The sequence below is a fragment of the Kitasatospora sp. NPDC059648 genome, from assembly GCF_042734825.1.
GTDB lineage: Bacteria > Actinomycetota > Actinomycetes > Streptomycetales > Streptomycetaceae > Kitasatospora.
Map to the genome: position 1 here is coordinate 56727 of NZ_JBHWDU010000007.1, position 109238 is coordinate 165964.

General features: G+C 73.8%; 104 protein-coding genes and 5 pseudogenes (1 of these 109 only partly in view). 41 read left to right on the top strand and 68 right to left on the bottom strand.

Features of this window, described 5'->3' with window-relative positions:
* Together ACFV1W_RS06840 and ACFV1W_RS06845 are read right to left on the bottom strand one after the other, a co-directional pair.
* Positions 1 to 223 carry the 5' end (the start) of a peptide-N4-asparagine amidase gene (locus tag ACFV1W_RS06840; protein ID WP_380413788.1) on the bottom strand. The gene continues 1457 nt to the left of window position 1, outside the view, so the window shows 223 of its 1680 coding nt (coding positions 1-223); it begins with the start codon at positions 221 to 223; its stop codon lies off the left edge, out of view.
* Between the two features lie 323 nt (positions 224 to 546).
* On the bottom strand, positions 547 to 1449 hold the full coding sequence (locus ACFV1W_RS06845) for a LysR family transcriptional regulator (RefSeq protein WP_380413790.1): 903 nt from the start codon (positions 1447 to 1449) through the stop codon (positions 547 to 549).
* A 138-nt stretch (positions 1450 to 1587) separates the two neighbouring features.
* Here ACFV1W_RS06845 and ACFV1W_RS06850 point away from each other — a divergent pair, with 138 nt between their 5' ends.
* Together ACFV1W_RS06850 and ACFV1W_RS06855 are read left to right on the top strand one after the other, a co-directional pair.
* On the top strand, positions 1588 to 2592 hold the full coding sequence (locus ACFV1W_RS06850) for a pseudouridine-5'-phosphate glycosidase (RefSeq protein ID WP_380413792.1): 1005 nt from the start codon (positions 1588 to 1590) through the stop codon (positions 2590 to 2592).
* 3 nt (positions 2593 to 2595) lie between these two features.
* Positions 2596 to 3474 (top strand): carbohydrate kinase family protein, encoded by an 879-nt coding sequence (locus tag ACFV1W_RS06855; RefSeq protein WP_380413794.1) that lies wholly within the window; start codon positions 2596 to 2598, stop codon positions 3472 to 3474.
* A 70-nt stretch (positions 3475 to 3544) separates the two neighbouring features.
* Here ACFV1W_RS06855 and ACFV1W_RS06860 read toward each other — a convergent pair whose 3' ends face one another.
* Together ACFV1W_RS06860 and ACFV1W_RS06865 are read right to left on the bottom strand one after the other, a co-directional pair.
* The gene (locus tag ACFV1W_RS06860) at positions 3545 to 5353 is read right to left on the bottom strand and encodes a helix-hairpin-helix domain-containing protein (RefSeq protein ID WP_380413796.1); all 1809 of its coding nucleotides are present in this window, start codon (positions 5351 to 5353) and stop codon (positions 3545 to 3547) included.
* Between the two features lie 82 nt (positions 5354 to 5435).
* Entirely contained in the window at positions 5436 to 6137 is a 702-nt protein-coding gene (locus tag ACFV1W_RS06865; RefSeq protein WP_380413798.1) for a hypothetical protein, read from the bottom strand.
* 283 nt (positions 6138 to 6420) lie between these two features.
* Here ACFV1W_RS06865 and ACFV1W_RS06870 point away from each other — a divergent pair, with 283 nt between their 5' ends.
* Together ACFV1W_RS06870 and ACFV1W_RS06875 are read left to right on the top strand one after the other, a co-directional pair.
* Positions 6421 to 7044 carry an ArsR/SmtB family transcription factor gene (locus ACFV1W_RS06870; RefSeq protein ID WP_380413799.1) on the top strand — a complete coding sequence of 208 codons (624 nt, stop codon included), beginning with the start codon at positions 6421 to 6423 and terminating at the stop codon, positions 7042 to 7044.
* Positions 7041 to 8468, top strand: a complete 1428-nt coding sequence (locus ACFV1W_RS06875) for an MFS transporter (protein WP_380413801.1) — start codon at positions 7041 to 7043, stop codon at positions 8466 to 8468. Before ACFV1W_RS06870 ends, ACFV1W_RS06875 begins: the two co-directional genes overlap by 4 nt.
* A 92-nt stretch (positions 8469 to 8560) precedes the next feature.
* Here the strand turns inward: ACFV1W_RS06875 and ACFV1W_RS06880 are convergent.
* From ACFV1W_RS06880 to ACFV1W_RS06890, 3 genes and pseudogenes are all read right to left on the bottom strand, one after another.
* Positions 8561 to 8911 (bottom strand): annotated as a pseudogene (locus ACFV1W_RS06880) (DUF6629 family protein); the annotation flags it as partial.
* Between the two features lie 50 nt (positions 8912 to 8961).
* On the bottom strand, positions 8962 to 9081 hold the full coding sequence (locus ACFV1W_RS06885) for a DUF6629 family protein (RefSeq protein ID WP_380413803.1): 120 nt from the start codon (positions 9079 to 9081) through the stop codon (positions 8962 to 8964).
* Positions 9082 to 9384: 303 nt separating this feature from the next.
* Positions 9385 to 10224: pseudogene (locus tag ACFV1W_RS06890) on the bottom strand (DMT family transporter); the annotation flags it as partial.
* 265 nt (positions 10225 to 10489) lie between these two features.
* On the opposite strand from ACFV1W_RS06890, the gene ACFV1W_RS06895 reads away from it, so the two are divergent.
* On the top strand, positions 10490 to 10753 hold the full coding sequence (locus tag ACFV1W_RS06895) for a dsRBD fold-containing protein (RefSeq protein WP_188302898.1): 264 nt from the start codon (positions 10490 to 10492) through the stop codon (positions 10751 to 10753).
* A gap of 269 nt (positions 10754 to 11022) precedes the next feature.
* Here ACFV1W_RS06895 and ACFV1W_RS06900 read toward each other — a convergent pair whose 3' ends face one another.
* From ACFV1W_RS06900 to ACFV1W_RS06915, 4 genes and pseudogenes are all read right to left on the bottom strand, one after another.
* Positions 11023 to 11490 (bottom strand): hypothetical protein, encoded by a 468-nt coding sequence (locus tag ACFV1W_RS06900; RefSeq protein ID WP_380413805.1) that lies wholly within the window; start codon positions 11488 to 11490, stop codon positions 11023 to 11025.
* Positions 11491 to 11650: 160 nt separating this feature from the next.
* Positions 11651 to 12391, bottom strand: a pseudogene (locus ACFV1W_RS06905) (hypothetical protein); the annotation flags it as partial.
* Positions 12361 to 12849, bottom strand: a complete 489-nt coding sequence (locus ACFV1W_RS06910) for a GNAT family N-acetyltransferase (protein WP_380413807.1) — start codon at positions 12847 to 12849, stop codon at positions 12361 to 12363. The gene ACFV1W_RS06910 and the pseudogene ACFV1W_RS06905, both read right to left, overlap by 31 nt.
* Before the next feature lie 209 nt (positions 12850 to 13058).
* Positions 13059 to 13948, bottom strand: a pseudogene (locus tag ACFV1W_RS06915) (alpha/beta fold hydrolase).
* Positions 13949 to 14113: 165 nt separating this feature from the next.
* Here ACFV1W_RS06915 and ACFV1W_RS06920 point away from each other — a divergent pair.
* Positions 14114 to 14548 carry a MarR family winged helix-turn-helix transcriptional regulator gene (locus ACFV1W_RS06920; RefSeq protein ID WP_380413968.1) on the top strand — a complete coding sequence of 145 codons (435 nt, stop codon included), beginning with the start codon at positions 14114 to 14116 and terminating at the stop codon, positions 14546 to 14548.
* Positions 14549 to 14595: 47 nt separating this feature from the next.
* Here the strand turns inward: ACFV1W_RS06920 and ACFV1W_RS06925 are convergent, their stop codons facing one another.
* Positions 14596 to 15522 carry an AEC family transporter gene (locus ACFV1W_RS06925; RefSeq protein WP_380413809.1) on the bottom strand — a complete coding sequence of 309 codons (927 nt, stop codon included), beginning with the start codon at positions 15520 to 15522 and terminating at the stop codon, positions 14596 to 14598.
* A 176-nt stretch (positions 15523 to 15698) separates the two neighbouring features.
* Between ACFV1W_RS06925 and ACFV1W_RS06930 the strand changes: the two genes are divergently transcribed.
* Entirely contained in the window at positions 15699 to 16157 is a 459-nt protein-coding gene (locus ACFV1W_RS06930) for an HD domain-containing protein (RefSeq protein ID WP_380413811.1), read from the top strand.
* 214 nt (positions 16158 to 16371) lie between these two features.
* On the opposite strand, the gene ACFV1W_RS06935 is transcribed toward ACFV1W_RS06930, so the two are convergent.
* Both ACFV1W_RS06935 and ACFV1W_RS06940 read right to left on the bottom strand, forming a co-directional pair.
* A complete protein-coding gene (locus ACFV1W_RS06935; protein WP_380413813.1) occupies positions 16372 to 16746 on the bottom strand; it encodes a transglycosylase SLT domain-containing protein in 375 nt (124 codons plus the stop codon).
* Between the two features lie 511 nt (positions 16747 to 17257).
* The gene (locus tag ACFV1W_RS06940; protein ID WP_380413970.1) at positions 17258 to 18889 is read right to left on the bottom strand and encodes a carboxyl transferase domain-containing protein; all 1632 of its coding nucleotides are present in this window, start codon (positions 18887 to 18889) and stop codon (positions 17258 to 17260) included.
* A gap of 289 nt (positions 18890 to 19178) precedes the next feature.
* Here ACFV1W_RS06940 and ACFV1W_RS06945 point away from each other — a divergent pair, with 289 nt between their 5' ends.
* Positions 19179 to 19571 (top strand): ribonuclease, encoded by a 393-nt coding sequence (locus ACFV1W_RS06945; protein WP_380413815.1) that lies wholly within the window; start codon positions 19179 to 19181, stop codon positions 19569 to 19571.
* Positions 19572 to 19653: 82 nt separating this feature from the next.
* On the opposite strand, the gene ACFV1W_RS06950 is transcribed toward ACFV1W_RS06945, so the two are convergent.
* Positions 19654 to 20469, bottom strand: coding sequence for an MOSC domain-containing protein (locus ACFV1W_RS06950; RefSeq protein ID WP_380413817.1), 816 nt, complete (start codon positions 20467 to 20469; stop codon positions 19654 to 19656).
* Positions 20470 to 20588: 119 nt separating this feature from the next.
* Here ACFV1W_RS06950 and ACFV1W_RS06955 point away from each other — a divergent pair, with 119 nt between their 5' ends.
* Positions 20589 to 21269 (top strand): TetR/AcrR family transcriptional regulator, encoded by a 681-nt coding sequence (locus ACFV1W_RS06955; protein ID WP_380413819.1) that lies wholly within the window; start codon positions 20589 to 20591, stop codon positions 21267 to 21269.
* A 178-nt stretch (positions 21270 to 21447) separates the two neighbouring features.
* Complete coding sequence (locus ACFV1W_RS06960; protein ID WP_380413821.1) at positions 21448 to 21984, top strand: universal stress protein; 537 nt, start codon at positions 21448 to 21450, stop codon at positions 21982 to 21984.
* An 8-nt stretch (positions 21985 to 21992) separates the two neighbouring features.
* On the opposite strand, the gene ACFV1W_RS06965 is transcribed toward ACFV1W_RS06960, so the two are convergent.
* The 6 genes from ACFV1W_RS06965 to ACFV1W_RS06990 form a co-directional block, all read right to left on the bottom strand.
* On the bottom strand, positions 21993 to 22214 hold the full coding sequence (locus tag ACFV1W_RS06965) for a hypothetical protein (RefSeq protein ID WP_380413823.1): 222 nt from the start codon (positions 22212 to 22214) through the stop codon (positions 21993 to 21995).
* Positions 22215 to 22263: 49 nt separating this feature from the next.
* Positions 22264 to 22977: an alpha/beta hydrolase gene (locus ACFV1W_RS06970; protein ID WP_380413825.1), complete on the bottom strand. Its 714-nt coding sequence runs from the start codon at positions 22975 to 22977 to the stop codon at positions 22264 to 22266.
* 232 nt (positions 22978 to 23209) lie between these two features.
* The gene (locus ACFV1W_RS06975; protein ID WP_380413827.1) at positions 23210 to 23344 is read right to left on the bottom strand and encodes a hypothetical protein; all 135 of its coding nucleotides are present in this window, start codon (positions 23342 to 23344) and stop codon (positions 23210 to 23212) included.
* A gap of 1 nt (position 23345) precedes the next feature.
* Positions 23346 to 23513 (bottom strand): IclR family transcriptional regulator C-terminal domain-containing protein, encoded by a 168-nt coding sequence (locus ACFV1W_RS06980; protein ID WP_380413829.1) that lies wholly within the window; start codon positions 23511 to 23513, stop codon positions 23346 to 23348.
* 323 nt (positions 23514 to 23836) lie between these two features.
* Positions 23837 to 24616, bottom strand: coding sequence for a VOC family protein (locus ACFV1W_RS06985; RefSeq protein WP_380413830.1), 780 nt, complete (start codon positions 24614 to 24616; stop codon positions 23837 to 23839).
* Positions 24617 to 24687: 71 nt separating this feature from the next.
* Positions 24688 to 25323 carry an alpha-ketoglutarate-dependent dioxygenase AlkB gene (locus tag ACFV1W_RS06990; RefSeq protein ID WP_380413832.1) on the bottom strand — a complete coding sequence of 212 codons (636 nt, stop codon included), beginning with the start codon at positions 25321 to 25323 and terminating at the stop codon, positions 24688 to 24690.
* A 65-nt stretch (positions 25324 to 25388) separates the two neighbouring features.
* On the opposite strand from ACFV1W_RS06990, the gene ACFV1W_RS06995 reads away from it, so the two are divergent.
* Positions 25389 to 25985: a hypothetical protein gene (locus tag ACFV1W_RS06995; RefSeq protein ID WP_380413833.1), complete on the top strand. Its 597-nt coding sequence runs from the start codon at positions 25389 to 25391 to the stop codon at positions 25983 to 25985.
* A 131-nt stretch (positions 25986 to 26116) separates the two neighbouring features.
* Positions 26117 to 26638: a universal stress protein gene (locus ACFV1W_RS07000; RefSeq protein ID WP_380413835.1), complete on the top strand. Its 522-nt coding sequence runs from the start codon at positions 26117 to 26119 to the stop codon at positions 26636 to 26638.
* Between the two features lie 7 nt (positions 26639 to 26645).
* On the opposite strand, the gene ACFV1W_RS07005 is transcribed toward ACFV1W_RS07000, so the two are convergent.
* From ACFV1W_RS07005 to ACFV1W_RS07045, 9 genes are all read right to left on the bottom strand, one after another.
* Complete coding sequence (locus tag ACFV1W_RS07005; protein ID WP_380413837.1) at positions 26646 to 28259, bottom strand: amidohydrolase; 1614 nt, start codon at positions 28257 to 28259, stop codon at positions 26646 to 26648.
* Positions 28256 to 29098 carry a PaaX family transcriptional regulator C-terminal domain-containing protein gene (locus ACFV1W_RS07010; RefSeq protein ID WP_380413838.1) on the bottom strand — a complete coding sequence of 281 codons (843 nt, stop codon included), beginning with the start codon at positions 29096 to 29098 and terminating at the stop codon, positions 28256 to 28258. The genes ACFV1W_RS07005 and ACFV1W_RS07010 overlap by 4 nt, the downstream gene beginning before the upstream one ends.
* A gap of 48 nt (positions 29099 to 29146) precedes the next feature.
* A complete protein-coding gene (locus ACFV1W_RS07015) occupies positions 29147 to 29899 on the bottom strand; it encodes an Asp/Glu racemase (RefSeq protein ID WP_380413840.1) in 753 nt (250 codons plus the stop codon).
* Positions 29900 to 29930: 31 nt separating this feature from the next.
* On the bottom strand, positions 29931 to 30824 hold the full coding sequence (locus ACFV1W_RS07020; protein ID WP_380413841.1) for a fumarylacetoacetate hydrolase family protein: 894 nt from the start codon (positions 30822 to 30824) through the stop codon (positions 29931 to 29933).
* Between the two features lie 32 nt (positions 30825 to 30856).
* On the bottom strand, positions 30857 to 32011 hold the full coding sequence (locus ACFV1W_RS07025; RefSeq protein ID WP_380413842.1) for a cupin domain-containing protein: 1155 nt from the start codon (positions 32009 to 32011) through the stop codon (positions 30857 to 30859).
* Positions 32008 to 32979, bottom strand: a complete 972-nt coding sequence (locus tag ACFV1W_RS07030; RefSeq protein WP_380413844.1) for a carbon-nitrogen hydrolase family protein — start codon at positions 32977 to 32979, stop codon at positions 32008 to 32010. The genes ACFV1W_RS07025 and ACFV1W_RS07030 overlap by 4 nt, the downstream gene beginning before the upstream one ends.
* Before the next feature lie 2 nt (positions 32980 to 32981).
* On the bottom strand, positions 32982 to 35360 hold the full coding sequence (locus ACFV1W_RS07035; RefSeq protein WP_380413845.1) for an FAD-dependent monooxygenase: 2379 nt from the start codon (positions 35358 to 35360) through the stop codon (positions 32982 to 32984).
* Positions 35357 to 37468 (bottom strand): AMP-binding protein, encoded by a 2112-nt coding sequence (locus ACFV1W_RS07040; protein ID WP_380413847.1) that lies wholly within the window; start codon positions 37466 to 37468, stop codon positions 35357 to 35359. The genes ACFV1W_RS07035 and ACFV1W_RS07040 overlap by 4 nt, the downstream gene beginning before the upstream one ends.
* Before the next feature lie 269 nt (positions 37469 to 37737).
* Positions 37738 to 38871 carry a hypothetical protein gene (locus tag ACFV1W_RS07045; RefSeq protein WP_380413848.1) on the bottom strand — a complete coding sequence of 378 codons (1134 nt, stop codon included), beginning with the start codon at positions 38869 to 38871 and terminating at the stop codon, positions 37738 to 37740.
* Positions 38872 to 39393: 522 nt separating this feature from the next.
* On the opposite strand from ACFV1W_RS07045, the gene ACFV1W_RS07050 reads away from it, so the two are divergent.
* The 7 genes from ACFV1W_RS07050 (at position 39394) to ACFV1W_RS07080 (ending at position 45747) form a co-directional block, all read left to right on the top strand.
* Positions 39394 to 40575 (top strand): peptidoglycan-binding protein, encoded by a 1182-nt coding sequence (locus ACFV1W_RS07050; protein ID WP_380413849.1) that lies wholly within the window; start codon positions 39394 to 39396, stop codon positions 40573 to 40575.
* 368 nt (positions 40576 to 40943) lie between these two features.
* Positions 40944 to 41447 (top strand): DUF2269 domain-containing protein, encoded by a 504-nt coding sequence (locus ACFV1W_RS07055; protein WP_380413851.1) that lies wholly within the window; start codon positions 40944 to 40946, stop codon positions 41445 to 41447.
* Between the two features lie 134 nt (positions 41448 to 41581).
* On the top strand, positions 41582 to 42589 hold the full coding sequence (locus tag ACFV1W_RS07060) for an LLM class flavin-dependent oxidoreductase (RefSeq protein ID WP_380413852.1): 1008 nt from the start codon (positions 41582 to 41584) through the stop codon (positions 42587 to 42589).
* Positions 42590 to 43312: 723 nt separating this feature from the next.
* On the top strand, positions 43313 to 43696 hold the full coding sequence (locus tag ACFV1W_RS07065) for a hypothetical protein (protein WP_380413854.1): 384 nt from the start codon (positions 43313 to 43315) through the stop codon (positions 43694 to 43696).
* A 109-nt stretch (positions 43697 to 43805) separates the two neighbouring features.
* Positions 43806 to 44804 (top strand): transcriptional regulator, encoded by a 999-nt coding sequence (locus ACFV1W_RS07070; protein WP_380413856.1) that lies wholly within the window; start codon positions 43806 to 43808, stop codon positions 44802 to 44804.
* A gap of 82 nt (positions 44805 to 44886) precedes the next feature.
* Positions 44887 to 45282 carry a roadblock/LC7 domain-containing protein gene (locus ACFV1W_RS07075; protein WP_380413858.1) on the top strand — a complete coding sequence of 132 codons (396 nt, stop codon included), beginning with the start codon at positions 44887 to 44889 and terminating at the stop codon, positions 45280 to 45282.
* A 90-nt stretch (positions 45283 to 45372) separates the two neighbouring features.
* Entirely contained in the window at positions 45373 to 45747 is a 375-nt protein-coding gene (locus ACFV1W_RS07080) for a hypothetical protein (protein ID WP_380413860.1), read from the top strand.
* 65 nt (positions 45748 to 45812) lie between these two features.
* On the opposite strand, the gene ACFV1W_RS07085 is transcribed toward ACFV1W_RS07080, so the two are convergent.
* The 6 genes from ACFV1W_RS07085 to ACFV1W_RS07110 form a co-directional block, all read right to left on the bottom strand.
* Positions 45813 to 46214, bottom strand: coding sequence for a DUF6188 family protein (locus ACFV1W_RS07085; protein WP_380413862.1), 402 nt, complete (start codon positions 46212 to 46214; stop codon positions 45813 to 45815).
* Entirely contained in the window at positions 46195 to 47373 is a 1179-nt protein-coding gene (locus ACFV1W_RS07090) for an NUDIX domain-containing protein (RefSeq protein WP_380413864.1), read from the bottom strand. The genes ACFV1W_RS07085 and ACFV1W_RS07090 overlap by 20 nt, the downstream gene beginning before the upstream one ends.
* Positions 47374 to 47669: 296 nt before the next feature.
* A complete protein-coding gene (locus ACFV1W_RS07095) occupies positions 47670 to 48554 on the bottom strand; it encodes an SGNH/GDSL hydrolase family protein (RefSeq protein ID WP_380413865.1) in 885 nt (294 codons plus the stop codon).
* Complete coding sequence (locus ACFV1W_RS07100; RefSeq protein ID WP_380413867.1) at positions 48529 to 49737, bottom strand: glycosyltransferase; 1209 nt, start codon at positions 49735 to 49737, stop codon at positions 48529 to 48531. Before ACFV1W_RS07100 ends, ACFV1W_RS07095 begins: the two co-directional genes overlap by 26 nt.
* Positions 49734 to 50999, bottom strand: a complete 1266-nt coding sequence (locus ACFV1W_RS07105) for a glycosyltransferase family 4 protein (RefSeq protein ID WP_380413869.1) — start codon at positions 50997 to 50999, stop codon at positions 49734 to 49736. The genes ACFV1W_RS07100 and ACFV1W_RS07105 overlap by 4 nt, the downstream gene beginning before the upstream one ends.
* 113 nt (positions 51000 to 51112) lie before the next feature.
* Positions 51113 to 51301, bottom strand: a complete 189-nt coding sequence (locus tag ACFV1W_RS07110) for a YegP family protein (protein ID WP_380413871.1) — start codon at positions 51299 to 51301, stop codon at positions 51113 to 51115.
* Between the two features lie 176 nt (positions 51302 to 51477).
* Between ACFV1W_RS07110 and zapE the strand changes: the two are divergent.
* Positions 51478 to 51837: pseudogene (gene zapE, locus ACFV1W_RS07115) on the top strand (AFG1/ZapE family ATPase); the annotation flags it as partial.
* Positions 51838 to 51868: 31 nt separating this feature from the next.
* Here zapE and ACFV1W_RS07120 read toward each other — a convergent pair.
* A complete protein-coding gene (locus tag ACFV1W_RS07120; protein ID WP_380413972.1) occupies positions 51869 to 53293 on the bottom strand; it encodes an amino acid permease in 1425 nt (474 codons plus the stop codon).
* Positions 53294 to 53693: 400 nt separating this feature from the next.
* On the opposite strand from ACFV1W_RS07120, the gene ACFV1W_RS07125 reads away from it, so the two are divergent.
* Positions 53694 to 53918: a hypothetical protein gene (locus tag ACFV1W_RS07125; RefSeq protein WP_380413873.1), complete on the top strand. Its 225-nt coding sequence runs from the start codon at positions 53694 to 53696 to the stop codon at positions 53916 to 53918.
* 88 nt (positions 53919 to 54006) lie between these two features.
* On the opposite strand, the gene ACFV1W_RS07130 is transcribed toward ACFV1W_RS07125, so the two are convergent.
* Positions 54007 to 54951, bottom strand: a complete 945-nt coding sequence (locus ACFV1W_RS07130) for a deoxyribonuclease IV (protein ID WP_380413875.1) — start codon at positions 54949 to 54951, stop codon at positions 54007 to 54009.
* Positions 54952 to 55256: 305 nt separating this feature from the next.
* On the opposite strand from ACFV1W_RS07130, the gene ACFV1W_RS07135 reads away from it, so the two are divergent.
* Positions 55257 to 56336 (top strand): nitrous oxide reductase family maturation protein NosD, encoded by a 1080-nt coding sequence (locus ACFV1W_RS07135; RefSeq protein ID WP_380413876.1) that lies wholly within the window; start codon positions 55257 to 55259, stop codon positions 56334 to 56336.
* Between the two features lie 25 nt (positions 56337 to 56361).
* Complete coding sequence (locus ACFV1W_RS07140) at positions 56362 to 57396, top strand: methyltransferase (RefSeq protein WP_380413878.1); 1035 nt, start codon at positions 56362 to 56364, stop codon at positions 57394 to 57396.
* A 106-nt stretch (positions 57397 to 57502) separates the two neighbouring features.
* Here the strand turns inward: ACFV1W_RS07140 and ACFV1W_RS07145 are convergent, their stop codons facing one another.
* From ACFV1W_RS07145 to ACFV1W_RS07185, 9 genes are all read right to left on the bottom strand, one after another.
* A complete protein-coding gene (locus ACFV1W_RS07145; protein WP_380413880.1) occupies positions 57503 to 58216 on the bottom strand; it encodes a class F sortase in 714 nt (237 codons plus the stop codon).
* A 110-nt stretch (positions 58217 to 58326) separates the two neighbouring features.
* Positions 58327 to 58854, bottom strand: a complete 528-nt coding sequence (locus ACFV1W_RS07150) for a hypothetical protein (protein WP_380413882.1) — start codon at positions 58852 to 58854, stop codon at positions 58327 to 58329.
* Positions 58855 to 59224: 370 nt separating this feature from the next.
* The gene (locus ACFV1W_RS07155) at positions 59225 to 59554 is read right to left on the bottom strand and encodes a TcmI family type II polyketide cyclase (protein ID WP_380413884.1); all 330 of its coding nucleotides are present in this window, start codon (positions 59552 to 59554) and stop codon (positions 59225 to 59227) included.
* Complete coding sequence (locus ACFV1W_RS07160; RefSeq protein ID WP_380413886.1) at positions 59551 to 60006, bottom strand: SRPBCC family protein; 456 nt, start codon at positions 60004 to 60006, stop codon at positions 59551 to 59553. The genes ACFV1W_RS07155 and ACFV1W_RS07160 overlap by 4 nt, the downstream gene beginning before the upstream one ends.
* 1 nt (position 60007) lies before the next feature.
* Complete coding sequence (locus tag ACFV1W_RS07165; protein WP_380413888.1) at positions 60008 to 60268, bottom strand: acyl carrier protein; 261 nt, start codon at positions 60266 to 60268, stop codon at positions 60008 to 60010.
* 43 nt (positions 60269 to 60311) lie between these two features.
* Positions 60312 to 61553, bottom strand: coding sequence for a beta-ketoacyl synthase N-terminal-like domain-containing protein (locus ACFV1W_RS07170; RefSeq protein WP_380413890.1), 1242 nt, complete (start codon positions 61551 to 61553; stop codon positions 60312 to 60314).
* A 5-nt stretch (positions 61554 to 61558) separates the two neighbouring features.
* Positions 61559 to 62815, bottom strand: a complete 1257-nt coding sequence (locus ACFV1W_RS07175; RefSeq protein WP_380413891.1) for a beta-ketoacyl-[acyl-carrier-protein] synthase family protein — start codon at positions 62813 to 62815, stop codon at positions 61559 to 61561.
* Positions 62812 to 63237, bottom strand: coding sequence for a cupin domain-containing protein (locus ACFV1W_RS07180; protein WP_380413893.1), 426 nt, complete (start codon positions 63235 to 63237; stop codon positions 62812 to 62814). The genes ACFV1W_RS07175 and ACFV1W_RS07180 overlap by 4 nt, the downstream gene beginning before the upstream one ends.
* Positions 63238 to 63271: 34 nt before the next feature.
* Positions 63272 to 64438, bottom strand: a complete 1167-nt coding sequence (locus ACFV1W_RS07185) for a SchA/CurD-like domain-containing protein (RefSeq protein WP_380413894.1) — start codon at positions 64436 to 64438, stop codon at positions 63272 to 63274.
* 304 nt (positions 64439 to 64742) lie between these two features.
* On the opposite strand from ACFV1W_RS07185, the gene ACFV1W_RS07190 reads away from it, so the two are divergent.
* Positions 64743 to 66368 carry an FAD-dependent oxidoreductase gene (locus ACFV1W_RS07190; RefSeq protein ID WP_380413895.1) on the top strand — a complete coding sequence of 542 codons (1626 nt, stop codon included), beginning with the start codon at positions 64743 to 64745 and terminating at the stop codon, positions 66366 to 66368.
* 92 nt (positions 66369 to 66460) lie between these two features.
* Here the strand turns inward: ACFV1W_RS07190 and ACFV1W_RS07195 are convergent, their stop codons facing one another.
* Both ACFV1W_RS07195 and ACFV1W_RS07200 read right to left on the bottom strand, forming a co-directional pair.
* Positions 66461 to 68119: an APC family permease gene (locus ACFV1W_RS07195; RefSeq protein WP_380413897.1), complete on the bottom strand. Its 1659-nt coding sequence runs from the start codon at positions 68117 to 68119 to the stop codon at positions 66461 to 66463.
* Positions 68120 to 68428: 309 nt separating this feature from the next.
* A complete protein-coding gene (locus tag ACFV1W_RS07200) occupies positions 68429 to 69373 on the bottom strand; it encodes a serine/threonine dehydratase (protein WP_380413898.1) in 945 nt (314 codons plus the stop codon).
* A 261-nt stretch (positions 69374 to 69634) separates the two neighbouring features.
* Here ACFV1W_RS07200 and ACFV1W_RS07205 point away from each other — a divergent pair, with 261 nt between their 5' ends.
* Together ACFV1W_RS07205 and ACFV1W_RS07210 are read left to right on the top strand one after the other, a co-directional pair.
* A complete protein-coding gene (locus tag ACFV1W_RS07205; protein ID WP_380413900.1) occupies positions 69635 to 70489 on the top strand; it encodes a DMT family transporter in 855 nt (284 codons plus the stop codon).
* 121 nt (positions 70490 to 70610) lie between these two features.
* Complete coding sequence (locus ACFV1W_RS07210; RefSeq protein ID WP_380413902.1) at positions 70611 to 70871, top strand: hypothetical protein; 261 nt, start codon at positions 70611 to 70613, stop codon at positions 70869 to 70871.
* Positions 70872 to 71079: 208 nt separating this feature from the next.
* Here ACFV1W_RS07210 and ACFV1W_RS07215 read toward each other — a convergent pair whose 3' ends face one another.
* Positions 71080 to 71409, bottom strand: coding sequence for a hypothetical protein (locus ACFV1W_RS07215; RefSeq protein WP_380413904.1), 330 nt, complete (start codon positions 71407 to 71409; stop codon positions 71080 to 71082).
* A complete protein-coding gene (locus ACFV1W_RS07220) occupies positions 71406 to 71729 on the bottom strand; it encodes an SAV_915 family protein (protein ID WP_380413906.1) in 324 nt (107 codons plus the stop codon). Before ACFV1W_RS07220 ends, ACFV1W_RS07215 begins: the two co-directional genes overlap by 4 nt.
* Positions 71730 to 72128: 399 nt before the next feature.
* Here ACFV1W_RS07220 and ACFV1W_RS07225 point away from each other — a divergent pair, with 399 nt between their 5' ends.
* Positions 72129 to 74348, top strand: coding sequence for an NADP-dependent isocitrate dehydrogenase (locus tag ACFV1W_RS07225; protein WP_380413908.1), 2220 nt, complete (start codon positions 72129 to 72131; stop codon positions 74346 to 74348).
* Between the two features lie 166 nt (positions 74349 to 74514).
* Positions 74515 to 75480 (top strand): IS30 family transposase, encoded by a 966-nt coding sequence (locus tag ACFV1W_RS07230; RefSeq protein ID WP_380413974.1) that lies wholly within the window; start codon positions 74515 to 74517, stop codon positions 75478 to 75480.
* Positions 75481 to 75572: 92 nt separating this feature from the next.
* Here ACFV1W_RS07230 and ACFV1W_RS07235 read toward each other — a convergent pair whose 3' ends face one another.
* The 3 genes from ACFV1W_RS07235 to ACFV1W_RS07245 form a co-directional block, all read right to left on the bottom strand.
* A complete protein-coding gene (locus ACFV1W_RS07235) occupies positions 75573 to 76256 on the bottom strand; it encodes a hypothetical protein (protein WP_380413910.1) in 684 nt (227 codons plus the stop codon).
* A gap of 70 nt (positions 76257 to 76326) precedes the next feature.
* Entirely contained in the window at positions 76327 to 76965 is a 639-nt protein-coding gene (locus ACFV1W_RS07240) for a YdcF family protein (RefSeq protein ID WP_380413912.1), read from the bottom strand.
* Between the two features lie 124 nt (positions 76966 to 77089).
* Complete coding sequence (locus tag ACFV1W_RS07245) at positions 77090 to 78097, bottom strand: cytochrome c oxidase assembly protein (protein WP_380413976.1); 1008 nt, start codon at positions 78095 to 78097, stop codon at positions 77090 to 77092.
* A 267-nt stretch (positions 78098 to 78364) separates the two neighbouring features.
* Between ACFV1W_RS07245 and ACFV1W_RS07250 the strand changes: the two genes are divergently transcribed.
* Positions 78365 to 79321 carry an NAD-dependent epimerase/dehydratase family protein gene (locus ACFV1W_RS07250; protein ID WP_380413914.1) on the top strand — a complete coding sequence of 319 codons (957 nt, stop codon included), beginning with the start codon at positions 78365 to 78367 and terminating at the stop codon, positions 79319 to 79321.
* A 134-nt stretch (positions 79322 to 79455) separates the two neighbouring features.
* Here the strand turns inward: ACFV1W_RS07250 and ACFV1W_RS07255 are convergent, their stop codons facing one another.
* Complete coding sequence (locus tag ACFV1W_RS07255; protein ID WP_380413916.1) at positions 79456 to 80673, bottom strand: RNA polymerase sigma factor; 1218 nt, start codon at positions 80671 to 80673, stop codon at positions 79456 to 79458.
* Complete coding sequence (locus ACFV1W_RS07260) at positions 80670 to 81041, bottom strand: YciI family protein (RefSeq protein WP_380413917.1); 372 nt, start codon at positions 81039 to 81041, stop codon at positions 80670 to 80672. Before ACFV1W_RS07260 ends, ACFV1W_RS07255 begins: the two co-directional genes overlap by 4 nt.
* A gap of 224 nt (positions 81042 to 81265) precedes the next feature.
* Between ACFV1W_RS07260 and ACFV1W_RS07265 the strand changes: the two genes are divergently transcribed.
* From ACFV1W_RS07265 to ACFV1W_RS07280, 4 genes are all read left to right on the top strand, one after another.
* Positions 81266 to 82798 (top strand): MFS transporter, encoded by a 1533-nt coding sequence (locus ACFV1W_RS07265; RefSeq protein ID WP_380413919.1) that lies wholly within the window; start codon positions 81266 to 81268, stop codon positions 82796 to 82798.
* A 70-nt stretch (positions 82799 to 82868) separates the two neighbouring features.
* Complete coding sequence (locus ACFV1W_RS07270; protein WP_380413921.1) at positions 82869 to 83612, top strand: 3-oxoacyl-ACP reductase family protein; 744 nt, start codon at positions 82869 to 82871, stop codon at positions 83610 to 83612.
* A 159-nt stretch (positions 83613 to 83771) separates the two neighbouring features.
* Positions 83772 to 84674 carry a UTP--glucose-1-phosphate uridylyltransferase gene (locus tag ACFV1W_RS07275; RefSeq protein WP_380413923.1) on the top strand — a complete coding sequence of 301 codons (903 nt, stop codon included), beginning with the start codon at positions 83772 to 83774 and terminating at the stop codon, positions 84672 to 84674.
* Positions 84675 to 84763: 89 nt separating this feature from the next.
* Positions 84764 to 85141 (top strand): nuclear transport factor 2 family protein, encoded by a 378-nt coding sequence (locus ACFV1W_RS07280; RefSeq protein WP_380413924.1) that lies wholly within the window; start codon positions 84764 to 84766, stop codon positions 85139 to 85141.
* 230 nt (positions 85142 to 85371) lie between these two features.
* On the opposite strand, the gene ACFV1W_RS07285 is transcribed toward ACFV1W_RS07280, so the two are convergent.
* From ACFV1W_RS07285 to ACFV1W_RS07305, 5 genes are all read right to left on the bottom strand, one after another.
* Complete coding sequence (locus ACFV1W_RS07285) at positions 85372 to 86367, bottom strand: 2-hydroxyacid dehydrogenase (RefSeq protein ID WP_380413926.1); 996 nt, start codon at positions 86365 to 86367, stop codon at positions 85372 to 85374.
* Between the two features lie 148 nt (positions 86368 to 86515).
* Positions 86516 to 87541: a 6-phosphofructokinase gene (locus tag ACFV1W_RS07290; protein WP_380413927.1), complete on the bottom strand. Its 1026-nt coding sequence runs from the start codon at positions 87539 to 87541 to the stop codon at positions 86516 to 86518.
* Between the two features lie 409 nt (positions 87542 to 87950).
* Positions 87951 to 88679: a type 1 glutamine amidotransferase gene (locus ACFV1W_RS07295; RefSeq protein WP_380413929.1), complete on the bottom strand. Its 729-nt coding sequence runs from the start codon at positions 88677 to 88679 to the stop codon at positions 87951 to 87953.
* Between the two features lie 46 nt (positions 88680 to 88725).
* Entirely contained in the window at positions 88726 to 89988 is a 1263-nt protein-coding gene (locus ACFV1W_RS07300) for a MurT ligase domain-containing protein (RefSeq protein WP_380413930.1), read from the bottom strand.
* Between the two features lie 261 nt (positions 89989 to 90249).
* On the bottom strand, positions 90250 to 90945 hold the full coding sequence (locus tag ACFV1W_RS07305; protein WP_380413932.1) for a GNAT family N-acetyltransferase: 696 nt from the start codon (positions 90943 to 90945) through the stop codon (positions 90250 to 90252).
* A 232-nt stretch (positions 90946 to 91177) separates the two neighbouring features.
* On the opposite strand from ACFV1W_RS07305, the gene ACFV1W_RS07310 reads away from it, so the two are divergent.
* The 3 genes from ACFV1W_RS07310 (at position 91178) to ACFV1W_RS07320 (ending at position 96238) form a co-directional block, all read left to right on the top strand.
* On the top strand, positions 91178 to 95065 hold the full coding sequence (locus ACFV1W_RS07310) for an amino acid adenylation domain-containing protein (RefSeq protein WP_380413934.1): 3888 nt from the start codon (positions 91178 to 91180) through the stop codon (positions 95063 to 95065).
* Between the two features lie 117 nt (positions 95066 to 95182).
* Positions 95183 to 95428, top strand: coding sequence for a hypothetical protein (locus tag ACFV1W_RS07315; protein ID WP_380413935.1), 246 nt, complete (start codon positions 95183 to 95185; stop codon positions 95426 to 95428).
* Between the two features lie 123 nt (positions 95429 to 95551).
* On the top strand, positions 95552 to 96238 hold the full coding sequence (locus ACFV1W_RS07320) for a hypothetical protein (RefSeq protein WP_380413937.1): 687 nt from the start codon (positions 95552 to 95554) through the stop codon (positions 96236 to 96238).
* A gap of 39 nt (positions 96239 to 96277) precedes the next feature.
* Here ACFV1W_RS07320 and ACFV1W_RS07325 read toward each other — a convergent pair whose 3' ends face one another.
* The 4 genes from ACFV1W_RS07325 to asnB form a co-directional block, all read right to left on the bottom strand.
* Positions 96278 to 96703, bottom strand: coding sequence for a hypothetical protein (locus ACFV1W_RS07325; RefSeq protein ID WP_380413938.1), 426 nt, complete (start codon positions 96701 to 96703; stop codon positions 96278 to 96280).
* A 77-nt stretch (positions 96704 to 96780) separates the two neighbouring features.
* Entirely contained in the window at positions 96781 to 98205 is a 1425-nt protein-coding gene (locus ACFV1W_RS07330) for a pyridoxal phosphate-dependent decarboxylase family protein (protein ID WP_380413939.1), read from the bottom strand.
* 163 nt (positions 98206 to 98368) lie between these two features.
* On the bottom strand, positions 98369 to 99487 hold the full coding sequence (locus ACFV1W_RS07335; protein WP_380413940.1) for a hypothetical protein: 1119 nt from the start codon (positions 99485 to 99487) through the stop codon (positions 98369 to 98371).
* Between the two features lie 274 nt (positions 99488 to 99761).
* The gene (asnB, locus tag ACFV1W_RS07340) at positions 99762 to 101612 is read right to left on the bottom strand and encodes an asparagine synthase (glutamine-hydrolyzing) (protein ID WP_380413942.1); all 1851 of its coding nucleotides are present in this window, start codon (positions 101610 to 101612) and stop codon (positions 99762 to 99764) included.
* 194 nt (positions 101613 to 101806) lie between these two features.
* Between asnB and ACFV1W_RS07345 the strand changes: the two genes are divergently transcribed.
* The gene (locus ACFV1W_RS07345; protein WP_380413944.1) at positions 101807 to 102082 is read left to right on the top strand and encodes a hypothetical protein; all 276 of its coding nucleotides are present in this window, start codon (positions 101807 to 101809) and stop codon (positions 102080 to 102082) included.
* 36 nt (positions 102083 to 102118) lie between these two features.
* Positions 102119 to 103945, top strand: a complete 1827-nt coding sequence (glmS, locus tag ACFV1W_RS07350; protein ID WP_380413945.1) for a glutamine--fructose-6-phosphate transaminase (isomerizing) — start codon at positions 102119 to 102121, stop codon at positions 103943 to 103945.
* 78 nt (positions 103946 to 104023) lie between these two features.
* Here glmS and ACFV1W_RS07355 read toward each other — a convergent pair whose 3' ends face one another.
* The gene (locus ACFV1W_RS07355; RefSeq protein WP_380413978.1) at positions 104024 to 104944 is read right to left on the bottom strand and encodes a glutaminase; all 921 of its coding nucleotides are present in this window, start codon (positions 104942 to 104944) and stop codon (positions 104024 to 104026) included.
* A 153-nt stretch (positions 104945 to 105097) separates the two neighbouring features.
* The gene (locus ACFV1W_RS07360) at positions 105098 to 105775 is read right to left on the bottom strand and encodes a DUF3152 domain-containing protein (protein WP_380413947.1); all 678 of its coding nucleotides are present in this window, start codon (positions 105773 to 105775) and stop codon (positions 105098 to 105100) included.
* 381 nt (positions 105776 to 106156) lie between these two features.
* Between ACFV1W_RS07360 and ACFV1W_RS07365 the strand changes: the two genes are divergently transcribed.
* A complete protein-coding gene (locus ACFV1W_RS07365) occupies positions 106157 to 106372 on the top strand; it encodes a heavy-metal-associated domain-containing protein (RefSeq protein ID WP_380413948.1) in 216 nt (71 codons plus the stop codon).
* Positions 106373 to 106428: 56 nt separating this feature from the next.
* Here the strand turns inward: ACFV1W_RS07365 and ACFV1W_RS07370 are convergent, their stop codons facing one another.
* On the bottom strand, positions 106429 to 106971 hold the full coding sequence (locus ACFV1W_RS07370) for a DinB family protein (RefSeq protein ID WP_380413950.1): 543 nt from the start codon (positions 106969 to 106971) through the stop codon (positions 106429 to 106431).
* A 99-nt stretch (positions 106972 to 107070) separates the two neighbouring features.
* Here ACFV1W_RS07370 and ACFV1W_RS07375 point away from each other — a divergent pair, with 99 nt between their 5' ends.
* Together ACFV1W_RS07375 and ACFV1W_RS07380 are read left to right on the top strand one after the other, a co-directional pair.
* Positions 107071 to 108030 carry a helix-turn-helix transcriptional regulator gene (locus tag ACFV1W_RS07375; protein WP_380413952.1) on the top strand — a complete coding sequence of 320 codons (960 nt, stop codon included), beginning with the start codon at positions 107071 to 107073 and terminating at the stop codon, positions 108028 to 108030.
* Positions 108031 to 108397: 367 nt separating this feature from the next.
* A complete protein-coding gene (locus ACFV1W_RS07380; RefSeq protein ID WP_380413954.1) occupies positions 108398 to 109168 on the top strand; it encodes a GNAT family N-acetyltransferase in 771 nt (256 codons plus the stop codon).
* The last annotated feature ends 70 nt before the right edge of the window (positions 109169 to 109238 follow it).

A 109238-nucleotide genomic window follows, 5' to 3' on the forward strand; every position in this document is an offset into this window, starting at 1 on the left:
CGTTGCGGAACTCGCGGTCGTGCATCACGTCGACGGTGCAGGAGCGGGTGTCGGGGCGGGTGAGCGGCTTGGTGGCCGTGGTCGGGTCGTGGTAGTCGCTGCCGAAGTCGGCGTGGGCGGGAGCGGCGGCGGTGAGGGTGCCGGCCAGGGACAGGGCGACGGCGCCGATGAGTCCGGCGGCGCGGCGCGGCAGGGGAGTTCGGGCCGCGGACGGACGGGACATGGGCGGCCGGGACTCGGCGCGGCCGGGGGCCGGCGTTCGGGAGTCGGTCCGGCGGAGCAGGGGGCGCAGGGCCAAGGTGGATCCCCGGGGTCGTCGGGCGGCCCGTCGGCGCGCGACGGGCCCGGTGGGTGATCCGGGCATCCTTTCGGCGGTGGCATGTGAGCGTCAAGAGTCGCTTCCGGAGGTACTCCGGCCTGCACAACTCCTGTAGTTGCTGCGGCTCCTGTGGTCACTACGGCCGTTGTGGGCAGTGCGGCTGGTGCGGATCACTACAGCTGCTGTGGGCGCTGCCGGCTGTGTGGCTGCGGGAGGTCCCGTGGCCCCTACCGGTCCTCCAGCCTCGCCGCCTCCTGCCGGATCACGTTGCGCAGGGTAGCCAGCGGGGGCCGCCGGTCGTCCCTGCGCCACTGCATCTCCAGCGGCAGGGTGGCCCGCCCCTCCAGCCGTACGGTGGACACGTCCTCGGTGAGGTGGCCGGTCATCGAGCCGGGCACCAGCGAGAAGGCGCGGTTGCGAGCGAGCAGGTAGAGCCGGGAGCCGACGATCCGCGGCGGGCTGACCAGCACCGGCGGGTCGACTCCGTGGTCCGCGCACAGGCCGAGCACGTGGTCGTAGTACCGGGGGTGCTGCTCACGCGGCCACAACAGCAGCGGCAGGTCGCGCAGTTCGGCCAGCCGCAGGCTCGCCCGCGCGGCCAGCGGGTGGTCCCTGCCGAGGGCGACCAGGACCGGCTCGTCGGCAATCCGCTCCAGCTGGTAGCCGGGTACGTCCTCCAGGAAGCGGCCGAGGCCGATGTCGGCGAGCTCGCCGGCCAGGGTCGTCGAGACCTGCCCGGTGTCGACGGCGAGTTCGGCGGTGTCCAGCGTGGGCAGCTCCTGCTCGGCGCGGCTGACCACGGCGGGCAGCAGTCGGTTCACCACGCTGGGCGAGGCGACGATCCTGGCCGTCCCCAGCCGGGATTCCTCGTGCAGCCGGACCCGGGTCAGCAGCGCCCCGGCCTGTTCGAGCAGCCGTGCGCTCTCGGCTGCCATCACCTCGCCGGCCCCGGTCAGCGCGACCGAGCGGCGACTGCGGTCGAACAGCTCGACGCCGACGGTCCGCTCCAAGCGGGCGACCTCCTGGCTGACCGTCGGCTGCGAGATGTGCAGTCGCTCGGCGGCCCGGCCGAAGTGCAGCGTCTCGGCGACGGTCAGGAAGACCTCCAGCTGACGCAACGTGAAGCCCATGGGGATCATCCTAGGGCGAACCAATAGGTGATCGTCTATCAAAACCACCAGTACTCTTTCTGGTTTCCGATCCGAACCCTCCCTACGCTGATCGTCACGTTGCCCCACCGCCGTGGCATCTCACAGGAAGCTCGCATCATGACCGGACAGCCCGCCAGCACCGCCAGCACCGCCGACCCCGCCGGCACCCCCGCCATCCGGATCTCCGAGGAGGTCGCGCAGGCCGTCGCCGACGGCCGTCCCGTGGTCGCCCTGGAGTCGACGATCTTCACCCACGGCCTGCCGCGGCCCCGCAACCTGGCGGTCGCGCTGGAGGCCGAGAAGCAGCTGCGCGGAGCGGGCGTCGTCCCGGCCACCGTCGGCGTGCACGCCGGCGTCCCCACGGTCGGTCTGAGTACGGAGCAGATCACCGAACTGGCCGCCGCCGACGGTCTGGACAAGGTCAGCCTGCGCGACCTGCCCGTGATCGCCGCGCTCGGCCGCCACGGCGGCACCACCGTCGCCGCCACCGCCTTCCTCGCCCACCGCGCGGGCGTGCGGGTCTTCTCCACCGGCGGCCTCGGCGGCGTCCACTTCGGCGCCTCGGAGAGCTTCGACGAGTCCGCCGACCTGACCACCCTGGCCGCCACGCCGGTCACCGTGATCAGCGCCGGCGTGAAGTCCATCCTCGACATCCGGGCCACTCTGGAGCGCTTCGAGACCCTCAACATCCCGGTCATCGGCTACCGCACCACCAAGTACCCCGGCTTCTACGTCACCGACTCCGGACACGAGATCAACTTCGCCGTCCAGTCGCCCGAGGAGGCCGCGGCCGTCATCGACGCCCGCGACCGGCTCGACCTGCCGCAGGCCGTCCTGATCGCCAATCCGGTCGACCCCGCCAAGCAGCTGCCGCCGGAGGAACTGGACGGCATCCTGGCCCGCGCCTGGTCCGAGGCCGAACGCCGGGGCATCACCGGAAACGCCTCCACCCCGTTCCTGCTCGACCACATCCAGCGCGACACCGAAGGCCGCAGCCTGGAGGTCAACGTCGAGGTCTACCGGGGCAACGTCCGCCTCGGCGGCGAGATCGCCACCGCCCTGGCCGCCCGGTCCGGTGCCGCCCGGTCCGGTGGGCCCGCCGCCGCGTCCTCCGGGGCCTGACCCGTGCTCGGGGTGCTCGGCGACCTCGTCGAGGACATCGTGGTGTGGGCCGACGGCCCGCTGCGCCACGGCACCGACTCCGGGGCCCGGGTGTTCCGCCGGCGCGGCGGCAGCGCAGCCAACGTCGCCTGCTTCGCCGCCGGGCAGTGCCCGGTCCGCTTCCTCGGCTGCGTCGGTGCGGACGCGGTCGGGGACGGCATCGTCGCCGAACTCGGTGGCCACGGCGTGGACGTACGGGTGCAGCGGCACGGCCGGACCGGCAGCGTCGTGGTGCTGATCGACCCGGACGGCGAGCGCACCATGCTGCCCGACCGCGGCGCCGCCAAGCTGCTGGAGCGCGTCCCGGACGAGTGGCTGGCCGGCCTGACGCACCTGCACGTGCCCGGCTACTCCTTCGACGGCGAGCCGGTCGGTCGGACGGCGGCCGACGCGCTCGCCCGGGTCCGCCGGGCGGGCGGCGCCACCTCGGTGGACGCCTCCTCCACCGGGATGCTGGAGCAGTTCGGGCGGGAGCGGTTCCTCGCCCTGCTGGCCGGGTTGGCGCCGACCTTCGTGTTCGCCAACCGCTCCGAGTCCGCCTTCCTCGGTCTGCTGGTGGACGGCCTGCCGGGGCCGGAGCGCGCCCGGCTGGCGGCCACGACGGTGGTCACCAAGTCGGGGGCCGAACCGACGGCGGTCGACGTGCCGGGCGAGGGCCTGTTCACCGTGCCGGTGCCGCCGGTCGCCGAGGTGCGCGACCTCACCGGCGCCGGGGACGCCTTCGCCGCCGGTTTCCTGGCCGGGTTCCTGGACACCGGGGACCTGCGGTCGGCGACCGGGCTCGGGCACCGCAGTGCGGCCCGGGTGCTGGGCTCGCCGGGGGCTTCGCTCGGCGGGTGCTGACCGGGGCCGGCAGGCGTGGGCTGTGGGGTGTCGTGCCGTGCGGCCGGCCAGGGGCGCCACATCCGTAGTGCTACTTCTGCAGTGCGTCCTTGCGGAGGAAGCGCTTCAGCCTCTGCCACGTCCAGGCGTTGATCACGTCCTCGGCGGTGAGCCAGCCGCGCTGCGCCGTACCGATGCCGAAGCGCGGGTAGGCGAGGTGGCCGGTGGCGTGCGCGTCGCTGTCGATCGAGAAGCGCACGCCGTGCCGCTTGGCCCGCAGGACGTCCTCGTCGCGCAGGTCGAGCCGCTGCGGGGAGCTGTTGATCTCGATCGCGGTCCCGGTGCGCGCGGCGGCTTCGAACACCGCGTCCAGGTCGACGTCGATCGGTCCGCGCCGCCCGATCCGCCGGGTGGTGAGGTGGCCGATGATGTGGACGTACGGGTTCTCGCAGGCGCGGATCAACCGGCGGGTCTGGGCGGCGCGGTCGAGGTTGAAGTGCGAGTGCACGGAGGCCACGCAGACGTCGAAGCCGGCCAGGAACTCGGGCGGCCAGTCCACGCCCCCGTCCGGGCCGATGTTCAGCTCGGTGCCGTGCAGCAGGCGCAACTTCTTGTGGCGGTCGGCGAGTCGGCGCAGTTCCTCGCGCTGCGCGAGCATCTTCTCGTCGGTCATCCGCTGCATCACCAGGTCCGGAGCGTGATCGGTGACGGCGTAGTAGGAGTAGCCGCGGGCCGCGGCCGTGTCGATCATCTCGGTGAGGGTGGCCAGGCCGTCGGTCAGGTCGGTGTGGGTGTGCAGGTCCCCGCGAAGGTCCGACTCCTCGATGAGGTCCGGGAGTTCGCCGTTCAGCGCGGCCTCGATCTCGCCGCGGTCCTCGCGCAGCGTCGGCGGGATCCACGGCAGGCCGAGGGCGGCGTACACCTCGTCCTCGGTCGCGGACACCACCTTGACGCCCTCCGTCCTCGCGCCCGGCCCGCCGCCCACCTTCGCGGCCCTCGCGCCCTTCGCCCCCCTGGCGCCCCTGGGTGCGGCGCCGTCGACCTCGAACAGGCCGTACTCGGAGAGCTTCAACCCGGCCCGCACCGCCATCGTGCGGAGCTTGATGTTGTGCGCCTTCGAGCCGGTGAAGTAGACCAGCGCGGCGCCCCAGTCCTCCTCCGGGACGACCCTCAGGTCCACCTGGATCCCCTGGGTGGTGAGGACCGAGGTCTTGGTCGGCCCGCTGCCGATCACCTCGGCCACGTACGGCAGTCCGGTGAGCGCTGCCATCAGCGGGGCGGAGTCGGCGGCGGTCGCCAGCACGTCGATGTCGCCCACCGTCTCGCGCATCCGGCGCAGCGAACCCGCGTACGCGCAGTGGGTGCAGCCCGGGACGGCCGAGAGCGCCTCGACCAGCTGCTCGGCCAGCTCGGTGGCGGTGTCGAGCAGGGTCCGTCCGCCGGACTGCCGCATCAGCTCGATGCCGTGGAGGATCTTCTCACCGCTGCGCTCACCGAAACCGGCCACTCCGGTCAGCTTGTCGGCGCGGATCGCCCCGGCGAGTTCGTCCACGGAGGAGATGCCGAGGTCGCGGTGGAGGGCGAGGGCGCGCTTGGGGCCGACGCTGGGGACGGCCATCATCTCCCGTACGCCGGAGGGGATCTTGGCGCGCAGGGACTCCAGCGCGGGGATCCTTCCGGTGGCGAGGTACTCGGCGATCTTCTCGGCGGTGGACTTGCCGACGCCGGGGATCTGCTGCAGTCCCTTGACGTCCAGGTCGGCCAGGTCCTCGGGGTGGCCGCCGACGGCTCGGGCGGCCTTCTCGTAGGCGCGGGCCCGGAAGGCGTCCCCGCCGGTGATGTTGATCAGGTCGGCGTACTCCTGGAGCAGCTCCCTGACCTGGTCGTTGAGCCGGGGCATGGGGCAAGTCTAGGTTCGGCGGCCGCCGTTCGCCGTGCGGCGCCGGCTGACGGGCGGCGCCGGCGGATCAGCGGCGGGCCGATCAGTCGTAGGCGACCGTCAGCAGCAGCACCACGGTCAGGCCGCCGCCGGGTGTCGGCTCGACCGCGAGCCGTCCACCCGCCGCGAGCACCAGGCTGTGCAGCGCCGGGCCGACCGGCCCGGACGGCCGCACGCCCGCGAGCAGCCATTCGCGGGCCGCGGGCGGCTCGTACGCGCCGCGGTCGGAAATTCGTATCTCCACTCGTTCGCGGCCGCGCGCGGCGGCCCGGCTCCGCCCGGTTCCGGTCCGGGGCGCCGCCGGTCCGGTGCGCCCGATGTCGGCCCGGACCAGTACCCGGCCGCCCAGCGGGCTGCGCCGGATCGCGTGGTCGACCAGCGCGGCCACCGCGGCCTCCATCCGGCGGGCGTCCCCGGCCACCACCGGCAGCCCCGGCGCCAGGCGGACCGTGACGGCCGCCGCCCGGCCGCCCCCGCGCACCACCCGGCGCACCACCTCGGCGACCTGGACGTGCCGCGCCTGCGGCTCGCACCCGGCCTGACGGCCGGTCCAGCGCAGTTGGTCGAGCTCCGTCCGGGAGAGCGTCCTGGGCCCGGCCATCGCGAACGGCGGGTGCGGCCCGAGGCCGTCCGGAGTGCCCGTACCGCCCTTGCGTTCGGCGCCGCCCGTGCCGCCCGTGCCGCCGAGCGCGCCGAGCGCCCGGGCCCCCGAAGCGACGTAGCCCCAGAGCTTCCCGCGTGCCATCGCCCTGCCCCTCGTGCCTGACCGGCGGCCGTCATCGAGTCCGCGGCCGACCGGGGCGGGCCGCGTCCCCGGCCCTGCTGCCAGCCTGCTCCTCCTACGCCCGGGTGACAATCCGGCTCCGGGACGCGAACCGGGGCCCTGCCCCCGCCGAGCGGCGGGTGGGTGATCCGCCGACCGGCGGGGACGGTCGCTCGGGGCACACAGGTGTTCGCTCGGCGACCGCAAGGAAGAGCTTGCAAAAAAAGCTTTGCAAATGGATCTTTGCAGTCCTAGGCTCCTGGCCATGACCGAAGACCGCGGCTGGATGCACAGTGACGACCCGCACGTCGTCCTCACTGCCAAGGGCATGAAAGCGATGGCCCATCCCGTGCGGATGCAACTGGTCGGGCTGCTGCGCAAGCACGGCCCGTCCACGGCGACCAGGCTCGCCGAGCAGCTGGGGCTCAACTCCGGAGCCACCAGCTACCACCTGCGCCAGCTCGCCGCCGCGGGCTTCGTCGAGGAGGACGAGGAACGCGGCAACGCCCGGGAGCGGTGGTGGCGTTCGGCGCACCGGATGACGGTCTGGACGGGCGAGGACATGGCGGACGAGGAGCCCGAGACGGCCGTCGGGTTCCTGCGCGCCGTGCTGGCCGGCCACACCCTGGCCGGGCAGCGCGTGCTCGACTCCTTCGAGACGATGCCCAGGGATTGGCGCAAGGCGATCGACTTCAGCGACGTGCTGCTGCAGATCACGCCGGGCGAGGCCGAGCAGCTGACCGCGGAGCTCTCGGCGGTCCTGCGGCGCTACCGGCGGGTCGGCGCCGAGGGGCCGGTGCCGGAGGGCAGTGAGCAGGTCTCCGTCGTGGTCCACGTGCTGCCCGACGCCCAGGGGCTGTCCGAACCGGGTGAGGGGAGAGCCGAATGACCACCGCCACCGTCGCCACTGCGCCGGTGCGCAGCCTGCGGCCGCTGGTCGGGGTGCTCGCCGCCACGGCGGTCTCCCTGACGGGGACACGGGTCTCCGCCATCGCCCTGCCCTGGTTCGTGCTGGCCACCACCGGCAGCGCCACCCTGACCGGCCTGGTCGCCTTCGCCGAGATGACGCCGTACGTGGTGGTCAAGGCGCTGACCGGGCCGGTGGTCGACCGGCTCGGGCCGCGCGTGGTGTCCTGGACGACGGACGCGGTGAGCGCCGTCGCGGCCGGGCTCGTCCCGTCGCTGCACGCCCAGGGGCTGCTGCCGTTCTGGACTCTGCTGGCGATGGTCGCCGTGATCGGTGCGATGCGCGGGCCCGGGGACCTGGCCAAGTCGGTCATGGTCCCGGAGGCGGCCGACCACGCCCGGGTGCCGATGGAGCGGGCCACCGGGCTGTCCGGCGTCACCGAACGGCTGGCCTCCACGATCGGACCGGCGGTGGGTGGCGGGCTGGTCGCTGTGGTGGGGCCGCTCGCGGGGCTGGCGGTCAACGCGGGCACCTTCGCGCTCGGGTCGCTGATCATCGCCCTGGCGCTGCCGTCGGGCACGGGGCGTTCGGCCGTCCCGGTCGCAGCGCCGGCCCCGGACGCGGGTGCGGCCCCGGACGGGGGTGCGGGCCCGGGTGCGGGCCTGGTTCCGGCGGAGGCGGACCAGCCGGGCAGCGGCTACTGGCGGATGTTCCGGGAGGGCTTCGGCTTCCTCCGCGCCGAGCCGCTGCTGCTCACCGTGACCGTCATGGTCGGCATCACCAACCTGCTCGACGCGGGGTTCTCGACCGTCCTGTTGCCGGTCTGGGCCCGGGAGTCCGGCAACGGCCCGGCCGCGCTCGGGCTGCTCGGCAGTGTCCTGGGCGTCACCGCGGTGGCCGGCAGCCTGGTCGCGGCCGCGCTCGCCCACCGGCTGCCCCGCCGTACGGTCTTCTTCGTCGGCTTCCTGCTCGCCGGTGCGCCCCGCTTCCTGGTGCTCGCGCTGGACGCGCCGATGTGGGCGGTGGTCGCGGTCTTCGCCGTGGGCGGCTTCGGCTCCGGATTCCTCAACCCGATCCTCGGCGCGGTCCTCTTCGAACGGGTGCCCCGACACCTGCTCGGCCGCGTCCACGCCCTCGGTGACTCCCTGGCCTGGGCCGGCATCCCGCTCGGCGGCGTCCTCGCGGGCGCGGCCGTCGCGCTGGTGGGTCTGATACCCGGCCTGCTCACGGCCGGGGTGCTGTACTTCGCCACCACCACGCTGACCGGCCTGCGGCCGGAGTGGCGGGAGATGGACCGCCAGCGCGGGCACGGGCGTGCCGAGGCCGATGAGCTGGTGACGGAAGGCACGGAGGCCACGGAGGTCACGGGCGTCGCGGGCGTCACGCTGGAGGCGGCACGGCCGTAGCGGTCGGGCTTCGAGCGACGGACGGCGCCCGGACGGACCGCGAACCACCGTTCAGCGACGGTTCGAGGGCCGGGTGCCCTGCAGCGGAGGAGCAGGAGGCTGGCCAAGGCAGCGAGGGCGCACCAGGTGGAGGCGAACGCGAACCGCCAGAGCGGGGCGCAGAGTACGGCGCCCGCTCCGGTGGCCAGGCCGAGGCGGAGCAGACGGTCTCCACTGACCAGGAGGGAGCCGACCGTGATGAGCAGATAGCCGGCGAACAGGAGTGGCCGGGTGGGGGTGTCGATGGCGCAACCGGGGGTGCGGCCGTGCCGGTCGGCCGTCACCGGGTGGGCAGCGACGTCGGCTGCGGGCGGGATCGCGATCGCTACGCCCAGTAGGGCCGGCAGGGCGAGCACGCGGCGACGGTTGAGGCCGGCCGGTGCCCGGGCTCGTGGGCCGCGCACCGTACCCCGGTGGGAACCGGGACGGGCAACAGCGGCAAGGCGATCACCGCTCAGGCGGCACGGACCGTCACGGTGACGGCCGACGGCAGCTCACCGTCCGTGCCGAGCCAGACGGGTGCCTCGATCAACTGGTGCACGCCCAGCACCAGCGGGAGCGCGGCGCGCGGCATGCGCTGCGGTCGCCCCGCCGCCGGGCGCGCACCAGGGACAGGCCACGCCGACGCCCGCGACCGCCCCGCCGACCACGGCGTCCGCCTGGGCACTCCGGCACGTCGGTCCGCCTACTCGCGCTTCCGGTTCGCGTCAGCGCCGGAGCCGGTGCCCTCACAGCGGTCACGGGCGCCGTCCCCGGCGACGCTGCTGTCGCTGTCGCGGCCGCCGGTTTCGCCGTTGTCCCGGTCCGGGCCGGCGGCACTTCCCGACTCGTCCTCCGGTGAAGCACCGATGCTCTCCAGGGTGTCCCGGACAGTTCCGGGCATCGCCGGATGCCGGCCGATCACGATCACTCCGATCACGATCGCCACCAGCCCGGCCACCTCCCAGACCAGCGCCCCCGGGGTGACCCGCAGCCGGTCGCCGAGGAAGCCGACCGCGCAGGCGATCCCCGACAGTGGCTGGGCGGCGGTCAGCGCGGGCAGCGACATCCGCAGTGGCGCGGCCTCGAAGGCGCTCTGCACCAGCAGCAGCCCGACCACGCCCGCCACCATGACCGCGTACGGCTGCCAGGTGCGCAGCACCACCGCCAAGCCGCTGTGGCCGAGGTGCTGGGTGGTGGTGCGGGTCAACGCGTCCTGGAGGCCGTAGAGCAGTCCGGCGGCGAGGGCCAGCAGGGTGGCCTCCTCGAACAGCGGCAGCCGCCGGGCGAGCGCGACCAGCAGCAGGGTCAGCCCGACCACCGTGCCGACCACCAGCCAGTGGCGCAGTTCCCCGGCGGGTGGACCGCCCCCGGTCGGCTGCCCGGCCACGATGAACGCCGTCACCCCGAGGCCCAGCAGCAGGACCCCGGCCCAGCCGGAGCGGCCGAGGGTCTGATGGGTCAGCACCCGGGAGAGTGCCATGGCGAAGAGCAGGTTGGTCGTGAGCAGCGGCTCGACCAGCGACACCTCGCCCTGGTTCAGCGCGAGCGCGGAGAGGAGCAGGCCGCTGACCATGAATCCGGTGCCGAGCAGCCACTCGGGCATCCGCAGCAGATCCAGCAGCAGGCGCCAGCGCAGCATGTCGGTACGCGGGGCCCGTTGCGCCGCGTGCTGCTGGAGCACGAAGCCGAGCCCCAGACAGCAGGCCGCGCCCAGAGCGAGGAGGAAGACCGCCACGGAGGGACCACCAGTTGTCGCTGCCCCGCGCCGCGCCGGCGGGTCCGGGGGAGGGGCGGCGTTTGCGGCGCGCTCCCGTCAGCGTACCGCCGGGTCGGCGGCCGGGCCGATCGGACGCGGCAGTGCCGGGCCGGTGCTCGCGGCAACTGCCGCGCTTGCCGCCACGGGCGGGGCGGGCGCACGCTGGTGTGAGCGGCCGCCACGGGCCCACCGTCCTGGTCGGCCCGGACCGGCGTGACGGGGGCCGGCGCCAGGAGGTGTGGCGATGCACAACCAGTGGGACGTGGAGCTGAGCTTCGACGAAGACGGCGTGCACACGGTGTGCGACGCCAGGTTGACGGGCGCGAGGGCGCCGGGCCTGAGCGCGCACGGAGAGGCCGAGAAGAGCGCGGAGGACCGTCCGCTCGCCAGGATCGGCGAGGAGGTCGCTGCCTCTCGGGCCCTCGAAGAACTGTCCCGCAAGCTGCGGGCACAGGCCACCGGGGAGATCGAGGACGAGGGGCACCGCCCGGGCTACCTGATCTATTGACGTCGGCTGCTCCGGCTCGGAACGGACCGGCCCGGTCCGTTCCGCGCCGGAGCAGACCGCGCCGCGCCGGCCCGGGCCGACCGCTGCGGCGTTACGGTCGGCTGGCCGTTGACGGCCGATCCGGAGGCGGGTGCCCTCCGAGAGGGGCCGGTAGCCCACAGCGACCAGCCCCCACCGTCGTGGGATCCGGCCGTCCACCAGTCCCCGCCACCTGGCCGCCCGCCCAGCGCGGAGGAAGGCGTGGCCCACCCCAGGCGCTTGACCCGTGGCTAGCGGACCGGCGGCTCGGCCCGGCACAGCCGCTCGGCGGCCGCACGCACCGAGTCCTTCCACGCCTGGTATCCCTCGGGTGGCCCGTACGAGAGCGTCTCGACCCAGTACTCGGGGCCGATGGTGTCGAGGAACTCCCGCTCGGCCTCGGTGTCTCCCGGCAGGCAGCGGTACCAGACCTCGGCCGCCACCTCGCCGGCCGACAGCTCCCCGGCCGACAGCCGGGCCGCCAGGTGGTGCAGCAGACAGAGGTCGGCGGTGTGTTCGTCGGGCAGTTCGGTGCCGAGCTCGTGCAGTGCCTCGCGGAAGAGCTCGTCGGTGGCGTCACCCCGGGGCCGCCCGGCCAGATCGCGCAGCGCGGGGGAGTCCAGGCCGGCGGCGAGCAGGTGGGCGGCCGCCATCGGCAGGTCCGCCGGCTCGGCGAGTCCCACGACGTACTGCCAGCTCAGCGTGTGCAGGTCGGTCATTCCGTCATTCTGCCGACCGCCCTCGACTGCGTGACCAAGGGGGTCGCACCACGCCGTCGGGTCGGTGGCGCAGTTGGTGTCGGTCCGGCCACCCTGTCCGGGCCGCACCTCGCGGCCTGGAGGATTGATGCGAAGAGACAGTGGCCGTGCCGTGCCACCCTGGCCGCATCAGGAGCAGGTCCTCGCCCCAGGCGTCCAGCACCCCCGTGTGGCCGGCGGCTCGGGCGGCTGCCTCGACCCGGGCGAAGAGCCGCTGCTGCGGCGCGACTTCGCCGGTCGCCGTGATCCGGGCGACGGTGTCCAGCAGCGCGGCGCTCTCCCAGCCGGGCAGCGGGAACCGGGCCAGTTCCCAGGCCAGGTACTTGTTGTAGGGGCGCGGTCGGCGGTCGAGGGTGAAGAGCAGGTCGAGCAGGAATCCGACACTGGCGGCCGCGTCGAGGTGGCCGGCGAGCGGGTTGCCGTCGCGGTGGTTCTTGACCGAGCGGTAGAGCGAGTTGGTGTAGGCGTCCAGCAGGGCGGCGGCGGACCGGAAGGCTTCGTCGGTGCCCAGCCGTCCCGTCGCGGCGACGATCCGGGTGACCTCCCCGTCGCGGCGGTCGAGCAGCACCCGGGAGCGGGCGATGGCGTACCGCTCCCAGTCGGCGGGCCGGCGGAACCGTTCGAGGGTGGTGACGACCAGGTCGAGCCGCGCGGAGCGGTAGCCGTTGAGCGTGGTCAGCTCGCTCGCCGTGTCGTCGGCGAGGATGACGTAGAGGTCGTGGTCGGAGTGGCGGGTGGCCATGCCGTCGTGGGCCCGGGAGCCCTTGAGGACGAGGCCGACGACGGCCGGGTCGGCCGTCGCATCGGCGACGAACACCGCGAAATCCGCGGTCACGTCAGGTCCTTGCGCATCAGCGTGCACATCGTCTCGTACCGCTGCAGCGAGCCGTCCTCGGCTTCCACGTCCCAGGAGTCGAGCTCGCGGCCGTACGCCCGGTAGCCCAGGCGTTCGTAGAGGGCGCGGGCCCGTGGGTTGCTCTCCTCGACGCCGAGTTCGGCGCGGGTCAGGCCCCGGGCGCCGATCCGCTGCTCGGCGGCGCGGATCAGCAGCGTGCCGATCCCGCAGGACTGCAGGGCCGGGTGGACGCCGAGTCGCCAGAGCGTGCCGGCGCCGGGCTTGACCGTGTAGTCGATGCCGCCGACCGCCACCGGGAGCCCCACCGGTGTGCAGACCGCCAGATAGTCGATCTCGCCCGCCTCGGCGCGGCGGATCTGGTGGACGAGCTCGCGCACGTGTTTGGGCGAGCCGGCCCAGCCGCACGACGGAAGGTCCGCGTCGGTGAGGTCGCGCACCGACAGGTGCACCCTGATCTCGGTCATCGCCGCATCCCTTCGACTCCGACGGCGGCCGTCTCCCATTTCAGCAAGCCGGTCTCCGTGCGGTCCAAGGGTTTTCGGACCGGTCCCGACGTCACCGTGAAGGGCTTGCGCTCGCGACCGGGGCCGGGCGTCGGCGAGGTTCGGGGCGTCGGGAGGCGGCACGGGCGGGAACTCGGGTGGGGGCGACTTCCCGTGCGGAGGGGTGGGGGTCAGGGGCGGGGTGGGGTGAGGAAGTCGAGGAGGTGGCGGTTGACCTCGGGGGCGGCGGACATGGGGAGGTTGTGGTGGGAGGCGCCCGGGATCGTGGTGACGGTGGCGCGGGGGAGGGTGCGGCGGGTGGTGTCGGCGGTGCGCTGGGGGTCGTGGGCGCGGGAGTGTTCGGCGTAGAGGGTGAGGAGGGGGGTGGCGAGGGTGCGGAGTCTGGTGGGGGAGGGGCGGGGGACGGTGATGACGGGGGAGGCGGGGAAGTCGGCGTAGCCGAGGGCGTAGAGCTCGCGCCAGTCGGGGTCGGTGCGGGGGGCGTCGGCGGCTTCCCAGTCGAGGTAGCTGCGGGCGCGGGTCGGGGTGCGGCGGGGGAGGAAGAGGGGGAGGTCGCGCAGGAGGTAGCCGGGGCGGTAGCCGGCGAAGCACTGGGTGGGGTCGAGCAGGGCGAGGCGGCTGACCCGGGCGGGCGCGTGCAGGGCGTATTCGAGGGCGATCCAGCCGCCGTACGAGTGGCCGCAGAAGTCGGCGGTGCGGACGCTCAGTTGGTCGAGCACGGCGTCGAGCCAGCCGAGCAGGCCGGAAACGTCCCCGAGGGGGTGCTGTCGTGGACGCCGCGCCCGGGGTCGCCGATGAGGTCGACCGCGAGGACGCGGTGGCCGGCCTCGGCCGGGGCGCCGGCGTTGGCGTACCACATGGTGGAGGTGGCGCCGCCGCCGTGGAGCAGGACGAGGGGGTGGCCGTCGGCGGGTCCGCAGGCGTTGACCCGGGTGGTGCCGTGGGCGGCGCGGACGGTGAGCGGCTCGACCGGGACGGGCCAGCGGGCGAGCAGCGCGTCGTAGGCGGCGAGGAAGGGCGCGAGGCGCGGTGGGTGGGACGGAGCGGTGCGGGCGGACATGGCGGGCCTCCGCGGTGTGGTGTGATCGCATGGCGGTCGACGCACGGGACCACCTGCTGGGACGGTCGCTTAATCGCTCGTTGAACAAGTATCTCGCTGAACGAGAGAATAATGGCACACACGTGCCCGAGGAAGGACGAGAGGGTGTCCGAGGTTGAGGAGCCGATGCGGCTGGTCCATCTGCTGCGCGGCCTGACGGTCGAACTCGACCTGTTCGGGGCCGAGTTCGCGGCCCGTAGCGGTCTGCACCCGACAGACCTGCGGGCCCTGATCCACCTGCTGGACGCCGCCCGGGCCGGGGAGGTGGTCACCCCGGGCCGGCTCGGAGAGGCACTTCGGCTGAACTCGGCGGGCACCACCGGTCTGGTGGACCGGCTGGAGCGGCTCGAACTGATCCGCCGCGAGCGCGATCCGGGGGACCGGCGCAAGGTCAGGCTGGTCGTGGAGGAGCGGGCGATGGAGCTGGGGCAGGGCTTCTTCGGCGGGCTGATCGGGGACCTGGTCGCGGCGATGGGCCGGTTCGACCCGGCCGAGCTGGCGACGGCCCGGCGCTTCCTGGAGGCGATGACCTCCGTGGTGGCCGCCGCCCGGCAGGAGTGAGCGGGCAGGAGTGAGTAGGCGGGAGTGAGTAGGCGGGAACGAGGAGGTTACGCGGGCCCGAGCGTCCAGGTGATCACGGACAGGGTCACCATCGACACCAGCGTCGACCAGAGCACCGTGTCCCTGGCGAGGTCGGTGCCCTGTCCGTACTCGCGGGCGTAGGTGTAGATGTTCTGCGCCGTCGGCAGGGCGGAGAAGAGCACCACGGTGAGCAGCTGGTGGGTCGGCAGGTGGAGCACCGGGCCGGCCACGACCAGGGTGACCAGCGGCTGGACCAGGGTCTTGATCGCGACGGTCAGCCCCACCTCGGCACGGCGGGAGAGGCCGTCGGCCGGTGGGCGGTTGTGCAGCGACATGCCGAGGGCGACCAGGGCGGTCGGCACCCCGGCACCGCCGAGCAGTTCGGCGGAGCGGTGGAGTTCGGCGGGCAGGTGCAGCCCGGTCGCGGAGGCGGCGGCGCCGAGCGCGGTGGCGAGCAGGATCGGGTTGCGCAGCGGCAGGGTGCGCAGGGCCCGGCGGCCGGCCGCGCCGCTGTCCAGGACGGCCAGGACGGCCGGGGTGACCAGCAGGATCTGGAAGAGGATCACCGGTCCGACGAAGGAGGCGTCACCGACGACCTGCATGGTGACGGGGATGCCGAGGTTGGCGGAGTTGACGTAGCCGGCGGCCATCGCGCCGATCGCCAGTTCGCCGCGCCTGCGCTGGAAGAGCGTGCGCCCGGCGAGCAGCCCGAGGCCGGTCGCGGCGGCGGCGCCGGCCACGAAGGCGAGCATCGACGGGTTGGCGAAGTGGCCCAGCGGGGTGCGGGCGATCATGAGGAAGAGCGCGGCCGGCATCGCGACGTGGAAGACGTAGCGGGTCAGCACCATCTCCGCCTGCGGTCCGATCAGCCCGGCCCGGGCGACGACGTAGCCGACCGCGGTGAGGGCCCAGATCGGGGCGAAGGCGGACAGCAGCGGGTGGAGGGCGGGCATCGTTCCTCGGATCGCTCGTACGGGTCTGCCGGGTGGGGCGGGTGTCGCCCCGCCCGGGGGCCCTGGACCACCGAGACCGCCGAGAACCCCCCTGAGGCAGTAAACCAGTGGCCTTCGGCGAGTTGATCAACGGGCCCCGACGGGAGCGGCCCGGCGGGCGGGCCTACGATGAGCCGGTGGAGGACCAGTACCTGAGCCTGTCCGAGGTGGAGACCATCGCGCGCCGTGCCCACGAGGGGCAGGTGGACAAGAACGGCCACCCGTACGGAGAGCACATCGCCGCGGTTGCGCGCGGAACGGCGGCGCGCGGCGGCAGCGAGGCGCAGATCGCGGCGGGATGGCTGCACGACACCGTCGAGGACGGGCGGCTGAGCCGGGAGTGGCTGGCGCGGGCCGCGCTGCCGGAGACGACCAAGGCGATCGTGGACGCCCTCACCCGGCGGCCGGAGGAGCCGGTCGAGGCGTACACGGCGCGCATCCTGGCCACGCCGGGCGCGCTGCTGGTGAAGCGCGCCGACCTGGCGCACAACTCCGACCCGGCCCGCCTGGCCGCGCTGGACCGTGCGACCGCCGAGCGGCTGGCCGCCAAGTACGCGCGGATGCGGGAGCTGCTGGGGCTCACCGGGGAGCTCTGAACCGCGGAGCTACGAACCCGGGGCTCCGAACCACGGAGGAAACCGCGGAGCGGACGGTGGCCGGGGGCGGGAAGCACGACAGGGCCCGGGCCACGCGGTTCGCGCGGGCTCGGGCCCTGTCGGGTCACCCCGGCGGTTCCCTGTCCGGCCCCCGGGGTGAGAGGGGAATGGTCAGGAGACGGGTCGGAAGTCGCTACGCCGACGGTCGGTCGGCTCAGTACCAGTGGTGGGTCTGCCAGAAGGCCCAGGCGGCGTTGGGGCTGCCGTAGCGGGTGTTCATGTAGTCCAGCGCCCACTTGATCTGGGTGGCGGGGTTGGTCCTCCAGTCCGCGCCGGCGGAGGCCATCTTGGAGGCCGGCAGGGCCTGGCCCAGTCCGTACGAGCCCGAGCTCGGGTTGGTCGCGGTCACGTTCCAGCCGGACTCGTGGGAGATGATCTGGCTGAACGAGGCCAGCTGGTTCGCCGGGACGATCCGGGCGGCGATGGCCTTCGGGGAGGCGGTGGCGGCGTTCGCGGTGGCGGGGACCACGGCGGCACCCAGGGCGGTCACACCGGCGGCGCCGGCCAGGATCGCGGCGGAAGTGCGCATACGTAGCTTGAAAGCGGGCATGTAAGACAGGACCTCAATCGGGTTGGGCCGAGTCGCGCCCCACCCAGGACCACGGGCCGGACAGGGGCCGTTGCGGTTGTGGGGCGCGACTCGGCGGAAAGCCGTCCACCGGCGGGACAGGAGCCGGTGCGGCTGACGACGAGAGCCATTGTTGGCAGACGGGGTCGGCCCCCGCCAAGACCCCCTCGTTACGACGCGAGGTCGTACCTGCGACGGTGGCCATGCATTCCAAGGGGTGCTCGACCGGGGCGCGGACAGTGCCACCGAGCTGGGAGAACGCCGGTGCGGCCGCGGTGGTCGCGGGGGTGCGGTGACGGGGTCGGACCCGTCACTACCGCTCGTCGTAGCCGCGAATCCCTTGTGAGCGCACTCACCGCTCGGGCGCCGTGGTGGTCACCGGACGACCCGGTCACACCACTTTGAGTGCTGACGGCCTGTGTCCGACACCACAGGATATGGTCACGGCTCGCTCGGAACCGCTCACTCGTGGTCACCGAAGGTCGCCGAGGCGACGGTGCCGAAGCGCCCGGGAGGCGAGCCGGCCCGCCTCCCCGGACATGGACAGCTCACCGAGCGCCACACCGAGCGCGGTTCCCAGGCGTGCGCAGAAGGCCTCCGGCTCCTCGGCGGCGTCCGGCAGCTCCGGGACCACCTCGTCCACCAGCCCGACCCGCGCCAGGTCGTGGGCGCCGATGCCCTGGGCCCGGGCCAGCTCGGCAGCGTGCGTGCCGTCCCGGTGCACGATCGCCGACGCTCCCTCCGGCGGCAGCGGTGCCAGCCAGGCGTGTCCGGCGGCGAGCACCCGGTCGGCGGGAAGCAGTGCCAGTGCGCCGCCGCCGGAGCCCTGGCCGAGCAGGACGGCGAGGACGGGCGTGCGCAGCGCGAGCAGGGTGGTCAGGCAGTGCGCGATCTCCAGCGCGATCCCGTCCAGTTCGGCCCGCGCGGACAGCTCGGCCCCTGCGGTGTCCACCACGGTGACCAGCGGCAGGCCCAGTTGCTCGGCCAGCCGCGCGGTGTGCCGGACGGCCCGCAGGTCTGCGGCGGTGAAGGGGCGCTCGTGCTCCGCGGTCCGCCGCTGCTGGCCGACCACCAGGACGGGCCGGCCGCCGAGCACGGCGAGTGCCCGGACCAGTGCGCCGTCGCGGCCGCCGGGCGAGTCCAGCAGCACCAGCTCCTCGGCGGTGCGGCGCAGCAGCTCGCGGGCGCCGGGGCGGTCGGGGCGGCGGGTGCGGCGCACGGAGTCCCAGGCGTCGGGGTGCGGGGCGTCGGACCTCCGGGCGTCGGGGTGCGGGGCGGGCTGTCCGGCGGAGCCGTCGGACCGCGCGGGGCCCCTGTGAACGGACGGGGCCGCATCCCTATAAGGGGGAGGCGTCGTGCCGAGGACGGCGAGCGTGCGGCGGAGCAGTTCGCGAAGCTCCTGCGGCGGCACCACGGCGTCCACCAGTCCGTGCCCGGCCAGTGTCTCGGCCAGCTGGACGCCCGCCGGCAGCTCCACGCCGCGCAGCTCCTCGTACACCCGCGGGCCGAGGAAGCCGAGCCGGGCGCCCGGCTCGGCGAAGACCAGCTGGCCGAGGGTGCCCCACGAGGCGAAGACCCCGCCCATGGTCGGGTTGCGCAGGTAGGTGAGGTAGGGCAGGCCGGCTGCGCGGTGGGCCTGGACGGCGGCGGTGATGCGGAGCATGCAGAGGAAGGCCGCCGTGCCCTCCTGCATCCTGGTGCCGCCGGAGACCGGCAGGGCGAGCAGCGGGAGCCGCTCGGCGGTGGCGCGCTCGACGGTCCGGGTGATCCGCTCGGCGGTGGCGACGCCGATCGAGCCGCCGAGGAAGCCGAACTCGGAGGCGATCAGGGCGACCGGCCGCCCGTCGACCAGGCCGAGGCCGGTCAGCACGGCCTCGTCCAGGCCGGTGCGGTCGCGGGCCCGGTCGAGCGAGGCGCGGTAGCCGGGATCGGTGGGCGGTGCGGTCGGTGGTGAGGTGGGCGACGCGGACGTCGGCGCGGCGGGCGGTTCGTCCCAGCTGTGGAAGCCGTCCGGGTCGACCAGCAGCCCGATCAGCTGGTGGGCGGTCAGCGCGGTGCCCCTGCCGACAGCCGAACCCCTACCCGTACCGGCGCCCGTGTCCATGTCCACCCCGTCAGAGATCGTTCCGGTCCGACACGATCCGTCACTCTATGCGGCGCGGGCGGACCGTTGTGGGAGTGCTGTGAAGGTGTGAGCAGTCCGACAGTGGCACGCGCGATTGTTCGATGGCAGTCGACCGAAGGGTGGTAAGGACGGTTCGTGGACGGGCTCGACGGTGCGTCACCAGGAGGCCACGTAGGGCTCAAGTCGCTTGCGAGAAGCGAGAGTTACCCGTGGGTAAAAACTTGTCGGAGACCTTTCGGAGTTGTCGGTGGCTCGACACACTGGGGCCATGACCCGCACTCTACGCGCGTGGAAGACCCGCGCTGCCGCCATCACCGCCGTCGCCCTGATGACCCTCGCCCCCGTCGCCGTCGCCACCGAGGCGCACGCCGACGTGAGCGGCACGGTGTGCCTGTCCGCTCTTCCGCCGGAGGCCACCGACACCCTGAACCTGATCGCCTCGGACGGCCCGTTCCCGTACTCGCAGGACGGCGTGGTCTTCCGGAACAGAGAGGGCGTCCTGCCCAGCCAGTCGTACGGGTACTACCACGAGTACACCGTCATCACCCCGGGTGCCCCGACCCGCGGCACCCGCCGGATCATCACCGGTGAGGCCTCCCAGGAGGACTACTACACCGGCGACCACTACGCCACGTTCTCCCTGATCGACCAGACCTGCTGACGCCCGCCGACGCGTCCGTGGCCCCGGCGGGGACGCCCGCCGGGCCCGCGGACGCGGCACGCCGTTCGTCGAGGAACGGGCACTACAGCTCGGACGGCCCCCAGTCGCTGACCGTCAGCTCGTCCCCCACCCGCAGCGTGCCGGGGCGCAGCACCGAGAACTTGCTGCCGAACGCGACCCCGCCGGCCGCCGCCCGGCGGTAGCGCGCCAGCGTGCGCAGCGGCTCCGGGCCCGCCTTGGCGCCGGTGGACTGGTCCACCAGCGTCACCGAGCAGCGGATCGCCGGCTTGGTGTAGCCCAACTCGGCGCCGCCGACGGTGAACCGGCGCAGCTGGTCCTCGGTGTGCGGCTCCGACCAGCCGTCCACCACCAGGTTCGGGCGGAACCGCTCCATCGGCAGCGGGGCCCCGTCGGTGCGCGCGTTGAAGTCGTCCAGGGTGGAACGGGACAGCAGGTGCACCGCGCTGCTGTCGGCGAACCCGGACGCCCCCGGGTTCAGCCCGTCGGTCACCCGGTCGTGCTCCGGCGGCACCCGGACCAGCCGGCTGGGCGCACCCAGCACCCGGGAGAGCCAGTCGGCCGCCCGGTCGCCCTGGTCCACGGCGAGGAAGGGCGCACCGAACAACTCCACCGTGCGGCGCGGGCCCACGGTGTCCACGGCAAGCGCCACCGGCTCGACCCCCGGGGCGGCGAGGACCAGCCGGTCGTCCGGCTCCACCGTCGGGCGGATGGTGGCCAGCAGTGCGTCACGCCGCTGGGAACGGAACACGCCCCGCTCGTCCACCACCATGAACGCCCGGTCGTGGGCCAGTCCGGCCGGGGTCAACTCCGCCTGTTCGGCCCGCACTCCGGCGCAACCCTTCACCGGGTAGTACCGCAACTCCGTCACCGTGGCCATGCCGCCCCCGTACCCCGCGGCCGTTCCGGTCCGCTCTTGATCGTTGCCCGTGGGGTAGTTGTCGGCCCGGCCGTCGAGCCGACGGCCCCCTGCGGCGGTGCGGTTGCTAGGGTCTGCGCATGGCACAGAGCAGCGCGAACCCCCCGGGACGGCTCCGGCGCGACGCGCAGCGCAACCGGGACCTGCTGCTGGCCGCCGCCCGCGGGATGTTCTCCCGGCACGGACTCGACGTCCCGCTGGACCAGATCGCCAAGGCGGCCGGCGTCGGCAACGCCACCCTCTACCGGAACTTCCCGACCCGCGAGGCGCTGATCGCCGAGGTCTTCGCGGACGCCGGGGCCGGACTGGCCGCGGCCGGGCAGGAGGCGCTCGCCGCCGAGGACGCCTGGACCGGCCTGGAACGCTACTTCGAGCGGATCTTCGAACTCGTCGCGGCCGACCGCGGCATCAACGACCTGGTCACCCAGGCCATCCCGACCATCCCCGGCATGATCGAGATCAGCCGCGGGCACGCCGCCACCGTCGGCGCCCTGATCGCCCGCGCCCAGGACCAGGGCAGCATGCGGCGGGACGTGGTCACCATGGACCTGCTCTTCCTGCTCGGCCCGCTCTGCCGCGCCCTGCCCGCCGCCACCGAGTTGCGCCCCGACCTCTGGCGCCGCTACCTCGCCCTGCTGCTGGACGGCTTCCGCACCCGGGCCGCCCACCCGCTGCCGGTTCCGCCGATCGGCGAGGAGCATCTGGACCGGATGTTCGCCGACCTGTGGGACGCGGAGGCGCCGGAGGTACCGAAGGCCTGACGGCCCCGGGCCCGGTGGGCATCAGGGACGCGTACGGAACGCCGGGCGCGGCGTCAGGGCCGTGTCAACGGGCGGGGCCCTGCGGGTGCTGGCGGCTTTGCTGGGGTGACACGGCTCGGGCCGGCCCGGGGACACGGCGCGGGCCGGTTCGGTGACACGGGCGGAGAGGCAGAGGGCGATGACGGACACGGGTGCGGACACCGGCGCGGACGCGGGCCGGATCGTGGTCGGTGTCAGTGGCTCGCTCGGCAGCCTCGCCGCCCTGCACCACGCGGTGGCCGAGGCCCGGCGCACGGACGTCGAGGTGCTCGCGGTGCTGTGCTGGACCCCGCCGGGGGAGGAGCTCGGCTACCGCCGCGTGGTCGGCCCGCCGGTGATCGACGCCGGCCGCGACGCCGCCGTCTCCCGGCTGAGGAAGGCGCTGGACGAGGCCTTCGCCGGGTGCTACGCCGGAGCCCGGCTGCGCTGCCAGGCCGTGCGCGGGGAGACCGGCCACGCGCTGGTGCGCTGTGCGGACCGGCCGGGTGACGTCCTGGTGCTCGGTGCGGGCCGGGAGCGGAGCCGCCTCTCCCGGTTGATCCGGCCGTCGATCACCGCCTACTGCGTCCGGCACGCCACCTGCCCGGTGCTCACCGTCCCGCGCCCGCCGCTCCAGCGGGACCTGGAGGCCCTGGAGCGCGGGCACGGGTTCCGGGAGCTGGTCGCGGGCAACTGACCTGCGGTTCAAGGACGTTGCCCGGCCACGCGAGCGGCGGCGGGCCAGGGCGGGTGGCGGTCCGGGCCGAACCCGCCGTTGCCCACCTCGCGGTAGGGACGGGCGAACAGCGGTGGCAGCGGACAGCCGGGCGAGGCCTCGGCGGCGGCGAGGCGCTCGGCGGTGACGGGGGACGGCACGGCGGTGCCGACGCGCCGCCGGAGCCGTTCGATCAGGGCGTCCTCGTCCATGACGGCGATGGTGCAGCCGACTGTGACAGTTCGACCCGTGGAGCCCCCGTCACGACGGGATCCCGGCCGCGCGGGCCAGGAGGGCGGCGGTCCGGCGGCCGGCGGCCAGGGTGGCGGGGTCGGTGGCGGGCAGGCAGCGGTTGGCCTCGGGGCTGTAGGTGGTCATCACCACGCCGGCGTGGTCGGTGGGGAGTTCGAGGAGCTCGGACGCCGGTACGGCGGCGTGCAGTTGGTGGGTGAGCCGGCCGGGCACCACTTCGTCGGCCGTGCCGAGCACCAGCCAGATCGGGACCGGGCAGGGCCCCTCGGCAAGGTGGTCGAGGGGTGCGTCGCCGGTGGTGGCGGCCGGGCGGCCGTACGCGGAGGCGATGCCGACGGCGGCGGCGGGGCGCAGGTCGGCCGGGGTCTCGGGGTGGGTGGCCACCGCGACGGCCTCGCGGCCGCCGAGCGACCAGCCGGCCAGCACGAAGCGCTCCGGATCCCCGCCGTACGCGGTGGCGTTGCGGCGGGCGAAGGCGAGCGAGGCGAGCAGGTCGGCGCGGCCGCCGTCCTCCCGGTCGGGGCGCCAGTCGGGGACGAACACCAACAGGCCCAGCCCGGCCGCCTCCCGGGCGAGCGGGTGCAGCACGTCGCGCTCGTCGGGGCCGGAGCCGTGCCACAGCAGCACGACGGGGGCGGGGCCGGTGGAGGTGGCGGTCGGCCGGTGGACGTCCAGCAGCCGCCCGTCCGCATAGGGAACGGCCTCGGGTCGGGTGCTCGTCATGCCGGGTTCGCCTCCGATTCGGTGGATGATCACGGAACTGGTACTGTACTTCCCGTCGCGAGGGATCCGATCCCTCGTCAGGCGTCAGCGGTGCTACCAGAGCACGCCCTACTTTCAGTAGGGAGAGTCCGTGCGACCCGGGCCTGGCGCTCCATGGTCGGACGGGGTCCGGTGCCTTCACAGGTGCCGGGCCCCGTCCGCTTGTCCCGGCTCTTCGGGCCGGAGGGCGGCGTCAGGACGACTGGCGGTCGGAGCCCAGTCCGCGGGAGATCCGCAGGCCGACCTGGGCGACCACCGGGCCGAGGGCGCGGACCCGGGCGGCGGCCATCCGGGAGGGGAGGCCGGAGACGGACAGAGCGGCCGTCACCTCACCGGGTGTGGTCGAAGACCGGCGCGGCCACGCACCGCACCTCGGGCTCGTTCTCCCGGTCGTCGATCGAGTAGCCGCGGGCGCGGACCCGGGCCAGGTCGGCGCGCAGGCGGGACTCGTCCGAGATGGTCCAGGCGGTCACCGGGCGCAGTCCGGCCGCGACCACCTCGGTGGTCCGTTCCCTGGTCTGGGCCTGCCGGTGTTCCTCCGCGCTTCGGCGGCGGTTGTCAGAACGTACCCCTTCGGGCCCGGATCACCTCGTCTTCGATACGACGTCGGGCAGTGCAAACTTCGTGAACCTGGCCGCCATGGATTCGCCCGCCTCCCGGGCCGGGATCAAGCGCGCTGGTGTTCTTCGTCGCGGTGCAGCGCAAGCTGGTGTCCGGCCTGGCCGGCGCGGTGAAGGACTGACGTCCGAGCCGGGACACGAGCCGAGGGCCCCGTGCTCCTGGGACTCCCGCGCCGTGCGCAGCCGTCCGGCGGCCTCGTTCAGGCGGCTTCGGCCGACTCCCCGGGCGGGACGGCGACCAGGACGAACTCCGCGCCGGCGTCGTCCCGGACGAGGGCCGCGCGGCCGAAGGGCGTCGGTCCGGGCCCGGTGCGGACGGTGCCGCCGAGGCCGCGCAGGGCGGCGGTGGCGCGGTCGGTGTCGGCCGTCCCGAAGTGGACGCGCCAGCCGGGGGCGGCCCCGGGCGGGTCGGCGGGCCCGATGCTGCAGGCGGGCAGGCCGGAGGCCCGGGCAAGGGTGTGTCCCGCCCGGGGGCGGCCGTAGCCGTAGCCGAAGGCCCGGTGGTAGAAGGCCCGGGCGGCGTCCGGGTCGGAGGAGAGGTGCTCGTTCCAGGTGAGGGTGCCGGGCTCGTTCACCAGCGCGGCGCCGTCGACACCGCCGCCCTGCCAGAGACCGAAGGGCGCGCCGAGCGGGTCGACGGCGAGCGCGGCCCGGCCCTGGTCGGGCACCTCGTACGGCTCGCGGGCGATCCGGCCGCCGGCGGCGCGGACGGCGGCCGCGGTGCGCAGCAGGTCGCGGGAGGCGAGGCAGGTGGTCCAGACGGCGGACTGCGGCGCGGGGGCGGAGACCGAGGCCCGCGGTGCGGAGGTGAACGCGGCGACCTGGGCGCCGTACCGGGTGGCGACCGCCTCGGCGGGGCCGGTCGGGACGAACTCCCAGCCGAACAGCGCGCCGTAGAAGCGCTCCGCCCGGGGGAGGTCCGGGGTGGTCAGGACGATCCAGCAGGGGACGCCCTCGTGGTACCTGCCCGCCTTCGGCATGCCGCCTCCTCACCCGCCTGGCCCCACCCGCCCAGCCTCCGTGCCCGGCGGCCGGGCGGCAAACGGACGGTTCAGGCGACCCCGCGCGGACGGAACTGGATGCTGATCCGCGGGCCCACCGGGCGGGCGGTCTTCGGGATCGCGTGCTCCCAGGTGCGCTGGCACGAGCCGCCCATCACCACCAGGTCCCCGTGGCCGAGCGGCCGACGGACCACCGCCGCGCCGCCGGAGCGCGGCCGCAGGGCGAGGACGCGCGGTTCGCCGACGGAGAGGATCGCCACCATGGTGTCCTCGCGGGCGCCGCGCCCGATCCGGTCGCCGTGCCAGGCGACGCTGTCCCGGCCGTCCCGGTAGTAGCAGAGCCCGAGGGTGCGGAAGGGTTCGCCCAACTCGGGCGCGTAGTGCCGGCTGAGCGCCGTACGGGCCTCGCCGAGGACGGGGTGCGGCGGTTCGGCGTCGGCGGTGTAGGAGGCGAGCAGCCGGGGGACGTCGACCGTCCGCTCGTACATCTCGCGCTGCTCGGCCCGCCAGGGCACGGTCGCGGCCAGCTGTTCGAACAGCTGGTCCGCCCCGTGCAGCCAGCCGGGCAGCACGTCCAGCCAGGCTCCGTCGCCGAGCACCAGGCGCTGCAGGCCGTCGAGCGGCCCGAGCCGGAGGTCGGCGGCTTCTTCGAACAGCGAGGGCTGGAGGTGGAGGGTGCCGTGCATGGGTCCAGCCTACGCCGTGAATCGAACATCTGCTCGAACACAGGCTCGGGCGCTAGCCTGCCGGTATGGCGGTCAACGGGTTCGGGGTCACCGAGTTCCAGCTCTTCCTGCTGCGCCGGATGGCCGACTACCGCCCGGAGCTGGTCGAGGAGGCGGTGCGGCGGCTCGGTGCCACCCGTGCCTCGATGCGGGAGGCGAACAAGCGCTGGCAGGCGATGGTCAGGGCGCCCCGGTTCCCGCGCGGCGCCGCCCGGTACGCCGCCGTACTCGGGCCGGCGGAGGCGAGCCGGCCGCGCCGGATCGGCGACCTCGCCTGCACCGCGCGCCAGTGGGCGCTGCCACTCTGGCCCGAACTGCGCTTCGAGGTGCTGCTCGGCCCGGCGGAGATCGGCGCGCCGGTGCTGAACGAGTGGCTGGTCCGGGCGGGCGGCGCCCCGCCGCCCGTGCTGCGCACTGTCGCCGACCTGGAGCCTTGGGGCTGTGTGGTGGGCGACGTGGGGGCGGCGTTCCCAGGGGCGGTGCCGCGCGAGGGGAGCGCGCCGACCCGCTTCCGGCTGGACTTCGAGGCGCCGGATGCCGACGGGCGAGCGCACTCCTGGACGGCCGACTTCACCTGGGGGCTGCTCCAGGAGGTCCGGGAGGCCGAGGGGCCGGGAGGCTGAGGGGCAGTCATTCACGCCCCGAGTGATTCAAGGCGATATTCAGTGAATGCCTTTGATTTGCAGGCCCTGGCGCACTTGTGGCACCATAATCACAGACACTGAATCGATTTGGCATCGGAAAGCGAAGGATCATGTCGGGCGACGCGCGCGTCATCGTCGGAGTAAGCGGCTCACTGCACAGCCTCACCGCCCTGCACCGGGCGGCGGAGGAGGCCCGGGCCCGGCGGGCCGTGCTGGTCCCGGTGCTGGCCTGGACCCCGGTCGGCGGCGAGCGCAGCTACCGCGCCCGCCCCTGCCCGCCGCTGCTCCGCGTCTGGCAGGATGCGGCCGGGGCCCGACTGGAGAGCGCGCTCGGGCAGGCCTTCGGCGGCCTGCCGATCGGCCTGGCCGTGCAGCCGCTGGTCATGCGCGGCGAGGCCGGGCCGGTGCTGACCGCCATGGCCGACCGCCCCGATGACCTGCTGGTGATCAGCGCCGGGCGGCACGGCTCGATGCGCGGGCGGCTGCGCCGCCTGCTGCGCGGCTCGGTCGCCCGCTACTGCCTCGACCACGCCCGCGGCGGCGTGCTCGTCGTCCCGCCGTCGGACCTGCACGAGGACCTGCGCGCCCTGCACCGCGACGGCATCGACCTGCGAGAGCTCATCGCCGCCTGACGGTCCGTCAACTCCGGTGAACGGTGCGGCCGCCCACCACCGTACGGACCGGCCGCAGGCTCCTGAGCTCCTCCACCGGGCAGCTCAGCGGGTCGACCGGCCACAGCGTGAGGTCGGCGAGCGCGCCCGGGCGCAGGCTGCCGCGCTCGGCGCTCTCACCGGTCAGCCGGGCGGCGGCGACGGTGTGCAGCGCGACCGCCTCCTCCCGCCCGATCGCGTGCTCGGCGCCGACCACCCCGGCCGTGGTGCCGCGGGTCGTCATGCCCCACACGGAAACCATCGCGCCGTACGGGCCGACCGGGAAGTCCGAGCCGGCCGAGAGTTGTGCTCCCTCGTCCAGCCACTCGCGCAGCGGGAACAGTGCGGCGGTGCGCTCCTCGCCCCAGGCGCGCTGCTGGGTGAGCGCGCCGTCGTGCAGCAGCGGGTGCTGGACCGTCACCGGGATGCCGAGCGCGATCGCCCGGGCCCGCTGGTCGGCCCGGGCCAGCCCGCCGTGCTCGACCACGAGCGTGCCCGGCGGCAGGCCGGGGCGACCCTTCAGCACCTGCTCGAAGACGTCCAGCAGCACGCGCAGCCCGCGGTCCCCCCAGGCGTGCACGCCCGCCCGCCAGCCGCGCTCGACCACTCGGTCCACCGCGGCGAGCAGCTGCTCCGGCTCCCAGAGCAGCCGCCCGTGGTAGCAGGGCCGTCCCTGGTAGGGCGCCTCCAGCGCGCCCGCCTCGAAGCCGCCGTCGATCCCGAACTTGACGCCCCACAAGCGCAGTTGCGCGTCGTCCCGGCCGTCCGCGCGCCACTGGTCCATCCGGTCCAGCAGGGCGTCCACCTGCTCGGGAGTGCGTGCCGCGAAGCCGGAGACCAGGGCCCGGACCCGCACGGCGAGTGCGCCGCCGGCCCGGGCCGCGTCCAGCACGTCGAGGTCCTCGACGGGGACGAGGCAGTCGCGCACGGTGCCGATCCCGGTGGCGGCGTAGTCGGCGGAGGCCGCCCGCAGGCCCTCGATCCGCTCGGCGAGGGTCGGGCGCGGCAGCACCCGCTCGACCAGCTCGGTCGCCCGGTTGATCAGCCGGCCGGTCAGCCGGCCGTGCTCGTCGCGTTCGATCACCCCGCCGGACGGCGCCTCGGTGGACCCGTCGATCCCGGCCAGCCGCAGCGCGGCCGAGTTGAGCACCATGTTGTACGCGCCGCGGCGCACCAGCACCGGGTGGTCGGCGGTGGCGCCGTCCAGCTCCTCGGTGGTCGGCATCCGCTGCTCGGCGAGCAGCACCTCCTGCCAGTTGACCGTGGTGAGGATCCACTCCCCGGCCGGGGTGCGGGCGGCGCGCTCGCGGATCAGCCCCAGGAAGCCGGCGAGGTCCCGGGCCTCGTGCACCGGGACGCCGTGGACGCTGTGCCCGGCCAGGATCAGATGGGTGTGGGTGTCGTCGAAGGCGGGCAGCACGGTCGCCGACGGGGCGTCCACCACCTCGGTGCCGGGCCCGATCAGGAAGTCCAGGTCGTCGGGCTCGGCGGCGAGGGCGGTGATCCGGTCGCCGGTGACGGCGATCGCCCGCCGCGGCGGCTCGCCCGGGGCGAGCGTGTGCACGGCGGCGGCGCGGATCAGCAGGTCGGCTGGGGCGGTCATGGCAGCTCCTGGGGGTGGGACAGTCCGGTGACCTTCTCGACGTACCGCAGGCTCGGTTCGGCGAGCAGCCCGTGCACCTCGGTGAACACGGCGCGGGCCGGGACGGCGTTCCAGTCGGCGGGCAGCAGCGGTTCGGGCAGCCCGGGGTCGAGGTACGGCAGCCGGCGCCACTGGGTGAGCATCGGCACGTAGTCCCGGAAGGCCTCGGCCGGATCGATCCGCTCCCGCCCGCGCAGTTCCTCGGCGATCGGGTGCCACGCGTCGGTGAAGGCCGCGTACTGCGCCTCGATCGCCGGGAGGTCCCACCAACTCCCCACCGCCGTACGGAGTTCGGCGAAGCCGGCGTACTCGGCGGAGAGGAAGAGGTGGACGTAGGCGCTCAGGCCCAGGCGTTCCAGCAGCAGGCGGGCGTCCGGCAGCAGCCGGGCGGGGGCCAGCCAGACGCCGGGGGCCGCGTTGCCGAAGCCGAGCCAGCTGAGCCGGGAGCGCAGCTGGTGGCGGTGGGCGCGTTCGGACTCGGGCACCGAGAAGACCGCCACCACCCAGCCGTCGGCGAGTTCGGCGGGCTCCAGGCTGTGGAAGATCCGGCGGTCGCCCTCGTCGAAGACCGGCGCCATCGCGGGGGACAGCCGGTAGCCGGTGCCGGTGCGGCGCTCCTGGAGCAGGGTGCCGGACTTCTTCAGCCTGGAGATCGCCGAGCGGACGGCCGGAGCGTCGACACCCAGCTCGGCCATCAGCGCGATCAGGTCGGCGATCGATATCCAGCCGCCGAGGCGGCGGACGAACTCGCCGTAGACGGTGTGGATCAGGGAGCTCGGCCGGGCGCTGCTCTCCGGCATGTGCGGGCCCTCCTCCCCGACGGCTGTGGTGATCATAGCGGGGCGGGTCTACGCGAACGCGCCGGAGAGCAGGTGCCCGGCGCCGGGGGCGACGGCGGGCAGGCCGAGCGCCCGCAGCAGCTGGTGGGTGGTGCAGATCGCGGCCGAGACCACCGGCTTGCCGAGCTGCTGCTCGGCCTCCTCGACGGCGGACAGCGACGGCATCTGCACGCAGGCGGAGAGCACCACGGCGTCGGCCCCGCCGTACGAGAGGCCCTTGGCGACCGCGGGCAGCCGGGCCGGGTCGTGGGCGGCCACGTCCAGGTTGTCGGCGATCTCCAGCGCGGCGTGGTCGAGCACCTCGATGCCTTCCCGGGCGAGGTAGTCGACCACCGTCCGGGCCAGCGGCCGCAGGTACGGGGTGACCATCGCGACCTTCTTCGCGCCGAGCGTCCGCAGGCCGGAGACCAGCGCGCCGGCGCTGGTCACCACGGGCGCGGGCGCGCCGTTCTCCACCGTACGGCGGTGCAGCCGCTGTTCGGCCTCGCGGTGGTAGCCGGGGCCGGTGGCCATCACCGCGACCAGGCAGGCGTAGCCGATCACGTCGACCCGGGCGTCCGAGAGCTCGGCGGCGCAGCGGTCGGACTCGCCGTCCATGGCGCGCAGTTGCTCGGGGGTGACCCTGGTCATCCGCATCCGGCTGGAGTGGAAGGTGAACCGTTCGGGGGCGACCGCCTCGCGGGCCCGCAGCAGGGCGGGGACCTCGGTCTCCATGGTGACGTTGGAGCTCGGGACGATCTGGCCGATCCGGTAGGTGGTCATCTGCGCCGTACCCCTCTCAGCGGGTGTCGATTCAGCGGGCGTCGATCACGGGGTTGGCCAGGGTGCCGATCCGCTCGATGGTGGCCTCGACCAGGTCGCCGGGCTGCAGGAACTGCGGCGGGACCATGCCGGCGCCCACCCCGGAGGGCGAGCCGGTGGCGATCACGTCCCCGGGCTCCAGGGTCATGCCGGCGGAGATGTCGGCGATCAGCCGGGCGATGCCGAACAGCATGTGGCGGGTGTTGGAGTTCTGCCGCAGCTCGCCGTTGACCCGCAGCGAGAGGTCGAGCCGCTGAGGCTCGGGGATCTCGTCGGCGGTGACCACGACCGGGCCGAACGGCGCGTAGCTGTCCTGGCCCTTGGAGAAGAACCACTGGCCGGAGCGGCGCTGGTCGCGGGCGCTGACGTCGTTGACGATGCTGTAGCCGAACACGTGCCGCCAGGCGTCCTGTTCGCTCACCCGGCGGGCGGGTTCGCCGATCACCACGGCGAGTTCGCACTCCCAGTCGAGCTGCTTGGTGAGGTCGGCGTTGTGCAGGATCGGCTGGCCGGGGCCGGTGACGGCGGTGGCGGGCTTGCCGAACAGCACCGGGCGGTCGGGGAGTTCGCGGTCGGTGTCCAGACTCCGGTGGGACTCGTCCACGTGCTCCACGTAGTTGAGGCCGACACCGACGATCTTTCCCGGGCGCAGCGGGGCGCGCAGCGACACCTCGGTGAGCGGCCGGGTCTCCGGCGCCCCTTCGAGCAGCTGTCGGGCGGTGGCCAGGGCGGGCCGGCCGGCCCGGACCAACTCCAGCAGGCTGCCCGGGAGTCGCACTCCGGCGGCGGAGGCGAGGGCGGTCAGGTCGGCGACCCGGTCGGCACCGATCCGGGCGCCCAGGCGGGGGGTGTCGTCGCCGTCGGCGCAGTAGGTGAGCAGGTGCATCTCTCTGGACTCCTGTTGCGGGGTGGTGGGTTTCAGGGCCTGTCCTCGGACTCCCGCCAGAGGGAGTCCGAGGACAGGCCCTGATGCCCGTCGTGGTCCGGGTGGGACTCCTCGCGGTAGAGGCCGAGCGAGTGCATCACCGGGAAGTCGTTGAAGGAGAAGAGGCAGGCGTCCTCGCCCTGGTCGAGGTTCGCGTGCTCGTGCCAGGCCCAGGACGGCACGACGAAGATGTCGCCCTGCTGCCACTCGAAGCGCTGGCCGGCGATCACCGAGACGCCGTGCCCCTTGGCCGCCGTGTAGACCACCGAACCGGTGTGCCGGTGGGCCCGGGTGGCCTGGCCGGGGCGCAGCAGCTGCAGGTGGGCGGCCATGGTGGGCATCACCGGGCCGCCGGTGACCGGGTTGGTGTACTCCATGATCACGCCGTCGTACGGGGATCCCTCGGTGGCGCGGGCGAGTTGGCACAGAGCGTGGTAGCTGGGCTCCCAGGGCCAGCCGAGCAGCGGCGAGTACGGGCGGGTCCACTTCTCGACGCCGTACGGGAGCAGGTTGCCGCCGTAGCTGAGCAGCGAGGAGTTCGCGACCGGGCCGGGCCGCTGGTAGAGCTCGGGGTGGACCTCGTAGAAGTTGGCGTCGAGGGTGTTGACCAGCGGGATGTCCAGGCCGTCCTGCCAGATCACCGGGTCGTCCTCGGCCTCGTTGCCGTGCTCGTGCCAGGTGTTGTTGGGGGTGATCGCGAAGTCGCGGGGGCCGACCTTGAGCTTCTGCCCGTCCACGACCGTCCAGGCGCCGGAGCCCTCGTGGACGAAGCGCAGCGCGGAGGCCTGGTGGCGGTGGGCGGTCATCGCCTCGCCCGGGCCCATGATCTGCAGGCCGGTGTACAACAGTCCGACAGCGGCGCTTAGTTCGCGTCGGCCGGGGTTGACCAGCATCACCACCCGGCGGCCCGCGTCGTCGGCCTTCACCAGCGGGAGGGCCTTGCGGACCAGCGGGCGCAGGTCGGCGTAGCGCCACAGCACCGGGACGGACCTCGGTTGCGGGTACCAGGGTTCGATCTCGTTCGCCACCGTCCACAGGGCACCGGCCTCGTGCTTGGCCAACTCCTCGTAGTAGGCGAGCAGTTCCGGGCTGTCGTTGACGCGGGCCCGGCCGATCCGGTCGTCGTCGTAGCTGTTCTCGCTGGTCATGCCTCCTCCTCGGGGAGCATCAGGGGCCGCAGCCGGCGGTCGTTCACGTGCAGTTGGAAGACGTCGAAGCGGTTGTAGTGGCCGACGATGTCGTGCATCTGCTTGGGCTGGATGCACCGGCCGAGGTCGATCCCGGCGTAGACGATGCCCTCCTCGTCCACCAGCGGCTCGGTGACCGCCCGGCCGTCCGGGCCGAAGATCCCGGACAGTGCGTTGCGCGGGCGGGCGAGCTGCTTGCGGACCTGCTGGTCCTCGCCGGCGATCAGGTCCACCATCTCCGGCGAGATGGTGGAGCAGGAGACCACCGTGAACAGCTTGCCCTCGAAGCAGTGGGCGGCGGCGCGCAGGGCGATCGCCTCCGCCATGTCGTAGTCCTCGGGGGCCACCGGCAGGGCGATGTAGCTGGCGGCGTGGACGAGTTCGCCCTGGGCGAGGAGGGTGAAGCGGGCCAGGGTGTTGGTGTTCTCCCCGCAGGCGAGCGCGCCGAGCGGCCCGACGGCCGTGCGGTGCACCCGCAGCGAGCTGCCGTCGCCCTGGGTCCAGGTCAGCTTCTCGGCCCAGGTGGGCACCAACTTGCGGTGGACTCCGAGGAGTTCGCCGTCCGAGCCGATGATCAGCAGGGTGTTGTACAGCACTCCGAGGCTGTGTCGGCCGCGCTCGTTGACGCCGATCACCAGGACCACCCCGGCCTGCCGGGCGGCGGCGCACAGGGTGTCGACGTACGGCCCGGGGACGTCCACGGCGGCGCGGTACAGCCGCTCGTACCAGGGCGAGCCCTGCACCGGGGTCATCGTCCAGTTCCAGTACGGGTAGCCGGGCACGAAGACCTCGGGGAAGACCACCAGCCCGGCGCCGTGCCGGGCCGCCTCCTGGATCAGGGCGACGGCCTTGTCCACGGTCGCGGCCGGGTCCAGGTAGACCGGGGCGGCCTGCACGGCGGCGGCGGTGAAGCGGGGCAGGTCCGGCATCGTCACTCCTTCGGCGGGCTGGTCGGCAGCCAGCGGCGGTGGACGGGCGGGGCGGGCTCGCGCAGCAGGTGCAGGCGCGGGGCGACCCGGTCGGCGCCGGGGCCCGGCGGCCTGCGGCGGCCGGCCAGCCAGGGTTCGGGCCAGTGGGCGCCGGGGCCGGTGTAGTCCTGGTCGGCGGCGGCGTGCAGGGTCCAGAACGGATCGTGCAGCTGGGCCCGGCCGACCGCGACCAGGTCGGCGCGGCCGGCCAGCAGGACGGAGTTGGCGTCGTCGTGGCCGGAGATCGCGCCGACCGCGATGGTCGGCAGGCCGGTTGAGGTGCGGATCAGCTCGGCGAAGGGCGTCTGGTAGCCGCGCCCGTACGGCGGCCGCTGGTGCGCCACCACCTCCCCCGTGGAGACGTCCACCGCGTCCGCCCCGGCCTCGGCGAGGGCCTGGCAGATCGCGACCGCCGCGGTCCCGGTGGTGCCGCCGGGCGCCCAGTCGGCGGCCGAGATCCGCACCAGCAGCGGCCGCCCGGCGGGCCAGACGGCGCGCACGGCGGCCAGCACCTCCAGCGGGAACAGCAGCCGGTGGGCGAGCGGGCCACCGTGGTGGTCGGTGCGACGGTTGGTGAGCGGGGAGAGGAAGGAGGAGATCAGGTGTCCGTGGCCGAACTGCAGCTCCAGCACGTCGAAGCCGGCCCGGGCGGCGCGCTCCGCGGCGGCGGCGAAGTCGGCGGCGACTGCCGCCAGTTGGACTTCGTTGGCCTCGTGCGGGGTCGGGCTGCCGGGGCCCCAGGGCAGCGGTGAGGGGGCGAGCAGCGGCCAGCCCTCGGCGAGCGGGCGGCCGATGCCGTCCGGTCCGGGCGCGGCGGTGGCGCCCCGGCGGCCCGCATGGGTGAGCTGGATGCCGACCGGGGTGTCGCTCACCGCCCGCACCGAGCCCAGGAGTTCCGTCCAGGCGGCCTCCTGGCCGTCGGTCCACAGCCCGGGACAGCGGTCGGTCGCCCGGCCCTCGGGGCTGACGGCCGTCATCCCGGCGATCACCAGCCCGGCCCCGCCGAGCGCGTGCGCGGTCAGCTGGGCCCGGTCGAAGGCGCTGGGCAGCGCGTCGGGCGAGGTGAAGGTGGCGAGCGGCGGGACGACGATCCGGTTGCGCAGCTCCAGGGCGCCCAGCTTCAGCGCCCGGAACATCGGCGGCACTCCGGGCGAGCCGCCGACGGCGCTCTCCACGGCGGCGGTGAACTCCGGGTCCCGGGCGCGCAGACCGCCGTAGGTGACCCGGCGGCTGCGGGTGAGCAGGTTGAAGGCGAACTGGTCGACGTCCAGGCCGGTGCGGCGGCCGACCGTCTCGAACCACTCCAGGCTGGCCTGGGCCGCCCGTTGGGTGGACTCCACGACCGGCCGCCGCTCGGCCTCGTAGGCGTCCAACGCGGCGTCCAGGGTGGGCTGTTCGCTCAGCCCGGCGGCCAGGGCGAGGGCGTCCTCCAGGGCCAGCTTGGTGCCCGAGCCGATCGAGAAGTGAGCGGAGTGCGCGGCGTCGCCGAGCAGCACGAGGTTGCGGTGGCGCCAACTGGCGTTGCGTACGGTGGTGAAGCGGATCCAGCGGGAGGCGTTGGGGATCAGCCGGTGGCCGTCCAGGTGCCCGGCGAGCAGCTCGGCGCAGCGCCGCACGCTCGCGGTGTCGCTCTCGCCGCGCGCCAACTCCTCTGCGGCGAGGGCCTCGAAGCCCGCACGCCGCCAGGCGTCCTCGGCGATCTCGACGATGAAGGTCGAGCGGGTGGCGCTGTACGGGTAGGCGTGCACCTGGAGGGCGCCGAAGTCGAACTCCTCGACGATGAAGGTGAAGGCCTCGAAGACCCGGTCGGTGGCGAGCCAGATGTAGCGGCAGTTCCGCTCGTCCAGTTCGGTGCGGAAGGCGTCCGGGTGGGCGGCCCGGGTGCCGGAGTGGATGCCGTCGGCGGCCACCACCAGGTCGTACTCGGCGGTGAGCCGGTCGGCCGGCGGGGCGGGCGTGCGGTAGCGCACGTCCACCGCCAGTTCGTCGCAGCGCCGTTGCAGGACGGCGCGCAGCCGGTTGCGGTCGAGGGCGGCGAATCCGTGGCCGCCGCTGGTGCGGACCTGGCCGGCGTAGCGGATGTCGATGTCGCTCCAGCGGGCGAACTCGGCGCTGATCGCGGCGAAGACCTGCGGGTCGGCCCGGGCGATGCCGTCCAGGGTCTCGTCCGAGAAGACCACGCCGAAGCCGAACTCGTGTTCCCGGGCGTCGCGTTCGTACACGGTGATCTCGCGGTCGGGGTCCAGCTGCTTGGCCAGGGCGGCGAAGTAGAGCCCTCCCGGGCCGGCGCCGATGACCGCGACGCGCCGCGGTCCGGGGGCCGTGCGCCGTGCCGCCGTCATGCGACCACCTCCGGCTGCTGCGGTCCGGACTCCGTGAGCGCCCGGCGGACCGGTGCGGGCCAGGGCTCGGCTCCCTTGGCCTGCGGCGCGGCGTGCACCACCGACATCCGGCCGCTGGCGGCCAGGCCGGTCGGGCCGTGCACCTCGAAGGCGTAGTGCAGCGAGGAGCCGCCGACCCGGACCACCCGCAGCTCGGTGCGGACGACGTCCCCGAACCAGAGCCGCTCCCGGTAGTCGGCCTCGAAGTGCACCCGGGGGATCCGCCCGAACAGCTCGGCGAGCCCGAGCCGGCGCAGCAGCGCCGCCTCGGCGGCCTCGGCCCAGCGCTGCACGGCGGAGAAGTGGTAGTGCCCGGCGGCGTCGGTGTCCGACCACTCGACCCGGCGCTCGACGGTGATGGCGGCGGGGAGCGGAGCCTGTTCCGGGCCCTGCGGCGCCTCCTGTTCCACTGGCTGCTCCACGTCCTGTGTCATGTCCTGTGTCACGTCCTGGGTCACGGCGGCCCTTCTGCGCAGCTCGGCGCGGAGCAGCTTGCCGGTGGCGGTGCGCGGCAGCTCGGGGACGAACTCGACGGCGCGCGGGTACTTGTACGGCGCGATGGTGCGCTTGACGTGCTCCTGGAGCTCCTTGACCGTCTCCGCGCAGGCCGAAGTGCCCTCGCACAGCACCACGTACGCCTTGACCACCGTGCCGCGCCGATCGTCCGGGGCCGCCACCACGGCGCAGTCGGCGACGGCGGGGTGGGCGGTGAGCGCCTGTTCCACCTCGGGCCCGGCGATGTTGTAGCCCGCCGAGACGATCATGTCGTCGTTGCGGGCCTGGTACCAGAAGTAGCCGTCGCGGTCGCGGAGGCAGGTGTCGCCGGTCAGGTTCCAGCCGTTGCGGACGTAGTCGCGCTGGCGCTCGTCGTCCAGGTAGCGGCAGCCGGTCGGGCCCTTGACCGCGAGCAGCCCGGGCTCGCCGTCCGGCACCGGGTTGCCCTGCGCGTCCAGTATCGCCGCCCGGTAGCCGGGGACGGGACGGCCGGTGGAGCCGGGGCGGATGTCGGCGTCGGCGGCCGAGATGAACACGTGCAGCAGCTCGGTGGCGCCGATGCCGTCGATCAGCCGTCGGCCGGTGGCGGCGTGGAAGGCCTCCCAGACGGGGGCGGGCAGCGGCTCGCCGGCCGACACGCAGCGCCGCACCCCGGACAGCAGGTCGGCCAGCCCGGCGGCCAGGATCCTCCGGTAGGCGGTCGGCGCGGTGAACAGCACGCTCACGCCGTGGCTCCGGACCAGCTCGGCGAGCTGCTCGGGCGTGGCCTGCTCCAGCAGCAGGCTGGCGGCGCCGGCCCGCAGCGGGAAGACCAGCAGGCCGCCGAGGCCGAAGGTGAAGCCGAGCGGCGGGGTGCCGGCGAAGAGGTCGTCGGGGGTCGGGCGGAGCAGGTGGCGGGAGAAGGTGTCGGCGTTGGCCAGCACGTCCCGGTGGAAGTGCAGGGTGGCCTTGGGGCGGCCGGTGGTGCCGGAGGTGAAGGCGATCAGTGCGACGTCGTCGGCGGCGGTCGGCACGGCGGTGAAGCCGGGGCGCTGGGTGGCGCAGCGGGCGGTGAGGTCCTCGGGACCGGGGCCACCGAAGGCGAGTATCCGCAGGTCGGGAGCGTGTGCCCGGTCGAGCTCGGTGAGGAAGCGGTGGTCGCACAGGGCCAGGGTGGGGCGGGCGATCCGGGTCAGTTCGGTCAGCTCGGCCGCGCGCAGCAGCGGCATGGTGGTGACCACCACTCCGCCGGCCTTCAGCACGCCGAGCCAACAGGCGGCCAGCCAGGGCGTGTTGGGGCCGCGCAGCAGGACGCGGTTGCCGGGGACGAGGCCCAGTTGCTCGGTGAGCAGGCGGGCGATCCGGTCGGTGCGGTCGCGCAGTTCGCCGTAGCTCCACCGGTCGGTGAGGGTGAGCAGGCAGCGGCGGTCGGGACCGAGGCGGGCGATGGTGTCGTCGAGCAGGGCGGCCGCGCAGTTCACGCGTTCGGGATAGGCCAACTCCGGCAGTTCGAAGAGGAGTTCGGGCCACTGCTCGAAGGGTGGGAGATGGTCGCGACAGAACGTGTCCACATGCGCTGAGGGGGAGAGCTCCATGGGCGGGCACCTCATCGTGCGAGCGGGAGTGAAGCCAGTATGGCGCCCTCGTGACGCCAGTCAAGAGAGCGATACACGCATTCGGGCGACGCGGGCGGCTGGCGCGCGCCGGGCAAACGGAAGGCCCCGCGGGCCGGTGGGGCCTGCGGGGCGGGGGTGGTCCGTTCTGGCCGTTCCGGCGGTTCTGGTGTCCGGTGTGCCCAGGGCTCGCTGGTGGGGCGTTCAGTGCGCTCAGTGCGCGCTCAGTGCGTTCAGGGTGTTCGGGGTGCTCAGGACGCGGTGCCGCGGAAGACGGCGTCCGGGGTGCGGCCCTGTTCGGCCTGCTGGGCGCGCTCGGCGAGCAGCCGGGCGAAGGGGGTGAGACCGGGCAGCGCGACCTTCGCCCCCGTGCCCGAGCAGTGCACGTACAGCAGTACCGAGCCGACCCGTACCAGCGTCTCCGCCGTCGACTCGCCCCGGGTGCGGGCGGCGCTCTGGTCGCCGATGGACGGGACGGCCGCCACGGTGGCGTCGCCCCGGGCGTCGAGGAGGTCGAGCCTGGCACCGAAGGCCCGGCCGGCGGCCTCGGCGGAGGTGAAGGTGACCACGGTGAACTGCACCGACGGGAGCGGGCTGGTGCCGAACGTCACCGTGCCGTAGGCGAGTTGCTGGTCACAGGCGTCCGGGAGCAGGCAGGGCGCGTCCGGACCGCTGCCGTTCCCGGACCGAGGCCCGCTCTCCAGCTGCCAGCCGCCCGGCATCGCCGCCGGGTTCGGCAGCACGCCCCGCGCCTGGGCGGGGTCGCGGATGGTCCGGGCGGCATGGGCGAAGTCGGGCCCGTTGGGCTGCAGCAGCGGGCGCGAGCCGAGGTGGATCCCGAGTGCGACCAGCGCGGTGATCAGGACCAGGGCCAGGGTGACGACGAGGGCGGTGTTGCCCCGCCGGGCCGCCAGGGCCCGGGCACCGGCGGCGGCCGGCCCGAGCCGGAGCTGGACGGTGGACGGGCTCCCGGGCTCGGCCCGGAGCCGGACGGTGGACGGATTCCCGGGCTCGGCCCGGAGCCGGACGGTGGACTGGTCTTCCGGGTCGACCCGCAGGTGAACGGTGGTCGGGTCGGGTGCCGGGCCGGTCCGGAGCTGGACGGTGGCCGGGTCGGCCGGCGCACCGAGCTCGGTGGTGGTCAGGTACTGGGCGAACCCCGGGTCGGTGGCGAGCAGTTGGGCGACGGCCGCGGTCAGTTCGCCGCGTGCCCGCGGATCGTCCGGGCCCGCCTCGACCGCCGTCACGGCCCGCGCCCCGTCCGGCATCAGCCGCAGCCGGGCCCGTACCACCTCGGCCACCGCCTGGCCCGGCCCGGCCGTGCCCCGCGCCAGCCGTACCAGCGCTCCCACCGTGCGTGGTACCAGCTCCAGGCCGTCCCCCATGGCAACTCCCCCGCCGCATGAGTCCTTGTCACCAGGCTCCCGGACCGGCGGCCACGGCACACCCCGGCGGACCGAACGGAGACGGAACTGCAACCGGGCGCGGACGTGGGGGAGGCCGGTGGACCCCGGGAGCCGCACCGGACCCACCCGTCCCCGGCCGGGCAGGTGTCGGGAGCCCAGGTCCGCCACCACCGCCACCGGCAGGGCCGGGTTGGCGGACGCCGCCGCGGTGGTGCGCGGGTCCGGGGAAGCCGGGCAGGCGGCCAGGGCGGCCACCAGCGCCGGTCAGGAATCCGGCGGCTTCCGGGCGTTCCCGGAGCCGTTTTCGGGCAGGACGCAGTACGGGCCGGCGGCGCGCGCTGCGGGCCCCGGCCCGCACGCCAGGACGAACTCCCCTCGATGATCCGAACGGCCGTGCGGGCGAGAGTGGTTCAACGCCGCCGATCCCGTCGGCGGGGTCAATTTTCGACGTGAACCTGCCGATAACGGAGATGACGTCATGACGCCGTTGGAGGAGCCAGCATGCCCGAACTGTGGCTGCCCGGTGCCGAGGTCCACGACCTCGGCGACCACGCGCCGACCGACCAGCAGTACCCGCCGAAGGCCATCGCCCACATCACCTGGGACCGCAACGCCACCGCCGCCGCACCGCAGGACTGGTGCTCCTACGAGGACCTGGTCGGGTACTTCACCGGCGCCGGTGCCGGTGACGCCCCGCACCTGGTCTGGGACCCGTTCAGCGGCCGCGCCGCCCAGCTGTTCCCCGCCGACTCCCGCTCGAAGAGCCTGCTCAGCCCCGCCCAGAGCCCGACCCGCACCAACCGGGCCGGGCGGGTGGTGATCCAGATCGAAGCGGTCTTCTTCCCGTACTGCCGCCACCAGGGCACCGTCTACGCGAAGTTGGTCGACACCCCGTGCGCGGGCTGGGACCGGATCCACGCCTGGGTCTCCTCCTGGGGCGTGCCCGACGAGTGGCCGATGGGGCAGCCGACCGACTTCTCCTCGCACCGCGACGAGCACGTGTGGGAGACCCGGGGCGGCTGGTACGCGCACGCCCACGTGCCGTTCAACGACCACACCGACCCCGGGACCTGGCCCGCCTTCCGGGGCGGCTCCGGATCCCCGTCCTCCCCGCCTCCGTCCGGGGAGTCCGCCCCGGCCCGCTACCAGGTCACCGTCAACGGCCTGGCGTACGGCTACGGCGCCCAGGGCTACCAGGTCACCACCGTCGGCCGGGCGCTGGTCGCGGGCGGCTTCGGCTCCCACTACCACTCCGGGCCCGGGCCGACCTGGACGGACGCGGACACCGAGAACTACGCGGACTACCAGGCGAGTCTGGGCTACTCCGGGCAGGCCGCGGACGGCGTGCCGGGCGAGGCCTCGCTGCGGCGGCTGCTCGGCTACCTCCCCGGGCCGCGCACGGTTTCGCTCGCCCACGTCGTCGCGGCGGCGCGCAGCGACCCGGGGGCCGAGCAGGGGCACCGGACGTACGGGGCCGAGGTGGCCATCGTCGAACAGGCGCTGGCGGACGAGGGGTTGCTCGAACAGCGCTGGGTGGACGGCTCGTACGGCAGCCTCACGGTCACGGCTTACGCGGGCTGGCAGCGGCGGTGCGGGTACACGGCGGGGGCCGCGGACGGGATACCCGGGCGGGACTCGCTGCAACGGCTCGGCGCGGCGCAGGGGTTCGCGGTGACGGACTGAGCGGGGGCGCAGGGGTGCCGGTGCCGGGGCGTGCCGGTGTCGGGGGGTGGAGGGCGGTGGTGCTCCCGGGGGAGTTCGTCGGGCGCGGCGACGTGCGGGTGCGTACTCGCCCGGGAGTACGTGAGGTTACTTCCGCTGGCAGATGCCCGTGAGGGGCGGCCGGGGGAGTCTGGGCCCGTCGTCGTGAGCCCGACTCGAAGGAGGTACCCGTGCGCTCGTCCAGTCCGTCCAGTCCGTCCAGTCCGTCCAGTCCGTCCAGCTCTTCCACCGGGGCCGTCGCGGCGCCAGGGGCGGCCCCCGGAGCGGCCTTCGGCGCCGGGCGGCGGTCCGCCGGTCGCCGCCTGTCGCCGGGGGCTCGCAAGCGCTTGGTGGTTCTGCACGTCGTCGTCTCGGTGAGCTGGCTGGCGTTGATGCTGTGCCTGCTCACCCTGGCGGTGACGGCCCTGACCACCGACGACGGCGACCGGCTGAGAACGGCCTACCGGGCGATGAGCATGCTGGGCGACACGCTGGTCCTGCCGCTGAGCCTGCTCACCTTCCTGAGCGGGGTGGCGCTCGGGCTCGGCACGTCCTGGGGCCTGTTCCGGTACTACTGGGTGAGCACCAAGTTCTGGCTGACGCTGGGGGCGATGGTCGCCTCGGTCTTCGCGCTCACCGCCCGGCTGCACGATGCCGTCCGGGTGACGGACGCGCACCCGACCGGCCCGATCCCGGTCGCGGACCTCGGGTTCGTCCGGTACAACACGGTGATCGTCCCGGCCGTCGCGCTCTCGCTCTACCTGTTCAACGTCATTCTGTCGGTGTACAAGCCCTGGGGCCGCCGCAAGCCCGCGGAGCAGCGACCGGGCCGAATACCCTCGGCGGCGCGGTGACGGTGCTCCCGACACGTCCGACAGCTCCGACAGTTCCGACAGCTCCGACGCTCCGGAAGCTCCGGGCGGTGCGGTGCGGGGCGGCGTCGGCCCGGCGGGAATTCCCGTGCGGCCGGAGGGTGTTGTCCACCCACGTGACCAGTGCTGCGCCCGCGACCAGGCTCTCCGTCCTCGACCGCTCCCGGACCAGACGGGGCGAGGAGCCGGCGCAGGCGCTGCGGAACACGGTGGCCTTCGCCCGGGAGGTCGAGCAGCTGGGCTACCACCGCTTCTGGGTCTCCGAGCACCACGGCGTGCCCGGGGTGGCCGGATCGGCGCCGACGGTGCTCGCCGCGGCGGTCGCGGGGGCCACCTCCCGGATCCGGGTCGGCACCGGTGGGGTGATGCTGCCCAACCACCGTCCCATGGTGGTGGCCGAGCAGTTCGGGGTACTGGCGGCGCTGTTCCCGGGCCGGATCGACATGGGCCTCGGACGCTCGGTGGGCTTCACGGACGGCGTCCGGCGGGCGCTCGGACGGGAGAAGGACGCTGCGGACGACTTCGGCGGCCAGCTGGCCGAGCTGCTCGGCTACTTCGACGGCTCGCAGCAGGTCCACCGCGACGTCCACGCCCGTCCGGCCGAGGGCCTGGACGTACCGGCCTTCGTCCTGGCCACCGGTGCGGGCGCCGACCTGGCCGCCGAGGCCGGGCTGCCGCTGGTCATCGCCGCCGCGCGCGGGGAGGAGCGGATGCTCGCCGCGATCGAGGGCTACCGCAGCCGCTTCCGCCCCTCCGCGCAGTCGGCCGAGCCGTACGTGGTGGTCTCTGGCACGGTCGCGGTGGCCGAGACCGAGACACGGGCGCGCGAACTGCTCGTCCCGGAGGCCTGGGCCGGCGCGTACTCCCGCACCCACGGGGAGTTCCCGCCACTGGCCCCGGCCGCCGAAATCCGGGCGCTGGCGATGAGCGCACGCGAGCGGGCCGCGTTCGAGCAGTCGCTCAAGGGGCACATCGCCGGCACCCCGGAGCAGGCTGTCGCCCAGCTGGCCGCCCTGGTGGAACGCAGTGGCGCGGACGAGTTCCTGGTCGCGACCAGCACCTACGACCGCACCGCGCTGCTCGACTCCTACCGGCTGCTCGCCGAGGCCGTCGGGCAGGCGTGAACGGCGTCCGGCGGGTCGTCCAGCGCAGGGCAGGTCAACGCAGGGCAGGTTGGCGCAGGGGAGGCCGGTGCCAGGGAAGGGTCGGTGCCCCGGACCGATTTCTGACCAGGCGTGATGACCTGCTACTGTTCATCGCGTCGAGAGGAAATGATCTTCCGAAACGGGGATCGCTTCCTTCGAACATGCGTCAGCGGTGCTACCAGAGCACGTCCCACTTTCAGTGGGAAGAGTCCGTGCGACCCGGGCCTGGCGCTCCACCCGAAGGGGCTCGTTCCGTCCAGCGGAACGGGCCCCTTCGTCATGCCCGCCCGTCGAGCGCCGGTTGACATGCCCCGGTTGTCCATGACCCCGGCTGCCGCGTCCGGTCGGCCTGCCCCGGGCGTGCCCGTCCGTCGGGTCGCCGACGGGTCCGGCTGGCCTCTTATCGCACTTTCGGTCGCCAAACCCTGCGCCTTGCGCAGGTATCAGCCAAGGTCCCGCACCAGGTAGCCGGTGGGCGACTCTCCGTGACGGCGGACCGGCCAGCGGATTTGCCCTGCTGGCAGGCTCGATGCCCCGTCACACCTTGGCCGGAATTCGCTGAAGCTGGTGTGAATATGCCATTGGAATGTTCGTCATACGGAATCCGGCAGTAGCCTTCCGTGTCGAACCTGCCACTGCTGGTGGCGACCTGGTCGGAGCCGCGCAGCGCCCGGCCGCCCTGACCCCCTCGAAGGAGCCGGTGTGCCGGGTATCGACGAATGCCTCTCCGGAGCGATGGCGATCGCCGGAGCCCGCTCGGCGAGCCTGGTCGACTGGGGCAGCGGACTCGTCCTCGGCAGCCTCGGTGACAGTCCGGCCGGTGAACACGAGACCGCGGCCGCCGAGACAACCGACCTGGTGCGCGCGGCCGTTGAGAGCCAGACCTTCACCGTGGCGGAGGACCGGCACTCCCCGCTGGAGGACATCATCGTCACTGCCGGCCGCAGTTACCACCTGATCCGCTTCATCGACACCGCCTTCGACAGCCGGCTCGTCCTGCACCTCTGGCTCGATCGCGAGTCGGGCAACCTCGCCGTCGCCCGCTTCCGCCTCCAGGCCCTCGCCGAGGACCTGGTGCTCGGATGAGTACCGGACCCGCACCGACCGCTGCAATTTGGCCAGCCGCCTGCGCGGACACCCGGCGTAGGGGCCACCGGGCGACCCCGCGCCGCCGCCCCCTCCGGCGGTGGTCCGCGTGACCGCCGCCCCGCCCCTGGCGGAACCGACCGGCCGGACCGAGCCCGCAGCACCTCGGACCCCCGCCGAGGCTGTCGCCCTGCTCGCCGCCCGCCGCGCCACCGGCGTCCTGCACGGCCCGCTCGGCACCCTGCACCTGGTGGACGGCCAGGTGGCCGCCGCCGAGTCCCCCCGCGCGCCCGGCCTGGCCGACCTGCTCACCGGTTGCGGCCGGATCGCCCCCGAGGCCTGGGCCGAGCTCCTGCACCGCCACGGCCCGCAGGGACGGCTCGCCGAGGTGCTGGTCGAACGGCAACTGATCACCCGGGGCGAACTCGAACTCGGCCACCTGGGCACGCTGTTCGACGCCGCCTACTTCGTCCTCGCCGACCGGTCCGGCGGTATCTGGCGGTTCGAGTCCGATGCCCGGCACTGGCTCGGCACGGTGGCGCTGGTCGACCCCGCGCGGCTGTGCCGCGAGGTCGAGCGCCGCCGCCGTCTCCTGGACGGGATCTGGCCCTGGCCGCAGCTCGACACCGCGGCCGTCCGTCCGGTCGAGCACAGTCGCCACCCCTCGCACCGTCCGCCGGGCCGCCGTCGGCGCGAACTGCTCGACCACGCCGACGGCCGAAGAACCCCGGCGGACCTGGCCCGGCTGCTGGGCCGCTCCGGCTTCGGCGTGACGGCGGACGTGCGCCGCCTGGCCGCCGCCGGTCTGCTCGACGCCCCGCGGCACGCGGCGCCGACCGCCACGCCCCCGGCCGCAGCACCCGGACGACCGGGCGGCGGCCTGCACCGCAGGGTCCCCGGCGCCACCCTCCGCGGCACCCCGGCCGCCGGGCCCGCGCCCGCGCCCGTCGGGTCCGCCGCGCCCGCCGCCCCCGCCGGCGGCGTCGCCGCCGCCCCCATCCGCTCCGACCGACCGCCCGCCACGGCAGCGGCCCACCCGCTGACCGTCCCCGACCCGGACATCGCGCTGCTGACCCGGGTCCGAGACCTACTGGAGGCCCGACTTTGAGCCACTCTCCGCCCGCGACCCCGCCGTACCGGCCATGAGGCGGGCGCTCAAGCAGCGTGTCGGAAGGAGACAACTGATCGCCTTGGAGACCGAGCTGCTCGCCGAACTCCGCGTCGTCAAACGCCGCGTCCCGCACCTCGCGGGCGGCCTGGTGGCCAGCGTGGACGGCCTGCTGGTCGCGCACGACACCCATGGGGCCGAGCCCTCCGGTCTGGCCGCGATGACGGCGGCCTCGCTCTCGCTCGCCCAGCGGCTCGCCGACACCACCGGCCAGGGCGAGTTCCGCGAATCGGTGGTGCGCGGCGAGCACGGCTACGTCGCCACCTACGCGGCCGGCGGAAGCTGCGTGCTGACCCTGCTGGCGCACCCGGACGTCAACGTCGGCCGGCTCCACCTGGAGGCCCGTCGCTGCGCCCGGCGCATCGCCGAGCTGCTCAACGACGCCCTGACGCCCAAGGAACTGCGCGAACCGGGCTGACCGGCTGCCGGTCCGGCCTCCGCCGACCGGCCACGACACCCCTGATCGATCCCCGTCAATCCATAACGAACCAACAGGAGTTGAACAGAAATGACCGACGCGGCAGGCGCGCTCAAGCAGGCCATGACCTCCATCGAGGGCGCCATCGGCGCGGCCCTGGTGGACTACAACAGCGGCATGGCGCTCGCCACCCTCGACGGCCCCGGTGGCCTGGACCTCAACGTGGCCGCGGCCGGGAACACCGACGTGGTGCGCGCCAAGATGCGGACCATGGACATGCTCGGGCTGCAGGACGGCATCGAGGACATCCTGATCACGCTGAGCAGCCAGTACCACCTGATCCGCCCGCTCGCCGGCCGCACCGGCAAGGGCCTGTTCCTCTATCTGGCGCTGGACAAGGGCCGTGCCAACCTGGCGATGGCCCGCCACCAGCTCTCCAGGATCGAGGCCGACCTGGAGGTCTGACCGGCAACGGTCCGCGGAGGGCCTCGCGGAGGTCACTCCGCGGGAAGCCCCGGGAGCCCGGCGGCTCACGCCCCGCCGGGCTCCGTCCACCGCACCTCCCCGCCCGGCAGGCCCGCGCACACCGCCCCCTCCGCGGTCAGCACGCTCCACGGAGCGAGCAGCGCGTGCGGCGGGACGGACAGCGCACCGCCCTCCGTGAAGCCCAGCTCCAGGCCGCCGGCCAGGGTGATCCGGGCGGTGCCGACCGTCCGCCCGACCAGCGCCAGCAGGGTGGGGGTCGGCCGGATGGTCAGCGCGGGGAAGAAGTGCTCGACCTCCTCCGGCGCGGCGAAGGACGGCGCCGCGAAGCGGAACTCGTGCGCCACCCGTACGGTCACCGGCCCGTCGAGCCGAAGGTCGAGCCGGCCTCCGCCGCTGACCGCCTCGACCCGCCGACCGGCCAGCACCTCAGTGATCGCGTTCTGCATGCCCCCAGTGTTCACCCGCCGGACGGTCCCCAACCGTCTGCCCGGACACCAGCTCGGCCGGTCCGGCCGCCTGCTCCCGGGCCGCCAGCGCGGCCGCCACCCGGTCCCAGGAGGGCCCGGCCAGCAGCGCCCGCGCCTCGGCCGGTCCGCAGAGCCGCCACTCCACCAGCTCCTGCTCCTGCAGTTCGATCGAGCCGAGCAGCTCCTCGGTCACCGTGCCCCCGTCGTACACGTACACCAGGACGGCGGTGTCCCGGCCGGTCGCCGGATCCGCGCCGGTACCGGCCGCCGCCCCCGGCTGCCAGTCCAGCGCCAGCAGCGGTCCGGGCTCGACCTCCCAGCCAAGTTCCTCGCGGATCTCCCGGCGCGCCGCCGTCCGGGGCGTCTCCCGGTCCGCCTCGACCCCGCCGCCCGGCAGCGTCCAGTACTGCTCGTCCGGCTCGGACCACGGCCGCAGCCGCACCAGCAGCACCCTCCCGTCGTCGTCCGTGAACAGGGCCCGCGCCTTCGCCCGGATCCGCGGCCGGGTGGCGTAGTAGCTGTCCCGGTCCATCGGCGGCTCCGGTGGCTCCGGCGGCCGCACCTCCGCCGGGCCCGCCCCGGGTGCCGCCCCCAGGCCGGGCGCGGCGGCCAGCCCGGTGTACTCGGGCACCGGCCCGTCGGCGGGCAGCTCCCGCAGGGTGTGCCCGACCGGCCGGCTGTCCTCCAGCTCCAACGGCCCGGCCGCCCGGGCCGCCCGCAGACAGGCCGTCACCCGGCGGGACAACCGGGGCGGCAGGGCGTGCGCCGCCTCCTCGGCCGTCAGCCACACCCACCCGCTGACCTCCGCCGCGTCCGGCCGAATGGCAGCCACCTGCTCCGCCGTCAGCGGCTCGCCCCAGTACAGGTACGCCACGATCGGCGGTCGGCTCGGGGACAACGCCCAGTCGACGCACGCCAACGGCCCCAGCCGCGGCGTGAACCCCAGCTCCTCGGCGATCTCCCGCACCGCGGTCTCCCTCGGCGAACGGTCGGCGGGCTCCCATCCACCACCCGGGACCGCCACCGGATGCTTCCGGTCGTACGGCAGCCGCACCACCAGCACCCGCCCCTGCCCGTCCGGGAACAGCACTCCGGCCGCCGCCAGAATCGCCCGCCCCGCCCTGTCCGACGTCTCCACCCCGGCTCCTTCCACCACCACATCGCTCCCCGGGGACGACACCCCCGCAGACCCGATGGTTCCCACCCGGCCCCCACACCGACCACCACCGGGTGACCCGGCGGCGTGGGGAAGGGACACCACCGCGCCGGGTGCCGGACGACCGGCGGGACCGGATCGAGCCGCTGCCGCCGCATGGCAGCAGCGGCTCCGCGGAATCGGCTGCGGCTTCGGCCCGGGAACGACCTGCTGGCACCGCGTTCGGGGCCGGCGAGCCAGTTCCGTCGTCAGGACCCCGGCGCGCAGGCCGTAGGCGGTCACCCGAGCTCCGCCAGTGCCCGGGCTGCTGCTCGGGCCATCTGTTCGTCGTGGTGGCCGGTGGAGCCGCGGAGGCGGGCGGCGGCTTCGGCGGCGGCCAGGGCGAGGAGGCCGGGCAGGAGGTCGGTGCTGCGGGCGGCGAGCCAGCGGGTGCCCTGGGTGGCCATCCACCGGAGGTCGGCCGCCAGACTCGGTGGGGCTTCGGCGGGTGCGGCGGCGGGTGGCGGTCCGAGGGGGTGGCCGGCGGTGGCGAGCAGTTCGTGGAACCGGCGGGCGATCAGGTGGTGGCCCTCGGCGCTGGGGTGGAGGCGGTCGACGCTCAGCAGCCCCCGCTGGGCGCACCACGGAAGTTCGGCGAGGTGGAGGTGGATCGCCCGGTGCCGCGCGGTGAGGGCGTGCACCACGGTGTTGACCGCCCGCATCCGCCGGGCCAGGGGCCGGGCGAGCGGTGCGGGGAGCCGGAGCAGTGCGCCGGGGTCGGGCAGGCAGGCGGTGAGCAACGCGGCGCCGCGGCCGGAGAGTTCACCCAGGGTGGTGTCCAGCTCCGCCGTGGTGCGCCGGATGTCGAAGCCGGTCCGCAGGGTGTCGTTGCCGCCGGCCAGGACTGCCGCCAGCTGGGGGCGCCGGGCCAGGGCAGCCGGGAGCTGGCGCGACGTCAGGTCGGTCGTGAGTGCCCCGCTGTACGCCAGGTTGGTGAACTCGACCGCCCGGCCCTCCGGCGCCAGCGACCGGGCGAGCACGGCGGCCCAGCCGCGCCACTGCGCGTCGACCTGGTCGCCGACCCCTTCCGTCAGCGAGTCCCCGAGCGCGACGAAGCGCAGCAGTTCGCCGGCCGCCGGCCTTTCCTCCGCCGCCCGGTCAGGCCCGGCGTCCAGCACGCTCATCCCGATCCCCTTCCGCCACGCCGGCCGCGCCGCCAGGGCTCCGCACCCCGTGCGCCGCCAGGAAGGCCGCCACCGCGGCCGGCCAGCCGTACCGTTCGGCCTGCGCCCGGGCGGACGCCCGGCGTGCCTCCTCGGGCCGGGCCAGCAACTGCCGGACGGCGCCGGCGAATCCGGCCCCGGTGTCGGCGGCGGCGACCCCGGCGAGCCCGATCAGTGCGGGCAGCGCGGAGGAGCGGCTGACCACGACCGGGGTTCCGCAGGCCAGCGCCTCCATCGCGGCCAGCCCGAAGGTCTCCACCGGCCCGGGGGCCAGCACCACGTCCGCCCCGCCCAGCAGCGCGGCCAGTTCCGCGCGCCCGTCCAGGTGCCCGAGGAAGCGCACCGGCAGCCGCAGTCGCGCGGCACGGGCGGCCAGCCGCTCCCGCAGCGGGCCGGTCCCGGCCACCACCAGGACGGCGGGCAGCCCGCGCGCCCGCAGCCGGGTCAGCGCCTCGATCGCGCGCTCGGGCCGTTTCTCCACGGAGAGCCGCGAGCAGAGGACGAGCAGGACGTCCTCCGGCGCCGCGTACCGGGCCCGCTGCGCCGCCCGGGCGGCGGCGGACAGTGGCCGCATCGCCGCCAGGTCCACCCCGAGCGGGGCCCGGACCAGGTTTGGCACGCCGATCCGCCGGAACTCCGCGGCCGCCCAGTCGGTGGTGCAGAGCACCGAGTCGTAGGCGCGGGCGGTGGCGGCGTTGAGCCGGTCGGCGGCCGCGGCGGCGAGCGGGCCGGGCACGCCCCAGGCACGCAGCACCCCGGTGGCGCTCTCGTGCGAGACCATCACCGAGCGGACGCCGTGCCGCCGGGCCCAACCGCCCGTCCAGCGCAGGGTCGTGCGGTCGGACACCTCCAGCCGGTCGGGCCTGAGCCGGGTGAGTTCGGCGGACACCGCGCGCCGGTCGGCGAGCAGCCGGTAGCCGCCGCCGCCCGGAAGCTCCGGGCCGGGCAGGGTGACTATCAGGCCCTGTTCGCTCTCCCGCTCGGAGCGCCGCTCGCCGGGAACGATCAGCACCGGCCGGTGCCCGGCCGCCCGGTACCCGGCGCCCAGGTGGCGCAGCGCGGTGCGCAGACCGCCGGAGACCGGGGTGACGAAGTTGGCGAGCCGCACGATCGTCAGCGGCCCGGTGGGGGACGGGGGTGTCATGCCGGCAGCTCCTCCGGCATGGCCGGCACCACCGGCTCGGCCGGAGCCGCCTTCGGCAGGGCCGGCGCCACCGGCTCGACCGGAGTCGCTTCCGGCGGGGGCAGGGCGACCGGCAGCCCCCGGTGCTCGGCCAGCACCTCGGCGTAGTGCCGCAGCAGCAGGTCCCCGACCGCCTCCCAGGTCCGGGCGGTCACCTCGGCCCGCCCGGCCTGCCCGTACGCGGCCCGCCGGGCCGGGTCGGCGGCCAGTTCGGCCACCGCCCGGGCCACCGCAGCGCCGTCCCGCGGCGGCACCAGCAGCCCGGTGCGGTGGTGGGCGACCAGGTCGAGCGGGCCGCCGGCCGCCGGTCCGATCACCGGCACGCCGCTGGCCATCGCCTCCTGGATGGTCTGGCAGAAGGTCTCCAGCGGGCCGGTGTGCACGAACACGTCGAGGGTGGCGAAGCAGCGGGCCAGTTCCTCGCCGGTGCGGCGGCCGAGGAACACCACGCCGGGCATCGACGCCTTCAGCCCGGGCGCCGACGGCCCGTCCCCGACCACCACCACCCGCACCCCGGGCAGCGCGGAGGCGGCCGCCAGCAGGTCCACCCGCTTCTCGGGGGCCAGCCGCCCGACGTACCCGACCAGCACCTCCCCGCCGGGGGCGAGCGCCCGGTGCAGTGCCTCGTCGCGGTGGCGCGGGTGGAAGCGCACCGAGTCGACCCCGCGCGGCCACAGCTGCACCCTGGGCACCCCGTGCGCGGTCAGGTCCTGCGCGGCCGGGGTGGACGGCGCCAGGGTGCGGGCGGCGGCCCGGTGCACGGCCCGGATCCGCCGCCAGGCCGCGGCCTCGCCGAGGCCCCGCCCGGCCCGGTAGGCGTGGGCGTACCCGGCGAGGTCGGTCTGGTACACGGCGACGGCGGGCACCCCGAGCCGGGCCGCGACCTGCATCCCGCGCGCCCCGAGCACGAACGGGCCGGCCAGGTGGACGATCTCCGGCCGGTGCCCGGCGAGGGCGCCCGCCAGCTGCCGGCTCGGCAGCGCGATCCGCACCTGCGGGTACCCGGGCAGCGGCATCGAGGGGATGTGCACCACGGGGATCCGCTCCGCCCCGGCGCCGGAGCCGAAGCCCAGGGGCGGGCAGTGGGATCCCCGGGCCGGGGCGGGGGTGACGACGAGGGGCTCGTGGCCCCGGCGGACCAGGTGCTCGGCCGTCCGCAGCACGCTGTGGGCGACTCCGTTGACCTCGGGCGGGAAGGATTCGGTGACGATGGCGACGCGCATGCCTGTGTTGTGTCCGCGCCCGGCGTGCACCCGGCCAAAGGGATCTGTCGTTCAAGCGAACGCGGGTCGGCGATTTGCACCACCGGCCCGCGTTCAGAGCGGCTGTCCGAACCTCAGGACGATCCGGCCGTCTCCTTGAGCTCCGCGTACGGCGCGAGCTTGCGAATCGACTCGATGCTCTTCAGACAGTCGTCCTTGCTCTCCTGCGGGTCGCCGGTCACCACGACGGACCCGTTGCTCGCCTTGAGCCGGAACCGGTGCATCCCGCTCTCGTCCTTGTACAGCTCGAACTTCCCAGCCATGCCAGTAACAGCCTTTCGCTCAGCCAACCCCCTCGCACCGCACCGTAGGGCCGGCTCCGGCGCGCCGCCCGCCGGCCGGGGCATCCGGGTCATCGGGCCCGGGCCGAACCGCCCTCGACACGCATGGTTGTGAGACGTCCGCAGCCGGTCAGTGCGAGCGACGTGATCTCGTCGACGCCAACTGTCCTTCGCCGGGCTCTTCCGACATCGGCGGCCGGGACCTCGTGGCCCGCGCCGTGCGCGACGACCCCGTCTGGTTCGACTTCCCCGAGCTGTGCGACGAACGCACCTCCACCATCGACTACCTGGGCCTGGCCGACCGGTTCGGCACCTGGGTGCTCTCCGGACTGCCGGAGCTGACGTCCGGCAGCAGGGACGCGGCGCAGCGCTTCGCCAACCTGGTCGACGTCCTGTGCGACCGGGACGCCAGGCGTGAACGAGGAGCGGACGGCGGTCCGAGGCCGCCGTCCGGTCCTCCCGGATCTCGAACGTTGCACCCCTCGAACTGGGGTGTTGCAACGATCCGCAGAACCTGAGCCGCGCACCGGGGCCACCTCCGTGAGGAGGTCAGCGGGCGTCGCCCTCCGGTCTGCCCCGGCGTCGGCCGGCCATCCAGACGTAGACCAGGATTCCGGCGAACAGGAACAGCACGCCCTGGTAGACGGCCGCGTACCCGGCGCCGGCGAGGAGCCAGAGCGAGAAGGCGAAGGCGCCGAGGCCGAGGACGGCGTCGCGCACCAGGTGCGGGCCGTCGACCTTGTCGGTGGCGCCGCGGACCAGCCAGTACAGCTGGGCCGCGGTGGACAGCAGGTAGGGCACGACGGCGGTGAAGGTGGTGACCAGCACCAGCATGTCGAACGCGCCCTTGGCGCCGCTGGCGAAGTTGGCGACGGTCAGCACCGAGGCCAGGGCCACGCTGACGACCACGCCGAAGGTCGGCACTCCGCGCTTCTCCTTGCCGAAGGCGGCCGGGAACAGCCCGTCCCCGGCAGCCGCGTACGGTGCCTGGGCGGCCAGCAGGGTCCAGCCGTTGAGCGCTCCGGTCATCGAGATCAGCGCGGCGACGGCGATCACCGTGCCGCCCCAGGTGCCGCCGAACATCGCGTTCATGGCGTCGGAGAACGGCGCGCTGGAGTCGACCAGTCGCTGGTGCGCGACGGTGCCGAACACCGCGAGCGTGCCCAGCAGGTAGACCACCGCGGCTCCGCCGGTGCCGAGAACGCTGGCCCGGCCGACGTTGCGCTCGGGGTCGCGGACCTGGCCGGCGCTCATCGCGGCCGATTCCACGCCCAGGTAGCTGAACAGCAGGATCGCCGCGGCGGCCGTCATCCCGCCCATCCAGCCCTGGCCGGCGCCCTCGAACGGCCCGATGTTCTGCGGGTCGAAGAAGAACAGCCCGCCCACCGAGACCAGCAGTAGCGGGATGAACTTCAGTACGGTGGAGACGAGTTGGACGGCGCCGACGAAACGGGTGCCGGCCAGGTTGGCCAGCGCGGGCAGCCACTGGAAGGCCAGCGCGGCGGTGATCTCCAGCGGGATGCTGTGGTGGAGCGGCACCAGCACGCCCAGGTAGCCGACGGCGGCCACGGCGAGCGCGGCGTTGCTGACCCAGGTGGTGATCCAGTACGACCAGGCCGACAGGAACCCGGCGAAGTCCCCGAAGGCCTCGCGGGCGTAGACGTACGGCCCGCCGGTGCGCGGGGTGCGGCGGGCCAGCTGCCCGAAGACCAGTGCCAGCGCGATCGCGCCCACGGTGAGGACGGCGAAGGCGAGCAGGCTGACCGTCCCGAACGGCGCCACGGCGGCCGGGATCATGAAGATGCCGCCGCCGATGATGTTGCCCATCACCAGCGCGGTGGCGGTCGGCAGCCCGAAGCGACGGCCGTTCTTCGGGGGCTCGGGGGTGGCCGGGGCCGGACCGACCGCGTCCGGCCGCTCGGTCGGGCCGCTCGGTCGGGGCGCCTGCCGGGTCGCGGCGGGGCTGCTCTGCATGAGGGTGGTGCGCCTTTCGTGGTCCTGCTCGTGCTCGATGGAGCGACCGTTCATGCTCGGACCGAGCGGCACCTTGCACCAAATCGATGGGATTTGTTCATCCCGTCCGGCGGATCACCGCAAGACTTGCGGTCGTACGCCGCTCGGACGGGCACTCGTCCGGTGTGCCCGCCAGGCTGTTCGACCGGGAAAGCGGGCGTACGGGGCCCGTTCGTCCGGCAGGGGGAGATGCGTCACCCGAATGTCCCAGCGCGGTTGCGGCGCGCGCCCGCCGGTGCGGGTTCGTGTGCCAACCTTGGCCCGGCGCCTCCCGGTGGGGCGCCGCCCGGCCCGTCGAACCGGCTCGAACTGGCCGTTCGGCGGCGGGGTGACGACCAGAGACGAACCAAGAGGACATCAGATGTCGCTTCGTGGCAACATCCGCAAGCTCGCCGTGATCACCGTCGTGACGGCTGCCGCCGCCCTCGCGGGGCCGGTTCCGGCGATGGCGGCCTGGCACGCGTCGGACTGCTCGTCCAGCGCGAGCCTGGAGTCGGGTTCGGCCGGTGTCGGCCTGTTCGGCCCGCACGCCCAGTGGCTGAACGCCGACTCGCACACCAACGACGCCTGCATCGGCGACTGCTGAGCCCGCGAGCAGCCGATCCGCACGTGAGCCCGGGAACCGCCGCAGCGGTTCCCGGGCTCACGGCTGTCCGCCGGGGCGGGGCCGGCCGCTACGCCACGGGCGCGGCCGCCCGCTCGCGCAGCTCCCGCAGCACCGCGATGTCCATCGCGTGCCCGGTGCCGTCCCCGCCGTGCTTGCGGTCCGGGGTCTCCACCAGCAGCGGCACCCCGGCCGTCTCCGGGTGCTCGAACAGCTCCCGGAACGGCTCCGCGCCGATCATCCCGGCACCGATGTTGGCGTGCCGGTCCTTGCGGGCGCCGACCACGTCCTCCGAGTCGTTGGCGTGGATCAGCCGCAGCCGGCCCGGACCGGCCGCCGACGCCAGGGCGTCCAGCGCGGCCGTCACCCCGCCGGGCGCGGCCAGGTCGTGCCCGGCGGCGAAGGCGTGGCAGGTGTCCAGGCAGACGCCCAGCTTCGGGTGCCCGTCCAGCGCCTCCACGTACTCGGCCAGCTGCTCCAGCCGCGAGCAGAGCGAGCTGCCCTGGCCGGCGGTCGGCTCCAGCAGCAGCCAGGGCGCGTCGTCGCCGAGCCCGTCCAGCTCGTCCAGCAGCGGCCGGACGTCGGCGCGGACCTGAGCCATCGCCTCGATCCGGCGCGATCCTCCGTCGGGAGCCGTGCCGACGGCCGAGCCGGTGTGCAGCACGACGCCCAGCGCGCCGATCGCGTGGCCGCGGTGCAGCGAGTGCCGCAGCGAGTCGGCCGAGCGTTCCCGGGTGGCCGGATTGTCCGACCCGAAGTTGATCAGGTACGGCGCGTGCACCCAGGCAGGGATGCCCCGCTCGGCGCAGGCCTCGCGGAACGCCTCGTCCTGCACCGCACTGCCCGCCGGTGTCGCCCAGCCGCGCGGATTGGCCACGAACACCTGCACCGTCTCGGCGCCGACCTTCTCCGCGTACGCCAGACCCGTCCCGGCCAGGCCGCGGCCGGCCACCGGAACGTGGGCCCCGATCGGGTTGCGGCGGGCGGCGGCGGACGGGGCGGGCGCGGTGCTCATGCCCCGAGGATGCCACGGGCCGGGACAGCGACGGCGCGCGGGCCCGTCGTCCCGGCGGGCAAGCACGCCACGCCGGGCCGTCCCACCGGTGGCCGACGCCCCGTCAGCCCGGCAGCCCAGCCCTGGTGGCGGCCCCAGCGGGGCGCCCGTACCGTCGACTCGGTCGTACTCACCGTCCGTCACCACCCGCACACACCGGGTCGGACCGGCTCCCGAACACCCCGAAGACCGTCCCGCCGTCCCACCGTCCCACCCGCCGAACCGCCCACCCGCCCCAGCACGCGCCGAAAGACAGGTCACCACTCATGTCCATGTGTCGGGTCCAGCACCTCGCCGCGGCGAGCGCCGCCGCCACGGCCCTGAGCACCGCCCTCGCCACCCTGGCCGTCGCACCCGCGGCCCACGCCGCCGGCGGCACCCTGCACCTCGTCCAGCCGGGAGACTCGATCCAGCGGGCCGTCGACGCCGCCCAGCCCGGCGACACCGTCCAGCTGCTCCCCGGCACCTACCGCGGCAGCGTCCGCATCACCACCCCCGGCCTCACCCTGCGCGGCGCCGGCCCGGCCAGCGTGATCACCCCCGGCACCGGCGCCGAGAACGCCTGCGCCACCGCCGGCCACGGCGTCTGCGTGGTCGGCACCGAGGCGGCCCCGCTGTCCGACGTCACCGTCGAGGCGCTCGCCGTCACCGGCTTCGCCAAGAACGGCATCGACGCCAGCGGCACCACCGGCCTGACCGTCCGCGCCACCTACGTCCACGACAACGGTCAGCAGGGCATCAGCCAGGAGATGTCCACCGGGGCCGCCGTCCTCGGCAACCGCGCGACCGACAACGGCCAGTCCGGCGTCTTCCTCGCCAACTACGCCTACCGCGAGGGCGGCGCGCCCGACACCGGGGGCACCCTCGTCGAGGGCAACGAGCTCTCCGGGAACCGCGTCGGCGTCACCGTGCGCCGACTGCGCGCGCTGACCGTCCAGGGCAACGAGATCAGCGGCAACTGCGCCGGCGTCTTCGTCGTCGGCGACGAGGGCGTGCCCCGCGCCGGGGACCTCGACGTCCGGAAGAACCGGGTCGTCGCCAACAACAAGTTCTGCCCGGCCAACCCGCGCCTCGGCGCCATCCAGGGCGCCGGCATCGTGCTCACCGGCACCGAGGACACCCGGGTCACCGAGAACGAGGTCCACGACAACGTCGGCCGCACGGACTTCTCCGGCGGCATCGTCCTGTTCAGGAGCGTCGTCGGCATCCCCAACACCCGGGCGAACGTCACCGACAACAAGCTGAGCGGCAACGGCCCCGCCGACCTCGCCGACCGCGACACCGGCTCCGCCAACACCTTCGCCCGCAACACCTGCGCGGTCTCCGAGCCGTCAGGCCGTTGCTGACGCCCCCGATCGGGAAGGACCATCCATGACCACCGCCTCCGTCAACACCACCCCCCAGGCCGCGATGCGGCTGCGCGAGCTCGTCTTCGGCGCCGCGTGCGCCGCCGCCGTCCGCGCGGCCGCCCGGCTCGGGGTCGCCGACGTCCTCGACGACACCCCGGCCAGCGTCACCGAGCTCGCCGCGCGGCTCGACACCGAACCCCGCCAGCTGCGCCGCCTGCTGCGCGCGCTCACCTGCTACGGGCTCTTCGCCGAGACCGGCAAGGACCAGTTCGAGCACACCGAGATGTCCCGCCTGCTGCGCGAGGACGCCCCCAACTCCCTGCGGCACATCGCCCTCTGGTGCACCGAGCCGTGGACGTGGGAGGCCTGGCCGAAGCTGGACGAGGCGGTGCGCTCCGGGCGCAACGTCTTCCCCGAGCTGTTCGGCAAGGAGTTCTTCGACTACCTCCACAGCGACGCCGGCGACTCGGCCAAGGTCTTCGACAAGGCGATGACCACCTCCAGCCGGCAGTCCGCCCAGGACTTCGCCGAGTACCTGGACCTCACCGGCATCGACTCGGTGGCCGACATCGGCGGCGGCCAGGGCCACGTGCTGGCCAGCCTGCTGGAGAAGCACCCGGCCCTGCACGGCACCCTCCTCGACCTCCCCAAGGTCGTCGCCGGCGCCGACCCCCGGCTGCAGGACGGCGGCGCCTTCTCCGCCCGCGCCCGCCTCGTCCCGGGCGACTGCCGCACGGCGATCCCGGTTCGCGCCGACCTCTACATCATCAAGAACATCCTGGAGTGGGACGACGACAGCACCCGCCGCACCCTCGCCAACGTGGTCGCCGTGGCCCGCCCCGGCGCCCGGGTCGTGGTGGTGGAGAACCTGGTCGACAACAGCCCGTCGATGCGCTTCACCACCGCCATGGACCTGATGCTGATGCTCAACGTCGGCGGTGCCAAGCACTCCGAGGAGAGCATGGTCCAGCTGATGGAGGAGGCCGGCCTCGACGTCGTCGCCGTCCGCCCGGTCAACCCCTACCTGCACGCCTTCGAGGCCACCGTCCGGGGCTGACCCGGCGTCCCCGGGGCCCAGGAGGACCGGCAAAGGGCCACGAGAACACACGACGGCCGCTGCTCCCCGATCCACCGGGGAGCAGCGGCCGTCCGACGTGCCGGCGTCAGGCCTTGTGCGACGACTCCAGGTGGGCGAAGACCACCACGTTGTCCAGGTAGTCCCGCTTCTTCTTGTCGTACGCGCCGCCGCAGGTGATCAGCCGCAGCTGGGCGTCCGGGGTCTTGCCGTACACCTTCTGGTCGGGGAAGGCGTTCTTGGCGAAGGTCTGCACCGAGTCGACGCTGAACACCGCCACGGTGCCGTCCTCGCGGCTCACCTCGACCTTGTTGCCCGGGACCAGCAGGCTCAGCAGCAGGAACACCGCCGGGCCCTTGGTGGTGTCCACGTGCCCGGCCACGACCGCGCTGCCGCGCTCGCCCGGGGTGACGCCGTCCCGGTACCAGCCGACCAGGTTCTTGTTGTCCGGCGGCGGGGCGTTGAGCTGGCCGGCCGGGTTGAGGGTGAGCTCGGTGAAGGGCGCCTCCACGGCGATCTGCGGGATCCGCAGCCGGGTCGGCTTGGAGCGCTTGAGCGCCGGCGCGCCCGGGGCGGCGGCGGGTGCCGTCTGCCTGGCGGCGGGTGTCGTCCGCCCGGCGGCGGTGGCCGACGGGCCCGGGACGGTGGGCGCGACGGCCGCCGGGGGAACGGCCTGGCCCGCGACCGGGTCGCCGCCCGGCCCGGTTTCCACCGAGTTGTAGATCAGCAGTAGGCCGGCCGCCGCCGCGGCCGTCCCGCCGCGCAGCAGCCGGGTCATTCCGGAGCCGGGACCGCCGGTCATTCCTCTCCTCCGCTCGAAGTCTTCGTCTGGGGCCTGTTCCGCAACGGCCCGCCGCCCCCGTGCGCCCCACCCCCGCCGGGGGAGGCGCCCAGAGGCGGCGGTAGTAGGCGTCAGACCGCGGCGGTGCCGGACGCGCGACGCCCGCGGCGCAGCGCGTACGCGCCGACCCCGAGGCCGCCGAGCAGCAGCACGGCACCGGAGGCGACGCCACCGCCGGACAGCGCCGTACCGCCGCCGCCGGTGTGCACGCCGCCGTGCGGGCCGCGCTCGTCACCCCGGCCTTCGTTGCCCCGGCCCTCGTGGCCGTGGCCTTCGTTGCCCCGGCCCTCGTGGCCGCGGCCTTCGTCACCCCGGCCCTCGTGGCCGCGGCCCTCGTCACCCCGGCCCTCGTGGCCGCGGCCCTCGTTGCCCCGGCCTTCGTCGCCGCGGCCTTCGTTGCCGCGGCCTTCGTTGCCCCGGCCCTCGTTGCCCCGGCCTTCGTCGCCGCGGCCCTCGGAGCCCCTGTCGGACTGCTTCTCCTGCCAGGTGAGGTTCTTGCCCTGGTCCGAGGAGGAGCCGTCGGCGAAGGCCATGGGAGTGCCGACGGTGAGGAGGGCGGCGACAGCCGCTCCGGCGAGCAGCGTGCGTGCAGAACGCATGAGGATGATCCTTTCGGCGCGCGGACCGCGACCGCCGGCGGGGTGCCGGTCATGGGGATTCGCAGGAAGTGGCGCCTGATCCACCGTCAACCACGCTGGAGCCGCGTGCCACCCGAGAGTGGCTGATCGGGCACGGAAAGTGAGCCCTTCGGGTGGTGCCCTGGCCGGGTTCACCCGATTACCCCGGCGATCCGGGTGAACCCGGGGCGGCGTCGGGTGGTAAGGGTGCGCGTCCGGGTGGTCCGGCCGTGCACCCGGCACGCGCCCCGGTGATCCGGTCGCACCCGGCCGCGCCACCCCGCCCCACCCGGGCGCGCACATGGGCCCGCCCCCGGCGCACGGCCGGGGGCGGGCCCAGACGGGACCGGGTTCAGCGGTCCCAACGGTAGAACTCTCGTGCCATCGCGTCCTTCGGCTCGCGCCACGTGGCGGGGTCGTAGGCCTGGACGAAGGCGGTCAGGCGGTCGCTGACGGACCGGAACTCCGGGTGGCCGAGAACCTTGGCCACGGCCGGGCCCGGCGGGCGGTCGGCCTCGATCAGGTGCAGATAGACGTCGCCGAACTGGAAGAGGCTGCGGCCGGTGACGCCGATCAGGTGCGGCAGTTCGCCCCGGTCGGAGTCGGCGAACACCTCGGCGATGTCCGGGGCGGCCCCGGGCTTCATCCGGGCGACGATCAGGGCGCGGTGGGTCTCGGTCACTGTTCGGCCGCCTGCTTCTCGACCTTCTCGCGGATCAGCTGCATCTGGATCCGGGAGTTGCGGTTGATGTGGTTGACCATGCCCTCGTCGTCCACCGGAGCGGTGGGCTTCATCGCGAAGTCCTGGATCCAGCGCATCCTGGTACCGGCCGGGACCTCCGCGTACTCCCAGCGGATCTCCATGAACTCGAACGGCCCGGGCTCGACCCGGCGGGCCTTGACCGCGAGCGAGGAGCGGTCGGTGGTGCGCTCGGAGACCCAGCTCCACACCTTGCCGTTCTCGTCCGGGTGCATGGTCAGCCGGAACCGCACCCGGTCGCCGTCGCGCTCCAGCACCTCGACCGAGGCGTACTCGCTGAACAGCTCCGGCCAGTTCTCCAGGTCGTTGGTCATCTCCCAGACCAGGTCGAGCGGAGCGTTGATGACGATCTCGTTGTCCGTGTGTCCGGGCATCTCAGGCGCCTGCCTTCGCGGAAAGGGAGCTGTTGACCAGCTCCAGGAACTCGGCCGGGGTCTTGGCGGACTCGGCGCCGGAGGCGACCTTGAGGCCGTGGCGGTTCTCCAACTCGCCGACGACGCCGAGCAGTCCGAGCGAGTCGACGCCGAACTCGTCGAACTGGGCACCCGGCTTCTCCAGGTCGCCGGGGTCGACGGTCACGCCGGCCCGAGCCTGGAGCAGGGTGGCCAGCTCGGGATAACTGAGGTTGGTGCTCACGGGTTTCCCTTCGAAGGTGCAGCGGATCGGGGGTACGGGGGAGTCAGGGCCGCTCCCCGCGCCGGAGCACCAGCGCGGAGTTGGAGCCCATCAGCCCGCGGCTGAGCACCAGCGCGGTGCGCAGCTCGGTCGGGCGGGCGCGGCCGGTCACCAGGGCGAGGTCGTGGCAGACCTCGGTGACGTTGGGGGTGGGCGGCAGCACGCCGTCCTCCATGGCCAGTACGGCGGCGGTCACGTCCAGCATCGGCGCGCCGCAATAGGCCCTGCCGGTGCCGGACTTGGGTGCGGTGACCGGGACGCGTTCGGCGACCGGGCCGAGCGCGTCGGCCAGTGCGAGGGCCTCGGCCCGGTCGGCGGCGGGGACACCGAGGGCGTCCGCGAAGACGACGTCGATCTCCTCCGGCGCGATCCGGGCCTCGTCCAGCGCCGTCCGGATCGCGGCGGCCAGCCCCTCCCGGGATTCCTCCCAGCGGGAGGCGCCGGTGAAGGTGGCGCCGTGCCCGGCCAGGTGCGCCCGGACGTTGGCGCCGCGCCGTCTGGCCGCCTGCTCGTCCTCCAGCAGCAGCATGGCGCCGCCCTCGGCGGGGGCGAAGCCGCAGGCCTGCGCGGTGAACGGCAGGTAGGCCGCCTCCGGCTGGTCGGCCAGACTCAGCTCGGGGTAGCCGAGCTGGCAGACCATGGAGTACGGCGCAAGCGGGGCCTCGGCGGCGCCGACCACGACGGCGTCGGTGCCGCGTTCGACCGAGCGGGCGGCGTGGGCGATGGCGTCCAGGCCGCCGGCCTCGTCGCTGGCGACCACCCCGCACGGGCCCTTGTAGCCGCCGCGGATCGAGATCTGGCCGGTGCTGGCCGCGTAGAACCAGGCGATGGACTGGTACGGGCCGACGAACCGCGGCCCCTGGCCCCAGAGTTGCTGGAGCTCGCGCTGGCCGAACTCGCCGCCGCCGGAGCCGGCCGCGGTCACCACGCCGACCGCGTAGGGCTGTTCGGGGTCGGGCTGGAACCCGGCGTCCGCCACCGCCAGGTCGGCGGCCGCCATCGCGTAGTGGGTGAAACGGTCGGTCTGCACGAGGAAGCGGCTGTCGATCACCGACTGCGGATCGAACTGACGCACCTCACCCGCGACTTTCAGCGGTATGTCGGTGCAGCCCTCGCGGGATATCCGGTCGAGGACGCTCACGCCCTGCCTGGTGGCCTTCCAGAAGGCGTCGGCACCGACACCGTTCGGCGCCACCACGCCGAGGCCGGTGACCACCGCCCGGCGGCCCTGCTGACGTGACGTCATGGCAATCACCCCGTTCTGTTGAGCACGACGGCGGACTGGAATCCGCCGAATCCGCTGCCGACCGAGAGGATGTGGCTCAGTGGCAGCTCGCGCGCGGTGCGCGGCACGTAGTCGAGATCACACTCCGGGTCCGGCGTCTCGTAGTTGGCGGTGGGCGGCACCACGCCGTGGGCCAGCGCCAGGGTGCAGGCGACCACCTCGATCGCGCCGATCGCGCCGAGCGAGTGCCCGACCATCGACTTGATCGAGCTCATCGGTGTCGTGAAGGCGTGGTCGCCCAGCGAGCGCTTGACCGCGGCGGTCTCGTGCCGGTCGTTCTGCTTGGTGCCCGAGCCGTGCGCGTTGACGTAGTCGACGTCGGTGCGGTTGACCCGGGCGTGGTCGAGCGCGTGGTCGATCGCCCGGGACATCTCCAGCCCCTCCTTGGTGAGGCCGGTCATGTGGTAGGCGTTGCCGAAGGTGGCGAAGCCCCCGACCTCGCCGTAGATCCGGGCGCCGCGGCGGCGGGCGTGCTCCAGCTCCTCCAGCACCAGGACGGCGCCGCCCTCGCCGAGGACGAAGCCGTCCCGGTGGGCGTCGAAGGGGCGGGAGGCGTGCGCCGGGTCGTCGTTGCGCTCGCTGGTGGCCTTGATGGCGTCGAAGCAGGCGACGGTGATCGGTGAGATCGGGGAATCGGAGGCGCCGGCGACGCAGATGTCGGCGCGCCCCTCCTCGACCGCCTGGAAGCCGTAGCCGATCGCGTCCAGGCCGGAGGTGCAGCCGGTGGAGACGGTCTGCACCGGGCCGTGCGCGCCGACCCGCTCGGCCACCGCGGAGGCCAGCGTGCTGGGCGCGAAGGCCCGGTGCAGCTGCGGCTCGGCCTGCCGGTGGTCCACGTCCCAGCGCGTACCGGTGGCGCTGACCAGGGCGTAGTCGTGCTCCAGCCGGGTGGTGCCGCCGACGGCGGTGCCCAGCGAGACGGCGATCCGCCACGGGTCCTCGGCGGCCAGGTCCAGCCCGGCGTCGGCGACCGCCTCGGCGGCCGCGACCATCGCGAACTGCACGTAGCGGTCGGCCCGTTGGACGTCCTCGGGGCTCAGCCCGTGGGCCTGCGGGTCGAAGTCGCACTCGGCCGCGATCCGGGAGCGGAACCCGGTCGGATCGAAGAGCGTGATGCCACGGGTGGCGGTGCGGCCGGCCGTCAGGAGGTCCCAGAAGGCCGGGATCCCGATCCCTCCGGGCGCGACCACACCGATCCCCGTGACGGCGACGCGCCGGGTCACGAGCCGACCTTGGCGTGTTCCGGCGGGCCGGAGGCCGCCGACTCCTCGGTGCTGACGTGGCCGAGGTCGGGGCGAGGGGCGAGCGGGCCGCAGTGGAAGACCATCCGGGCCTCGGTCTTGCCGACGTTGCGGAAGCGGTGGCGCATGTTGATCGGGATCATCAGGCCCTGGTCCGGCTTGAGCGGGTGTGCCTTCCCGTCCAGGTCCACCTCCAGGTCGCCGGAGACGACGAACACGAACTCCTCGGAGTACGGGTGGTAGTGCTCGTTGATCCGCTCCCCGGGCTTGATGATGGCCAGGCCCATGAAGCCGCTGGTCGCCCCGCAGCTGGGAGGGGTGAGCATGGTGCGCAGCTCGGCGCCGTGGCGGCGGTTCTCCGGGGCCTCGTCGACGTTGATGATCCTCGGGTACTGCGTGGTCATGGTGGTGTTCCTCCGGTGGGGGGTCGGCTGGGCGTCAGTCGCTCAGCGAGCTGCGGTCGGTGACCGGGCTCATGGCGCGGGCGGCGAGGAAGGCGCTCTGGCCCGCGACGGTGCGCAGATCGCCGGTCGGGCCGAGGTCCAGCAGCCCGGCCAGCTGGGCCGCCTCCTGGTCACCCGCCACACCGAGCGCGGCGGCCGGGTCGGCCTCGGCCGGCACCCGCAGGTCGACCAGGCGCACCACGGTGTCGTCGCGCTGGAAGACGGTGGCCGCCGCGACCGGGCCGGTCGGGTCGGCGGTGGCGAGGTTGTCGTGGTCGAAGAGCAGCTCCGCGAGGGCCTGCCCGCGGCCCGGGCGCACCGGGTAGAGCACGGCGTGCCGGTGCAGCCGGCCGGAGGCGGGGGAGCTGGCGATGGCCTGGTGCCGGGCGGGCAGCGCCGCCTTGGCGAAGAAGGCGCGGGCGGACTGCGGGTCGCCCAGCTGCCGGGCCTCCTCCAGGTACGGGTTGAGCTCCTCCTCGACGGCCCGCACCTCCGGCTGCATCGCCACGTGGCGCAGCGCGTCGCCCAGGTTGCCGACCACCTCGACGGCCCGCACCACCCGGTTGCCGTGCATGAACAGGGAGGTGCGGTGCAGCCTGGTGTGCTCGTCGACCTCGGCCTTGGGGGACGCGTAGGCGGACAGGATGCGGGCGACCTCGGCCTCGCTGCCGGGCTTGACCGTGAAGGTCAGCGCGTGGCGCACCACCCCGTCCGGGCCCGGCTCGGCCCTGGGCGGGCCGACGTGTCCGGCGGGCTCGCTGCGCGGCAGGCCCGGCGGCACCTCGATCGGTGCCCGGGTACCGGTGGAGCCGGCCGCCGAGGTCTGGCGCAGGACGGCGTAGCGCAGCGAACGGAAGTTGTCGCTGACGCAGCCGTGCATCGGCTTGACCATCTCGCGGTGGGCGGGACTGTCCACCCACTCCAGGAAGGCCTCCTGGTCCTCCCACTCGCTGGTGATCAGCCACTGGCGGGGGTCGTTGATGGACTGGCACAGCTGGTCGCTGACGTGGCCGGGCACCGCGGCCACCTGGTGGCGCAGCTGCTCGTAGACGTCGAGGAAACGCTGCTGGGCGCCGTCCTGGATCTCCAGCATCAGCACCACCCTCAGCCGGGTGTCGGACTCTTCGTGCTGCTTCGGCTGCGGTTCGGACAGAGTTGTCATGATCCACTTTCTGCTCTCGGTCGCTCGCGGCGGGCCCTTGACGGCCGCGTCCGGCGGGTGCTCCTGGCCTGGGGGAGGGGGTGCGGTGGCGGTCGGCCCGGGCAGTCGGCGCCAGGCCTGAGGTCGATCGTGAGCGGCCGACCGGGCGCGGCGCGAGATTTGCGGGCCATCCGGGCGAAGAGGCGGCACAGCCCCCCTCGGTCGGGGGATGGAAGAGCGGGGCCCCGGGCTGAGCGGGCCCGTCGAGGGCGGCGCCGAGCCCAGCTGCCGGGCCGCGGAATCCCAGTACAGGGTGGAGCAACTGATGAATCCGAAGGTTGACGACCGGGTGCCGGTCCTGATCGTGGGCGGCTCCCTGGTCGGGTTGTCGGCCTCGCTCTTCCTCGGCCGACTGGGTGTCAGGCACCTGCTGGTCGAGAAGCACGCAGACACCTCGCATCACCCGCGCGGACGAGGCAACAACGTCCGCACGATGGAGCTGTACCGGGTCGCCGGGATCGAACCGGCGATCCGCGAGGCGGCCTCGGTGCTCGCCCCGAACCACGGCATCCTCCAGACGCCCTCGCTGACCGGCGAGGAGCAGGAGTGGCTGTTCCGGGAGATCGACCCGGGCGGCAAGCTCGCCCGGTTCAGCCCCAGCCGCTGGTGCCTGTGCAGCCAGAACGACCTGGAGCCGGTGCTGCTGCGCGCGGCCCGGGAGCTCGGCGGCGACGTTCGCTTCGGCACCGAGCTGGTCTCCTTCGAGCAGGACGCCGACGGCGTCACCTCCCTGCTGCGCAGCCGGGAGACCGGCGAGGAACGGGTGGTGCGCTCGGAGTACCTGATCGCCGCGGACGGCCCGCGCAGTCCGGCCCGGGTCCGGCTCGGCATCGGCCAGACCGGCAAGGGCGAGCTGTTCCACAACGTCAGCATCACCTTCCGCTCCAAGCGGCTGGCCGAGGTGGTCGGCGACCGGCACTTCATCGCCTGCTACCTGACCAACCCGGAGGCGGACGGCGCGCTGCTGCCGGTGGACAACCAGACCGAGTGGGTCTTCCACGCGCCCTGGCACCCCGAGCAGGGCGAGCCGCTGGAGGCCTTCACCGACGAGCGCTGCGAGCGGCACATCCGCACCGCCGTCGGCCTGCCCGAACTGGACGTCGAGGTCACCGGCCGGGCCCCGTGGCACGCGGCCGAACGGGTCGCCGAACGGTACGGCGCCGGCCGGGTGTTCCTCGCCGGGGACGCCGCCCACGAGATGTCCCCGACTGGCGCCTTCGGTTCCAACACCGGTATCCAGGACGCCCACAACCTGGCCTGGAAGCTGGCCGCCGTGCTCTGCGGCTGGGCCGGGCCCGGTCTGCTGGAGACGTACGGGCAGGAGCGCCGTCCGGTCGCCCAGGTCACCAGCGAGCGCGCCTCGGCCCGCTCCGCCGAGCACAGCCACCCCGGCTACGCGGTGGTCCCGGGCGTCGGCCGGCAGGCCGGGGTTCTGGCCGTGGCGCTCGGCTACCGCTACCCGCGCGGCGCGGTGCTCGGCACCGACCCGGCGGGCGCCGTCGTCCCGGAGACCTTCGAGTCGAACGGCGAGCCGGGCAGCCGCGCCCCGCACCAGTGGCTGCTGCGCGCGGGCGTACGACTGTCCACGCTGGACCTCTACGAGCAGGCGATGGTGCTGCTCACCGGCCCCGAGGGCACGGCCTGGCAGGAGGGCGCCCGGCGGGCGGCCGACCGGCTGGCCGTCCCGCTGGACGCCTACCGGATCGGCGACGGCGCCGAGGACGACCTGGCCCCGGAGCCGGGCACGGACTTCGCCGCGCTGCACGGCCTGGGCCCGGGCGGCGCGCTGCTGGTGCGCCCGGACGGCTTCGTCGCCTGGCGTTCGCCGGGGCCGGCCGCCGACCCGGAGGCCGAGGTGGAGGCCGCGCTCCGGGCGGTACTGGACCTGTAGGGGCACGCACGGACGGGCCCGCCGGTCGACTCGGCGACCGGCGGGCCCGTCCCGTCAGGTTTCGATGATCAGGTGATCAGGTGATCAGGTGATCAGTGCCCGCCGGCGTCCACCACCTCGACGTCGGCGACCTCGCGCTCGATGTCCTCGGCCGGCAGGGCGACCCGGATCGCCCAGTAGTAGATGGCCAGCGAGAACACCGCCACGATCCCCATGTCGTACCACATCGGGATCCGACCGGTGCCGTCGCCGAAGCCGCCCTGCCAGGAGATCAGGCCGAGGCCCAGCAGGTAGACCGGCAGCCACTGGGCGGCCTTCCAGTTGAGCCGCGGCGCGTTCGGCAGGCGCTTCTTGATCGCGTACGCCGCGTAGCTGCCGAGCAGGGCGTAGCCGAGCACGATGGCGATGCCCAGGCGGGACAGGGTCTGCCAGCCGGACCAGTAGATGATCAGGCTGGAGACCACGAACGCGGCCGGGGAGATCACGCCGCCCATCGGCAGCCGGTAGGAGCGCTCACGGTCGGGCAGCCGGCGGCGCAGGGCGCCGAAGGCCAGCGGGGCGCCGGCGTACATCAGCACGCTGGCGGAGGTGATGAAGCCGACCAGCTCCTGCCAGCTGGGGAAGGGCAGGAAGCAGATCACGCCGGTCACGAAGGAGATGATCAGGCCGAACCACGGCACGCCGTTCTTGTCCAGCTGCTCGAACTTCTGCGGCGCGTAGCCGTTGCGGCTCAGGCCGTAGGAGATGCGCGAGGTGGAGGTGGTGTAGATCAGGCCGGTGCCGCCGGGGGAGATCACCGCGTCGACCTTCAGCACGTAGGACAGCCAGCCGAGGCCGACCAGCGTGGCCAGACCGGCGAAGGGGCCGTCGATGCCGGGGAAGTCGAGGTTCGCCCAGCCGTTGGCGAAGGCGCTGACCGGCAGCGCGCCGATGAAGACGACCTGCAGCAGGGTGTAGATCAGGGTGCCGATGGCGACCGAGCCGAGCACGGCGCGGGGGATGTCGCGCTTGGGGTTGCGGCTCTCACCGGCGATCTGGATGGCCTGCTCGAAGCCCAGCAGGGCGAAGATGATGCCGCTGGTGCTGATCGCGGCGAGCACGCCCTTGGCACCGAACGGGGCGAAGCCGTGCGAGGTGAAGTTGGAGCCGTGGAAGCTGGTGATCGCCAGCATGAAGATCGTGAACAGAGGAACGAAGATCTTCAGCCAGGTGGCGACGCTGTTGGTCCGGGCGAGGACCTTCACGCCGAGGAAATTGACCGCCACGAATACCGCCATCAGTACGGTCGCGACGATGAACCCGCTGGTGGTGAGGGTCTTGTCGGCGTTCAGCAGCCCGCCGGCCCAGGGCGTGTCCTTGGCGTAGTTGATCATGGCCTCGACCTCGATCGGTGCCACGGTGGCCGCTTGGAGCCAGGAGAACCAGCCGAAGGACATGCCGGCCAGGCCGCCGAATGCGTAGTGCGGGTAGCGAGCCGTGCCGCCCGAGACCGGGAAGAGTCCGCCGAGCTCGGCGTGCACGAGCGCGAGCAGCACGATCGCGACGGCGCCGATGCCCCAGGAGATGACGGCTGCCGGTCCGGCGGCGGTGACGGCGTTCTTCGCGCCGAAGAGCCAGCCGGAGCCGATGATCGAGCCGACCGAGGCCCACATGAGGCCGACGAGTCCGACGTGGCGCTTGAGCGACCGGTGGGCGGTCCCGGCGGTGCCGGAGCTCTGGCCGGGCGGCGAGATCTGGTTGAGGGAAGCCATGGGCGATCTCTCTGTGTGTGGGGGCTCCGGGGTTGGGCGGAGCGCGGAGAGTTGCCACACAGTAGGGCTATTCAGAGACCTCTGCACAGATTTCATTACTGAATGTTTACTTTCTTTGCCTGATATCCCCGCAGGTAGGAGGCATTCTGTTCAGTTGTCTGTTACGTGACTCGCCAGTAGGTCCGCCATCTGAGCGGGAATTGAGCTTTGCGATTCGATCAGGCACCATTGACCGCCCCGGGCATTTATGGGAATGACGGCCGCCGCATAGTCATTCCTCCGGTGCCCGGGGCCGGCCCTGACCGGGTGTCAGTTCACCAGGTCCGAGGGGTCGGTGTTGGCACCGCAGAGCAGCACGGCGACGCGCTCGCCCTCCACCCGGTCCAAGGCGGCCAGCGCGGTCGAGGCCGCGTACTCCACCGCGAGCCGGCGCTCCTCCCAGAGCCGGCGGCGGGCCGCCACGATGTCCCCGTCCTCCACCAGGACCGAGCGCACCCCCTCGTGCCCGGCCGATGCCCCGGCCGATGCCCCGGCCGCGTGCACGGCGAGCGCGGTGGCCCGGCGTGCGCCCAGCGCGTCCTGGGCCACCGAGGCCACCGGGACGTCCACCGGGTGCCCGGCCTCCAGCGCCGCGTTCAGAGCCCGGCTGCCGGACGGCTCCACCGCGACCACCCGCACCCCGTGCTCGCGGGCCGCGACCGCCACCCCGGCGAACAGTCCGCCGCCGCCCACCGACACCACCACCGTGTCCAGCCCGGGGACCCGGTCGCGGATCTCGTCCAGGACCGTCCCCGCACCCGCCGCGATCAGCGGGTGGTCGTACGCGTGCGAGGCCAACGCCCCACTGCCGGAAGCGAATTCCTCGCAGGCAGCCAGCGCCTCTGCGTACTCCCGGCCCACCAGCCGCACCTGCGCCCCGTACGATCGCAGCCGGTCCAGCTTCACCGGCGAGGCCGTCTCCGGCAGGAACACCGTGGCCCGGACGCCCAGTTCACGCGCGGCCCAGGCGCAGGCGAGCCCGGCGTTGCCGCCCGAGGCGATGGTCACCCCGGCCGGTGGCAGGGTGCCCGCCTCGGCATGGGCGAGCAGGAAGTTCTGCGCACCGCGCGCCTTGAAGCTGCCGGTGTGCTGCAGGAACTCCAGCGCCAGCCACGTCCTGCCGCCGTCGTCCCCCGGCGCCACCGCGACCGGCCGCACCCGCCCGGCGATCCGCCGCCCGGCGGCCTCCACCTGGTCGTACGTCAGCTGCTCCATCGTCGGCTCCTTCGCGTCGGGATGCGGACCGGGTCGTCCGGACCGACCGTAGTGCGACGGAAGGACCCCGAGGAGACCGCCGACGGGCGGGCGTAACCTGGACCCGTGCGTTTCGTGATCCTCCCGCCGCCGGTCCGCTAGCGGGCGGCCCACCCAGCTGAGACCCGGCCGAGCGGGAGGGCCCCGCCGGTTCCCGGGGCGATGGTCGCCGCCCGCGTACCCCGTGGACCAGAACCGGCGAACCATCGTGGAGTACGACGCATGACCTCGCACGCCGCCGTGCCGTTCCGGCACGGCCTGTTGTCCATCTCCGTTGCCGCCGTCGCCTGGGGAGCGGGCGGAGCGGTGGCCGCACTGCTGATGCGCACCAGCGGACTCGGCCCGGTGGCCGTCTCCTGCTGGCGCTTCGGCGTCGCGGCGCTCTGCCTGGCGCTGCTGCCCTCGGAGCGCCCTTCCGGGAAGCCCGGCTCCGCCGTGCTGACCGGCCTCGGGCTGGCCGTCAGCCAGTGCGCCTACTTCGGCTCGGTGCACTACGCGGGCCTCGGGCTGGGCACCCTGATCACCATCGGCGCCGGACCGGTGCTCACCAGCCTCGGTGCGCACCTGCTGCTCGGCGAACGCCTCACCCGGCGGTCGGCGGCGGCCGTCCTGCTCGCCCTCGGCGGGCTCGCCCTGCTCGTCGCCGCACCCGCCGCCGGGCCGCGCCCGGCACTCGGCGCCGCCCTGGCGGTGCTCGGGGGTGCCGGCCAGAGCGGACTCACCCTCTGGGCCCGCGGCGGTGGCTCGGCCCGCGCGAGTACGGGCGCCTTCACCACCGGACTGCTCTGCCTGCTGCCGTTCGCGGCGCTGCAGGGCCTGCTGCCGGCCGTCGGGCAGCCGGCGCTGACCGGCGGAGCCCTGCTCTTCCTCGGGACGGTGCCGACGCTGCTCGCCTACCGGTGGTACTTCAGCGGCCTGAGGGCCGTACCGGGCACCACCGCGTCGGTGCTGGTCCTGCTGGAGCCGGCCACCGCTGCGGTGATCGGCGTCCTCCTCCTCGGTGAGCCCTTCACCGCGGGAGCGGCGGCGGGCGCCGCACTGCTACTGGCCGCGATCGCGGCACTGACCCGGGCGTAAGGGGCCGAGAGGCCGGGGTGCGCCCGCGGCGGCGCCCCGGCCTCCGTGGGTTTGCCGGGCTGTGCACCCGCGCGGGCGAGCCGTGTTCGCCGGGCGCCCGCTCCCGTGCTGTCGTGGCGGCATGGAGATCTCACGCGCGGCCCGGGTGGCCGTCACGACCGCGACCGCCGTCATCCTCGCCGTGGGCGCCGTGGGCCCCGTAGCGCCGGCCGCGTACGCGGCGGCGAGCGGTCGGCGCGATGTCACCGCCGAGACCTGCCGGGCCGCGGGCGGGCACGTGGAGGGCAGCGGCTACTGCGTCGATGCGAGCGGCAAGGACGCCTGGGGCGCGGAGATCGACGGACAGGCGGTCAATCCGAACCCGCGCCCCGGTTTCGAGTGAGACGCGGCGAGAGCCGGCCTGTGGCGGTGTCCGGAACCGCCGCCCGGGGGCGGCGGGCGTCGGGCCCCGGGGGAGCGGGTGGAGGCGTCGCTGGTGGGCCTGCGGGGGTGCGGGCTGACCGTGACGGGTGCCGGAAGCGATGAGCGCTCCCGGCACCGGGCCCTGACCGGTGAGGGCCCGGCCCGGGGTACCGGGCCGGGCCTGGGGGTCACGGCACTGGCCGCAGGGTCACCGGGGCCGGGGTCAGGGCGCGCAGGACCAGGTCGATGCGGACCTTGGTGGCGCCCGCGCGGTGGAGGGCGGCGGAGACGGCCCGTAGTTCCTCCGGGCCGGTGCAGGCGAGGCGGAGCTCCAGGTCGGCGTCGCCGGCCAGGGCGAGCCCGCTCTGCACGGCGGGGAACTCCGCCGCGAGGCGGTCGAAGTCGAGCGGGACCGGTCCGTGGCTGATCCGGGCGATGGCGTGCAGGGCCCGGGCCTGCTCGGGGCGCCCCGGGGCGGGGGTGAAACCGTCCGGGACGAGGTGGAGGGGGGCGGTCACCGGGGCTGGAGCTGGGTGGCCGGGACCGGGGCCGGGGCGGGTGCGGCGGCGGGTGCCGTGGCGGGGGTGGGGACGGGCGGGGCGACCAGGCGGGGGTCGAGGACCAGGGTGTCGACGCCGAGCGGGCTGGTGAGGGTGCGCAGGGCGGGCTCGCCGAGTTCGGTGTAGGCCTGATCCGGCCCGAGGAGCGCGGCGAGGGCCTCGGGGCTGCTGAACCCCACCGCGCAGCGGCGGCCGTCGCGGGTGCGGAAGAGGCGGAGGGTGGTGGTGCTTCCGGTGGCGTTGGTGGTGACCGGAACGTGCCAGACGACGCGGGCCATGCGGATGCTCCCGGTTGGGTGGTGGTTGCTGCCGGAACTGCTCTGTCCTGACGCTAGGTCGGGTCGGGCCGCGCGTCGCCGGTCCTGACGCACCGTTGACCGAATGGGGTGGTGCATTGACGCACTCCTGACACCCGACTCATTCGATTGGACTACGCCTGTTCCCGGCGGGCCGAACATCGCTCGACGGGTTCCGGAACACCAGCCGACCGCCGCCTGACCGGGACGCTCCGGAGGCCCTCCGCTTGCCGCCCGGGCTCCCGAGGACCACGGTGGAGTCGGCCCTCCCGGCGCCCCGGATCCGACCGGCGCACGCTCCGGAGCGGGGGGAGGTGGAGCGAGGGGCCCGGGACGAGATATCTTGACGTCAAGACGTTGGAGACGTGAAGCGGAGTACCGATGACTGACTCGACCATCATCTATACGCACACCGACGAGGCTCCGGCCCTGGCGACCTACTCGTTCCTGCCGGTGGTCCAGGCGTACGCCTCGACGGCGGGTGTGCGGGTGGAGACCCGTGACATCTCCCTGGCCGGGCGGATCATCGCCAGCTTCCCGGAGCGTCTGACCGAGGCCCAGCGGATCGGCGACGCCCTGGCAGAGCTGGGTGAGCTCGCCAAGACCCCGAGCGCCAACATCATCAAGCTGCCGAACATCTCGGCCTCGGTGCCGCAGCTCAAGGCCGCCATCGCCGAGCTGCAGGGCCAGGGCTACGCCCTGCCGGACTACCCGGACGACCCGCGGACCGACGAGGACAAGGACGTCCGCGCCCGCTACGACAAGGTCAAGGGCAGCGCCGTCAACCCGGTCCTGCGCGAGGGCAACTCGGACCGCCGCGCCCCGCTGTCGGTCAAGAACTACGCCAAGACCCACCCGCACCGCATGGGTGCCTGGACCCCCGACTCCAAGACCAACGTCGCCACCATGAGCGGGAACGACTTCGCGAGCACCGAGAAGTCCGTGGTGGTCGAGGCGGACGGTGCCCTGCGCATCGAGCTGGTCGGCCAGGACGGCGCCACCACCGTGCTGCGCGAGAAGGTCCCGGTGCTGGCCGGCGAGGTCGTCGACGCCTCGGTGATGCGTGCCGCCGCCCTGAACGAGTTCCTGGCCGCCCAGGTCGCCCGCGCCAAGGCCGAGGGCGTGCTGTTCTCGGTGCACCTCAAGGCCACCATGATGAAGGTCTCCGACCCGATCATCTTCGGCCACGTGGTCCGCTCCTTCTTCCCGAAGACCTTCGCCGCGTACGGCGAGGCGCTGGCCGCCGCCGGCCTGAACCCGAACAACGGCCTGGGCGGCATCCTGGCCGGCCTCGACAAGCTGTCGAACGGCGCCGAGATCAAGGCCTCCTTCGACGCCGAGCTGGCCGAGGGCCCGGCCCTGGCCATGGTCGACTCCGACAAGGGCATCACCAACCTGCACGTGCCGAGCGACGTCATCGTCGACGCCTCGATGCCGGCCATGATCCGCACCTCCGGCCACATGTGGGGCCCGGACGGCCAGGAGGCCGACACCCTCGCCGTCCTGCCCGACCACAGCTACTCCGGCGTGTACCAGGCCGTCATCGACGACTGCCGCGCCAACGGCGCCCTGGACCCGGCCACCATCGGCTCGGTCCCGAACGTCGGCCTGATGGCCCAGAAGGCCGAGGAGTACGGCTCCCACGACAAGACCTTCGAGATCGAGGCCGCCGGCACCGTCCGCCTGGTCGACGCCGAGGGCAACGTGCTCCTGGAGCAGGCCGTGCAGCCGGGCGACATCTTCCGCGCCTGCCAGACCAAGGACCTGCCGATCCAGGACTGGGTCAAGCTGGCCGTCACCCGCGCCCGTGCCACCGGCGACCCGGCGGTGTTCTGGCTGGACGAGAACCGCGCCCACGACGCCGTGCTGATCGAGAAGGTCAAGACCTACCTGCCGGAGCACGACACGACCGGCCTGCAGATCGAGATCATGTCCCCGGTCGAGGCCACCAAGTTCTCGCTGGAGCGCATCCGCCGCGGCGAGAACACCATCTCGGTGACCGGCAACGTGCTGCGTGACTACCTGACCGACCTGTTCCCGATCCTGGAGCTGGGCACCAGCGCCAAGATGCTGTCGGTCGTCCCGCTGATGGCGGGCGGCGGCCTGTTCGAGACCGGCGCCGGCGGTTCCGCCCCGAAGCACGTCCAGCAGCTGGTCAAGGAGAACTACCTGCGCTGGGACAGCCTGGGCGAGTTCTTCGCGCTGGCCGCCAGCTTCGAGCAGCTCGCCACCAGCACCGGCAACGCCCGTGCCCAGGTGCTGGCCGACACCCTGGACCGCGCCACCGGCACCTTCCTCAACGAGGACAAGTCGCCGAGCCGCCGTCTCGGTGGCATCGACAACCGCGGCAGCCACTTCTACCTGGCCATGTACTGGGCCCAGGAGCTGGCCAAGCAGACCGCCGACGCCGAGCTGGCCCAGGCCTTCGACGGCCTGGCCAAGGCGCTGACCGAGCAGGAGAAGACCATCGTGGACGAGCTGATCGCCGTCCAGGGTGCGCCCGTCGACCTCGGTGGCTACTACCAGCCGGACCCGGCCAAGGCCGCGGCGGCGATGCGCCCGTCGAAGACCTTCAACGAGGCGATCGCCAGCCTGGCCTGACACCGGACGGGTTGAGAAACCGGCACCAGGAGGCCCCCGGGTCCTTCGGTTCTAACGGTCCTCGCAACACCCGCGATCTGCGGGAGTTGCGAGGACCGTGGGCGTTGAGCGTGATCTTGCCGGGTTGCGGGAGCGTTTCGTTGCGCGGCTGGATGTCGTGGGGAACGTGACCGTGGTGGCGCGTGAGCTGGGGGTGAACCGGAATACCGCTTTCGGCTGGGCCAGGAAGGCCGGGCGGCGTTCGGAGCGCGTGCCGCGCAGGCATCCTGGGCGGGACGAGTACGAGCGGCTGCGGGCCGGGGGCGTCGCGCGCCGGGCGGCCGCCGCGCGCAGGCCCCGCCCCAAGGAACGCAAACTGCTGCGTGAAGGCCGACTGCGCCGGTTCGTCCAGGACCAACTGCGCAGGCGGTGGTCACCGGAGCAGATCTGCAACGCTCTACGCAAGGAGTATCCCGACGACGAGAGCATGCGGGTGAGCGTGGAGACGATCTACCAGGCGCTGTACTTCCAGGCCCGCGGCGGCCTGGAACGGGAAGTCCAGGCCGCCGTCCGTTCCGGCCGGACCCGTCGCAAGCCACGCCGGGACCCTGAACGGCGCACGCCCCGGTTCATCGACCCGATGGTGATGATCAGCGATCGCCCCGCCGACATCGAGGACCGGGCCGTGCCCGGTCACTGGGAAGGCGACCTCATCATCGGCGCGGGCGGCCGTTCCGCGATCGCCACCCTGGTCGAGCGCAGCACCCGCTACACCATACTGGTCCACCTGCCGGGCGGAGCCCACGACGCCGAGACCGTCCGCGACGGCCTCGTCACCACGATCCAGGCCCTGCCCGCCCACCTGCGCGGCTCCCTCACCTGGGACCAGGGCAGCGAAATGGCACGCCACAAGCAGTTCAGCATGGCCACCGGTATGCCCGTCTACTTCTGCGATCCGGCCTCGCCCTGGCAGCGCGGCTCGAACGAGAACACGAACGGACTGCTCCGGCAGTACTTCCCCAAGGGCACCGATCTGAGCGTCCACAGCCCCGAGGACCTCGAACACGTCGCCCAGGAACTCAACGGCCGCCCACGCAAGACGCTCGACTGGGATACCCCAGCCGAGCGTCTACGTGATCTACTCACCACCTAAAACCAAGTGGTGTTGCGACGACCCCTGAAATCCAAGCCCCGCGAGTGGGGCCGTCCCGCGTGTCGCACGGGCCCCGCGTACGGCCCCGGGTGTCAGGCCGCGTCGCGGACCTCCCGGGCGGGGCGGTGGAACAGCCGGGATTCGTGCAGCAGGAGGACCGTGCCGAGGCCGAAGACCACGGCGGGCACGGCGACGATGACGGTCAGGAGGACCTTGACGGCGATGCCGAAGGCGTCGTGGTCGGAGAGCTCCCCGGTCGACGGGTCCGTCCACATCCTGGTCCGGTAGCCGTCGCGGTGGTCCTCGTCGGTGGTGCGGACCTGCTCCCAGTCCCGGCCCCCGGCCGTCCACGAGTAGGTGCAGGTGTGGACGTCGCTGGTGACCGGGTAGTTGTCGACGGTGTCCGTCCGGTAGCCCGAGTGGCGGCAGCCGTTGAGGGTGACGGTCACCGACTGCTCGGTGCGCAGCCACCGGCGGACGTCCTGGGCGTCCGTGGTGGCCAGCGCGGTGTCGAGGACGGCCGGGACCGCGAAGAACAGGAACAGCACCAGGCCCGTGCCCGCCTCGGCCCAGCCCAGCGCCGGTACCAGGCCGAGCAGACCCACCACCAGCGCCGGGCCGACGACCCAGAGGCGCGCGCCGAGCCAGGCCGGGTCGTCCAACGCCCAGTCCAGGGCGGCCTGGCCGGCCACCACCACGGCCGTCGCGAAGGCCGACGCGCTGATCGCGCCACCGATCCGCTGGAGTGGGCTCCAGCCGTTCTCCGATCCCGCCACGCCCGCCCCCTGCGCACTCGGTCCTCGTTCCTCATACTGACCGACCGGGCGGCGTGATCCCATGGCCCGTTCAGGCCAGGCCCAGCACCACGCCGGTGCCGGTCAGCAGCAGGAGCGCGGCACCGTTGGCGCGCGGCAGCGCGAGGGCCGTGCCGACCGCCTCGCGCAGCAGCTGGTAGGGGCCGTGCGCGAGCGGCCCGTCCGCGCCGAGCACCCGGCCGGGGGCGCCGGCCCGGCGGGCGGCGAGGGCGGAGCGGACGGTGTGGAAGCCGCTCGTGACGACGGTGCAGCGGTAGCCGGGGCGCTCGGCGGCCATCAGGGCGGCGCCGAAGCGCAGGTTCTCGGCGGTGTTCACGGCCCGCTCCTCGCGCCGGATCCGCTCGGCCGGGACGCCCCGGGAGATCAGGTAGCGGGCCATCGCGCCGGCCTCGGTGCACTGCTCGTGCGGGCCCTTGCCGCCGGTCACCAGCAGCAGCGGGGCGTGCCCGGCGGCCTCCTCGGCGGCGAGGCGGTCCAGCGCGGCGTCCAGCCGGGCCGCCAGGGTCGGCGCGGGCACGCAGCCGTCCAGCGCTGCGCCCAGGACCACCAGGTAGTCGGCGCCGAGCGGAACCGGACGGCGGCGCTGGTGCAGCGCGCAGGCGAGGAAGCCGAGCAACCAGAGCAGGACGTACCCGCCGAGCAGGGCGGCGGGTGGGAGCAGGGCGCGCATATCCGTCGAACGCGGCCGGTGGCGGCACCGTTCCGGGGCGCGGGAGGAGGGCGGTACGACGGAGCCCACGTCCGCGGGGAGGACGTGGGCTCCAGGGGTTCCGGGGCGCTCCGGGCAGTGGGGCTCAGCCGGCGTCCGCCGCCGGGGTGGTGGGCGCGGCAGGGGAGGCGGGGGCCGCCGGGCGCCGGCCGCCGCCCTTGTGGAGCGAGGCCAGGTAGGCGTTGTACGCCTCCAGCTCGGCGTCACCGCTGCGGTCCTCGGCGCGGTCGCGGCGGCGGGCCTGCCGCTGCTCGGAGCCCATCCACTGGTAGACCAGCGCGATCAGCACGAGTGCGGTCGGGATCTCGCCGAATGCCCAGGTGATGCCGCCGGCCAGCTTCTGGTCCTCCAGCAGGTCCGTCCCGGGCGGTGCGGCCTGGACGGTGAAGGTGGAGACCAGCGGGTGGCTGGCCATCATCACCGCCACGCCGAAGAAGGCGTGGAACGGCATCCCCATGAACAGCTCGATGATCCGCATCACGTGCCCGGGGCGGTGCGGGCCCGGGTCCACGCCCATGATCGGCCAGAAGAAGGTCAGACCCGTCATGAGGAAGTGGACCATCATGAAGATGTGCCCGAGGCGGTACTGCATCAGGAAGTCGAACGCCGGGGTGAAGTAGACCCCGTACAGGCTCGCGATGAACATCGGGATGGTGAACGCCGGGTGCGAGATCACCCGGACGTACCGGCTGTGCAGCAGCGCCACCAGCAGCTCGCGCGGCCCGCGCGGCCGCCCCTTGCCCGCCGGGCGCAGGGCGCGCAGGGCGAGGGTGATCGGCGCGCCGAGCAGCAGCAGGATCGGCGTCAGCATGGACAGCACCATGTGCTGGATCATGTGCGCGCTGAACAGCACCATGCCGTAGTCGTTCAGCCCGCTGCAGGTGACCAGCAGCATGCTGGCGACGCCCGCGACCCAGCCGACGACCCGGCCGATCGGCCAGCGGTCGCCGCGCCGGTACAGCCGGACCACGCCGACCAGGTACAGCGCCAGCGCGACCAGGCCGCCGAGCAGGAACACCCAGTCCGGGGACCAGGTCCACACGTGGGAGAGGCTGAACGGGCCTAGTCGGGTCATCCCGCCGTGGTGGTGCATTCCTGACATTCCGTCGCCCATCGGCGGGTCCTGCTTTCCGTCCTCGTGGTCCCCGCTGGGGGTCCGGTTCGCCCGTTTTGCTTGGCATACAGCCTAGGTGGGCCTTACCTCGGCCGTACCGCCGCCCCCTCCCGTACGGGCTCGGCGCGAGCTCAGTACGGGCTCCGTGCGGGCCCCGTACGAGCGGCTCCCGGCGGCTCCGGGCGGCTCTCCAGCGTGCGGCGTCGTGGCTAGACTGACCGGCCGGTCGGCAGGGAGGAGTCAGCCATGGCGGCGTCGCAGCGGCCCGGGGCACGGACCACGGTCGCACTCACCGGGGCGACCGGCTTCATCGGCTCGGCCGTACGGGCGGCCCTCGCGGCGCGCGGCGTCCCGGTGCGGGCGCTGGTGCGCGGGGAGCCCGTCGCGGACGGGCACACCGCCTGGGTGCGCGGCGACCTCGCCGACCGGGCGGCGCTGGCCGAGCTGTGCGCGGACGCCGGGGTGCTGCTCCACCTGGCCTCGCGGGTCGGCGGCGGCGCCGAGGAGTGCGCGGCGGTCAACGACCGGGGCGCGGCGGCGGTGATGGCGGCGGCCGGCCGGGCCGGGATCGGCCGGATCGTCCACCTGTCGACGACGGCGGTGTACGGCGAGGGCCCGCACGCGGGCATCGGCGTCGACGAGGTGCCCGCCGCGCCGCTGTCCGAGGCCAGCCGCACCAGGCTGCTTGGTGAGGGCCACGCCCTGGCGGCGGGTGCGCTGGTGCTGCGCCCCGCGCTGGTCACCGGGACGGGCGACCGCTGGGTGGTGCCCGGCCTGGCCGAGTTGGCCCGGCGGGTACCGGCGCGATGGGCTGGCGGTGACGTCCGGATCTCCCTGGTGGACCGCACGGACCTGGCCCGGCTGATCACCGCGCTCGCGCTGGACGTGCCGGCCCCGGTGGCGGGCGTCCACCACGCGGCCCACCCGGAGCCGGTCCGCAGCGGCGACCTGCTCGACGCCTTGGCCGGGCTCGGCCTGCTGCCCGCCCTGGACGGCCCTGCGCTGTCCTGGGACGAGTGCCGCCGACTGCTCGCGACGACGCCGGGGCGGGTCTCCGAGCGCCAGCTGGCGATGATCGCCCGGGACCACTGGTACCGCAGCGGCGAGGTCTGGCGGCTGGCCGCCTGCCCGCCCGGTCCGGGGCCGCTGGCCCGCCTGGCGGAGGCGGCGCCCTGGTACCGGGCGGTGCTCGGGGCGGGCTGAGCCGGGCCGAACTACGTCCGTAGTGGCGACGGCTGCAGTTACTGCACCTGTAGTTGCCGCGTCTTGTAGTTACGACGGCTGTAGTGACCAGCCCCGACCCTTAGTTACTGCACCCGTAGTTACGACGCCTGTAGTTACGACGCCTGTAGTCGGCGGGCCCGCGCCTCCAGGAACCGTTGCTCGGCGAGGCTCGCCGTGGCCTTCGCGGCGCGGCGGTAGTGGTCGTACGCGCCCGCCCGGTCACCGGCCCGCTCCAGCAGGTGCGCCCGGACGGAGAGCAGCCGGTGGTGGCCGGCCATCCGCCGGTCCCCGTCCAGGGCGGCGAGCAGGGCGAGCCCGGCCTCAGGGCCGTCGCGCTCGGCGAGGGAGACCGCCCGGTTGAGGGTGACCATCGGGTTGGGGGCGATCCGCTCCAGGATCAGGTAGAGGGCGTGCACCTGCGCCCAGTCGGTCTCCTCGGCGGTGGCGGCGTCGGCGTGGGTGGCGGCGATGGCGGCCTGGAGCTGGTACGGGCCCAGCTCGGGGCCGCCCAGGGCGGCCTTGGCCAGCACGGTGCCCTCGTCGAGCAGGCCGCGGTCCCAGGTACGGCGGTCCTGCTCGCCCAGCGGCACCAGGTCGCCCGCTGCCGTCGTCCGGGCCGCCCGGCGGGCGTGGGTGAGCAGCATCAGGGCGAGCAGCCCGGTCACCTCGCCGTCCTCGGGCAGTTGGGCGTGCACCATACGGGCCAGCCGGATCGCCTCCTGGGCGAGGTCGGCGCGGTGCAGTTCGCTGCCCGAGGAAGCCGTGTAGCCCTCGTTGAAGATCAGGTAGAGCACGTGCAGGACGACCCGGAGCCGCTCCTCCCGCTCGCCGCCCTCGGGCAGGGGGAAGGAGCTGCCGGCCGCCCGGATCCGCTGCTTGGCCCGGCTGATCCGGGCCGCCATGGTGGCCTCCGGCACCAGGAACGCCCGGGCGATCTCGGCGGTGGTGAGCCCGCCGACCGCGCGCAGGGTGAGCGCGGTCTGGGAGGCGGCGGTCAGCGACGGGTGGCAGCACAGGAAGAGCAGCAGCAGGGTGTCGTCGGTGTCCGGCACGTCCTCGGGCACCACCTCGGCGGCCGTGGTCGCGCTCTCGCGCTCGCGGCGGGCGTGATCGCTGCGCATCTGGTCGACCAGCCGCCGGGCGGCGACCGTGACCAGCCAGCCGCGCGGGTTGTCCGGCACGCCCTCCCGGGGCCACTGCACGCTCGCGGCGAGGACGGCCTCCTGCACGGCGTCCTCGCAGCCCTCGAATCGGCCGTACCGTCGTACCAAGGTGCCGAGGACCTGCGGCGTGAGGTCACGCAGCAGGCCCTCGAAGTCCGGTGCTGTCATGCCTCCAAGTGTCCGTCGGAGAACATCACCTGGCGCACCTCGACGCCCAGCCCCTCGATCGCGGCGTCCGGGATCTGCGCGGCGAGCTCGATCGCCCGCTCCTTGTCCTCGCAGTCGACCAGGTAGAAGCCGCCCAGGAACTCCTTGGCCTCCAGGAACGGGCCGTCGGTGACCGCCGGCTGGCCGTCGCGCACCCTGACCACGGCGGCCTGGGACGGGTCGACCAGCGCCTGGGTGACGATCAGTTCGCCGGAGGACTTCAGCGCTTCGATGAACCTCCCGTGCCCGGCACCGATCGCCGCCTTCTCCTCGTCGGTCAGGGCGTCCAGCACGGCCGGGTTGATGTGCAGGCTGATCAGGAACTTCATGGCGTACTCCTCGTGGTGATCGGGGCCCCGTCCGGGCCCCTCGACCGTACGGTCGGAGCCGGCTCCGCCGTCTTGACGTCCCCGCCGGAGAAATCTCCCACGGCTTCACTCCCGTCGCACCGTTCACCGCGGTGCAGAACCCGGTGCCTGGAACCCGGCGTCAAGGAACCGGCGGCCGCTCCGACCACCCGGCGGAAGGTTTCCGAGGCGGAGGAGTCGCCGAGATGAGAATGGACCGGGCGCGGCTGGGGCTGGCCCTGCTGATGCTGCCGACCCTGCTGGTCGCGATGGACATGACGGCGCTGCTGCTCGCCCTGCCGAGACTGAGCGCCGACCTGGGCGCCTCCGGCGTCCAGCAGCTGTGGATCAGCGACGGCTACGGGCTGATGGTGGCCGGGCTGGTCATCACCATGGGCACGCTGGGCGACCGGATCGGCCGCCGGCGCCTGCTGCTCAGCGGCGCGGCGGCCTTCGGGCTGCTGTCGGTGGTCGCCGCCTTCGCGGTCGACCCGCTGATGCTGATCGTCGTACGGGCCCTGCTGGGCGTCGCCGGGGCGACGCTGGCGCCGTCCACGCTCGCGCTGATCACCAACATGTTCCGGGACGAGCGCGAACGCGGACGGGCCGTCGCGGTCTGGGCGACCTGCCAGTTCGCGGGCGGGGCGCTGGGCCCGGTGCTGGCCGGGTTCCTGCTCCAGCACTTCTGGTGGGGGTCGGTGTTCCTGGCCGCCGTCCCGGCCATGGCGCTGCTGCTGGCGGCCGGGCCGGTCGTGCTGCCGGAGTCCCGCGGCGGGACGGCCGGGCGGTTGGACCCGGCCGGGGTCGGGCTGTCGCTGGCGGCGGTGCTGCTGACGCTGTACGGCATCAAGCAGCTGCCGGCCGGGGGCGCGCCACTGGTCCCGGCGGCGGCCCTGGTGGCGGGCACCGGCATCGGGTACGTCTTCGTCCGGCGGCAACTGCGCTCGGAGCGGCCGCTGTTGGACCTGCGCCTGCTGCGCGGCCGCCCGTTCACGGCCGTGCTGGTCTCGTTGGTGCTGGCCGGGGCCGCGATGGCCGGCACCGGCCTGCTGGTGACCCAGTACCTGCAGAGCGTGCTGGGCCACTCGCCGTTCGCCTCGGCCGTGCTGTTCGCCCCGATGGGCCTGGCGGTGGCGGCCGGCACCATGGCCGCGCCGCGGCTGGCCGGCCGGATGGAGCGGACCACCGCGATCGCGGGCGGGCTGGCGCTGTCCGCGCTGGGGGCCCTGCTGCTGGTCGCCGCGGACCAGGACGCGGGCTCGCTGCCGTTGGTGATGACCGGCATCGCGGTGCTGGCGCTGGGCACCGGGCCGCTGTTCGCCCTGGGTACCGGGCTGGTCCTCGGCTCGGTGCCGCCGGAGCGGGCGGGGTCGGCGGCCTCGATGTCGGAGACCGGCAACTACTTCGGCGGCTCGCTCGGCTTCGCCCTGCTGGGCACCGTCGCGTCGGCGGTCTACCGCGGCCGCACCGGCGGCGGCTCCGACTCGCTGGCGGGAGCGGTCGAGGCGGCCCGGCACCTGCCGTCCGGGCCGGGCGCCGAACTGCTGAACGGCGCCCGCTCGGCGTTCACGGCGGCGCTGCACGTCAACGGGCTGATCGCGGCCGCGCTGTTCGCCGCGCTGGCCGTACTGACGGTGGCGATGCGCCCGGCGAAGGGCACGGACCCGGAGGAGGAGGAGCCGGGCGATGAACCGGGAGAGGAGCCGGGTAGGAAGGCGCCCGCGTACGAGAGGGCTTGAACCTGCCACCTGTGTCAGGTCCTACCTTCGAGAGGCGACGAACGCGGCATCCACTGAAGGGGGAAGAACGATGAGCAGCGACCTGACCGGCAAGGTGGCCCTGGTGACCGGCGGCAGCCGGGGGATCGGCGCAGCGGTGGCCAAGCGACTGGCGGCCGAGGGGGCGGCGGTGGCGCTCACCTACGTCCGGGCGCAGGAGCAGGCCCTGACGGTCGTCGAGGAGATCGAGGCGGGGGGCGGCCGGGCGGTGGCGATCCGCGCCGACCTGGTCGAACCGGAGGCCGCGGCGAGTGCGGTGGAGGAGACGGTCCGGCAGCTGGGCGGGATCGACGTCCTGGTGAACAACGCGGGCTTCCGCACCTACGGCCCGCTCGACGAGGTGTCGGTCGAGGAGCTCGACCGGGTGCTCGCCGTCGACGTCCGCTCGGTGTTCCTGGCCGCCCAGGCCGCCGCCCGGCACATGGGCGACGGCGGACGGATCATCAGCATCGGCTCCTGCTTCAACGGCCGGGTCCCCGGCTCGAACTTCGTCCTCCAGGCCACGGCCAAGACCGCGCTCATCGGGCTGACCAAGGGCCTGGCCCGGGAGCTCGGCCCGCGTGGGATCACCGCCGCCGTCGTCGACCCGGGCCCGATCGACACCGACATGAACCCGGCCGACGGCGACTCCGCCGCCTTCCAGCGCTCGCTCACCGCGCTGGACCGCTTCGGCGAGGCCGGGGACATCGCCGCCGCCGTCGCCTTCCTGGCCGGCCCCGGCGGCCGCTACGTCACCGGCACCGCCCTCGCGGTGGACGGCGGCTACACGGCCTGAGCGAACGGTCCGGTCCAAACGGCCGGTGCGGGGGGGGGGGGGGTCGGCACCGTCATCCCCCCCGCGTCCACGGTGAGTGATCATGCCGTCATTCTTGGTAGCGTCGGACCCGCCGCCGCTCGACCGCGGCGCAGCACCGTCGACGTGAGAGAGCACCACATGGCCCCCAGGACGATCCGTCGAGCCGTCATCCCCGCCGCCGGGCTCGGCTCCCGCCTGCTGCCGCTGACCAAGGCCATCCCGAAGGAGATGCTGCCGGTCGGCGACAAGCCGGTGATCGAGCACACCGTGCGCGAGCTGATCGAGAGCGGCATCACCGACATCACCATCGTCGTCAACGGCGACAAGGGGCTGATCCAGGAGCACTTCCGCCCTAACCCGGTGCTGGTCGACCAGCTGCGCCGGGACGGCAAGTCGGCGTTCGCGGACGCCGTCGAGGAGGTCGGCGAGCTGTCCCGCAGGGGTCACATCAGCTACCTCTACCAGCACGGCCCGTACGGCAACGGCACCCCGGTGCTCAACGCCGCCCGGCACTTCGGGGACGAGCCCTGCCTGGTGCTGTGGCCGGACGACGTGTTCGTGGCCGAGGTGCCCCGCGCGCAGCAGCTGATCAGGGCGTACGAGCAGACCAACGCGCCGGTGCTGGCGCTGATGCCGATGACCCCCGAGGACTCCTACCGCTACGGCGTGCCGGTGGTGAAGGAGGACCTCGGGGGCGGGTCGCTGCGGATCGCCGGCCTGGTGGAGAAGCCCAAGCCGGTCGACGCCCCGTCCTCCTACGCCGCCATCGGCGGGTACGTCATCACCCCGGGCATCGTCGACGAACTGCGCGAACTCACCCGCCGCTGGCACGAGAATCCGGAGGACGAGGTCTACCTGACCGACGCCATCAACGCCTACGCGTCGCGTCGCGCCGTCTACGGGCAGGTCATCGCCGGCACCTGGTACGACACCGGCAACCCCGCCGCCTACCTGCGCGCCCAGTTCGCGGCGGCGCTCGCCAACCCCGAGTTCGGGCAAGAGCTGCGCCAACTGGCGGGCGAGCTCGCGCCGACCGAATGAGCTCCTCGTGCTGTGGCCGGGATGGTTCACCGTGACCGGAAGGCGGCCCGCGGGAGGGGCGCACGCGAAACGGCTGGTATTACTAGGGGATGCAGGAAGAGATTGCACGCTCAGCGATCGACACGTTCATCTCCGCGTTCAACGCCTCGGACGACAGCTATGTGACTGCCCTGCTCTCCCAGGCTCTGACCTCGGACGTGGTCTTCTGGGGGCCGTTGGGTCGCAGCGAAGGAATCGCGGCGGTCGAGCGGTTCGTGCTGGACATCCGGCGCCACCCGGCGGGGACCGGCACGATGGTGCGCTGCTCGGAGGTGGACATGCCTGACGAGTGGGCCCGGTACCAGTGGGTCTTCACCACGCCGGACGGAGGTCCCCGCCTGGCGGGGACGGACGTCGTCCATCTGCGGCGGAGCCTCATCGACCAGGTCATCGTCTTTGCGGGGGAGATCAAACCGTCCGCGTCCTGAGTCGTCCCTCTGTCGCTCTCCTTCTCCCGAACCTGCCCCCTTCGGCGCCCGGGGGCTGCGGTTCGCGGGTGGTCAGGCTGCTCCTTGCGACGTCGGTTGAGAGGCCTGGCCACCGGGCCTCCAGCGAGCTGCAATGGGCTGCGGCAGGGTTACGGCAGCGAGGGTGCGTTGAAGGAGGCACTCCTCGGTGGGTCCATGAACGTGTCGGGACCGTCTGGCTCCTTGCGAGGTCACGTGTGTGAGACCAGGGTGTTCTCGTTGGTGCGTCCGGCGGCGAAGTCGTCGATGTTGCGGGCGGTGGCGTCGATGATCTGGCCGACGGCGGTGCGGGTGAAGTAGGCCTGGTGGCTGGTGACCAGGACCTGGGGGAAGGTGACCAGGCGGGCGAGGATGTCGTCGGTGATGCCGTGGATGGAGCGGTCGGTGAAGAAGACGCCGGTCTCTTCTTCGTAGACGTCGAGGCCGACGCCGGACAGGCGGCCGGCGCGGAGGGTCTTGACGAGGGCGGTGCTGTCGATGAGGCCGCCGCGGCTGGAGTTGATGAGGATGGCGTCGTCCTTCATCCGGGCCAGGGCGGCGGTGTCGATGAGGTGGTGGGTGGCCGGGACGAGGGGGACGTGCAGGCTGATCAGGTCGGCGCGGGAGAGGAGCTCGGGCAAGTCGGTGTAGTGCATGCCGAGTTCGAGGCAGCCCGGGTTCTCGACGATGTCCCAGCCGAGCAGTGTGGTGCCGAAGCCGGCCGCGATCCGGGTGAAGCACTCGCCGATCTTGCCGGTGCCGACCACTCCGACGGTCATCCCGTGGACGTCCCGGCCGAGCAGCCCGTCCAGGCGGAAGTCGAACTCGCGGGTGCGGCTGGCGGCGCGGGTGAGACGGCGGTTGACGGCGAGGGCGAGGGCCCAGGCGTGCTCGGCGACGGCGTACGGGCTGTAGTAGGCGACCCGGGCGATGGTGAGGCCGAGGTGGGCGGCGGCCTCCAGGTCGATGTTGTTGAAGCCGGTGGAGCGCTGGGCGATCAGCTTGGTGCCGCCGGCGGACAGCAGGGCGAGCGTCTCGGCGTCCAGCACGGCGTTGACGCTGCTGCTGACGGCCGGGGCCCCGGCGGCGAGCGGGGCGGTGTCGCGGTTGAGGAACACGTCCAGGCAGCGCAGCTCGTGCCGGCCCGCGAAGGCCCGTTCCAGCAGCGGCCGTTCATCGGCCTGCACTCCGTACGCCAGGATCTCCACGGGCCGTCGTCCCTCCGCCGGGTGGGCTCCCGGGGCGTGCCGCCACGCGCCCCGGCCCACGCTAACCGGAGGGCGGCGGGACCGCCCGCCGGGCGTGCGGGAGCCCCCGGCCGCCCGGCCGGGGGCTCCCCCGCGGATGCGGATGCCGTCAGATGACCGTCTCGGCCTCCTGGTAGCGCTCCTGCGGGACGGTCTTCAGCTCGGCGACCGCCTCGGCCAGCGGCACCAGGTTGATGTTGGTGCCCTGCAGCGCCGTGATGTGCCCGAAGGCGCCCTTGTGGACGGCCTCGACGGCGTGCCAGCCGAAGCGGGTGGCGAGCACCCGGTCGTAGGCCGTGGGGGTGCCGCCGCGCTGGGTGTGGCCGAGGATCACCGGGCGGGCCTCCTTGCCGAGGCGGTGCTCCAGCTCGCGGGAGAGCTGGGTGGCGATCCCGGTGAAGCGCTCGTGGCCGTAGATGTCCTTGGTGCCCTCCTCCCAGTGCATGGTGCCGGGCTCGGGCTTGGCGCCCTCGGCGCAGACCACGATGGCGAACTTCTTCTGCCGGTCGAAGCGCTCGCGGACGACGGCGGTCAGCTTCTCGATGTGGAACGGGCGCTCGGGGACGACGATGGCGTGGGCGCCGGCCGCCATGCCCGCGTTCAGCGCGATCCAGCCGGTGTGCCGGCCCATGACCTCGACGACCATGACCCGCTGGTGGGATTCCGCGGTGGTCTTCAGCCGGTCCAGCGCCTCGGTGGCGACGGACACGGCGGTGTCGAAGCCGAAGGTCACGTCGGTGGCGGCGATGTCGTTGTCGATGGTCTTCGGCACGCCGACGATCGGCAGGCCCGCGTCGCTCATCAGCTTGGCGGCCTTCAGCGTGCCCTCGCCGCCGATCGGGATCACCGCGTCCAGGCCGAGGTCCGAGCAGTACTTCTTGGCCCGCTCGACGCCGTCGCGCAGGTGGCTCGGCTGCACCCGGGAGGAACCGAGGATGGTGCCGCCCTGGGCGAGGATGCCGCCCACCGAGTCCAGGGTCAGGGGGCGGTGGTGCCCTTCCAGGAAACCGCGCCAACCGTCCTCGAACCCGATGATCTCGTCGCCGTGGTCGACCACCCCCCGGTGCACCACGGAACGGATCACCGCGTTCAGGCCGGGGCAGTCACCGCCGCTGGTCAGCACTCCGATACGCATTAGCTTTGCAACTCCCGAGCAGAACCGAGGAACGGCCGGACCACAGGCTGGGACGACGAGCCGACACCGTAACGAGGCGCCCCCACACCGGGATGGCGGGGAGGTGGCCGCGGGGTGAAGGACCGGCCGATCCGGACAGAAGGCCCGGAAACGGCCGTGAAGTCGAGCATACGGCCCCTGGTCCGGCCGGGCAGGAGCCGACGCGGGAGCGGCGCCGTCGGCGCCCCCGCGCGGAAGTGAAGCCTGCTGCCGAGGAGGGTGTGCAGCCGGCAGCCCCATTGTCGTACGTCCGGGGCCGCCCGCGGGCCGGGTGACCGCATCGCGGGCACCCGGGCGGGGCGTGCGGGCGTACGACGCGGGGTGCGTCGTTGGGTACTACTTCGGTACTACCGCGTACGACCGCCCGGTACTACGCGGGGCGCGTCGTGGCGGCGATGCGCTCGGCGCGCAGCGCGTCGTACCAGGTGGTGTCGGCCGGCGGCAGGGCGTTGACGTCCAGCGCCAGCCGGATCAGCATGTCGGCGACGGCAGGATTGCGGGCCAGCACCGGGCCGTGCATGTAGGTGCCGAAGACGGTGTCCCGCCAGGCGCCCTCGGTGCCGTCACCGGTGCCGTTGCCCCGGCCGACGGTGACGGTCGCGAACGGCTGGACGCCCTGGCCGAGGTGGGTGACGCCCTGGTGGTTCTCGAAGCCGGTCAGCTGCGGCAGGCCGAGGCGCGGGTCGATGTCGGCCAGCACGTCGCCGACGCAGCGGGCGCCCTCGCCGCGGGTGGTCCAGACGTCCAGCAGGCCCAGGCCCTGCTCGCGCTCGCCGAGGTCGTTGACGAACTCGTGGCCCATGATCTGGAAACCGGCGCAGACGCCGAAGATGATGGCGCCGTTCTCGGCGGCCCGCACCAGGCCGCTGTCGGCGCGCAGCCGCTCGGCGGCCAGCCGCTGCGGACGGTCCTCGCCGCCGCCGATCAGGTAGATGTCCCCGCTGGTGGGGACCGCCTGGTCGGACCGGACGTCGATCCGGGTCACGTTGAGGTGGCGCTGGCGGGCCCGGCGCTCCACGACCAGGGCGTTGCCCCGGTCGCCGTAGGTGCTGAGCAGGTCCGGGTAGACCCAGACCACGCGCAGGCTGCTCTCACTCATCCTCGAAGGCCTTCCGTCACGAAAAGACTGGTGTGCGGGCGCGGCATCAGCCGGCCACGACCTTCCGCAGCTGCTGGAAGGCGGTGTAGTTGGCGATGGCCTCGATCCGGCCGGGCGGGGCCATCCGGACGGCCTGCTCCAGGGTGTCCACCACGTGGAACTGCAGCCCGGCGACCTCCAGGCGGACGGCCAGGTCCAGCTTGCGCTGGCCCATCACGAAGACCGGGTGCCCGGCGAGGCGCTCGTAGTCGACGTCCCACAGCCAGGAGGTGTCGGTGCCGTCGGCGTCGAGGGCGTTGACCGAGAGCAGGACCGGCGCCGGCGGGCCGTCGATCAGCGAGAAGGTCTCCAGCCAGCCGGCCGGGTTCTTCGCGAGCAGCAGCCGGATGTCCCGGCCCTGGTACTGGACCACGTCGTAGCGGCCGGCCACGGCGGTCACCGAGCGCATCCGCTCCAGCGCGACCTGCGGGGAGACGCCGAACACGGCGGCGACGGCGGCCGAGCTGGTGGCGTTGGCCAGGTTGGCCCGGCCGGGCAGCTGCAGCTGGATCGGCCAGGCGCCGCGCTGCGGATCGATCACGTGGGTGCCCTGGAGCGCCCAGTGCGGGTTGGGACGCCGGAAGCCGCACTCCTGGCAGAACCAGTCGTCGCCCGGGCGCTGCATCACACCGCCGCACGCGGGGCAGGACCAGGCGTCCTCCTTCCAGGCCTGTCCGGCGGCCACCCAGACCACCTTCTTGCAGGAGGAGGCCGCCCAGGTCACCAGCGGGTCGTCGGCGTTGGCGATGACCACGGCCTCGGTGTCCTGGAGGCCCTCGCGCCACTTCTCCGCCATCATGCGGGTCTCGGCGGCGCGGTCGAGCTGGTCACGGGAGAGGTTGAGCAGGGCGATCGCCTTGGGGTGGGTGTCGCGGGCGACCGTCGCCAGGTACTTCTCGTCGACCTCGATCACGCCGAAGCGGGCGTCCGTGCCACCGGCCAGCGCGGAGGTGATGCCGGCCGGCATGTTGGCGCCCAGGGCGTTGGAGACCACCGGGCCGGCGGCGCGCAGCGCCTCGGCGATCAGGCGGGTGGTGGTGGTCTTGCCGTTGGTCGCGCTGACCAGGACGACGTCGAGGTGGTCGGCGAGGGTGGCGAGCAGATCGGGGTCGAGCCTGAGGGCGACCTTGCCGCCGATCACCGAGCCGCTTCCGCGACCGGCCTTACGGGACACGGCGGCGGCGACCTTGCCGGCCGTGACCGCGATCTTGGCGCGGGCCGGCAGCGAGGCGTCGCGTGCGCCTGTGGGCTCCGATTCGGTGCCTGCCATGCTCAGTGGTTCCTCCTTGCTGCGGCACCGCCCGTTGGCCGGATAACGGGCCGTCGGGCGGCGGGGACGGGGTCAGCCTACCGACTCCGTCGCCCGACCGGACGATCCGGACCCCGCGTCGCCTGCTGCGACGCGGCCGCGGGCTCCGCTGACGTACCGTCAAGAACGGCGGTGTACGGAGGGACCTTCGTTTCCCCGGGGACGCTCCGCCGCCGGTCCCGGGTTTCCCGGGCATCCGGTAAGGATGTGGTGAAGAAATGATCAGCGGCCCGGGAAGGGCGCGGGCGTGGGGGCGGCCGCGGCTCCGGCGGCCAGGGTGGCGGTGATCACCAGGGTGCCGTCCTCGTGGCGGAAGTCCAGCGGCGCCGCCAGCCCGCGCATCGCGGCGACCAGCCCGGCGTTGGCGGCCTGGGTCACCGCGTACACCGCGCCGATCCCGGCCGCCCGGGCCGCCGCGGTCAGCCGCCGCAGCAGTGCCAGGCCCAGCCCGCGCCGCTGCCAGGCGTCCTCGACCAGTACGGCCAACTCCGCCTCCCCGCCGTCCCACATCAGGTGTCCGAGCGCGAGGATCCGCCCGTCCGGGGCGGCCACGACCAGGCTGCGGCCGTGCCGCGGGTCCAGCAGGTGGTCCAGGTAACGGCCGGCGTCCCGGACCGGCCCGTGGTAGCGCAGCCGCAGCGCGGCGGGGGAGCAGCGCTGGTGCATCGCCAGGGCCGCCGCCTTGTCGTCCGGCCCGGCGGGGCGCAGCACCAGCCCGGTCCCGTCCGGCAGGGACAGCCGGGACGCCGCCTCCCCGGCCCGCACGGTCGGCGCCGGGTGGGGGCGGGCGGGCCGGTACGGGTCGCCGGCGAGCCCGGGCAGCCGGGTGCCCTGGGCCTCGGGCATCGCGCACCTGCGATCGGACCTGCGGAAGGGCCGGTGCCAGAGCCGTTCGAGGCGGGTGCGGGATGCCGTCATGGGGCCGACGCTACCGAGGGCGCGCTTCCGGCCGGTTACGTGATCGTGAACGCACGAATGCCCGCAGGTGCGCGACGGCCCCACCGGGACGACCCCGGCACAGGTCCGGACCAGCGCCTCATGCGGCCGGGACAACGGGCGGCCGACGGTGGAGTCCGTGCCCGGCGCTCCTGGTGAGCAGGCCCGCCGGGGCTCGTACGTCCACGCACCTCCACGCACCCGAGGCTTTCCCATGGGCAACAACACCACCGCCGCTCCCTCCTCCTCCGCCTCTGGCACCGCCGACGCCGGCACCCTCCCGCACGCCCGCCGGGCTCCGGCCGGCACCGCGCTCACCGGGCTGCTCGACCGGCAGGTCCGCACCCGGCCCGCCTCCCCGGCCGTGATCGGCGGGGACGGCCACCTCTCCTTCCTGGAGCTGTCCGAACGGGCCCGCGGCCTGGCCGCGAAGCTGTGCGAACTGGGCGCCGGGGCGGACGGCTGCGTCGGCCTGTACGTCGAGCCCTCCGTCGAGCTGGTCGCCGGAGCCTGGGGCGTGTTGTACGCCGGGGCCGGCTACCTGCCGCTGTCGCCCGAGTACCCCGAGGACCGGCTCCGCTACATGATCGAGGACAGCGGCACCGGGATCGTCCTCACCCAGGAGCACCTGCACGACCGGCTGGCCGCGCTGGTCCCGCCCGGCACCGCGATCCTCACGGTCGGGGAGGCGCCGATGGTCCACGGCTGCGCCGACGGGAGCGGCCCGGCGCCGGAGTCACTGGCCTACGTGATCTACACCTCCGGCAGCACCGGCCGCCCCAAGGGCGTGCAGATCGAGCACGGCGCAGTGGTCTCCCAGCTGCGCTGGCTGCTCACCGCCGGGCACCTAGACCCCGGGGTCACCGTGCTGCAGAAGACCCCGATGAGCTTCGACGCCGCCCAGTGGGAGATCCTCGCCCCGGCCGTCGGCGCCCGGGTGGTGGCCGGCACGCCCGGCCTGTACCGGGACCCGGAGGCGCTGGTCGCCGCCGTCCGCCGGCACGGCGTGACCGCGCTGCAGTGCGTGCCGACCCTGCTGCAGGCCCTGCTGGACACCGAGGGCTTCACCGACTGCACCGGCCTGACCAGGCTGTTCTCCGGCGGCGAGGCGCTCTCGCTGCGGCTGGCCCGGGAGCTGGGCAGCGCGCTGCCCTGGGCCTCGCTGGTCAACCTCTACGGCCCGACCGAGTGCACCATCAACGCCACCGCGCACGTGGTCGACCCGGCCGCGCTCGGTGAGGGCGCCGGTTCGGTGCCGATCGGCCGGCCGGTGGACAACACCCAGTGCTACGTCCTGGACGAGCGGCTGGCGCCGGTCGGTCTCGGGGACGTCGGAGAGCTGTACATCGGCGGCGTCCAGCTGGCCCGCGGCTACCTGCGCCGGCCCGAGCTGACCGCCGAGCGCTTCGTGCCGTCCCCGTTCGCCCCGGCCGAGAGGCTGTACCGCACCGGCGACCTGGTGCACTGGAACCCGGACGGCACCATCCAGTTCGTCGGCCGGGTCGACAACCAGGTCAAGCTGCGCGGCTACCGGGTCGAGCCGGACGAGATCGCCCGGGCGATCGAGGAGCACGCCTGGGTCCGCCGCTCGGCCGCCGTCGTCACCGGCGACGAGCGCACCGGCCACCAGGACCTGGTCGCCTGCGTCGAGCTCGATCCGCGCGAGGCCGCCCTCATGGACCAGGGCGACCACGGCGGCCACCACCGGTCCAAGGCCAGCCGGCTGCAGGTCAGGGCCCAGCTGTCCGACCCCGGCGTGCGCGACCTCGCCCAACTGGCCGGGCGGGCCGTGGTCGAACTGCCCGGTCGGCGCGAGAGCGGGGCCCAGCGCCGGGAGGTGTTCGCCCGCAAGACCTACCGCTTCTACGACGGCGGCCCGGTCACCCGCGAGGACCTCACCGCGCTGCTCGCCCCCCGCCCGGCGAGCCCCTTCGGGCGCGGACTCGGCCTGCTGGCCTTCCCCGAACTCGGCCACGTGCTGCGCTGGTTCGGCCAGTTCCACAGTGCGGAGCGGCTGCTGCCCAAGTACGCCTACGCCTCGCCCGGCGCGCTGTACGCGACCCAGCTCTACCTGGAGACCGACGGCCTGGACGGGCTGGCGGCCGGGCTGTACTACTACCACCCGGTCGAGCACGGCCTGGTCCGGATCGGGGACGCCGCCACCGGCGCGAAGCCGTACCTGACGCTGCACTTCTCCGGGAAGAACGGCGCGATCGAGCCGGTGTACAGGAACAACATCCGCGAGGTGCTGGAGTTCGAGGCCGGCCACATGCTGGGCGTCCTGGAGGAGGTGCTGCCCGAGTACGGGCTGGAGGTGCGCCCACTCGGCTTCGACCCTGCCGTCAAGCGGCGGCTGGACGTCGCCGAGGAGGACCACTACCTGGGCAGCTTCACCGTCGACCGCAACCGCGGGCAGGTACCGGCGGTGCACACCGAGCTGTACGTCCAGGCCCACGAGGACCGGGTGGACGGCCTGCCGGCCGGCCTCCACCGCTACGCCGACGGCGAATTGACCCGGGTCGCGGACGAGGTGGTGGAGTCCCGGCACGTGATCGCGATCAACCAGGCGGTGTACGCCCGGGCCGCGTTCGGCATCACCGCGGTGAGCCGCGGCTGCGCGGACTGGCTGGAGTACATCGCGCTCGGCACCGCGCTGCACCACCTCCAGCGCAACAGCCTCGGCCTGGGCTTCATGTCCTCCGGCTACAGCTCCAGGTCCGGCCACCCGCTGCCCTCCGCGCGCCGGATCGACGAGATCCTCGACTCGCTCGGCACCGCCGGCGGCGCGTCGTACTTCCTCCTCGGCGGCAGGGTGAGCGAGGAACAGGTCCTCAGCGAGGGCATGCACGAGGACGCCGTGCACATGAAGGGACCGGCCGAGATCATCAGGGACGAACTCGCCGACCTGCTGCCCGACTACATGCTGCCCAACCGGGTGCTGATCGTCGACGCCCTGCCGCTCACCGCGAACGGCAAGGTCGACCTCAAGGCCCTCGCCGCCTCCGACGCCGTCCGCACGGCCGAGGCCCGCAGCGAGTACGTCGCCCCGCGCACCGCGCACGAGCGCCGGCTGGCCGAGCTCTGGGGGCAGGAGCTGAAGTACGAGGAGGCGTCGGTGACGGACGAGTTCTTCGCCGTCGGCGGCAACTCGCTGATCGCCGTGGCGCTGGTCAACCGGGTCAACCGCGAGTTCGGGACCTCGCTGCCGCTCCAGGTGGTGTTCGAGTGCCCGCGGCTGGGCGACCTGGCGGCGCGGATCGCGGACGCCGCCGGCGCGGACGCGGCCGGGGCCTCCCGGCTGGTGCCGCTGCAGCCGGGGGATCAGGGCCGGCCGGTGTTCTGCTGGCCCGGGCTGGGCGGCTACCCGATGAACCTGCGGCTGCTCGGCCGGGAGGCCGGCGACGGGCGCGCCTTCTACGGCGTCCAGGCGCACGGCATCAACGAGGGCGAGACGCCGTACACCACCGTCCGCGAGACGGCCGCCGCCGACGTCGACGAGCTGCGCCGGGTGCAGCCCGAGGGCCCGTACACGCTGTGGGGCTACTCCTTCGGCGCCCGGGTCGCCTTCGAGGCGGCCTGGCAGCTGGAGCAGGCCGGCCAGGAGGTCGCGGACCTGCTGCTGATCTGCCCGGGCAACCCGGAGGTCCGCCGGGCCGGCGGGCGGCGGTGCGGCCGCGAGGCCTCGTACGCCGACCCCGCGTACGTGACCATCCTGTTCTCGGTGTTCGGGGGCGCGATCAACGGGCCCGAACTGGAACGCTGCCTGGCGGAGACGGTCGACGAGGACACCTTCGTGGCCTGCGTGCACCGGATGCTGCCCGCGCTGGGGGAGGAGGTGATCCGCCGGATCACCCGGATCGTGGGCGGGACCTACGAGTTCGAGTACAGCTTCCGCGAGCTGGCCGAGCGGCGGCTGGCGGCGCCGGTGACCGTCTTCAAGGCCTCCGGCGACGACTACTCGTTCATCGAGGGCAGCACCGGCTACTCGGCCGCCCCGCCCACCGTGGTGGAGCTGGCCGGGGACCACTACGGGGTGCTGAAGGAGCACGGGGTGCCCGAACTCGCGGCCGCCATCCGGGCGGTGGCGCGGAGGACGACCTGACCGGGCTTGACCGGACACGCTCACGAATGGCCCAGGATCCGTGACCGCGGGAGCCCCTTCGGATAGGGATGGCTCGGCTTCTCCGCCCAACCCATCACGATCCGAAGGGGCTCCCCGATGTCCGTGAAGAACTCCGCGCTCGCCGCGGCCTGTTGCGCCCTGCTGCTGGCCGCGCCGATCGCCCTCGCCCAGTCCGCCGCCGCCGGCACCAGCATCAACAGCACCAGCAACACCGGCAACAACGGCCCCAAGACCCCGGAGGAGGCGGCCACCTGCAGGGCCGTGACCGGCGCCCTGCTCGGGGGTTTCGGCAGCATGCTGGGCAACACGGTGTGCGTGATCCAGCCCGCGGCCCATGGCTGAGCTGAACGGCCCGTCACATCCGGCGCCGGTCACCACCGGATCCGATCGCTTGGTGCGGATCATTCGCGTGCTGACGTATCATCCGGCGACCTGTTGAACGTTTGTCAGCACGAATGGGATGGCATGGTGGACGCGGAGAACGAGCGGCCGTCCGAGAGACCCAGTGGTCTACAGGCGATATGGGCCAACACCCTGGAGCCGGTGGCCCCGCTGCCCTGGTACCGCACGGTGCCCCGCAAGGCCTGGATCGCGGGCGGGGTGGTCGTCGCCCTGTTCGCGGCCCTGACCGTGGCCGCGGTGACCGGCGCCGGGGCCCCGCCCGCGCACCGGATCGCCCTGGCGGACCGGATCGGCGACCAGGAGCGGATGCCGGACGACGACGTGGTCACCACCGAGCGCGCCCGCCTGCACGGGAACCTGACCGCGCTGAAGCCCTACCGGGACGTGTCCGTGGCGGGCTACGGCCCCGCCGGATCGGGCCGGAGGAGCCTGCTGGTCGCCGGGATGACGGGGAGCTTCCCGGACGCCCGGGGGGAGCTGGACCGGCAGTTCGGCGCGGTCTGGGGCTCCGACGCCACCCGCTGGCCCGACAACGAGCCCATCCGGGAGCGCCGGGACTACCCGGCCGGCCCGCTCGGCGGCGCACTCGACTGCGCGGTCATGGGCGATTCCAGCGCCCCCCGGACCGTCTGTGTCTGGGCGGACGGCACGACCGTCGGCGCCGTCATCGACGGGACCGGTGCGATCCGCCCGGACGACCTGGCCGAGCGCGCCCTGGAGGTCCGCGCGGCCGTCGAGGTCGAGGCCTGAGGCCCGTTCGGGTCGGCGATCCTGGTCAGGCGATCCGGGTCAGGCGATCCGGGTCGGGGCGTCCTGGAGGGTGTGGCCGCTGGTGGTGAGGAGGGCGCTCAGGGCGGCGGGGGTGAGGGTGTGCGGCGTGCGCAGGAAGAGTTCGTCGGTGGTGGGGTGGGGGTGCAGCGAGACCAGCGTGATCTGGTGGTCGGCGAGCGTGGTGTGGGTGTGGGCCAGCGCGGTGGTGCGCACCCGCCACAGGACGGTCGGGGGAGGGGCGTGCGGTGACCACCAGGCGTGCAGCAGGGCGGCGGCGAGCAGCGCGAGGGCAGAGGTGGCGAGGACGACCGGGCCGTCGGAGCCGTGGAGGACGACCTTCGCGATGAGGTCGGCCGCGGTGACGGAGAGGAAGGCGGCGGCGAGCTCGACGGTGTCGCGGCGCCAGCGGCGGGCGCGGTGGAGGGAAGGCTTCGAGTGCTCCATGGCCTCCACCGTGCCCGACCGGTGTTTCCTGATCGCGAAGCGTCCGTGACCTGGTGGTTAAGGCCCGCGACGGTGTGTTACGGCAGCAGCGTCCGGGCGGCGGCCTTCACCTCGGCGAGCAGGAGGTGGAGGTCCTCCTCGGTGGTCGCGGCGTTGAGCAGGCAGGCGCGGAGCATCTCCCGCCCGTCGAACCGGGCGCCGGTGACGAAGACGCGGCCGCGCTGCTGGACGGCGACCGGCAGGTCGCGGTTGAGGGCGTCCAGTGCCGTCCCGTCCAGTCCGGCCGCCCGGTGGCGGAACGCGACGATGGAGGTCTGGACCTCCGCCAGCAGCTCCAACTCATCGTCGGCGTCGACCAGTTCACCGAGCCGTCGGGCGAGTGCGGTGCAGCGGGCGACGTCCCGGGCGAGCCCGGCGCGGCCGCGGTGGGCGATGGTGGCCCAGACCTTGAGGGCGCGGAACGGGCGGGTCTGCTCGGTGCCGTACTCGGAGAACCAGCCGAGCGCCCCGGCCGCCTCGTCGCGCAGGTAGGACGGGACGAGGCTGAAGGTGCCGCGCAGTTCGTCGGTGTCGCGGACCAGCGCGCAGCCGCAGTCGACCGGGACGCCGAGCCACTTGTGCGGGTCCAGGGCGAGCGAGTCGGCGCGCTCCAGCCCGGCGTAGCGGTGGGCGATCGCGGGGTCGAGGCGGCCGAAGGCGCCGTACGCCCCGTCCACGTGCAGCCACAGACCCTGTTCCTCGCAGAGGTCGGCGATCGGCCCGAACTCGTCCACCGCGCCGGTGCCGACGGTGCCGGCCGAGGCGACCACCAGGAAGGGCAGCAGCCCGGCCGCGCGGTCGCGCTCGACGGCCGTCCGCAGCTCGGCGGGGTCGAGCCGCCCGTCGGAGCCGGTGGCGACGGCGCGCAGGTGCCTGCTGCCGAGGCCTAGGAGCTCGGCGGCCTTGCGGACGCAGGAGTGGGTCTCGCCGGTGACGTAGCCGACCAGCGGCGGCAGGCCGGCCAGGCCCTCCTCGCGGACGTCGTGCCCGGCCCGGCGGGCGGCGCGATTGCGGGCGGCGGCGAGGCAGACGATGGTCGCCATCGAGGTGCCGGAGGTGAGCAGCCCGCCGCCGGCCGGGTGCGGGAAGCCGACCAGTTCGGCGATCCAGCGGACGACGGCGCGTTCGAGGTGGACGTCGGCGTGGTCGCCGCCGGCCGAACTGGGGTTCATCGCGGCGGCGGCGAGGGCGGCGAGCACCCCGGCGGGGGCGGGGGCGGAGTTGACCCAGCCGAAGAAGCGCGGGTGGCCGTTGCCCATGGGGTGGGGGAGGACGTCCCGTTCGATGGCCGCCAGCAGTTCGCCCAGCGGGCGGCCTTCAGCGGGCAGCGGGGCGTCGAGCAGGGCCTGCCGGGCGGCGTCGCCCATCGGCTGCCAGACCGGGCGGGCGGGCAGCTCGGTGAGGTAGTCGGAGACCAGGTCGGCGGTGGCGTGGGCAGCGCTGCGGAAGTCCTCGGTGGTCATGGCGTGCTCCGGGGAGGCCGTGGGTGGGACCGGGCCGGGCGCGGCTTCCTCGGCGCACCCCGATCAGGCGATGGTCGGGTGATCCTACGCAAACGGGCCCGCGCCGTGCGGCGCGGGCCCAGCAGCTGGGACGGGACGACCGGTTCGCCGACCGGGTCGGAAGTCAGTCCAGTGATCCGGACAGGCCGCCCGCCGAACGGCAGTAGCCCTGCATCTCCTTGTTGGTGATCTTCGCGCAGAGCCGCCCGGCCGCCCCGCCGTCGGTGTAGTTGACCGTGTAGTAGCTGACCAGCCCCTCCGCGCAGGCCTTGCGCTGCCAGCCGTCGGCGGCGGTGGCGCACTGCTGGGCGGCCCAGTCCTCGCGGTCCAGGTTGTACTTCATGGTCCGCGAGCCGACGCCCCGGCTGCAGTCCACGGCCCCGCCGTTGGCCTTGCCGTTGAGGCACCACTTGAGCGCGTCGGCGTAGACCTCGGGGTGGTTCGGGTAGTCGTGCGAGGACAGGTAGAAGGTCGGGGCGTAGAAGTAGCAGGCGGACTGGAACAGCGACGGCTGGTCCTTGCACGGGTACAGCGGGTCCTGGGCCAGCTTGTCGGCGGGCAGGTTGGCCTTTGCCTGCTCGTCCTCCTCGTCCGGGCCGAAGAGCTGCATGAACAGGCCCTCGGAGCAGCGGATCCGGTTCTGCTCGGTGGTGAACCTGTTGCACAGGTCGCGGGCCTTGGCGACGTCCTGCTTGGCGACGAACATCGTGCCGTGGCCGACGCCGTGGATGCAGGGGCCGGTGTTCTTGGGGGCGCACAGCTTGAGCAGGTCCACCTCGGGCTGGGTGGAGGCGTTGAGCATCTCCTCGACCGCGCCGTGCAGGTAGCCGGCCGCACAGGTCTCGTGCGGGAAGGAGATGACCTTCTGGAAGTCCTCGTGGTAGCGCTTGACCGCCGCGTGGCCGAGCTCGTGCGCGATCGGGTGGCAGAAGCGCACGGTGTACGGCTTCTCCTTGGTGATCCTGTCGAGGTCTGCGAGGGCGACGCCGGGGTCGGCGGCGTCCATCTCGGCCATCATCTTGTTGCGCAGCGTCGAGCGGGTCCACACCGCCGGGTCCCCGGTCGGGGTGGCGCTCGCCCCGCCGACCGCGACCGGCTGGGCGCCCGCACCGCCTCCCGGGGCGGTCGAGGAGGCCGGGGCGGCGTTGGCCGCCGCGGGCGACCAGTCGGTGACGGCCACCGAGCCCAGGCCCAGGACGCCCAGGAGCAGGGCGGTGAGAATCGCGAAGAATCGCGGCTGCATGACGGGATCCCCCGGCGGATCGAGGCGAACGGTTCGCTCCCATCCTGACGGCACGGGGGCGGGAACCCGCGTTTTCGCCCGCCATTCGGGAGGTGTCGGCGACGCTACCGCATCGCCCGTACGCCCCGACGCGCCGGGATGGTTCCGGGTGATCCTTCGTCAGCGGCGCCGTCGGGTGACCAACCGCCCGCCGGGGCCCCGGTTCCGGTCCGTTCACCCGGACGGAGCAACGGCCCGCCCCGGGTGGGCCGCCCGTGCCGTCCGGGTCGGGGCGTCAGAGCTCCAGAGTCACCGGGTACTCCGCCAGCCAGGCGTCGAGGTCCAGCGCGAGGTCGACGGCCAGCCGCACGGACCGGGGGTCGGTGTCCGGGGCGAGCGCGTCGGTGAGGCGCCGCCGGTCGAGCAGGTCGAGGGCAGGGGACTTCCGTTCGGCGGCCAGCCGGGCGAGTTCGGAGCGCAGCTGCGCCGGGTAGAGCGGGTCCATCGACACCGGGTACGGGCTCTTCACCCGGTCGGCGACCTCGGGCGGCAGCACGTCCCGGACGGCGGCGCGCAGCAGGCTCTTCTCCCGGCCGTCGAAGGACTTCATCGCCCACGGCGTGTTGAAGGCGTACTGGACCAGCCGGTGGTCGCAGAACGGCACCCGCACCTCCAGGCCGTTGGCCATGCTCATCCGGTCCTTGCGGTCGAGCAGGATGCAGACGAAGCGGGTCAGGTTGAGGTACGAGATCTCGCGCATCCGCCGCTCCAGCGGGTCGGCGGACTCCAGGTGCGGGACCTCGGCGAGCGCCTCGCGGTAGCGGGCCCGGCGGTAGCCCTCCAGATCGAGCTTGCGGAGCAGGTCGGCGTCGAGCAGCCGCTCGCGCGGGGCGGACCCGGCGCCGGCGATGGCGGCGAGGCCGGCGGCCCAGGGGAAGTCGTCGGTGGCGACGGCCTTCGGGTCGTGGAACCAGCGGTAGCCGCCGAAGAGTTCGTCCGCGGACTCGCCGGACAGCGCGACGGTGGAGTGGCGGCGCACGTCCCGGAAGAGCAGCAGCAGCGAGACGTCCATGTCGCCGACGCCGTTCGGGAGGTCGCGGGCGCGCACCGTCGCGGAGCGCAGGGCCGGGTCGGCGAGCTCGGCGGCGTCCAGCTCGATCATGCTGTGGTCGGCGCCGACGTGGTCGGCGAGCAGCCGGGCGAAGGGGCCGTCCTGGGACTGCCGGACGGGGTCGGCGTGGAGGTTCTGCGGCTGCCCGGCGAAGGCCACGGCGAAGGAGCGCACCGGGCCGGCGCCGGCGGCGGCCAGCGTCCTGGCGGCGAGGGCGGTGACGGCGCTGGAGTCCAGGCCGCCGGAGAGCAGCGAGCAGAGCGGCACGTCCGCGTCCAGCTGGCGGTGGACGATGTCGTCCAGCAGCGCCCGGACGGTGGAGACGGTCGACTCCAGGCTGTCGGCGTGCTCGCGCGCCTCCAGGGCCCAGTAGCGGCGCACCGAGAGGCCGCCGCGGCGCACCCGCACCACGTGCCCGGGCCGGACCTCCAGGACGTCCCGGTACGGGGTGAGGCCGGGGGTGCGGGTGTGGGCGAGCAGTTCGCGCAGCCCGTCCAGGTCGACCACGGCGCGGACCGAGGGGTGGGCCAGGACCGCCTTCATCTCGGAGCCGAACACCACGCCGTCGGGGGTGGGGCGGTAGTACAGCGGCTTGACGCCCATCCGGTCGCGGACCAGCAGCAGTTCCTCGCGCCGGGCGTCCCAGACCGCGAAGGCGAACATGCCGTTCAGCCGCTCGGCCAGGCCCTCGCCCCACTCCAGGTAGGCGCGCAGCACGACCTCGGTGTCGCTGCGGGTGCGGAAGCGGTGCCCGGCCGCCTCCAGGTCGGCGCGCAGCTCGCGGTGGTTGTAGACCTCGCCGCTGTAGCTGAGCACGGCCAGCGGGCGGCCGTCGTGCTCGACGGCCATCGGCTGGACGCCGCCCTCGATGTCGATGACCGCGAGGCGGCGGTGGCCGAGCGCGGCGTGCGGCTCCAGGTGGACGCCTCCGGCGTCGGGGCCGCGGCAGATCTGGGTGGCCGTCATCGCGTCGAGGACGTTCCGTTCGGAGGTCAGGTCGCGGTCGTAGGCGACCCATCCGGTGATCCCGCACATCAGCAAGCCCTCCGGTCTTCGGCTAGGTGTGCCGGAGGTCACGCTAAGGGCGGAGTCGGCGCGGCATCAAGAGTCCGTCGGGAAGGTGACCGGAGGGCGTCCGAGGGGTTACCTGGGCCGAAAGGCGTGAAGTCTGCCCGATTCCGGGCAGGATCTTTGGCTTCGGCGAGCGGCGCGGCCTAGAGTCTTCATTCGTGCCGAGCCCACCCCACCCTCACGAAGACCTCCTCGCCCACCTCGCCCGGACCAGCCCGCTCGGGCCCCGGGAAGCGGCGAGGGTCGTGGCGGAGGTGCTGGCGTACTTCTCCGAGACCACCGAGGAGTACGTCCGTCGCCGCCACGGCGAGCTGCAGGCACGAGGCCTCACCAACGAACGGATCTTCGCCCGGCTCGCCGAGGAGCTGCCCGCCCGCCGCGTCGCGGCGCCGGAACTCTCGGCCCGTCAGCTCCGCCGGATCGTCTACGGCTGAGCCCGGTCCATCCCCTATTTCTGGAGGAGTCCACGCATGTGCGGAATCGTGGCCTACATCGGCCCCAAGGACGCGACCCCCTTCCTGCTGGAGGGCCTGGCCCGGCTGGAGTACCGCGGCTACGACTCGGCCGGCGTCGCCGTGGCCGGGCGCACCGGCGGGCTCAAGCTCCGCAAGGTCAAGGGCCGGGTCGCCGACCTCGCCGCCGCCGTACCGGCCCGCTTCAAGGGCGGCACGGGGATCGGCCACACCCGCTGGGCCACCCACGGCGTCCCCAGCGACGCCAACGCCCACCCGCACCTGGACAACGCCGAGCGGATCGCCGTCGTCCACAACGGCATCATCGAGAACGCCGACGAGCTGCGCGCCAAGCTGACCGCCGACGGTGCCGTGTTCCGCTCCGAGACCGACACCGAGGTGCTCTCCCACCTGATCGCCGCGCACGCCGCCGGGGGCGTCGAGCTGGAGGACGCCGTCCGCGCCGCGCTCGGCCGGGTCGTCGGCACCTACGGCATCGCCGTGCTGGACGCCGAGCAGCCGGACCGGATCGTGGTCGCCCGCAACGGCAGCCCGATCGTCCTCGGCATCGGCGAGAAGGAGATGTTCGCGGCCTCCGACGTCTCCGCCCTCGTCCGCTACACCCGTCAGGTCGTGCACCTGGAGGACGGCGAGCTCGCCACCGTCCGGGCCGACGGCTTCCGCACCTTCACCGCCGACGCCCGCACCACCCACCGCCAGCCGTCCACCGTCGACTGGGAGATCGACTCCTTCGACACCGGCGGCTACGAGCACTACCTGCTCAAGGAGATCCACGAGCAGCCCGGCTCGGTCGAGCGCACCCTCAGCGGCCGGCTCGACGAGCGCTTCAGCACTGCCCACCTCGGCGGCCTCAACCTGGACGCCCGGGAGCTGCGCGAGATCCGCCGGGTGAAGATCCTCGGCTGCGGATCCGCCTACTACGCGGGCGAGATGGGCGCCCAGCTGATCGAGGAGCTGGCCCGGATCCCCGCGCACAGCGAGCCCGCCTCGGAGTTCCGCTACCGCAACCCGGTGATCGAGGCCGACACCCTGTACGTCGCGGTCAGCCAGTCCGGCGAGACCTACGACACGCTCGCCGCCGTCCAGGAGATCAAGCGCAAGGGCGGCCGGGTGCTCGGCGTGGTCAACACCGTGGGCAGCGCGATCGCCCGCGAGTGCGACGGCGGCATCTACCTGCACGCCGGGCCCGAGGTCTCCGTCGCCTCCACCAAGGCGTTCACCTCCACCGTGGTCGCCTTCGCGCTGCTCGCCCTGCACTTCGGCCGCATCCACGACCTCTCGCCCGCCGACGGCCGCCGGATCGTCGCCGCCCTCCAGGCGCTGCCCGACCAGATCCGCGAGGTGCTCGACCAGAGCGAGGCGATCGCGAAGCTGGCCGCCGAGTACGCCGACTCCACCGGCATGATGTTCATCGGCAGGGTCCGCGGCTACCCGGTGGCCCGGGAGGGCGCGCAGAAGCTCAAGGAGATCTCCTACGTCCACGCCGAGGCCTACCCGGCGAGCGAGCTCAAGCACGGCCCGCTGGCCCTGATCAGTCCCGAACTGCCCACCGTGGCCCTGGTCCCGGACGACGAGCTGCTCGACAAGAACCTCACCACCCTCGGCGAGATCAAGGCCCGCTCCGGCCGGGTCATCGCCGTCGCCCACCGGCGCCCGGAGGACAGGCTCGTCGACCACTGCATCCTGGTGCCCAAGAGCGAGCCCGAACTCGACCCGCTGCTCCTCAACATCCCGCTCCAGCTGCTCGCCTACCACGCGGCGGTCGCGCTCGGCCGGGACGTGGACAAGCCGCGGAACCTGGCGAAGAGCGTGACGGTGGAGTGAGTCCGCTGGCGGGTAGGACCGTCGGGCCCGGTCGCGACGACGTTCGTGACGACGTTCGTGACCGGGCCCTCCTGGCCGTCAGAACACCGAGCAGCCCGAGAGGGTGGTGAGGGTGTCCAGGGCGGTCACGGCGGCGACGGAGTTGCCGGCCTGGTCGAGGCGGGGGCCCCAGGCGCAGACCGCGGCCCGGCCGGGGAGTATGGCCAGGATGCCGCCGCCCACGCCGCTCTTGCCGGGCAGGCCGACCCGGAAGGCGAACTCGCCGGCGGCGTCGTAGGTGCCGCAGGTCAGCAGGACGGCGTTGATCCGCTTGGCCTCGCTGCGGGTCATCAGGCGGGTGCCGTCGGTGCGGACGCCGTAACGGGCGAGGAAGGCGCCGGCCAGCACCAGGTCGCGGCAGCTGGCGGCGATGGCGCAGTGGGCGTAGTAGTGCTCCAGCACGGTCTCGACCGGGTTCTGCAGGTTGCCGTGGCTGGCGATGAAGTGGGCGAGCGCGGCGTTGCGGTGGCCGTGCGCCGCCTCGGAGGCGGCGACCACCGGGTCGGTGTCCAGCAGCGGGTTGCCGGACTCGCGGCGCAGGAACTCCCGTACCGCGCCGGAGGCGTCGCCGGTCAGCGACTGGAGGCGGTCGGTGACCACGAGGGCGCCGGCGTTGATGAAGGGGTTGCGCGGAATGCCGTGCTCGGTCTCCAGCTGCACCAGCGAGTTGAAGGGGTTGCCGGAGGGTTCGCGGCCCACGCCCCGCCAGAGCGCCTCGCCGCCGTCGCTGCTGTGGGCCAGCGCGAGGGCGAGCGAGAACAGCTTGGAGACGCTCTGGACGGAGAACGGCTGCTCCCAGTCCCCGACGCCGTACAGCTCGCCGTCGACGGTGGCCACGGCCATGCCGAAGGCCTCCGGGTCGGCCTCGGCGAGGGCCGGGATGTAGTCGGCGACGTGGCCCCGGCCCGTGGTCGCCCGAGCGGCCGCCTCGGCGGCCTCCAGCAGGGCCGGGAAGTCCAGGTTCTCCACATCGTTCAAGGCTCTTCACTCCACGCACGGACGGACGGGTACGGACACGATCGGGACCGGGGGTCGTCGTACCGCGACCCCCGGCCCGACCAGTGATTATCCGTGCTCGGGGGAGTGCTCGCGCCCGGCGGGCGCCGACCCGGCCTACGGCGCGTTGCCCGGTGCCTGGACGGGCGGGCCGGTGAGCAGGGTGCCGGTGTCCGAGTAGGGCCAGCCGTTGGGGACGCAGCCGTGCAGCCCCTTGATCTGCTGCATCATCACCGGCGCCGGGGCGCCCGGGCCGGGGCAGTCCACGTGGCCGTTGCCGAGGATGTGGCCGACCTCGTGGTTGACCGCGAGCGCGTGGTACAGCTCGGGCCGGCCCTGGTAGGACTCCGACAGCTCCGTCCAGCGCTTGAGGTTGATCACCACCTGGTGCTGGACGCCGCAGTTGACCCAGCCGCCGGTGTCCAGCCCGTACTGGCCGCAGATCCGGTCGGTGGACGCGGGGGTCGCCAGGTAGACCGTGAAGTCCACCGGGTCGGCGGGCATCCGCTGGAAGGACGCGGTGTTCCCGGCCGACCAGCCGCGCCGGGTGTCGCCGAGGACGGCGTCCACCTCGGCGGCGAACTGCTCGGGGGTCTCCGGGATGCCGTCCTCCACCCGCACCTTGTAGCGGTGGAGGTGCTCCCCGGTGCCGAAGCGGGCGGAGCCGCCGGGGGCGGTGGTGAAGGCCAGCGGCGCGGATTCGTCGTGCCAGGGCTGCCACCGGAGCAGTCCGGCGGTCACCGTCGCGACCAGGGCCAGGGCCAGGGCGGCGTGCCAGGGCTTCCAGCGCTTCATGGTGGCAGAACAGCTCCTGCGTGGGGCGAAAGGGTTCGTCAGGAGGAACGGGCAGGTGGGTGGTGGTGGTTCAGGTGGTGGCGAGTGCGGTGGCGCGCTTCCTCGGGCCACTGCGGCGGAGCGGGATCAACGGATGATCGGCGGCGGACGGACGCCGTGTCGGGGAGCCCCCGGACGGTCGCCGTCGGGCGCGGGACCCGGCCGGTTCCCGAAACCACTCGATGGTGCCATCCCGGCGGCGTGTCCCTGGGCGCGGCGGCCGGATTCCGCTGTGGTGGTGGTGCGGACCGGCCCGGCGATCACCGCGGCTCGCCGATCACCGCGCCCGCCGGTCGTCCCTGACGGGCCGATCACCCCTGACACGCCAATGGAGGCACCGCCATGTCCATCACCACCGTTCTCGCCGTCGACGGCATGAGCTGCGGCCACTGCGAGCGGACGGTCAGCGCCGGGCTGGCCGCCATCCCCGGCGTCACCGACGTCGTCGCGGACGCGCCGAGCGGCCGGGTCACCGTGGCCTCCGCCGGACCGCTGGAGGCGGCCGCGGTGCGCAGCGCGGTGGACGGGGCCGGGTTCACCCTCGTCGGCGAGGTCTGAACCCGGACGGGGGCGGGGGCTGCCCGGCCGGGTGCGGCAGGCAGCCCCCGCACGGCTCAGCCCATGCTCTTCGCGCCGTCCAGGGACTCGCGGATGATGTCGGCGTGGCCCGCGTGCTGGGCCGTCTCGGCGACGATGTGCAGCAGCACCCGGCGGGCCGACCACTCGGTGTCCGGCTCGAACCAGGGGGCCTTCGGCAGCGCCTGGCTCGCGTTCAGGTCGGGCAGCGTTGCCACCAGCTCGTCGGTGCGGCGGGCGACCTCGGCGTACTCGTCGAGGACCGCGGCCAGCGTCTCGCCGGGCAGCATCCGGAACTCGTCGGCCCGGCGGGCGAAGTCGGCCTCGGTCCAGGTGGAGAAGTCGGGCATCGCGGACGGGCCCTCCACGATGAAGTTCGCCCACAGGCGCTCGACCGCGGTCACGTGCTTGACCAGGCCGCCCAGGCACAGCTCGCTCGCGGTGGTCCGCAGGCCCGCCTGCTCGTCGGTGAGGTCGCGGGTGGTGAACCGCAGGAAGTGCCGCTGCTTCTCCAGGGCCACCAGGAGGTCGGCGCGCTCGCCGGTGACGGGGGCGGTGGTGGCGGCGGGGGTCGTGGTCATGGCTCTGGCCTTCCGTTCGGTTCCTGCTCTCTCGGACAGGAACAACGTTACGGACCATTGCGGCCACTTCCTGTCCTGAATTCAGGACAGAATCGGAGCATGGCGAACACCAGCACCCGAACGCTGCGACTGCTCTCCCTGCTCCAGACCCACCGATACTGGCCTGGCGAGGAACTCGCCGACCGGCTCGGAATCTCCGTGCGCACCCTGCGCCGCGACATCGACCGGCTGCGCGAACTCGGGTACCCCGTCGAAGCCCAGCGCGGGGTCGACGGCGGCTACCAACTGGCGGCGGGCGCGGCCCTGCCGCCGCTGGTCATCGACGACGAGGAGGCGGTCGCCCTCGCGGTGGGGCTGCAGGCAGCCGCCGAGAGCCCGGTCGAGGGCGTCGCCGAGGCCGCGGTACGGGTCCTGGCCAAGGTGGTGCAGGTGATGCCCGCCCGGCTGCGCCGCCGGGTCGAGGCGCTGCGCGCGGTCACCGTCCCCGTCGACTGGGGTGCCTCCGCCGGCTCCGGCGTCGACCCGGACGCCCTCACGGCCGTCGCCCTCGCCTGCCGCGACAGCGAACGGCTCCGCTTCTCGTACACCGCGGCCACCGCGGCCCGCACCGAACGGCACGTCGAACCGCACCGGCTGGTCTGCCTCGACCGGCGCTGGTACCTGGTCGCGTACGACCTCGACCGGGGCGACTGGCGCACCTTCCGCCTCGACCGCCTCGCCACCGCCGAGGGAACCGGTGCCCGCTTCGCCCCGCGCACCCTCCCGGCCGCCGACGCCGCCGAGTACGTCCGCGCGGGCCTCAACGCCACGCCGCGGTCCAACCGCGTCGAGGCCCTGGTCGAAGCCCCGGCCGACCGCGTCCGCGCCCACGTCGGCCGCTGGGGCGAGGTCGAGGAGGTCGACCCCACCCACTGCCGGCTCCGGATGACCGCCGACTCCCTCGACTGGCCAGCCATGGCCCTCGGCTCCCTGGCCGCCGACTTCCAGGTCGTCCACCCGCCCGAACTCCGCACCCTCATCGCCGAATGGTCGACCCGCTTCGCCCGCGCGGCCCGGTAGGAAGCCCCCGCTCCGGTGCCGGGCCGGCCCCGGGCCACGCCTCCGGGGCATCGCCCCGTCACCTCCCCGCGCCGTCGCGACACACCACCCCTCAGCCCCGGCTCCCGTCCCGCACCCGACCTCGGCGGGGCCCAGGACTTGGCGGACCGCGTCATCCGCCGCGCTCCGACCGCGGTGGCGGCCTGCCTGCGGGCCGTCACCCGGGGGACCGACCTGCCGATCGACGAGGGCCTCGCGGTCGAGGCGGCCGTGTTCGACGCCACCGTGCCGACGGACGGCGTCCGGGACGGGATCCAGCGGTACGGGCCCGTTGCCCTCCGCCCGAAATTCGCTTGGCCGGAGCCGGGAGCCGGTCAATCATGGCGGGATGTCCGATCTGCTTGAGCGCGTGAGCGCCTTCCGCGCCTCCTTCGCCCGCCGCCATGCGCCGGAGATCGTCGAACTGCCCGAGTACACCGGGGTCTTCGCGGTCCGGAACGCGGACTACGTCCTCTCCCACGAGCACAACCAGCTGATCGTCACCGGGCCCGGCACGGACCCGGCGGCGCTGCCCGGTCTGGCCGCCCGCTGGCTCGGGCAGCGCAGGCAGTACGCGATCACCGTGCTGGACGAGCAGTGGGGCGAGCGGGCCGCGCCGGTGCTGGCGGAGGCCGGGTACGAGCGGGGCACCGCAGTGGTCCTGGTCCGGGACACGGCGGGCTGTGAACTCCCCGAACCGGCCGCCCTGCCGACGGAGTTCGCCGACATGCGGGAGGCCGTGCTGCGGCAGCAGTCGGAGTGGTACGAGGGCGAGGAGCTGACCCGACAGCTCACCGACCGCCGGCCGACCCGGCTGCGCGGTGCCGAACAGGTGCACTTCCTGACCGCCCGGACGGCGGACGGCGAGGTCGCGGCCTGGGCGGACCTCTACCTCGAACCGGCCGCCGGGCTGGCCCAGGTCGAGGACCTGGTCACCGCGGCCCCGCACCGTGGCGCGGGCCACGGGGACACCCTGCTCGCCAGCGCCCTGGCGTTGGCGGCGGCCGCCGGGATTCCGCAGCTCTTCCTCCTCGCGGAGGCGGACGGCTGGCCGCGCGAGTGGTACACGCGCCGGGGTTTCGCCGAGATCGGGCGCACCGACTCCTTCCACACGAACTGACCGCGCGAACTACGAGTGGGTGCTCGGCCTGCCGGCCCTCCTACCGGCGGACCACGGGACCCCGAAGCCG

Coding starts and splice junctions, on each gene's coding strand:
- ACFV1W_RS07025 (WP_380413842.1), bottom strand. CDS start 32,011: ATGACCAGCGAGAACAGCTACGACGACGACCGGATCGGCCGGGCCCGC.
- ACFV1W_RS07245 (WP_380413976.1), bottom strand. CDS start 78,097: ATGCACCACCACGGCGGGATGACCCGACTAGGCCCGTTCAGCCTCTCC.
- ACFV1W_RS07240 (WP_380413912.1), bottom strand. CDS start 76,965: ATGCGCGCCCTGCTCCCACCCGCCGCCCTGCTCGGCGGGTACGTCCTG.
- ACFV1W_RS07080 (WP_380413860.1), top strand. CDS start 45,373: ATGACCGACGCGGCAGGCGCGCTCAAGCAGGCCATGACCTCCATCGAG.
- ACFV1W_RS07330 (WP_380413939.1), bottom strand. CDS start 98,205: ATGACCACCGAGGACTTCCGCAGCGCTGCCCACGCCACCGCCGACCTG.
- ACFV1W_RS07005 (WP_380413837.1), bottom strand. CDS start 28,259: ATGACCGCCCCAGCCGACCTGCTGATCCGCGCCGCCGCCGTGCACACG.
- ACFV1W_RS07335 (WP_380413940.1), bottom strand. CDS start 99,487: ATGCAGCCGCGATTCTTCGCGATTCTCACCGCCCTGCTCCTGGGCGTC.
- ACFV1W_RS07210 (WP_380413902.1), top strand. CDS start 70,611: ATGGAGATCTCACGCGCGGCCCGGGTGGCCGTCACGACCGCGACCGCC.
- ACFV1W_RS07205 (WP_380413900.1), top strand. CDS start 69,635: ATGACCTCGCACGCCGCCGTGCCGTTCCGGCACGGCCTGTTGTCCATC.
- ACFV1W_RS07100 (WP_380413867.1), bottom strand. CDS start 49,737: ATGACACCCCCGTCCCCCACCGGGCCGCTGACGATCGTGCGGCTCGCC.
- ACFV1W_RS06895 (WP_188302898.1), top strand. CDS start 10,490: ATGCACAACCAGTGGGACGTGGAGCTGAGCTTCGACGAAGACGGCGTG.
- ACFV1W_RS07170 (WP_380413890.1), bottom strand. CDS start 61,553: ATGACGTCACGTCAGCAGGGCCGCCGGGCGGTGGTCACCGGCCTCGGC.
- ACFV1W_RS07035 (WP_380413845.1), bottom strand. CDS start 35,360: ATGACGGCGGCACGGCGCACGGCCCCCGGACCGCGGCGCGTCGCGGTC.
- ACFV1W_RS07140 (WP_380413878.1), top strand. CDS start 56,362: ATGACCACCGCCTCCGTCAACACCACCCCCCAGGCCGCGATGCGGCTG.
- ACFV1W_RS07260 (WP_380413917.1), bottom strand. CDS start 81,041: ATGAAGTTCCTGATCAGCCTGCACATCAACCCGGCCGTGCTGGACGCC.
- ACFV1W_RS07125 (WP_380413873.1), top strand. CDS start 53,694: ATGTCGCTTCGTGGCAACATCCGCAAGCTCGCCGTGATCACCGTCGTG.
- ACFV1W_RS07375 (WP_380413952.1), top strand. CDS start 107,071: ATGGCGAACACCAGCACCCGAACGCTGCGACTGCTCTCCCTGCTCCAG.
- asnB (WP_380413942.1), bottom strand. CDS start 101,612: ATGTGCGGGATCACCGGATGGGTCGCCTACGACCGCGACCTGACCTCC.
- ACFV1W_RS07275 (WP_380413923.1), top strand. CDS start 83,772: ATGGCCCCCAGGACGATCCGTCGAGCCGTCATCCCCGCCGCCGGGCTC.
- ACFV1W_RS07130 (WP_380413875.1), bottom strand. CDS start 54,951: ATGAGCACCGCGCCCGCCCCGTCCGCCGCCGCCCGCCGCAACCCGATC.
- ACFV1W_RS07225 (WP_380413908.1), top strand. CDS start 72,129: ATGACTGACTCGACCATCATCTATACGCACACCGACGAGGCTCCGGCC.
- ACFV1W_RS06935 (WP_380413813.1), bottom strand. CDS start 16,746: ATGCGCACTTCCGCCGCGATCCTGGCCGGCGCCGCCGGTGTGACCGCC.
- ACFV1W_RS07020 (WP_380413841.1), bottom strand. CDS start 30,824: ATGCACCTGCTCACCTACTGCGCCGACGGCGACGACACCCCCCGCCTG.
- ACFV1W_RS06965 (WP_380413823.1), bottom strand. CDS start 22,214: ATGGACGAGGACGCCCTGATCGAACGGCTCCGGCGGCGCGTCGGCACC.
- ACFV1W_RS07325 (WP_380413938.1), bottom strand. CDS start 96,703: ATGGAGCACTCGAAGCCTTCCCTCCACCGCGCCCGCCGCTGGCGCCGC.
- ACFV1W_RS07085 (WP_380413862.1), bottom strand. CDS start 46,214: ATGCAGAACGCGATCACTGAGGTGCTGGCCGGTCGGCGGGTCGAGGCG.
- ACFV1W_RS06845 (WP_380413790.1), bottom strand. CDS start 1,449: ATGGGCTTCACGTTGCGTCAGCTGGAGGTCTTCCTGACCGTCGCCGAG.
- ACFV1W_RS07180 (WP_380413893.1), bottom strand. CDS start 63,237: ATGACCACGCAGTACCCGAGGATCATCAACGTCGACGAGGCCCCGGAG.
- ACFV1W_RS06910 (WP_380413807.1), bottom strand. CDS start 12,849: ATGACCGAGATCAGGGTGCACCTGTCGGTGCGCGACCTCACCGACGCG.
- ACFV1W_RS07150 (WP_380413882.1), bottom strand. CDS start 58,854: ATGCGTTCTGCACGCACGCTGCTCGCCGGAGCGGCTGTCGCCGCCCTC.
- ACFV1W_RS07110 (WP_380413871.1), bottom strand. CDS start 51,301: ATGGCTGGGAAGTTCGAGCTGTACAAGGACGAGAGCGGGATGCACCGG.
- ACFV1W_RS07220 (WP_380413906.1), bottom strand. CDS start 71,729: ATGGCCCGCGTCGTCTGGCACGTTCCGGTCACCACCAACGCCACCGGA.
- ACFV1W_RS07105 (WP_380413869.1), bottom strand. CDS start 50,999: ATGCGCGTCGCCATCGTCACCGAATCCTTCCCGCCCGAGGTCAACGGA.
- ACFV1W_RS06970 (WP_380413825.1), bottom strand. CDS start 22,977: ATGACGAGCACCCGACCCGAGGCCGTTCCCTATGCGGACGGGCGGCTG.
- ACFV1W_RS07255 (WP_380413916.1), bottom strand. CDS start 80,673: ATGACAGCACCGGACTTCGAGGGCCTGCTGCGTGACCTCACGCCGCAG.
- ACFV1W_RS07200 (WP_380413898.1), bottom strand. CDS start 69,373: ATGGAGCAGCTGACGTACGACCAGGTGGAGGCCGCCGGGCGGCGGATC.
- ACFV1W_RS07195 (WP_380413897.1), bottom strand. CDS start 68,119: ATGGCTTCCCTCAACCAGATCTCGCCGCCCGGCCAGAGCTCCGGCACC.
- ACFV1W_RS06985 (WP_380413830.1), bottom strand. CDS start 24,616: ATGCCGAAGGCGGGCAGGTACCACGAGGGCGTCCCCTGCTGGATCGTC.
- ACFV1W_RS07040 (WP_380413847.1), bottom strand. CDS start 37,468: ATGGAGCTCTCCCCCTCAGCGCATGTGGACACGTTCTGTCGCGACCAT.
- ACFV1W_RS06960 (WP_380413821.1), top strand. CDS start 21,448: ATGACGGACACGGGTGCGGACACCGGCGCGGACGCGGGCCGGATCGTG.
- ACFV1W_RS07365 (WP_380413948.1), top strand. CDS start 106,157: ATGTCCATCACCACCGTTCTCGCCGTCGACGGCATGAGCTGCGGCCAC.
- ACFV1W_RS06900 (WP_380413805.1), bottom strand. CDS start 11,490: ATGACCGACCTGCACACGCTGAGCTGGCAGTACGTCGTGGGACTCGCC.
- ACFV1W_RS07250 (WP_380413914.1), top strand. CDS start 78,365: ATGGCGGCGTCGCAGCGGCCCGGGGCACGGACCACGGTCGCACTCACC.
- ACFV1W_RS07360 (WP_380413947.1), bottom strand. CDS start 105,775: ATGAAGCGCTGGAAGCCCTGGCACGCCGCCCTGGCCCTGGCCCTGGTC.
- ACFV1W_RS07010 (WP_380413838.1), bottom strand. CDS start 29,098: ATGCCGGAGAGCAGCGCCCGGCCGAGCTCCCTGATCCACACCGTCTAC.
- ACFV1W_RS07295 (WP_380413929.1), bottom strand. CDS start 88,679: ATGAGTGAGAGCAGCCTGCGCGTGGTCTGGGTCTACCCGGACCTGCTC.
- ACFV1W_RS07120 (WP_380413972.1), bottom strand. CDS start 53,293: ATGCAGAGCAGCCCCGCCGCGACCCGGCAGGCGCCCCGACCGAGCGGC.
- ACFV1W_RS07315 (WP_380413935.1), top strand. CDS start 95,183: ATGTCCGTGAAGAACTCCGCGCTCGCCGCGGCCTGTTGCGCCCTGCTG.
- ACFV1W_RS07270 (WP_380413921.1), top strand. CDS start 82,869: ATGAGCAGCGACCTGACCGGCAAGGTGGCCCTGGTGACCGGCGGCAGC.
- ACFV1W_RS06870 (WP_380413799.1), top strand. CDS start 6,421: ATGACCGAAGACCGCGGCTGGATGCACAGTGACGACCCGCACGTCGTC.
- ACFV1W_RS07185 (WP_380413894.1), bottom strand. CDS start 64,438: ATGACAACTCTGTCCGAACCGCAGCCGAAGCAGCACGAAGAGTCCGAC.
- ACFV1W_RS07045 (WP_380413848.1), bottom strand. CDS start 38,871: ATGGGGGACGGCCTGGAGCTGGTACCACGCACGGTGGGAGCGCTGGTA.
- ACFV1W_RS06945 (WP_380413815.1), top strand. CDS start 19,179: ATGACCCGCACTCTACGCGCGTGGAAGACCCGCGCTGCCGCCATCACC.
- ACFV1W_RS07370 (WP_380413950.1), bottom strand. CDS start 106,971: ATGACCACGACCCCCGCCGCCACCACCGCCCCCGTCACCGGCGAGCGC.
- ACFV1W_RS07265 (WP_380413919.1), top strand. CDS start 81,266: ATGAGAATGGACCGGGCGCGGCTGGGGCTGGCCCTGCTGATGCTGCCG.
- ACFV1W_RS07000 (WP_380413835.1), top strand. CDS start 26,117: ATGTCGGGCGACGCGCGCGTCATCGTCGGAGTAAGCGGCTCACTGCAC.
- ACFV1W_RS07380 (WP_380413954.1), top strand. CDS start 108,398: ATGTCCGATCTGCTTGAGCGCGTGAGCGCCTTCCGCGCCTCCTTCGCC.
- ACFV1W_RS07300 (WP_380413930.1), bottom strand. CDS start 89,988: ATGGCAGGCACCGAATCGGAGCCCACAGGCGCACGCGACGCCTCGCTG.
- ACFV1W_RS07310 (WP_380413934.1), top strand. CDS start 91,178: ATGGGCAACAACACCACCGCCGCTCCCTCCTCCTCCGCCTCTGGCACC.
- ACFV1W_RS06865 (WP_380413798.1), bottom strand. CDS start 6,137: ATGGCACGCGGGAAGCTCTGGGGCTACGTCGCTTCGGGGGCCCGGGCG.
- ACFV1W_RS07135 (WP_380413876.1), top strand. CDS start 55,257: ATGTCCATGTGTCGGGTCCAGCACCTCGCCGCGGCGAGCGCCGCCGCC.
- ACFV1W_RS07015 (WP_380413840.1), bottom strand. CDS start 29,899: ATGACCACCTACCGGATCGGCCAGATCGTCCCGAGCTCCAACGTCACC.
- ACFV1W_RS06885 (WP_380413803.1), bottom strand. CDS start 9,081: ATGCCGCGCGCCGCGCTCCCGCTGGTGCTGGGCGTGCACCAGTTGATC.
- glmS (WP_380413945.1), top strand. CDS start 102,119: ATGTGCGGAATCGTGGCCTACATCGGCCCCAAGGACGCGACCCCCTTC.
- ACFV1W_RS06950 (WP_380413817.1), bottom strand. CDS start 20,469: ATGGCCACGGTGACGGAGTTGCGGTACTACCCGGTGAAGGGTTGCGCC.
- ACFV1W_RS06990 (WP_380413832.1), bottom strand. CDS start 25,323: ATGCACGGCACCCTCCACCTCCAGCCCTCGCTGTTCGAAGAAGCCGCC.
- ACFV1W_RS06875 (WP_380413801.1), top strand. CDS start 7,041: ATGACCACCGCCACCGTCGCCACTGCGCCGGTGCGCAGCCTGCGGCCG.
- ACFV1W_RS06940 (WP_380413970.1), bottom strand. CDS start 18,889: ATGGACACGGGCGCCGGTACGGGTAGGGGTTCGGCTGTCGGCAGGGGC.
- ACFV1W_RS06860 (WP_380413796.1), bottom strand. CDS start 5,353: ATGCCCCGGCTCAACGACCAGGTCAGGGAGCTGCTCCAGGAGTACGCC.
- ACFV1W_RS07305 (WP_380413932.1), bottom strand. CDS start 90,945: ATGACGGCATCCCGCACCCGCCTCGAACGGCTCTGGCACCGGCCCTTC.
- ACFV1W_RS06925 (WP_380413809.1), bottom strand. CDS start 15,522: ATGCCCGCCCTCCACCCGCTGCTGTCCGCCTTCGCCCCGATCTGGGCC.
- ACFV1W_RS06920 (WP_380413968.1), top strand. CDS start 14,114: ATGCGGCTGGTCCATCTGCTGCGCGGCCTGACGGTCGAACTCGACCTG.
- ACFV1W_RS06995 (WP_380413833.1), top strand. CDS start 25,389: ATGGCGGTCAACGGGTTCGGGGTCACCGAGTTCCAGCTCTTCCTGCTG.
- ACFV1W_RS07050 (WP_380413849.1), top strand. CDS start 39,394: ATGCCCGAACTGTGGCTGCCCGGTGCCGAGGTCCACGACCTCGGCGAC.
- ACFV1W_RS07095 (WP_380413865.1), bottom strand. CDS start 48,554: ATGAGCGTGCTGGACGCCGGGCCTGACCGGGCGGCGGAGGAAAGGCCG.
- ACFV1W_RS07030 (WP_380413844.1), bottom strand. CDS start 32,979: ATGCCGGACCTGCCCCGCTTCACCGCCGCCGCCGTGCAGGCCGCCCCG.
- ACFV1W_RS07190 (WP_380413895.1), top strand. CDS start 64,743: ATGAATCCGAAGGTTGACGACCGGGTGCCGGTCCTGATCGTGGGCGGC.
- ACFV1W_RS06850 (WP_380413792.1), top strand. CDS start 1,588: ATGACCGGACAGCCCGCCAGCACCGCCAGCACCGCCGACCCCGCCGGC.
- ACFV1W_RS07280 (WP_380413924.1), top strand. CDS start 84,764: ATGCAGGAAGAGATTGCACGCTCAGCGATCGACACGTTCATCTCCGCG.
- ACFV1W_RS06955 (WP_380413819.1), top strand. CDS start 20,589: ATGGCACAGAGCAGCGCGAACCCCCCGGGACGGCTCCGGCGCGACGCG.
- ACFV1W_RS07160 (WP_380413886.1), bottom strand. CDS start 60,006: ATGCCCGGACACACGGACAACGAGATCGTCATCAACGCTCCGCTCGAC.
- ACFV1W_RS07320 (WP_380413937.1), top strand. CDS start 95,552: ATGGTGGACGCGGAGAACGAGCGGCCGTCCGAGAGACCCAGTGGTCTA.
- ACFV1W_RS07145 (WP_380413880.1), bottom strand. CDS start 58,216: ATGACCGGCGGTCCCGGCTCCGGAATGACCCGGCTGCTGCGCGGCGGG.
- ACFV1W_RS07290 (WP_380413927.1), bottom strand. CDS start 87,541: ATGCGTATCGGAGTGCTGACCAGCGGCGGTGACTGCCCCGGCCTGAAC.